Origin of the sequence: Corynebacterium sp. HMSC067D03 (assembly GCF_001811185.1) — a bacterium.
GTDB lineage: Bacteria > Actinomycetota > Actinomycetes > Mycobacteriales > Mycobacteriaceae > Corynebacterium > Corynebacterium coyleae.
Genome location: NZ_KV803844.1, coordinates 64,573 through 172,273, shown reverse-complemented (window position 1 = coordinate 172,273; position 107,701 = coordinate 64,573). Strand labels below are relative to the sequence as shown.

The 107,701-nt window shown below is 63.9% G+C and carries 95 protein-coding genes, 1 tRNA gene, 1 rRNA gene and 1 riboswitch; of the genes, 53 read left to right on the top strand and 44 right to left on the bottom strand.

Annotation, left to right across the window (positions count from 1 at the left end; genetic code table 11):
- The first annotated feature begins 90 nt into the window (after positions 1 to 90).
- Positions 91 to 208: ribosomal RNA gene (gene rrf / locus HMPREF2785_RS11370) — 5S ribosomal RNA — on the top strand.
- 623 nt (positions 209 to 831) lie between these two features.
- On the opposite strand, the gene HMPREF2785_RS11365 is transcribed toward rrf, so the two are convergent.
- Complete coding sequence (locus HMPREF2785_RS11365) at positions 832 to 1,881, bottom strand: pseudouridine synthase (RefSeq protein ID WP_141750700.1); 1,050 nt, start codon at positions 1,879 to 1,881, stop codon at positions 832 to 834.
- Between HMPREF2785_RS11365 and HMPREF2785_RS12045 the strand changes: the two genes are divergently transcribed.
- From HMPREF2785_RS12045 to HMPREF2785_RS12040, 6 genes are all read left to right on the top strand, one after another.
- Positions 1,817 to 1,963, top strand: a complete 147-nt coding sequence (locus HMPREF2785_RS12045) for a hypothetical protein (protein WP_167594476.1) — start codon at positions 1,817 to 1,819, stop codon at positions 1,961 to 1,963. The genes HMPREF2785_RS11365 and HMPREF2785_RS12045 overlap by 65 nt on opposite strands.
- A 62-nt stretch (positions 1,964 to 2,025) precedes the next feature.
- The gene (locus HMPREF2785_RS11360) at positions 2,026 to 2,931 is read left to right on the top strand and encodes a universal stress protein (RefSeq protein WP_070422661.1); all 906 of its coding nucleotides are present in this window, start codon (positions 2,026 to 2,028) and stop codon (positions 2,929 to 2,931) included.
- 84 nt (positions 2,932 to 3,015) lie between these two features.
- Positions 3,016 to 3,285 carry a GlsB/YeaQ/YmgE family stress response membrane protein gene (locus HMPREF2785_RS11355; RefSeq protein WP_070422660.1) on the top strand — a complete coding sequence of 90 codons (270 nt, stop codon included), beginning with the start codon at positions 3,016 to 3,018 and terminating at the stop codon, positions 3,283 to 3,285.
- 115 nt (positions 3,286 to 3,400) lie between these two features.
- On the top strand, positions 3,401 to 4,030 hold the full coding sequence (locus tag HMPREF2785_RS11350) for a TetR/AcrR family transcriptional regulator (protein WP_070615663.1): 630 nt from the start codon (positions 3,401 to 3,403) through the stop codon (positions 4,028 to 4,030).
- 8 nt (positions 4,031 to 4,038) lie between these two features.
- Positions 4,039 to 4,812: a class E sortase gene (locus HMPREF2785_RS11345; RefSeq protein WP_070615662.1), complete on the top strand. Its 774-nt coding sequence runs from the start codon at positions 4,039 to 4,041 to the stop codon at positions 4,810 to 4,812.
- Positions 4,813 to 4,815: 3 nt separating this feature from the next.
- A complete protein-coding gene (locus tag HMPREF2785_RS12040) occupies positions 4,816 to 4,968 on the top strand; it encodes a hypothetical protein (RefSeq protein ID WP_167617510.1) in 153 nt (50 codons plus the stop codon).
- 3 nt (positions 4,969 to 4,971) lie between these two features.
- Here HMPREF2785_RS12040 and HMPREF2785_RS12245 read toward each other — a convergent pair whose 3' ends face one another.
- A complete protein-coding gene (locus HMPREF2785_RS12245; RefSeq protein ID WP_083308987.1) occupies positions 4,972 to 5,919 on the bottom strand; it encodes a TIGR00730 family Rossman fold protein in 948 nt (315 codons plus the stop codon).
- Positions 5,919 to 6,470: a DUF2020 domain-containing protein gene (locus tag HMPREF2785_RS11335; RefSeq protein ID WP_070615661.1), complete on the bottom strand. Its 552-nt coding sequence runs from the start codon at positions 6,468 to 6,470 to the stop codon at positions 5,919 to 5,921. Before HMPREF2785_RS11335 ends, HMPREF2785_RS12245 begins: the two co-directional genes overlap by 1 nt.
- On the opposite strand from HMPREF2785_RS11335, the gene HMPREF2785_RS11330 reads away from it, so the two are divergent.
- Complete coding sequence (locus HMPREF2785_RS11330) at positions 6,469 to 7,689, top strand: sensor histidine kinase (RefSeq protein ID WP_070615658.1); 1,221 nt, start codon at positions 6,469 to 6,471, stop codon at positions 7,687 to 7,689. The two genes, HMPREF2785_RS11335 and HMPREF2785_RS11330, sit on opposite strands and share 2 nt — an antisense overlap.
- Before the next feature lie 15 nt (positions 7,690 to 7,704).
- Positions 7,705 to 8,343, top strand: a complete 639-nt coding sequence (locus HMPREF2785_RS11325; RefSeq protein ID WP_070422656.1) for a LuxR C-terminal-related transcriptional regulator — start codon at positions 7,705 to 7,707, stop codon at positions 8,341 to 8,343.
- Here the strand turns inward: HMPREF2785_RS11325 and HMPREF2785_RS11320 are convergent, their stop codons facing one another.
- Positions 8,344 to 8,979 carry a DUF6474 family protein gene (locus HMPREF2785_RS11320; protein WP_070615655.1) on the bottom strand — a complete coding sequence of 212 codons (636 nt, stop codon included), beginning with the start codon at positions 8,977 to 8,979 and terminating at the stop codon, positions 8,344 to 8,346. It abuts the gene before it with no gap.
- A 91-nt stretch (positions 8,980 to 9,070) separates the two neighbouring features.
- On the opposite strand from HMPREF2785_RS11320, the gene HMPREF2785_RS11315 reads away from it, so the two are divergent.
- Positions 9,071 to 10,585: a TM0106 family RecB-like putative nuclease gene (locus HMPREF2785_RS11315; protein WP_246821261.1), complete on the top strand. Its 1,515-nt coding sequence runs from the start codon at positions 9,071 to 9,073 to the stop codon at positions 10,583 to 10,585.
- Between the two features lie 6 nt (positions 10,586 to 10,591).
- On the opposite strand, the gene HMPREF2785_RS11310 is transcribed toward HMPREF2785_RS11315, so the two are convergent.
- Both HMPREF2785_RS11310 and HMPREF2785_RS11305 read right to left on the bottom strand, forming a co-directional pair.
- On the bottom strand, positions 10,592 to 11,725 hold the full coding sequence (locus tag HMPREF2785_RS11310) for an MFS transporter (protein ID WP_083308985.1): 1,134 nt from the start codon (positions 11,723 to 11,725) through the stop codon (positions 10,592 to 10,594).
- Positions 11,726 to 11,963: 238 nt separating this feature from the next.
- Positions 11,964 to 12,566 (bottom strand): superoxide dismutase, encoded by a 603-nt coding sequence (locus HMPREF2785_RS11305; RefSeq protein ID WP_070422653.1) that lies wholly within the window; start codon positions 12,564 to 12,566, stop codon positions 11,964 to 11,966.
- Positions 12,567 to 12,655: 89 nt separating this feature from the next.
- On the opposite strand from HMPREF2785_RS11305, the gene msrA reads away from it, so the two are divergent.
- Entirely contained in the window at positions 12,656 to 13,297 is a 642-nt protein-coding gene (gene msrA / locus HMPREF2785_RS11300; RefSeq protein ID WP_070615649.1) for a peptide-methionine (S)-S-oxide reductase MsrA, read from the top strand.
- On the opposite strand, the gene HMPREF2785_RS11295 is transcribed toward msrA, so the two are convergent.
- Positions 13,294 to 15,207: an alpha/beta-hydrolase family protein gene (locus HMPREF2785_RS11295; RefSeq protein ID WP_246821258.1), complete on the bottom strand. Its 1,914-nt coding sequence runs from the start codon at positions 15,205 to 15,207 to the stop codon at positions 13,294 to 13,296. The genes msrA and HMPREF2785_RS11295 overlap by 4 nt on opposite strands.
- Before the next feature lie 64 nt (positions 15,208 to 15,271).
- On the opposite strand from HMPREF2785_RS11295, the gene HMPREF2785_RS11290 reads away from it, so the two are divergent.
- Both HMPREF2785_RS11290 and HMPREF2785_RS11285 read left to right on the top strand, forming a co-directional pair.
- A complete protein-coding gene (locus tag HMPREF2785_RS11290; protein ID WP_070615647.1) occupies positions 15,272 to 16,027 on the top strand; it encodes a glycerophosphodiester phosphodiesterase family protein in 756 nt (251 codons plus the stop codon).
- A 43-nt stretch (positions 16,028 to 16,070) separates the two neighbouring features.
- Positions 16,071 to 16,994 carry a DUF5926 family protein gene (locus HMPREF2785_RS11285; RefSeq protein WP_070615644.1) on the top strand — a complete coding sequence of 308 codons (924 nt, stop codon included), beginning with the start codon at positions 16,071 to 16,073 and terminating at the stop codon, positions 16,992 to 16,994.
- Here the strand turns inward: HMPREF2785_RS11285 and hutI are convergent, their stop codons facing one another.
- The 7 genes from hutI to HMPREF2785_RS11250 all read right to left on the bottom strand — a co-directional run bounded on the left by hutI (position 16,995) and on the right by HMPREF2785_RS11250 (position 26,364).
- Complete coding sequence (gene hutI, locus HMPREF2785_RS11280; RefSeq protein WP_070615641.1) at positions 16,995 to 18,188, bottom strand: imidazolonepropionase; 1,194 nt, start codon at positions 18,186 to 18,188, stop codon at positions 16,995 to 16,997.
- 92 nt (positions 18,189 to 18,280) lie between these two features.
- Positions 18,281 to 19,972 (bottom strand): urocanate hydratase, encoded by a 1,692-nt coding sequence (gene hutU / locus HMPREF2785_RS11275; RefSeq protein WP_083308984.1) that lies wholly within the window; start codon positions 19,970 to 19,972, stop codon positions 18,281 to 18,283.
- 158 nt (positions 19,973 to 20,130) lie between these two features.
- Positions 20,131 to 21,528: a YjiH family protein gene (locus HMPREF2785_RS11270; RefSeq protein WP_141750699.1), complete on the bottom strand. Its 1,398-nt coding sequence runs from the start codon at positions 21,526 to 21,528 to the stop codon at positions 20,131 to 20,133.
- Positions 21,529 to 21,549: 21 nt separating this feature from the next.
- On the bottom strand, positions 21,550 to 22,686 hold the full coding sequence (locus HMPREF2785_RS11265; protein ID WP_070615637.1) for a CaiB/BaiF CoA transferase family protein: 1,137 nt from the start codon (positions 22,684 to 22,686) through the stop codon (positions 21,550 to 21,552).
- A 20-nt stretch (positions 22,687 to 22,706) separates the two neighbouring features.
- Positions 22,707 to 23,873: an acyl-CoA dehydrogenase family protein gene (locus HMPREF2785_RS11260; RefSeq protein ID WP_070422648.1), complete on the bottom strand. Its 1,167-nt coding sequence runs from the start codon at positions 23,871 to 23,873 to the stop codon at positions 22,707 to 22,709.
- Positions 23,874 to 24,049: 176 nt separating this feature from the next.
- Complete coding sequence (gene hutH / locus HMPREF2785_RS11255; protein WP_070615634.1) at positions 24,050 to 25,597, bottom strand: histidine ammonia-lyase; 1,548 nt, start codon at positions 25,595 to 25,597, stop codon at positions 24,050 to 24,052.
- A 32-nt stretch (positions 25,598 to 25,629) separates the two neighbouring features.
- Positions 25,630 to 26,364 carry an IclR family transcriptional regulator gene (locus tag HMPREF2785_RS11250; RefSeq protein ID WP_070615631.1) on the bottom strand — a complete coding sequence of 245 codons (735 nt, stop codon included), beginning with the start codon at positions 26,362 to 26,364 and terminating at the stop codon, positions 25,630 to 25,632.
- A 37-nt stretch (positions 26,365 to 26,401) separates the two neighbouring features.
- On the opposite strand from HMPREF2785_RS11250, the gene hutG reads away from it, so the two are divergent.
- The gene (gene hutG, locus HMPREF2785_RS11245; RefSeq protein ID WP_070615629.1) at positions 26,402 to 27,355 is read left to right on the top strand and encodes a formimidoylglutamase; all 954 of its coding nucleotides are present in this window, start codon (positions 26,402 to 26,404) and stop codon (positions 27,353 to 27,355) included.
- An 11-nt stretch (positions 27,356 to 27,366) separates the two neighbouring features.
- Here the strand turns inward: hutG and HMPREF2785_RS11240 are convergent, their stop codons facing one another.
- Positions 27,367 to 28,809, bottom strand: coding sequence for a YjiH family protein (locus HMPREF2785_RS11240; RefSeq protein WP_083308983.1), 1,443 nt, complete (start codon positions 28,807 to 28,809; stop codon positions 27,367 to 27,369).
- Positions 28,810 to 28,996: 187 nt separating this feature from the next.
- On the opposite strand from HMPREF2785_RS11240, the gene HMPREF2785_RS11235 reads away from it, so the two are divergent.
- Positions 28,997 to 30,580: an alanine/glycine:cation symporter family protein gene (locus HMPREF2785_RS11235; RefSeq protein ID WP_083308982.1), complete on the top strand. Its 1,584-nt coding sequence runs from the start codon at positions 28,997 to 28,999 to the stop codon at positions 30,578 to 30,580.
- Positions 30,581 to 30,913: 333 nt separating this feature from the next.
- Here the strand turns inward: HMPREF2785_RS11235 and HMPREF2785_RS11230 are convergent, their stop codons facing one another.
- Together HMPREF2785_RS11230 and HMPREF2785_RS11225 are read right to left on the bottom strand one after the other, a co-directional pair.
- Entirely contained in the window at positions 30,914 to 32,242 is a 1,329-nt protein-coding gene (locus HMPREF2785_RS11230; protein WP_083308981.1) for an LCP family protein, read from the bottom strand.
- Between the two features lie 31 nt (positions 32,243 to 32,273).
- Complete coding sequence (locus HMPREF2785_RS11225; protein ID WP_070615626.1) at positions 32,274 to 32,981, bottom strand: CPBP family intramembrane glutamic endopeptidase; 708 nt, start codon at positions 32,979 to 32,981, stop codon at positions 32,274 to 32,276.
- 17 nt (positions 32,982 to 32,998) lie between these two features.
- On the opposite strand from HMPREF2785_RS11225, the gene HMPREF2785_RS11220 reads away from it, so the two are divergent.
- Complete coding sequence (locus HMPREF2785_RS11220; RefSeq protein ID WP_070615624.1) at positions 32,999 to 33,922, top strand: DUF2891 family protein; 924 nt, start codon at positions 32,999 to 33,001, stop codon at positions 33,920 to 33,922.
- On the top strand, positions 33,923 to 34,747 hold the full coding sequence (pheA, locus tag HMPREF2785_RS11215) for a prephenate dehydratase (protein ID WP_070615621.1): 825 nt from the start codon (positions 33,923 to 33,925) through the stop codon (positions 34,745 to 34,747).
- On the opposite strand, the gene HMPREF2785_RS11210 is transcribed toward pheA, so the two are convergent.
- Genes HMPREF2785_RS11210 through HMPREF2785_RS11200 form a run of 3 tightly spaced genes read right to left on the bottom strand, consistent with a single transcriptional unit; the run spans position 34,744 to position 36,959 of the window.
- A complete protein-coding gene (locus tag HMPREF2785_RS11210) occupies positions 34,744 to 35,091 on the bottom strand; it encodes a metallopeptidase family protein (RefSeq protein WP_070422663.1) in 348 nt (115 codons plus the stop codon). The two genes, pheA and HMPREF2785_RS11210, sit on opposite strands and share 4 nt — an antisense overlap.
- Before the next feature lie 2 nt (positions 35,092 to 35,093).
- The gene (locus HMPREF2785_RS11205; RefSeq protein WP_070615618.1) at positions 35,094 to 36,221 is read right to left on the bottom strand and encodes a septum formation family protein; all 1,128 of its coding nucleotides are present in this window, start codon (positions 36,219 to 36,221) and stop codon (positions 35,094 to 35,096) included.
- A 9-nt stretch (positions 36,222 to 36,230) separates the two neighbouring features.
- Complete coding sequence (locus HMPREF2785_RS11200; RefSeq protein WP_070483168.1) at positions 36,231 to 36,959, bottom strand: GntR family transcriptional regulator; 729 nt, start codon at positions 36,957 to 36,959, stop codon at positions 36,231 to 36,233.
- An 80-nt stretch (positions 36,960 to 37,039) separates the two neighbouring features.
- Here HMPREF2785_RS11200 and serS point away from each other — a divergent pair, with 80 nt between their 5' ends.
- The 3 genes from serS to HMPREF2785_RS11185 are packed head-to-tail and all read left to right on the top strand — an operon-like array spanning position 37,040 to position 39,959.
- On the top strand, positions 37,040 to 38,293 hold the full coding sequence (gene serS / locus HMPREF2785_RS11195) for a serine--tRNA ligase (protein WP_070615615.1): 1,254 nt from the start codon (positions 37,040 to 37,042) through the stop codon (positions 38,291 to 38,293).
- Positions 38,293 to 39,123 carry a lysophospholipid acyltransferase family protein gene (locus HMPREF2785_RS11190; RefSeq protein ID WP_070615612.1) on the top strand — a complete coding sequence of 277 codons (831 nt, stop codon included), beginning with the start codon at positions 38,293 to 38,295 and terminating at the stop codon, positions 39,121 to 39,123. Before serS ends, HMPREF2785_RS11190 begins: the two co-directional genes overlap by 1 nt.
- Complete coding sequence (locus tag HMPREF2785_RS11185) at positions 39,120 to 39,959, top strand: Cof-type HAD-IIB family hydrolase (protein WP_070615609.1); 840 nt, start codon at positions 39,120 to 39,122, stop codon at positions 39,957 to 39,959. Before HMPREF2785_RS11190 ends, HMPREF2785_RS11185 begins: the two co-directional genes overlap by 4 nt.
- Here the strand turns inward: HMPREF2785_RS11185 and HMPREF2785_RS11180 are convergent.
- Together HMPREF2785_RS11180 and HMPREF2785_RS11175 are read right to left on the bottom strand one after the other, a co-directional pair.
- A complete protein-coding gene (locus HMPREF2785_RS11180; protein WP_070615607.1) occupies positions 39,956 to 40,417 on the bottom strand; it encodes a hypothetical protein in 462 nt (153 codons plus the stop codon). The two genes, HMPREF2785_RS11185 and HMPREF2785_RS11180, sit on opposite strands and share 4 nt — an antisense overlap.
- Positions 40,418 to 40,491: 74 nt before the next feature.
- Positions 40,492 to 41,373 (bottom strand): hypothetical protein, encoded by an 882-nt coding sequence (locus HMPREF2785_RS11175; protein WP_141750698.1) that lies wholly within the window; start codon positions 41,371 to 41,373, stop codon positions 40,492 to 40,494.
- A 354-nt stretch (positions 41,374 to 41,727) separates the two neighbouring features.
- On the opposite strand from HMPREF2785_RS11175, the gene glpK reads away from it, so the two are divergent.
- Positions 41,728 to 43,188: a glycerol kinase GlpK gene (gene glpK, locus HMPREF2785_RS11170; RefSeq protein ID WP_070453315.1), complete on the top strand. Its 1,461-nt coding sequence runs from the start codon at positions 41,728 to 41,730 to the stop codon at positions 43,186 to 43,188.
- Between the two features lie 18 nt (positions 43,189 to 43,206).
- Here glpK and HMPREF2785_RS11165 read toward each other — a convergent pair whose 3' ends face one another.
- Positions 43,207 to 45,120 carry an N-acetylmuramoyl-L-alanine amidase gene (locus HMPREF2785_RS11165; protein ID WP_246821257.1) on the bottom strand — a complete coding sequence of 638 codons (1,914 nt, stop codon included), beginning with the start codon at positions 45,118 to 45,120 and terminating at the stop codon, positions 43,207 to 43,209.
- Between the two features lie 150 nt (positions 45,121 to 45,270).
- Between HMPREF2785_RS11165 and glf the strand changes: the two genes are divergently transcribed.
- The 7 genes from glf (at position 45,271) to HMPREF2785_RS11130 (ending at position 52,551) form a co-directional block, all read left to right on the top strand.
- Positions 45,271 to 46,461, top strand: a complete 1,191-nt coding sequence (glf, locus tag HMPREF2785_RS11160) for a UDP-galactopyranose mutase (protein ID WP_070615601.1) — start codon at positions 45,271 to 45,273, stop codon at positions 46,459 to 46,461.
- Between the two features lie 9 nt (positions 46,462 to 46,470).
- Entirely contained in the window at positions 46,471 to 46,707 is a 237-nt protein-coding gene (locus tag HMPREF2785_RS11155) for a hypothetical protein (protein ID WP_070423337.1), read from the top strand.
- A 128-nt stretch (positions 46,708 to 46,835) separates the two neighbouring features.
- Positions 46,836 to 48,548 carry an RNA-binding domain-containing protein gene (locus tag HMPREF2785_RS11150; protein ID WP_070453310.1) on the top strand — a complete coding sequence of 571 codons (1,713 nt, stop codon included), beginning with the start codon at positions 46,836 to 46,838 and terminating at the stop codon, positions 48,546 to 48,548.
- Positions 48,549 to 48,851: 303 nt separating this feature from the next.
- Positions 48,852 to 49,754, top strand: coding sequence for a siderophore-interacting protein (locus tag HMPREF2785_RS11145; RefSeq protein WP_070615598.1), 903 nt, complete (start codon positions 48,852 to 48,854; stop codon positions 49,752 to 49,754).
- A 12-nt stretch (positions 49,755 to 49,766) separates the two neighbouring features.
- The gene (locus tag HMPREF2785_RS11140) at positions 49,767 to 50,789 is read left to right on the top strand and encodes a FecCD family ABC transporter permease (RefSeq protein WP_070615595.1); all 1,023 of its coding nucleotides are present in this window, start codon (positions 49,767 to 49,769) and stop codon (positions 50,787 to 50,789) included.
- Complete coding sequence (locus tag HMPREF2785_RS11135) at positions 50,789 to 51,784, top strand: FecCD family ABC transporter permease (RefSeq protein ID WP_083279546.1); 996 nt, start codon at positions 50,789 to 50,791, stop codon at positions 51,782 to 51,784. The genes HMPREF2785_RS11140 and HMPREF2785_RS11135 overlap by 1 nt, the downstream gene beginning before the upstream one ends.
- Positions 51,781 to 52,551 carry an ABC transporter ATP-binding protein gene (locus HMPREF2785_RS11130; RefSeq protein WP_070423332.1) on the top strand — a complete coding sequence of 257 codons (771 nt, stop codon included), beginning with the start codon at positions 51,781 to 51,783 and terminating at the stop codon, positions 52,549 to 52,551. Before HMPREF2785_RS11135 ends, HMPREF2785_RS11130 begins: the two co-directional genes overlap by 4 nt.
- Before the next feature lie 21 nt (positions 52,552 to 52,572).
- On the opposite strand, the gene HMPREF2785_RS11125 is transcribed toward HMPREF2785_RS11130, so the two are convergent.
- Together HMPREF2785_RS11125 and HMPREF2785_RS11120 are read right to left on the bottom strand one after the other, a co-directional pair.
- The gene (locus tag HMPREF2785_RS11125; RefSeq protein ID WP_245167960.1) at positions 52,573 to 53,526 is read right to left on the bottom strand and encodes an iron-siderophore ABC transporter substrate-binding protein; all 954 of its coding nucleotides are present in this window, start codon (positions 53,524 to 53,526) and stop codon (positions 52,573 to 52,575) included.
- 81 nt (positions 53,527 to 53,607) lie between these two features.
- Positions 53,608 to 53,802, bottom strand: coding sequence for a hypothetical protein (locus tag HMPREF2785_RS11120; protein WP_070453297.1), 195 nt, complete (start codon positions 53,800 to 53,802; stop codon positions 53,608 to 53,610).
- 84 nt (positions 53,803 to 53,886) lie between these two features.
- On the opposite strand from HMPREF2785_RS11120, the gene HMPREF2785_RS11115 reads away from it, so the two are divergent.
- The gene (locus HMPREF2785_RS11115; RefSeq protein WP_070453294.1) at positions 53,887 to 55,479 is read left to right on the top strand and encodes a cation:proton antiporter; all 1,593 of its coding nucleotides are present in this window, start codon (positions 53,887 to 53,889) and stop codon (positions 55,477 to 55,479) included.
- Between the two features lie 3 nt (positions 55,480 to 55,482).
- Here the strand turns inward: HMPREF2785_RS11115 and HMPREF2785_RS11110 are convergent, their stop codons facing one another.
- On the bottom strand, positions 55,483 to 56,046 hold the full coding sequence (locus HMPREF2785_RS11110; protein WP_070568856.1) for a TetR/AcrR family transcriptional regulator: 564 nt from the start codon (positions 56,044 to 56,046) through the stop codon (positions 55,483 to 55,485).
- Between the two features lie 155 nt (positions 56,047 to 56,201).
- Between HMPREF2785_RS11110 and HMPREF2785_RS11105 the strand changes: the two genes are divergently transcribed.
- Positions 56,202 to 57,422 carry an ATP-binding protein gene (locus tag HMPREF2785_RS11105; RefSeq protein ID WP_070615592.1) on the top strand — a complete coding sequence of 407 codons (1,221 nt, stop codon included), beginning with the start codon at positions 56,202 to 56,204 and terminating at the stop codon, positions 57,420 to 57,422.
- 9 nt (positions 57,423 to 57,431) lie between these two features.
- Here the strand turns inward: HMPREF2785_RS11105 and HMPREF2785_RS11100 are convergent, their stop codons facing one another.
- The gene (locus HMPREF2785_RS11100) at positions 57,432 to 57,842 is read right to left on the bottom strand and encodes a hypothetical protein (RefSeq protein ID WP_070615589.1); all 411 of its coding nucleotides are present in this window, start codon (positions 57,840 to 57,842) and stop codon (positions 57,432 to 57,434) included.
- A 10-nt stretch (positions 57,843 to 57,852) separates the two neighbouring features.
- On the bottom strand, positions 57,853 to 59,367 hold the full coding sequence (locus tag HMPREF2785_RS11095) for a SulP family inorganic anion transporter (protein WP_070615586.1): 1,515 nt from the start codon (positions 59,365 to 59,367) through the stop codon (positions 57,853 to 57,855).
- A gap of 162 nt (positions 59,368 to 59,529) precedes the next feature.
- Here HMPREF2785_RS11095 and HMPREF2785_RS11090 point away from each other — a divergent pair, with 162 nt between their 5' ends.
- The 11 genes from HMPREF2785_RS11090 (at position 59,530) to HMPREF2785_RS11040 (ending at position 77,564) form a co-directional block, all read left to right on the top strand.
- Positions 59,530 to 61,479 carry a glycosyltransferase gene (locus HMPREF2785_RS11090; protein ID WP_141739435.1) on the top strand — a complete coding sequence of 650 codons (1,950 nt, stop codon included), beginning with the start codon at positions 59,530 to 59,532 and terminating at the stop codon, positions 61,477 to 61,479.
- Positions 61,469 to 61,969 (top strand): phosphatase PAP2 family protein, encoded by a 501-nt coding sequence (locus tag HMPREF2785_RS11085; protein ID WP_070615582.1) that lies wholly within the window; start codon positions 61,469 to 61,471, stop codon positions 61,967 to 61,969. Before HMPREF2785_RS11090 ends, HMPREF2785_RS11085 begins: the two co-directional genes overlap by 11 nt.
- Positions 61,970 to 62,965 carry a decaprenyl-phosphate phosphoribosyltransferase gene (locus HMPREF2785_RS11080; protein WP_070423325.1) on the top strand — a complete coding sequence of 332 codons (996 nt, stop codon included), beginning with the start codon at positions 61,970 to 61,972 and terminating at the stop codon, positions 62,963 to 62,965. It abuts the gene before it with no gap.
- 25 nt (positions 62,966 to 62,990) lie between these two features.
- On the top strand, positions 62,991 to 64,754 hold the full coding sequence (locus HMPREF2785_RS11075) for an arabinofuranosyltransferase AftB family protein (protein ID WP_070615579.1): 1,764 nt from the start codon (positions 62,991 to 62,993) through the stop codon (positions 64,752 to 64,754).
- Between the two features lie 71 nt (positions 64,755 to 64,825).
- Complete coding sequence (locus HMPREF2785_RS11070; protein ID WP_070453278.1) at positions 64,826 to 65,824, top strand: alpha/beta hydrolase; 999 nt, start codon at positions 64,826 to 64,828, stop codon at positions 65,822 to 65,824.
- A 191-nt stretch (positions 65,825 to 66,015) separates the two neighbouring features.
- Positions 66,016 to 67,959 carry an alpha/beta hydrolase-fold protein gene (locus tag HMPREF2785_RS11065; RefSeq protein WP_070453275.1) on the top strand — a complete coding sequence of 648 codons (1,944 nt, stop codon included), beginning with the start codon at positions 66,016 to 66,018 and terminating at the stop codon, positions 67,957 to 67,959.
- Positions 67,959 to 68,456, top strand: a complete 498-nt coding sequence (locus tag HMPREF2785_RS11060) for a hypothetical protein (RefSeq protein ID WP_070453272.1) — start codon at positions 67,959 to 67,961, stop codon at positions 68,454 to 68,456. Before HMPREF2785_RS11065 ends, HMPREF2785_RS11060 begins: the two co-directional genes overlap by 1 nt.
- 23 nt (positions 68,457 to 68,479) lie before the next feature.
- Positions 68,480 to 69,421, top strand: a complete 942-nt coding sequence (locus HMPREF2785_RS11055; protein ID WP_070423320.1) for a cutinase family protein — start codon at positions 68,480 to 68,482, stop codon at positions 69,419 to 69,421.
- Between the two features lie 33 nt (positions 69,422 to 69,454).
- Positions 69,455 to 71,272, top strand: a complete 1,818-nt coding sequence (locus HMPREF2785_RS11050) for a FadD32-like long-chain-fatty-acid--AMP ligase (RefSeq protein WP_070615576.1) — start codon at positions 69,455 to 69,457, stop codon at positions 71,270 to 71,272.
- A gap of 35 nt (positions 71,273 to 71,307) precedes the next feature.
- Positions 71,308 to 76,026 (top strand): polyketide synthase Pks13, encoded by a 4,719-nt coding sequence (pks13, locus tag HMPREF2785_RS11045; protein WP_070615575.1) that lies wholly within the window; start codon positions 71,308 to 71,310, stop codon positions 76,024 to 76,026.
- Positions 76,023 to 77,564 carry an acyl-CoA carboxylase subunit beta gene (locus tag HMPREF2785_RS11040; protein ID WP_070615572.1) on the top strand — a complete coding sequence of 514 codons (1,542 nt, stop codon included), beginning with the start codon at positions 76,023 to 76,025 and terminating at the stop codon, positions 77,562 to 77,564. The genes pks13 and HMPREF2785_RS11040 overlap by 4 nt, the downstream gene beginning before the upstream one ends.
- A 173-nt stretch (positions 77,565 to 77,737) precedes the next feature.
- Here the strand turns inward: HMPREF2785_RS11040 and HMPREF2785_RS11035 are convergent, their stop codons facing one another.
- From HMPREF2785_RS11035 to trmB, 6 genes are read right to left on the bottom strand one after another with little or no spacing between them, the layout of a single operon-like run.
- Entirely contained in the window at positions 77,738 to 78,085 is a 348-nt protein-coding gene (locus HMPREF2785_RS11035) for a DUF3054 domain-containing protein (RefSeq protein ID WP_246821255.1), read from the bottom strand.
- A complete protein-coding gene (locus tag HMPREF2785_RS11030) occupies positions 78,082 to 79,155 on the bottom strand; it encodes an HNH endonuclease signature motif containing protein (protein ID WP_070615569.1) in 1,074 nt (357 codons plus the stop codon). The genes HMPREF2785_RS11035 and HMPREF2785_RS11030 overlap by 4 nt, the downstream gene beginning before the upstream one ends.
- A 58-nt stretch (positions 79,156 to 79,213) precedes the next feature.
- On the bottom strand, positions 79,214 to 80,179 hold the full coding sequence (locus HMPREF2785_RS11025) for a lysylphosphatidylglycerol synthase transmembrane domain-containing protein (protein WP_070615566.1): 966 nt from the start codon (positions 80,177 to 80,179) through the stop codon (positions 79,214 to 79,216).
- Positions 80,169 to 82,460: an MMPL family transporter gene (locus tag HMPREF2785_RS11020; RefSeq protein ID WP_070615563.1), complete on the bottom strand. Its 2,292-nt coding sequence runs from the start codon at positions 82,458 to 82,460 to the stop codon at positions 80,169 to 80,171. Before HMPREF2785_RS11020 ends, HMPREF2785_RS11025 begins: the two co-directional genes overlap by 11 nt.
- A 9-nt stretch (positions 82,461 to 82,469) precedes the next feature.
- Positions 82,470 to 83,144 carry an NYN domain-containing protein gene (locus HMPREF2785_RS11015; RefSeq protein ID WP_070615560.1) on the bottom strand — a complete coding sequence of 225 codons (675 nt, stop codon included), beginning with the start codon at positions 83,142 to 83,144 and terminating at the stop codon, positions 82,470 to 82,472.
- Positions 83,144 to 83,914, bottom strand: coding sequence for a tRNA (guanosine(46)-N7)-methyltransferase TrmB (gene trmB / locus HMPREF2785_RS11010; protein ID WP_070615558.1), 771 nt, complete (start codon positions 83,912 to 83,914; stop codon positions 83,144 to 83,146). The genes HMPREF2785_RS11015 and trmB overlap by 1 nt, the downstream gene beginning before the upstream one ends.
- A gap of 294 nt (positions 83,915 to 84,208) precedes the next feature.
- On the opposite strand from trmB, the gene HMPREF2785_RS11005 reads away from it, so the two are divergent.
- Together HMPREF2785_RS11005 and HMPREF2785_RS11885 are read left to right on the top strand one after the other, a co-directional pair.
- Positions 84,209 to 86,032 carry a phosphoenolpyruvate carboxykinase (GTP) gene (locus HMPREF2785_RS11005; protein ID WP_070615554.1) on the top strand — a complete coding sequence of 608 codons (1,824 nt, stop codon included), beginning with the start codon at positions 84,209 to 84,211 and terminating at the stop codon, positions 86,030 to 86,032.
- A 117-nt stretch (positions 86,033 to 86,149) separates the two neighbouring features.
- On the top strand, positions 86,150 to 86,944 hold the full coding sequence (locus HMPREF2785_RS11885; RefSeq protein ID WP_167594473.1) for an Abi family protein: 795 nt from the start codon (positions 86,150 to 86,152) through the stop codon (positions 86,942 to 86,944).
- On the opposite strand, the gene HMPREF2785_RS10995 is transcribed toward HMPREF2785_RS11885, so the two are convergent.
- The gene (locus HMPREF2785_RS10995) at positions 86,941 to 87,681 is read right to left on the bottom strand and encodes a class I SAM-dependent methyltransferase (protein WP_070615552.1); all 741 of its coding nucleotides are present in this window, start codon (positions 87,679 to 87,681) and stop codon (positions 86,941 to 86,943) included. The two genes, HMPREF2785_RS11885 and HMPREF2785_RS10995, sit on opposite strands and share 4 nt — an antisense overlap.
- A gap of 44 nt (positions 87,682 to 87,725) precedes the next feature.
- Here HMPREF2785_RS10995 and HMPREF2785_RS10990 point away from each other — a divergent pair, with 44 nt between their 5' ends.
- The 3 genes from HMPREF2785_RS10990 to HMPREF2785_RS10980 are packed head-to-tail and all read left to right on the top strand — an operon-like array spanning position 87,726 to position 89,462.
- Positions 87,726 to 88,016 (top strand): type II toxin-antitoxin system Phd/YefM family antitoxin, encoded by a 291-nt coding sequence (locus HMPREF2785_RS10990; RefSeq protein WP_070453229.1) that lies wholly within the window; start codon positions 87,726 to 87,728, stop codon positions 88,014 to 88,016.
- A gap of 1 nt (position 88,017) precedes the next feature.
- A complete protein-coding gene (locus HMPREF2785_RS10985) occupies positions 88,018 to 88,401 on the top strand; it encodes a type II toxin-antitoxin system VapC family toxin (RefSeq protein WP_070423308.1) in 384 nt (127 codons plus the stop codon).
- The gene (locus HMPREF2785_RS10980) at positions 88,398 to 89,462 is read left to right on the top strand and encodes a glycosyltransferase family 4 protein (protein ID WP_070615549.1); all 1,065 of its coding nucleotides are present in this window, start codon (positions 88,398 to 88,400) and stop codon (positions 89,460 to 89,462) included. Before HMPREF2785_RS10985 ends, HMPREF2785_RS10980 begins: the two co-directional genes overlap by 4 nt.
- Here HMPREF2785_RS10980 and HMPREF2785_RS10975 read toward each other — a convergent pair.
- The 4 genes from HMPREF2785_RS10975 to HMPREF2785_RS10960 all read right to left on the bottom strand — a co-directional run bounded on the left by HMPREF2785_RS10975 (position 89,449) and on the right by HMPREF2785_RS10960 (position 92,597).
- Positions 89,449 to 89,907, bottom strand: a complete 459-nt coding sequence (locus HMPREF2785_RS10975) for a DIP1984 family protein (RefSeq protein WP_070615544.1) — start codon at positions 89,905 to 89,907, stop codon at positions 89,449 to 89,451. The genes HMPREF2785_RS10980 and HMPREF2785_RS10975 overlap by 14 nt on opposite strands.
- A 340-nt stretch (positions 89,908 to 90,247) precedes the next feature.
- On the bottom strand, positions 90,248 to 90,490 hold the full coding sequence (locus HMPREF2785_RS10970) for a three-helix bundle dimerization domain-containing protein (protein ID WP_246821253.1): 243 nt from the start codon (positions 90,488 to 90,490) through the stop codon (positions 90,248 to 90,250).
- Between the two features lie 105 nt (positions 90,491 to 90,595).
- Positions 90,596 to 91,858, bottom strand: coding sequence for an MmpA family trehalose lipid delivery protein (locus HMPREF2785_RS10965; protein WP_246821251.1), 1,263 nt, complete (start codon positions 91,856 to 91,858; stop codon positions 90,596 to 90,598).
- 91 nt (positions 91,859 to 91,949) lie between these two features.
- Complete coding sequence (locus tag HMPREF2785_RS10960) at positions 91,950 to 92,597, bottom strand: porin PorA family protein (protein WP_070615541.1); 648 nt, start codon at positions 92,595 to 92,597, stop codon at positions 91,950 to 91,952.
- Positions 92,598 to 92,635: 38 nt separating this feature from the next.
- Here HMPREF2785_RS10960 and HMPREF2785_RS11680 point away from each other — a divergent pair, with 38 nt between their 5' ends.
- The gene (locus tag HMPREF2785_RS11680; protein ID WP_246821249.1) at positions 92,636 to 93,691 is read left to right on the top strand and encodes an acyltransferase family protein; all 1,056 of its coding nucleotides are present in this window, start codon (positions 92,636 to 92,638) and stop codon (positions 93,689 to 93,691) included.
- Here the strand turns inward: HMPREF2785_RS11680 and HMPREF2785_RS10950 are convergent.
- On the bottom strand, positions 93,598 to 96,522 hold the full coding sequence (locus tag HMPREF2785_RS10950) for an alpha-(1->3)-arabinofuranosyltransferase domain-containing protein (RefSeq protein ID WP_070615538.1): 2,925 nt from the start codon (positions 96,520 to 96,522) through the stop codon (positions 93,598 to 93,600). The two genes, HMPREF2785_RS11680 and HMPREF2785_RS10950, sit on opposite strands and share 94 nt — an antisense overlap.
- A gap of 6 nt (positions 96,523 to 96,528) precedes the next feature.
- On the bottom strand, positions 96,529 to 96,735 hold the full coding sequence (locus HMPREF2785_RS10945; protein ID WP_070423351.1) for a DUF2613 domain-containing protein: 207 nt from the start codon (positions 96,733 to 96,735) through the stop codon (positions 96,529 to 96,531).
- A gap of 78 nt (positions 96,736 to 96,813) precedes the next feature.
- On the opposite strand from HMPREF2785_RS10945, the gene HMPREF2785_RS10940 reads away from it, so the two are divergent.
- The 3 genes from HMPREF2785_RS10940 (at position 96,814) to HMPREF2785_RS10930 (ending at position 100,501) form a co-directional block, all read left to right on the top strand.
- Positions 96,814 to 98,016, top strand: a complete 1,203-nt coding sequence (locus HMPREF2785_RS10940; protein ID WP_070615536.1) for a glycoside hydrolase family 3 N-terminal domain-containing protein — start codon at positions 96,814 to 96,816, stop codon at positions 98,014 to 98,016.
- 159 nt (positions 98,017 to 98,175) lie between these two features.
- Positions 98,176 to 99,747, top strand: a complete 1,572-nt coding sequence (locus HMPREF2785_RS10935) for a VanW family protein (protein ID WP_083308988.1) — start codon at positions 98,176 to 98,178, stop codon at positions 99,745 to 99,747.
- Positions 99,748 to 99,805: 58 nt separating this feature from the next.
- A riboswitch (SAM riboswitch) is annotated at positions 99,806 to 99,927 on the top strand.
- 13 nt (positions 99,928 to 99,940) lie between these two features.
- Positions 99,941 to 100,501, top strand: coding sequence for a hypothetical protein (locus HMPREF2785_RS10930; RefSeq protein WP_070615533.1), 561 nt, complete (start codon positions 99,941 to 99,943; stop codon positions 100,499 to 100,501).
- Between the two features lie 5 nt (positions 100,502 to 100,506).
- Here HMPREF2785_RS10930 and rhuM read toward each other — a convergent pair whose 3' ends face one another.
- Positions 100,507 to 101,589, bottom strand: a complete 1,083-nt coding sequence (gene rhuM, locus HMPREF2785_RS10925) for a RhuM family protein (RefSeq protein WP_070615530.1) — start codon at positions 101,587 to 101,589, stop codon at positions 100,507 to 100,509.
- Positions 101,590 to 101,615: 26 nt separating this feature from the next.
- Positions 101,616 to 101,689: transfer RNA gene (locus HMPREF2785_RS10920), tRNA-Gly, on the bottom strand.
- A gap of 74 nt (positions 101,690 to 101,763) precedes the next feature.
- Here HMPREF2785_RS10920 and dcd point away from each other — a divergent pair.
- From dcd to HMPREF2785_RS10905, 3 genes are all read left to right on the top strand, one after another.
- Entirely contained in the window at positions 101,764 to 102,327 is a 564-nt protein-coding gene (dcd, locus tag HMPREF2785_RS10915; protein WP_070423298.1) for a dCTP deaminase, read from the top strand.
- Positions 102,328 to 102,525: 198 nt separating this feature from the next.
- Complete coding sequence (locus HMPREF2785_RS10910) at positions 102,526 to 103,854, top strand: UDP-glucose dehydrogenase family protein (protein WP_070615674.1); 1,329 nt, start codon at positions 102,526 to 102,528, stop codon at positions 103,852 to 103,854.
- Between the two features lie 56 nt (positions 103,855 to 103,910).
- On the top strand, positions 103,911 to 105,446 hold the full coding sequence (locus HMPREF2785_RS10905) for an FMN-binding glutamate synthase family protein (RefSeq protein ID WP_246821247.1): 1,536 nt from the start codon (positions 103,911 to 103,913) through the stop codon (positions 105,444 to 105,446).
- Positions 105,447 to 105,745: 299 nt separating this feature from the next.
- On the opposite strand, the gene HMPREF2785_RS10900 is transcribed toward HMPREF2785_RS10905, so the two are convergent.
- Complete coding sequence (locus HMPREF2785_RS10900) at positions 105,746 to 107,269, bottom strand: ABC-F family ATP-binding cassette domain-containing protein (protein ID WP_070615669.1); 1,524 nt, start codon at positions 107,267 to 107,269, stop codon at positions 105,746 to 105,748.
- Between the last annotated feature and the right edge of the window lie 432 nt (positions 107,270 to 107,701).

Genomic DNA, 107,701 nt, shown 5'->3' with positions numbered 1-107,701 from the left:
TCCACTATGCAGTCACTGACACAACACACCCACATTGTCACAATGACATCTCAATACTGATCATCACGATCACATCAACCCCCAAGATGTGTCGGTGGTTGATAGCGGCGGGGAAACGCCCGGTCCCATTCCGAACCCGGAAGCTAAGCCCGCCCGCGCCGATGGTACTGCTCCCGGGAGGGAGTGGGAGAGTAGGTTACCGCCGACCCAACAACTTCACACACAAACACCCGTAGACGAAACCACCCAGTTTCATCTACGGGTGTTTTTTCACATTCCCATCCCTCTACATTTCGTTGGTGACCACCAACTTGTCCGCAATGCGGAGTCGGAATGTCTGCAATGCGGAATCAACGACAAAACCGGCGTCACTATCCCACTGCATAGTCAACGGCTGGGTTCCCAACCGCCCGTGACCTGGCTGAGGCAACAGAATCGTTGGTGTCCACCAGGTTGTCCGCAACGCGAAGTGAGAATCGGAATGAGGCTCACTATGCCACTGCATAGTTGGTGTCCACCCACTTGTCCGCAATGCAGAGTAAGGAGGGGATCGGGCATGACTATGCCGCTGCATAGTTAATGGGTACACCCCCACTAGTCCGCAATGCGGAGCCAAGCGGTTTCCACCCGCCCGTACATACTTCATGTCTGGCGCGAACAGCTATCGATGCAAAATGATGCCTCATCGGCTGCAGGGTTTTACACTCCGCCCAGGTTGGCGAAAGGTGTGATGTGCAGTTTTGCATTCGGGGTTCCGGTAAGTCAGAAATGGTCCCGACAGATTGTGACAGCCGGACTGCCCAACGAAGGAGCTGTCAGGCCTTCCCGCCTCTAATTCAGTGCGAAGGAGCGATCTTCGCCGGTTAATGGATCCACAAACCCTAAACCGATGCAACGTAACCGCATGGGGCGGGAGAAGTCCTCGGCGTCGGCGGGGAGCAATGTGGGGTAGATGGTGTCGCCAAGGATGGGGGCGGCTTCGGTCATCATCTGGAGGCGCAGTTGGTGGGTGCGGCCGGTCGTTGGGTGGAGGACGTAGCGTGCCAGAGGAACGGTGACGCCATAGAGTGACTGCAACCCCTGCTCCTGCTCGGCAGGCAGCCGAGTAACGGAAGCTACCTCGGTGTGGGAGTTCGGCTCCTCACCCACGAGTACAGAACCGGCGGCTTCGCCAGCAACCTTGACCAGGTGGTGGGACCAGTCTGCAGGTACGGACAGTGCAACATACGGTGCGATCGCCTCGTACATCTTGTCCACCTCCCGGCGGGCAAAAAGTTCCTGGTAGGCGCCACGGACTTCGCGGCGTTTGGTCAACAGCAACAAACCAGAGGTGCCGCGGTCCAATCTGTGAGCGGGGGTGAGTTCTTCGTTCCCGGTGGCGCGACGGAGACGCACGGTGGCGGTTTCGGTGATGTGGGAGGCACGCGGCATCGTCGCCAGGAATGGTGGCTTGTCCACGACGAGGATGTTGTCGTCTTCGAAGACTGGAACGATGTCGTAGGGGACGGGTCTTTCGGGGGCGGGACGTCGGTAGAAGAAGACGTCGGTGCCGGGTTCGAGCCAGTCCTCGGGAGTGATTGGGGTGGTGTCGCGGTGAACGACGAGGGAGTCGTCGAAACGCTGTTGTACTGCGGAAAAGTTGTCTTCGGGGTGGCGGTGGCGCTGAGTGGAGACGAGGTGCCAGATGAAGTCGATGGCGCGGATGCCGTCGCCTTCGGGGACGCGGGCGCGGGATGCGCCGAGGCCGCCGCGGGGTGGCAGCGGCATTGCTGGTGGACCCTTCTTTCTCGCCATAGTGTGTAGTAGATTAGCCCGCATGGATTTAGGAGCATTGGTTGAGCCGTTGATGGGCTTCTTTTCGCAGGGCATTGGTAAGGCGATCGCGGACGCGTTGACCCTGATTTACAACTTGCTGTATCCGGCGAATGCGCCGGCAGCAACCCCGGTGGAGATTCCCCGCTAACTTGCGCTTGCGCGACTAGAATGTGGGTATAACCACCTGTCTACCTCAGAAAGGCTGAGATAATGACCCAGGAAGAGACCCGCGAAGACATCGTCGTTGTTGCTGTCGATGGCAGCCCCGCTTCAGATAATGCGGTGCGTTGGGCGGCGAATACGGCGATGAAGCGTGGTATTCCGCTGCGTTTGGCTGCGAGCTACACCATGCCGCAGTTCCTGTACGCGGAGGGCATGGTTCCGCCGGCGGAGATTTTCGACGAACTCCAGCGCGAGACGATGCAGTCCGTGGATCGTGCCCGCGATATCGCACTTGAAGTGGCGCCGGACCTGCACATTGGCCACGCGGTGGCTGAGGGTTCTCCGATTGACATGCTGCTGCGTATGTCGAATGAGTCCACGATGATCGTGATGGGCTCCCGTGGTCTGGGCGGCCTGTCTGGCATGGTGCTGGGCTCCGTTTCTGGTGCTGTGGTGTCGCACGCGAACTGCCCGGTTGTGGTGGTGCGCGAGGATAGCGCGGTGACCGAGGAGAACAAGTACGGTCCGGTTGTGGTCGGTGTGGATGGCTCTGAGGTTTCGCAGCGCGCAACAGAAGTTGCCTTCGAGGAGGCGGCGGCGCGTGGTGCGGAGCTGGTTGCGGTGCACACTTGGGTGGATACGCACATCCAGGGCCCTGGTGCGGGATACGCGGTGGCTGAGGATCACTGGGAAGCTGTGAAGCAGGATAAGCAGCAGCTTCTCGACGAGTTGTTGGCCGAACTGATCGAGAAGTACCCGGATGTCCAGGTGAAGAAGGTTATTGCACGTGACCGTCCGGTGCGTGCACTGACCAACGCGGCAGAGAACGCCCAGTTGCTGGTGACCGGTTCGCACGGCCGTGGCGGCTTCAAGGGCATGCTGCTTGGCTCCACTTCGCGTGCGCTGCTGCAGTCGGCGCCGTGCCCGATGATGGTGGTCCGTCCGGAGGAGTAATAGATTCGTTACCCAAAAGTCCGAAAAACGAGGGACAATGGTAGGGGTAACTGACATAATCTATTTATAAGGACGGATTTCAACATGACTCCAACACTTGGTTTTATCGGCTGGATTATTATCGGCGGCCTTGCTGGCTGGATCGCATCCAAGATGCAGAACCGTGACGCACAGATGGGCATCGGCCTGAACATTCTGGTCGGTGTTATCGGTGGTTTCATCGGTGGCTGGCTGCTTGGCCTGCTCGGCTTTGATGTGGAAGGCGGTGGACGCTTCTTTAGTTTCCTGACCTGCCTGATCGGTGCGGTGATTCTGCTGTGGATTGTGAATAAGGTGACAGGTAGTCGTCGATAAGCAATCTGCTTTGAGCCCCCGGAGTGAGCTGCTCCGGGGGCTTTTCGCTGGAATAGACGAACCGTTTTGTCTATATTGAGATGGTCCTGTTTTAGGCGCGCGAAAGGAGTTCCTATTGGCCGCCGCCACGAGTAAGAAGAAGGCGCCTGCGCGCCGCCGCGATCGTCCGAGTCCTCGGCAGCGTCTGCTGGATGCCGCGACGAAGCTGTTTACAGAAGAAGGCATCCGCGTCATCGGCATTGACCGCATTTTGCGTGAGGCGGATGTGGCGAAGGCGTCGTTGTACTCGCTGCTGGGGTCGAAGGACAACTTGGTTGTTGCGTACCTGGAGGAGCTCGACGAGCAGTACCGTTCACGTTGGGGTGAGCGTGCGGCGAAGGCGCCGGATGCGGATTCGAAGATCCTCGCCTTGTTCGATATGGCGATCGAGGAGGAGCCCCAGAAGGAGTTCCGTGGCTCGCCGTTCCTCAACGCTGCGGCCGAGTACCCGCGCCCGGAGACGGAATCCGAGGAGCGGATTGTGGAGACCTGCAGGAATCACCGCCTGTGGATGCATTCCACGATCACGGAGTTGCTCAATGAGAAGAATGGCTACGATTCGTCCTCGTTGACGGATGAGCTGCTGATCTTTTTGGAGGGTGGGCTTGCTGGTGCGCGCATTTTGCGTGACAGTGCCCCCTTGCACACTGCGAAGACCTTGGCTAAGTCGAAGCTGGGTGCGCCGCCGCCGGATTACTCCATTTAGGTAGGGCTGTGAAGAATCGGATTAGTTTCTCGCAGGTGATTGGCGAGGTCCTGCTGACGGTTGGCGTGCTGCTTTTGCTGTTCGCGTTTTATGAGTCCTATTGGACGAACTTGGCGTCGGCGAAGATGCAGGACGAGGTGCAGTCGAAGCTTGAGGAGCAGTGGGTGAACCCTCGTCAGGCGAAGCACGCCGAGTTGGGGGACGCGCTTGCGAAGATGTATATCCCGGCGTTTGGGCAGGACTACCAGTTCGCCATCGTCGAGGGCGTGCAGGAGGCGCAGTTGCTCACGGGTCCGGGCCACTACCCGGATACGCAGTTCCCGGGCCAAGATGGCAACTTCGCGGTTGCCGGCCACCGTGTGGGCAAGGGTGCGCCGTTTAACGACCTTGGCGCGCTGAAGGCCTGTGACGCGATCGTTGTGGAGACGCAGAAGGAGTGGGTGACGTATCGGGTGATGCCGTTGTCGCCGGATCCGGCGGCTCGTCACGCGGAGGGCGCCGGATGCCTACCGGAGCAGATGAATGAGCGGATCGCGTCGGGGGATTATCAGCACGTGCTTGGCCGGGAGATCACGCTGCCGGGCAACATTGAGGTGGTCAACCCGATGCCTGGGTCGAAGTCCACGAAGGTGGAGCCCGGCATGGAGGGGCTGATTACGTTGACCACGTGCCACCCGCAGTTTTCTAATGCGGAGCGCATGATCATTCACGCGGTGCGCACGGAAGTGATGCCGAAGGACCAGGCGGGCGCGCTCCCGCCGGCGATGGCGGAGGTGGATTAGCCCATGTATGCAGCGTTGTGGCGTAAACTGCCCGGCCCGCCGGTGGTGAAGTGGCTGCTCACCGCCGTCATTTTGGTGTTGCTGTTCCTCCTGCTCATGGAGGTTATTTACCCATGGGTGTCGGCGCAGATGCCGTATAACGACGTCGCGGTGTAGCCCTTAGAGCCAGCGCGGTACCGGTGGGTGCCAGGCGCGCAGTGCTGCGATGAGTTCGTCGGGGTCGTCGGCGACGATGAGGTGTGCCCGGTCGGTGGCGCGCACAAAGCCGTGGGCGACCATGTGGTCCACCATGGCGATGAAGGGGGCCCAGAAGTCGCGGCCGAGCAGCCCGATGGGTTTGCGGTGGAGGCCGAGTTGTTGGTTGGTCCATTCGTCGAAAAGTTCGTCGAGGGTGCCGGCGCCGCCGGGCAGGGCCACGATGGCGTCGGAAAGTTCGCTCATGCGTGCTTTGCGCTCGGCGAGGGTATCCACCATTTCGAGGCGCTCGAGCCCGTCGTACTGGATCTCGTATTGCGCCAGGTGGTGTGTGAGGACGCCAATGCTTTTCGACGACCCCCTCGCCACCTCACCCATCAACCCGAGCCTGGATCCGCCGTAGACCAGAGTGGTGTCGTGGCGGGCCAGTGCCTCGCCGAAACTGCGGGCGAGCGTGGCGTTGTTCGGGTCGGTGCCCTCGCGGGCGCCGGCGAACACGGCGATGGCGTTGATGTTCGCGGGGTGAAGCGCGGGAAAGATTTGGGTGCGCAGCAGGGGCGCGATTTCAAAGTCGGCGTGGTTCGTGGGGTCGATCCAGGTGGCTTCGGCGATCTCGGCGGCGGGGGCCGGGTCGGCGGGCAGGCCGGGGTGGAGGAACACAGTGGAGGTCACGCTGTGGCCGGGCTCGTTGGAGGCCTCGGCGGTAAACGTGCCCAGGTAGCTCAAGTGTTCGGGGTCGACGTCGATGCCGACTTCTTCGCGGGTTTCGCGCATGGCGGTTTGCAGGCGGGTCTCGCCGCCTTCCGGCTTGCCCCCGGGGAGTTGGTAGCGCGGGCTGGAGTGTTTGCGTACGCACAGGACGCGCCCGGCGTTGTCGGTGAATACGATGGCGGCGACGTTGATGGTGTTCATTACAGCCCTAGGTTAGTGATCGCCTCGACGGCGACTGCTTCGGCTTTGACGGACTCGTCCTGGTTAGTAAACACCGTCACGGCCACGTTGTCTTTGGCCACCGAGTACGCGGCGCCGATGCGGTTGGGTACGTCCCCGCCGCCGTGGCGGCCGCCGTCCCAGCCTGCGGGGTGGTCGGCGGGTTGGGTGAGGTCCACTGGGGTGGCCCAGTCCACCACCGCCATGGCCTGTTCGGGGGAGTCCATGTGGCGCACGATCACGGTCAGTTGGGGTTCTTCCGGGTAGGACCAGAACTGGCAGGCTGGGGTGTCGAAGCGGGTGTCGGTGCCCACCCCGGTGACGCGTTGGCCGTTGGTGCGCGCCACCCACTCGGTGTCCAGGTAGGGGCATTCCTGCCACCCGTCGCGCGAGGTGTCCGGCAGCGCTTCGACCGGCAGGCCGGAATCGGGGGCGGGTGCGGGTTCGGGGGTGGGGGTGTCGTCGTTAAGCGATTGCTCCCCGCAACCGGCGAGGGCGAGCACGAGCAGCACGATGGGTAATCTCGAACGCATGAGCTCCAGATTAGTGCTGCTGGAGCAGCACCCCGGAAAACGTACCGAAAACAGCGCGCTTGATTCCGGCATCACCATTTTGGCCGTGTGCCTGATGGTGGTGTCGCTGGGCGCGCTGGCGCGGATGCCGCTGAACGAGGCGCTGCTGCACATTCTGCTGACTGCCGGGTTCGCGTTTCTGCTGTTCTACGGCATGGTGGAGATGTACCGATGGGGCAAATGGGGTCGCATCGTGTGGGCGTTTAGCGCGACTGCGCTGTGGGTGGCGGATACGACGGTGTCGCCGGTGGCGGTGTACTGGGTGTTCGTGCTGTTCTTCGTCTATCTGCGGGCGATGCGCGGCTGGCTCGGCTACGTCTGGGTGGCGGTGGGGCTGGCGATTAGCATCGCGGTGCAGATCCCGGCGGGGCTCACGCTCGGCGGGGTGATGGGGCCGGCGCTGTCGGCGGTGGTGGTGATGGCGATTGATTGGGCGTTTTTCACCATCAATAAGGTCAGCCAAGAACGCCAGCAACTTATCGACGAACTCCTGACCACCCGCGACCTTCTCGCCGAAACTGAGCGCGCCGCCGGTGTAGCGCAGGAACGCGAACGATTGGCTCACGAGATTCACGACACGGTGGCGCAGAACCTGTCCTCCATTCAGATGCTGCTGCACTCCGCCGAGCGCGACATCCAAGCGTTGGGTGTGGACGCGACGCAGCCGTTGCGCAAGATGGAAACTGCGCGGCGGGCGGCGTCGAACAACCTGGCAGAAACGCGGGCGATGATTGCGGCGTTGGCGCCGGCGCCGTTGACGGAGTCGTCGTTACGTGAAGCGCTCGAGCGGGTCGCGGGTGACTTTGCCGCGGCAGGCGAGTTGGACATTGAGGTGGAGACAGACGGCGAGGCTATCCAGCTGCCCATGCGCGTGGAGGCCGGCCTGCTGCGTATCGCGCAGGGGGCGGTGTCCAACGTGGTCAACCATGCCGAGGCCACCCGTACCCGCATCACGCTGACCTACGCGCCGGACGAGGTGCGCCTGGACGTGGTGGACAACGGACGCGGCTTCGACGTGGACGGTCAGGAACTCAAACCCAGTGGGTTGGGGCATTTGGGGCTGGACGCGATGCGTTCGCGTGCGGCAGAACTGGGTGGGAAGTTGGACATTGAGTCCGCGCCGGGCGGGCCTACGGCCCTTTCTGTCGCCGTGCCGGTTAATATCAACCAAAAGACGTAAACGAGGAGGTCCCCGGTGATTAGAGTCCTGCTGGCAGACGACCACGAGATCGTTCGCCTCGGCCTGCGTGCCGTGCTCGAAGAAGCGGACGACATCGAGGTCGTGGCAGAAGTTGCCACCGCGGAAGGCGCGATCGCCGCAGCGCAAGCCGGCGGCATTGACGTGGTGTTGATGGACCTGCGCTTCGGCGCCGGCGCGGAAGGCCAGCGTGTGACCACGGGTGCGCAGGCGACGGCGGAGATCCGTTCCCGGATGTCCAACCCGCCGAAGGTGCTGGTGGTGACCAACTACGACACGGATGCGGACATCCTCGGTGCGATTGAGGCCGGTGCGGTGGGCTACCTGCTGAAGGACGCCCCGCCAGAAGAGCTGGTCGCGGCGGTGCGCTCGACTGCCCGCGGTGATGCCACGATGTCGCCGGTGGTGCGCGACCGTTTGGAAACGCGCGAGCGTACGCCACGTTCGTCGCTGACGCCGCGCGAGCTGGAGGTGCTGCAACTAGTGGCTGCTGGCTCGTCGAACCGCGAGATCGGCCACGAACTCATGCTGTCTGAGGCCACCGTGAAGTCCCACCTTGTCCACATTTACGACAAGTTGGGTGTGCGCTCGCGCACCTCGGCCGTGGCGTCGGCGCGCGAGCAGGGAGTGCTCTAACTAGCGGGAGAGGCGCTCCTGGACATCGCCGGCGAGGACGTTGAGGTCCTCGTCGATGGAGTTGTGAGCCAGACGGCGCTGCTCCGGGTTGGCGTGTTCGGCGTTGCGGACGGCCTGCTCGAGTTCGTCGAGGCGCACGCTCGCGTCACGCTTGAAGCTGTCGCTGAGGTCGCTGGAGCCGGCAACGCTTGCGCGGACTGCCTCGACACGAGCCTTCAGTTCAGCGCCGCGGCCGGAGTGGCGAGCCAGATCACCAGCGGACAGGCCGAGGCCTGCTGCGTTGGCGTTCACCTGGTTCTGCTGCAGGGAGGTCAGCGCCTTGTAGATCAGCGGCAGCGCGACGGGGACAATGACGCGGGCGGCGCCGGTCCACTGCTTGGCCTTCTTCTTGGTAATGCCGGCTTCTTCGATGCGCTTCAGGTGCGCCTTGGCCAGGTCCTTTTCGTGCTTACGCTTGCGCTTGAGGCCCTTCTTCTCTTCCTTCAGCAGACGCTTTTCTGCCTTGTCCAGCAGTTCGGCGGTGCGCTTGTCGGCCTTCGCCTGATCCTTGGCCAGTTGGCGTGCGTGCACCTCAGCGGCCTTAATTTCGGCCTTGACGTTGCGGCGTGCTTTGCGGATGATGCCCAGGACACCCATGGTCGGTACTCCTTGCGTTTTCGTTTGCGTTAACTCCAAACAACTGTACCTGTCGGTCCGGCAACGCTGCCCGGGTATCGTGGCAGGCATTGTGAAACCTCCCACCGTGGGCGGGACTGCCCAACCAGCGCAGCCGGTGCGGGCATCCGATCTTGTCGGGTGCCGCTACCGGCTGCGTCAGCGACGCGCGCACCCGGATACGCCTGAGCTGCCGGATGCGCTGCTGCGCCAACCGCAGATTGATGCGGGGCGTGCAGCGGTGTTCGATGCGTTGCCGGTGAAGCGGGCGGTTGGGGATGGCCGCGGAAAGGCCTTTACGCGTATTGATATCGATCCGGGTGCGGGGGTGGATGCGCGGATCGTCGAGACGCGAATGGCGCTGAAGCGGCGCGCACACCTGATCACTAACGCGGCGCTCGAAGGCGAGATCGATGGGGCGCCTGCACTCGCGGAGGTTGACATCCTCGTGCGCACCGACCGCGGGTACGCGCCGGTGATCATCTCGAACCACCGGGTAGCGCGGGAGCATCCGACGAACGAGATGTTGATGGTGCCCACCGCCAGGCTCGGGTTGGGGCGCGCGATGACGGTGAAGGCGAAGGGCCGCCACCACACGGTGGACGGGTACCGCCTGGCCATGGCGCATGTCCTGCTGGGCACGCTTGCGGATGGTCGCGGCGGAGCGGTTGGGCAGGATCGGGCGCGCGTGTACGTTGTCGACCCCGCCCGCTACGTCCCGCAGTTGCGTGAGGCGCTCGCGGTGGAGATCCCGGACGAGCCGAAACGGATGAAACAGTGCGCATCCTGCCGGTTTTGGCCACTGTGCAAGCCGCGCCTGGAGGAACTTGACGACATCTCGCTGCTGCTTCCGGGCGGCCGCGGGGACGTGTGGCGCGAGGAGGGGATCACCACGGTGCAGTCGCTTATCGACGACGGCCCCGCCGAACCCGCAGCCATCGCCCGCGCCTGGCGCGCCGGCATCCCGGTGTTGCGGCGCGAGAAGTTAGCGCCGGTGCCGCGCGCCGACGTGGAGATCGACATCGACATGGAGGCCTACCTCGACCAGGGCGCCTACCTGTGGGGCGCGTACGACGGTGAGCAATACCGCGCGTTTGTCACCTGGGAAGACGTTGGTGGTGCGGCCGAGGAGGCGAACTTCAACGCGTTCTGGTCGTGGCTGATGCAGCGGCGCCGCGACGCGCGCGAAGCCGGCCAGACCTTCCGCGCTTACTGTTATGCGGCGGGTGGGGAGAACCATTGGCTGCGGTCGTCGGCACGCAGGTTTGCCTCGGTGGACGAGGCGGAGGTAGCCGAGTTCATTGCGTCTGAGGATTGGGTCGACGTGTTCGCCCTGGTGCGGCGTTCGCTCGTCGGTACGGATGGGCTCGGCCTGAAAGTACTCGGGCCTGTGGTCGGCTTCGCGTGGGAGGACGACGACGTGGATGGGGAACGCTCCGTGGCACTGCGCCGCGCGGGCAGGCTTGGCGATATCGAAGCGCGCGACATGCTCATCCGCTACAACGAAGACGACTGCCTGGCCACCCGTGCCGTGCGCGACTTCCTCGACGCCGGCGCGCCGGGCGTGCCACGTTTGGGCGAGGTTTAGCGGGGTTTAGCGGGGCTCCGCCTTCCACAGCGCCGCACCCGTGGCCACGAGGGCAGCAAGTAGTCCGGCGAGCACACCGACGAAACCTGCCCACGGCAACGCCTCGTACGCACGCCCGGTGGCCGCGCCCAGGATCGACGAGCCCATGTAGTAGCAGAACACGTACATGCTGGAGGCCTCCGCACGGTCGCGCTCGGCGATGAGCCCGACCCAACCGGATGCCGTGGAGTGCAGCGCGAAGAAGCTGGCGGTGAACACCAACAGGCCAAGGAGTGTGACCCAGAGTGATCCGCTGGCTGCGGCGAGCGCGCCGAGGAGCATGAGTATCGACGATGCCAGCACCACCACCCCGTGCCCGTGGCGCTTCAGCAGCACACCGGCACGTGCGCTCGACCAGGTGCCGGAGAGGTACACCACGTACACCAGGCCGGACAGTGCGGCGGGTAGGCCGAAGTCGAGCACCGCGCGGAAGCCGAAGAAGTTGTACATGGACACGAACACGCCCATGGCCACGAACGCGGTGGCGTAGAGCACCAGCAGCCGGGGGTTGCGCAGGTGGCGGGCCATCGCGCGAATTTCCGCGCTCGGCCGGATGGAGAGTTTTGGTACGAAATTGCGCTGCTCCGGAAGCAGCCACACGGCAATCACTGCCAGCAGGAAGGCAACGAGGCCGCTGCCTAACAGCGCCCACCGCCAGGAGGTGACCTCCAAAAGCCCTGCCGGGATGAGGCGACCGGTGAGCCCACCGATGCTGTTGCCGGCGATGTAGAGCCCCATCGCGCCGGGTAAGTCCCGGTGGTCGAGTTCTTCGGACAACCACGCCATGGCCACCGCCGGGGTGCCGGCGATCATCGCGCCCTGGAGGGCGCGCATGGCGATGAGTTGCTCGGCGTTTTGGGCGATGGGCAGGAGCAATCCGATGCCGGTGGCGGCCAGTGCGGAGATGACCAGGACGCGTCCGCGCCCGTACTTTTCCGACAGGATCGACGCTGGCACTACGCACAGCGCAAGGGCGCCGGTGGCGGCGGAGACCGTCAGTGCGGCGGTGGAGGGGGTGATGTCCAACTCGGTGGTGAGCGTGGGCAGTAGGGCCTGGGTTGCGTAGAGGGTGTTGAAGATGGCGAGGCCGAACGCCAGCATCGCTAGCGTTGCTTTGCGGTATTCAGGACTGCCTTTTCTCACCCTGCCTATGTTACGAAACTTCTCGCGGGGGAATTACGCAACAAAAACTTTGCGAAAATACTTGCAGTTAAGGCGACCCTAACTTAGACTGCTTCTTGAGTTCATGCGGACTCGACGTATCACAGGGAAAACAACAAGCGCCCGCCACCTCCGAAAGGAGGTGGCGGGCGCTTGTATTAGCTAGGTCGCTGCAGGTTTATGCAGAAGCCTTTGCGTAGCGCTCGTTGACGTCGTCCCAGTTGACAACGTTCCACCAAGCCTCGACGTAGTCAGCCTTGACGTTCTTGTACTGCAGGTAGAAAGCGTGCTCCCACATGTCGAGCATCAGGACCGGGGTGAAGTCCACGGAGATGTTGCCCTGCTGGTCGGTCATCTGCTGGATGATCAGGCGGCCAGCGATGTGGTCGTAACCAAGCACTGCCCAGCCGGAGCCCTGCAGGCCGTTAGCCACGGCAGCGAACTGCTTCTTAAAGCCCTCGAAGGAGCCGAAGTCGCGGTCGATAGCCTCGGCGATTGCGCCGGTCGGGTTGCCACCAGCGTTCGGTGCCATGTTCTTCCAGAAGATGGAGTGGTTCGTGTGGCCACCGAGGTTGAACGCAAGGTTCTTGGTCAGTGCGCGAATCTTATCGGCGTTTGCGTCGCCGTTGCGCTCTGCCTCAAGAGCCTCGAGTGCAGTGTTTGCGCCGTTGACGTAGTTAGCGTGGTGCTTGTCGTGGTGCAGCTGCATAATCTCTGCGGAGATGTGCGGCTCAAGTGCGTCGTATGCGTACGGGAGATCAGGAAGCACGTAAACAGCCATGATGGTTTCCTTTCGTTTGATTTCGTGTACGGCAACCATCGTAGAGAAAATTTGGGAACAGTGTTGTGCCCAAACTCGTTACAGCAAATATGGGATTTCTTTTCGCACCTGAGCCAAAGCTTGTCGACGACACCACGGCCCTCCCCGGCCGCCCCGAACCCGTCCTTGCCAACCCCCGCCCGCACGCCGTGCTGACCACCCCGATTACCGGCCCGTGGCGTGAGGGGCAGAAGCGCATCCTCATCGGGATTGGCTGCTTCTGGGGTGCGGAGAAGATGTTCTGGCAGCTCGACGGTGTTGAATCGACCTCGGTCGGCTACGGCGGCGGCATTACCCCGAACCCCACCTACCGCGAAGTCTGCTCCGGCCAGACCAACCACGTGGAGTTGGTGGAGGTGGTCTACGACCCGGAGGTGATCTCGCTGAAGGAGATCGTCAAGATTGCGCTCGAGGCGCACGACCCCACCCAGGGTTACCGTCAGGGCAACGACGTGGGCACCCAGTACCGCTCCGCCTTCTACACCGACACCGAGGAAGAGGCCGAGCAGATCCGCGAGTGGATCCGCCAGTACGAGGCAGACCTGAACAGCGCTGGCTACGGCGACATCACCACCGAAGTACGCGCCGGCGCGCCGTACTACCTCGCCGAGGAGGAGCACCAGCAGTACCTGCACAAGGTGCCCAACGGCTACTGCCCGCACCACTCCACCGGCGTGGCCTGCGGCATTTAGTAGCCGTGCTTGGAGGGGAACCCTCCGACGGGGCGGCGCAGTTTGGTGGCGTCGTTGTGGATCCAGGCGGCCACGCGCTCGATCTCGTCCTTGGAAAGCGCCACCCCTGAGTCTTCGCCGTGGATGACGCCGTTCCAATACGCCACGGTTTCCTCGTGGTAGTTGTGCCCGTGGGGCGACGGGTAGTCCTTGGAGGACAACTGGTCGATGGCGACCTGCCAGTAGGTCACCAGCGGCATCCACCGCATGGTGTGCAGCGCGTCCAAGTGCTGTTTTTTCGGTGCCGGAACCCCGCGCGAGCCCGGCTCCTTGAGCCAATCCGGCCGGCGCCACGCCAGGCTGTGGTCCCACCACACCACCGGGTCAGAGGCGTGCTGGGCGAACACGACGCGCGGGGCCTCCCACTTCTGCGCGTAGGCGTCGCCTTGGAAGTCGTGGTTGAGGTGGTCGGGGTGGGCGGTGAAGCGGACGTGGAGGCCGTCGTCGATAAGCGGAAGGCGCTCCGGAGAACCTTTTTGGCGCTGCTTAGTTAGCTCGCTGTGGTTGCGGGCGAAGCCGGGCGTGCCGGTGAACACGGCGCCGGAGGTGAGCTCGAAGAGTTCGTCGATGGACTCGAACGCGTCGGACACCCCGTAGGCGCCGAGCGATTCGCCGCCGACGAAGAGTTTCGGGCGGGAGGATTCTGGGATGTTTTCCAGTTCGCGCAGGATGTACTCGATCAACATGCGCGAGGAGCGCACCGGGTTCGTGCGGTCCGCAAGGTACGAATACGCCGAGGGCAGATACGAGTACTGCATAGCGACGATCGCACTATCGCCGCCGGTGACAAACTCGAACCCTGACGTGTGGAAGTCGTTGATCCAACCCGTGCCGGCCGCCGACATCACCGCAATGTGGGAGCGCTCAAACGCGCCGGTGCGATGCATCTCCTTAATAGCCAGGCGTGCCATCTGCTCAAAGTCCGGCTCGTCCTGCTCACGCTCCAGATCCAGGCCGACGAAGATCCGGATCGGCTCGTGCGCCTCCCGGCCGAGGACACGTTCAATGTCCTCCTTTCGCGGGCCGCCGGAGACCACCGCGCGACCCTGGCGGCCCATGAGGTTCCAATCCACCGAAGACTCCGGCGAACCCGAACGCTGCGGACGATGCGGCTGCACCGCGCCACGCATGTACTCACGGTCCAACTCGAAGGCGCGCCGGCTCGCATTGGAGAGGAACTGGCGCAGCACCACCCGGTCGCTTACCAACACCAGCAGCACACCACCGCCCACGATGGCGATTGGCCACGACGCCACCGGCGGCAACTTCTTGCCCAGCAGCTCGTTGAGCGCGTCGATGAAGGACTGGATCGCATCGCCGACCAGCAGCACCGTGCCGTAGCCGAGCGTGCCCAGCATCACGCCGCCCGCGAGGTCAGAAGCCCGGAACGTGTCGTCGCTTTGCACCAGGCGCTTCAGCCGTATGCGCCGACGGATCGAGGTGGCGAACACCGCAACCGTGGTCGCAGTCATCGCAACACGCGCCGGGCGGGGCAAACGGCCGGTCCCGGTTGGTGGGGTCGTCGGCCCGAACGCGCGCGCAAGGCCCGTCGCAACCCCGTGGCCGATGCCCTGGAGTACCGCCACGTTCGCCGCCGTTGCCCACCAGTTGTGCGGCAGCAACGACGGAGACACCGCACCCCACGTGGCAACCTCCGCGCCGACCAAACCAGAGCGAAACGCGGGCGGCAGGCGGTGCGGGCCAAGCAGGCGGATCGCGGGGGAGAGGTCCCCCAACACCTGCACCGCGCCGATCGGTACCGCCAGCCAGCCGTCGCGGCTAAACGAGAACCGTTGGCGCGCACGCCATACCGCGTTGGGCAGTTTTGCGGTGATGTTGCGGATGGCGTTGCGGGTGTCGTCGATAAGCACGCTCGCTATTGTCCCAAACTTCTTACACTCGCGGGCGGGCGCAAGGGCGAGTAGCCTGTGGGCCGTGAGCCACAACACCGCACCAAAAATCGTCGCCCACCGGGGATTTTCCGGATCCTACCCAGAACTCACACAACGCGCGTTTGAAAAGGCGCTCGAACTTCCCATCCACGGCATCGAATGCGATGTACGGCTCACCCGTGACGGGCGAGTTGTCGTCTTCCACGACCCCACGCTGATCCGCACCGCGGGCGTGCGGGGGCGCATCGACTTCAACGACTACAACGACCTGCGTGAACTGAACGTGGGCACCAAAGAAGACCCGCAGCGCATCATGCTGTTGGAAGAACTGCTCGAACTCATGCAGGACTACCCCGACAAACACATCTACATAGAGACCAAACACCCCACCCCGCACGGGCCTGAGGTGGACGAACAGACCTTCCGCATGCTCAGGTACGCGCGTCTCGACGACTCGCCGAACATCCACCTCGCATCCTTCTCCCACCGCGCGGTGCGCTACTTCACCGACATGGCGCCCGAACTGGAAACCTTCTACCTGTTCCGCCTGCGCGAGATGAAGTGGAACAAAAAGAACCGCATGTTCTCCCGCCCCTACGGTGTGGGCCCTGCGCTGCAGCACCTGCAACTGCGCACTGAGCTGCTGGGATACCGCGGTTTGAAGACGTACACCTGGACCGTAAACACACCACGTGGCATGCAATGGTGCGCCGACAAAGGCGTGGATGTGATGGCAACAGACCTGCCCGATCTCGCCCTGGAAATCTTTGGCAACCACACCGCTGTTGCGACTGACTAACTCGTTGCCCGCCAGTGTCGTGCACGCCGGTACGATTGCGCCCATGGTGCAACGCAAACCGAAGAAAAAGAAGAACCGCGCAGACCTGCCTGAGGGTATGTCGCGCCGCGAGGCAAAACTCGCAGCCCGCGCCGCTGAGCGCGAGAAGTTCCAAAAAGATCCCCGCCCGTTCGGCGGCCTGGCAGCAGAAGCCGACCTGGTTGCGCTGCAGGAGTTCGTCCCCTCTGCCGTGACCACGGTTGATGTGAAGGGCACCCCGGTCAACATTGTGACCGTCTTGCCGGGCGCGGGAGCTGCGCTCGTGCGCGAGGAGGACCAGGGCGGCGAGCGTTTCGTCGCGCTTCAGGTCACCTCCCACTCCCAGAACCCGGGCCGCGACCTCGCGTACGCCCTGAACTGGGTTGTGAATGCGAAGCCGGGCGAGACGCTGCAGTCCACCGTCGCCGACGGTTCGCAGCCGGAGCTGTCGGAGCTTCTTAGCGACGACGCCACCCTGGACATCACCACCTACCAGGACTTCTCCTGGTGGTTCCCGGAGGGGGCTTCGGTCCCGCCGCAGATCCAGCAGGCGCTGCGCCAGGCCAACGACGCCGTCCTGCCGTCTGAGAAGATCGGCGAGAACCTGCCGGGCGCAATCTGGTGGGTTAACCCGGGCGGCGGCAAGGCACACATCCGCTGGGTGCGCACCGAAGATAACGAGGCGCAGATGCTGTCCGCACTGGCACGCATCGCGGCACGTGGCGAGCTGAACCTGGGCGAGGACACCAAGTTCGCCGGCGCATTCCGCACCCACGGCCTGGTTGTTCCGGTGTTCGACCTCGACCCGTCCGTGGCGGCCGACTCCTACGAGGCAGCGCTGGCAGATCTGGACAAGAAGATCACCGCCGAGTACGCCAACGACGCTGCATTATCTGCAGACGAGCGCAAACAACTGGACAACATTAAGTCCCGTCAGGTGACTATCTAGCTAGCCGTAGACCTTCTTGCCTGCCACCCAGGTCTGCCACGTCATCGGCATACCTGGGCGGTAGGCCAGGTTGATGGCGTTTTGCGCATCCAGGATGTGCAGGTCAGCTGCCGCGCCGGGCACCAGCGTGCCCTTGGCCGGGCGGCCCTGCGGGTCCTTGCCGTCGCCGACGTTGTGACGGCGCAGCGCCTTCGCACCGCCGGTGGTGGCAGCCTCGATCGCCTCGTCGAGCGTGAGGTACTGCTGCAGCACCGCGGTGGTCACGCAGAAGTTCATCGAGGACGTAAACGACGTACCGGGGTTGAGGTTGGATGCGATGGCGACGGTGGCGCCGGCGTCGATAAGTTTGCGCCCCGGTGCAAGATCCTCGCGGGTGGACAGATCGCAGGCAGGCAGCAGCGTGGCTACGGTGTCCGAACCGGCCAGCAGCTCGAAGTCCTCATCAGAGAGGTAGTTGACGTGGTCCACGCTGGCCGCGCCCATCTCCACCGCAAGCTTCACGCCCGGGCCCTGCCCAAGCTGGTTGCCGTGCACGCGCACACCCAGGCCAACCTTTTTGCCGGCCTCGAGGACGCGGCGGGACTGCTCCTCGTTAAACGCTCCGCGCTCGCAGAACACGTCGATCCACTGCACGTGGTCCTTCACCGCATCCAGCATCGGGCCGACGACCTCGTCGATGTATTCGTCAGCGTCCGCCCCGGGCGGGACCAGGTGGGCGCCGAGGAACGTCACCTCGTCCACGTGGCGGGCGGCCACACGAGCAGCCTCTGCCTCGGACTCGACGTTCAGACCGTAGCCGGTCTTGGTTTCAAACGTGGTGGTGCCGCCCGCATGGCCTGCGGCGACGCGCTCCGCCACCAACTTATCCAGGCGCTCCTCACCTGCGGAGCGGGTGGCTTCCATGGTCACGGCGATGCCGCCGGCGGCGTAGGACTCGCCGGCCATGCGGGCCTCGAACTCTTCGGCGCGGTTGCCGTCGAAAACCATGTGGGAGTGGGAATCTACCCAGCCGGGCAGGACTGCGCGCCCGCCAACATCGACGGTTTCGGCGGCGTTTGCTGCTTCCGCGGGGGCTTCGTCGGCGGGGCCGACCCAGGCGATCACGCCGTCGTCGATAAGCAATGCTGCGTTCTTAATGGTGCCCAGCTCGGAGACCGTGCGCAGCTCGGAAATGCCAGTAATAAAGGTGCTCATGGGTGCCTTTCTTCGGAGGGCTCGTGGGGCCCAGGGTAACGAAAAGCGCTGACGCGCCCGTGAGGGAAACGTCAGCGCTCGCCGGCGCGGGATTAGTCGCGTGCCTGGAACTTCATCGGGATGCGCACGCCGCGCTCCTGCGCGACCTCGTTGGCGCGGGAGTAACCGGCATCCACGTGGCGGATGACGCCCATACCCGGATCGTTGGTGAGCACAGCCTTGAGCTTCGCCTCGGCGAGCTCGGTGCCGTCAGCCACCGTGACCTGGCCGGTGTGGATAGAACGACCCATGCCCACGCCACCACCGTGGTGGATGGATACCCAGGTCGCGCCGCCGGACACAGCGGTCATGGCGTTGAGCAGCGGCCAGTCAGCCACAGCGTCGGTGCCGTCGAGCATGGACTCGGTCTCGCGGTACGGAGACGCCACGGAGCCGGAGTCCAGGTGGTCACGGCCGATGACGATCGGTGCCTTGACCTTGCCTTCCTTGACCAGGTTGTTGAAGATCACGCCGGCCTTGGCACGCTCGCCGTAGCCCAGCCAGCAAATACGTGCCGGCAGGCCCTCGAACTCCACGTACTCCTCGGCCGCATCGAGCCAGCGGTGCAGGTGCTCGTTGTCCGGGAAAGCCTCCTTGATGGCCTGGTCGGTGACCTTGATGTCCTCCGGGTCGCCGGAAAGTGCAACCCAGCGGAACGGGCCAAGGCCCTCGCAGAACAGCGGGCGGATGTAGGCCGGGACGAAGCCCGGGAACTCAAATGCGCGGGAGTAGCCGGCCTTGCGGGCTTCGTCGCGGATGGAGTTGCCGTAGTCGAACACCTCGGCGCCCTCGTCCTGGAACTCGACCATTGCCTGGACCTGTGCGGCCATGGCTTCGCGGGCCTTCTTGGTAAAGGTGGTCGGGTCGGCGTCTGCCTCGGTGTGCCAGTCGGCGAACGGGATCTCGCTTGGCAGGTAGGACAGCGGGTCGTGCGCAGAGGTCTGGTCGGTGACGATGTCCACGGTGAACTCGCCAGCGCGGTGGCGGCGCAGCATCTCCGGGAAGACCTCGGACGCGTTGCCGACGAGGCCAACGGACAGGGCGCGCTTCTCGTTCTTCGCGTCGGTGACCAGCTTGATTGCTTCCTCGAGGTCGGTGGTGACCTCGTCGAGGTAGCGCTTGCCCTGGCGACGCTTCAGGCGGCCCTCGTCAACATCGACGATGAGGCAGGCACCACCGTTGAGGGTGACGGACAGCGGCTGTGCGCCACCCATGCCGCCGCAGCCGCCGGTCAGGGTCAGGGTGCCGGCGAGCGTGCCGTTGAAACGCTTCTTCGCCACAGCCGCGAAGGTTTCGTAGGTGCCCTGCAGGATGCCCTGGGTTGCGATGTAGATCCAGGAACCGGCCGTCATCTGGCCGTACATCATCAGGCCCTCGTCCTCGAGCTCGCGGAAATGCTCCCAGTCCGCCCAGTCGCCCACCAGGTTGGAGTTGGCGATAAGCACACGCGGCGCCCACTCGTTGGTCTTCCACACGCCGACCGGCTTGCCGGACTGGACCAGCAGCGTTTCGTCGGACTCGAGGTCCTTCAGCGTATCGACGATCGCGTCAAAGGCCTCCCAGCTTCGGGCCGCACGACCGGTGCCGCCGTAGACGACGAGATCATCGGGGCGCTCCGCAACCTCCGGATCAAGGTTGTTCTGCAGCATGCGCAGCGGGGCCTCGGTCTGCCAGGACTTTGCAGTGATCTCAGTGCCTCGCGGGGAGCGGACCTCGCGTGCACCTTCGGACCAGTTCTTCGCCATGGGAATCCTTTCTACGGCTCATTGAGTTTCGTGATGCAGGAGCACAATCCGACAGGAATGTAACCTGCGTTACATTGAGGATAAGGGAGCAATGTGGTTGCTGGAATACAGTTTTTGCCCGGTTTGTCTCGGATCCGAGACAGACCGGGCAGTGGGGGTTAGAAGATCAGGTACGCAATCGGCACCGTCAGGATGATGGACAGCACCACGCGCTGGAACCAGATGATCACCATGTGGCTGATCTTCAACGGGATGTCCGTGGCCAGCACCGCCGGGATCATCGAGGAGAAGAAGAACACCTGGCTGATGGAGACCACACCAACGGTGAAGCGCAGTACGTCAGACTCGTTGCCAGCCGCCAGCGTTGCCGGCAGGAACAGCTCAGAGAGGCCGATGGCAAACGCCTCGGACGCGAGCCACGGATCCGGCAACTGGAACACCCACGCGAGCGGATAGAACAGCGCGCCCAGAATCTTGAACGCCGGGGTGTAGAACGCCAGCGCCAAGCCGATGATGCCAACAGCCATGATGCCCGGGATGACCTGGATGGTCATGATCACGCCGTCTTTGAAGTTGCGCCAAATGGTCTTCGGCAGCGACTCCGCCTGCGCCAGGAACGCCTTCGCTTCCTTCCAAGCGGCGGCAAACAGGTTGCCCTCCACGCGCTCTTCCGGCTGCGGGGTGGCACCGGGGTAGTAGTCGTCCGGGATCGTGCTCAGCGGAGGGATGCGGACAATAACCACGGTGACCAGGAAACACACGATGAGGGTGACCGCGAAGTACACGCCCCAGATCTCCATCAGGTCCAGCGTTCGCGCCACAACCACCATGAACGTTGCGGACGCGGTGGAGAACCCAGCCGCGATGATCGACGCTTCGCGCGCCGTATAGCCGCCGGTGCGGTAGACGCGGTTGGTGATCAACAAGCCCAGCGAATACGAGCCCAGGAAGGACGCCACCGCGTCAACGGCAGACTTGCCCGGCGTGCGATACACCGGCCGCATGAACCGCTGCACCATCACACCGATGAATTCCATTAGGCCGAATCCAACCAACAAACCCAAAAACACCGCGCCGACTGGGATAAGCAGGCCGACGGGGATGACGAGTTTGTTCAGGATGAAGGGGCCGAGGCGTTCGTCGAAAAGAAATGCGGGGCCGAAGTTGAACACGAGCATCGCGCACAACACCACCGCCAGCGCGGACAGGAACGCGAACACGGCACGCGCTTTATCCTCGCGCCACTTGCCGGTGGCGAATTGGTAGACGGCGCCGGCGGTGATCATCACCAAGGTGATGTACGGCAACGCCGGACCAAGCGCCGCTTGCAGCCAGCTCACAATGTGATCCAGCAGAATCGTGTTCTTCTCTCCGACAGTAAACGGGACGAAGAACGCAAAGGAACCGATCGCGCTGTAGAGGAAAAACCTCCACTTGTTCTTCGGCTCCAGGCTGTCCACCTCGTGCTCGGGTGGAAGGGACGGGACGGCGGCAATATTGTCGCCCGGAATCCAACGGGTGCTGCCACCACGACGTGGGGTCTGCGTTTTATCCATGGTGCTGCTCCTTTACGGAACTCAGGTGGTGCGCGGATCTTCGCTCAACCAGGACTGGATACGTTCGTTGTCTTGCCCCAACTCCGGCGCCGGCGTCGGCTTTTCCATGCCGGCGAGTTTGAGTGGGGAGGCGAGGGTGCGGAACCCATCCGTTTCTTCAACCACCACGCCACGCTCCTGGGCGAACGGGCTACGCAGCGCCTCGTCCAGGTCGTACACGCGGGCGGTGGGCACGCCATGTTCTTCAAACAGGGCGATGGTCTCCGAGCGTGTCTTCGTGCTCAGCGCTTCTTCGATCAGTTCGCGCAGCGCAACCCGGTTGTCGGAGCGGGCCACCGGCTCTGCAAAGCGATGGTCGGTGGCCATCTCCGGGATGCCCAGCGCGTTGGCCAGGCGCTTGAACAGCCGGTTCGTGGTGATCGCGATGACTACGTCGCCGTCCTTGGTCGCATACGTGGAAAACGGCGCTGACAGGCCGTGGTCGTTGCCGATGCGGGTGGGCGGGGTGTCGTCGTAAAGCGCACGCATGCCTACGGACTCCATGACGGAGATGAGCGAGTCGTACATAGCAAGGTCCAAATGCTGGCCGGTGCCGGTGGATTCACGCTGGTAGAGCGCCGAAACCGTGCCGATTGCGGCGTAGAGGCCCGGGATGAGATCACCCAGCGAGATGCCCACGCGCGTCGGCTTGCTGTTCGGCCAACCCGTAATCGACATCAGGCCACTCATCGCCTGCGCAACCAGGTCGTACGCCGGTTCCTTGGCAAGCGAGCCCGTCTGGCCGAAGCCGGAGATACTCGTGACCACGAGGCGCGGGTTGATCTCCAGCAAATCCTTCGGCGCAAGGCCGAGCTTCTCAAGCACACCAGGGCGGAAATTTTCGACGACCACATCAGCGCGGCGGACCAGATCACGCAACACTTCCTTGTCGTCGTCGTTCTTGAAGTCCAGCGTGATGCCCATCTTCGAGCGGTTGAACAGGCGGTAGTAGGCGGACGTGCCGTCGACGAACGGGCCGAACTGGCGCGAATCGTCGCCCCACGGCGACTCCACCTTGATCACCTCGGCGCCCAGATCCGCCAGGATCATGGAGCAGAACGGTCCCGCGAGCACGCGGGAAAGGTCAAGGACACGGATTCCGGAAAGCGGTGCATTCATAGTGTTTCCTCCTGCGTGGACTAGACGAAGGCCGATTCGCCCGTGATGGAACGACCGACGATGAGCTGGTTGATGTCGTAGGTGCCCTCGTAGGAGTAGATCGCCTCGGCATCGTTGAAGATCTTCGCCATGCGGTAATCCGAGATCAGGCCGTTGCCGCCGAGGATCTCGCGGCCGAGCGCGACCGTCTCACGCATGAGCTTCGAGGTGAACGCCTTGGCCAGCGCGGACTGCTCGTTGTTCGCGGAACCGCGATCCTCCATGCGGGCCAACTGGGCCATCATCGACTCGGAGGCAACGAGGTTGCCCTGCATGGTGGCCAGCTTGTTCTGGTTGAGCTGGAACGAGGAGATCTTCTTGCCAAACTGGATGCGCTCATCCGCGTAGCCGAGTGCCACGTCGAGCGCGCCCATCTGCGTACCGACGGCCTGCCAACCCACCGTGGAACGTGCACTCTTGAACACCTTGTTGATGTCCTTGAACGAGTTCGCCCCCTCGAGCTTGTCGCTGTCCGGAACAAACACGTTGTCCAGGGTGATGTCGGCGTTTTGCACCGCGCGGATGGCAATGCGGTTTTCCATCAGCGTGGCCGTGTAGCCCTCGGAGGTGGTGTCCACGATGAAGCCCTTGACCTGCTCATCCTCCGGGTCGCGGGCGTAGACGGCGACGTAGTCGGAGAAGGTGGCGTTGCCGATCCAACGCTTCGCGCCGTTGAGGATCCAGCCGCCATCCACCTTAGTGGCGGTGGTGCGCATGCCCTGGGCGACGTCGGAGCCGGCCTCCGGCTCCGTGATCGCAAGCACGCCTGTCTTGCGCACGGCGTAGAGGTCCGGCAGCCAGCGCTCCTTCTGCTCCTCCGAGCCGAGCAGCTCGATGCTGCCGGTGAACAGGCCGTCCTGGCCGGAGAAAAACGTGCCTACGGAACCGTCGGCGCGGTGAATCTCCGCCGCGACGAGGCCGGCCAGCAGGCGGGAGCGACCCTGGCCGCGCACGAGGCTGATGATGTTGAGCTCGCCAATCGACGGCAGCAGCTCGTGCGGGAACTCCGAACGGTTCCAATAGTCCACCGCGATCGGAAGCACCTTCTCCTTTGCCCAATCGCGGACGTTGTAGAGGATGTCCTTTTCCTCCGTGGACAGTTCGCTTTCAAAGTCGTAGAAATCGCCATTCGGGTACCGGCCAGCCATGGTGAGACTCCAATCACAATCTGCGGGGGTTAATGATGTAGGCGACAGTGTATGAAGTTTCCCGTGGTAAGAAAGGGGGCAGTGTCGCCAGTTGTCTGGGTTCCCAGACTATTGGTGATGCGTAATAGAAAACGGGCGGCGCCGATGCTGCGGCGCCGCCCGTTGAGTAGTGCGGTTTAGCGAAGTGTGCCCACAACCGCCTCAACGGCCGTGACGTAATCGCCGCCCTTGACCAAATGCACGGAATGCTCAATCTCCGGGGCCAGGAAACGATCGGTGCCCGGGCCCTCCACATGCTTACGCAGCGTGGCCAGAGCTGCACCGGTGCCGACGGACGGCTCACCCTCGCGCATGTCCAGCGCACGCGCGGCGGTGAGGATCTCCACTGCGAGCACGCGCTGCAGGCCATCGATGCTGCGGCGCAGCTTGCGGCCCGCCGACCAGCCCATGGAAACGTGGTCCTCCTGCATCGCGGACGACGGGATCGAATCCGCAGACGCCGGCACCGCGTTGCGCTTGAGCTCGCCGACAATGCCTGCCTGCGTGTACTGGGCGATCATGTGGCCGGAATCCACGCCCGGGTCGCCCGCGAGGAATGCGTTGAGGCCGCGGTTGCGCGCCGGGTCGAGGAAGCGGTCCGTGCGGCGCTCGCTAATCGACGCCAAATCTGCCACCACAATCGCCAAAAAGTCCAACACGTACGCAACTGGTGCGCCATGGAAGTTGCCGTTCGAGGCGACACGGCCGTCCTTGGCCACCACCGGGTTGTCGTTCGCGGCGGCGAGCTCGCGGTCCGCCACCGTGGTCACGTACGTCAGTGTGTCGCGGAAACCGCCGGCGACCTGCGGGGTGCAACGGATCGAGTACGCATCCTGCACGTCGTTAGCCTTGAAGCCCTCGAGCGCAGCTGTCAGAATCGGCGAATCTGCCGCAATGGTGCGGATGTTGTACGCGGCATCCGCCTGGCCCGGGTGTGGGCGCAGCTGCTGCAGGTCGTCGTCGAAAACAGACAGCGTGCCGTTGAGACCCTCCACGCTCATCGCGGTTGCGATGTCCGAAACCTTGGCCGCCTCGCGCAGGTCCGCGATGGCCAGGCACAGCATGCCGAGCATGCCATCGGTGCCGTTGATCAGCGCCAAGCCTTCCTTTTCGCGCAGAACCAACGGCTCGATGCCGGCCTGGGCAAGGGCGTCAGCGGCCGGAACGATTTCGCCACCCTTGACGCGGACCTCGCCCTCGCCCAGCAGGGCCAGGGCGCAGTGGGCCAGCGGCGCCAGGTCGCCGGAGCAGCCCAGCGAACCGAACTCGCGCACCACCGGCGTGATCCCAGCGTTCAGCGCGGCGGCGTAGGTCTCCGCCACCACCGGGCGCACACCCGTGCGGCCCGTGCACAGCGTGGACAGGCGCAGCAGCATCAGCGCGCGAATGACTTCTTTTTCCACCTCCGGGCCGGAGCCCGCGGCGTGGGAGCGCACCAGCGATACCTGCAGCTGCGCGCGCATATCTTCCGGGATGTGCTTCGTGGCCAGGGCGCCAAAGCCAGTGGAGACGCCGTAGACCGGGGTCGGGTCCGCAGCGAGCTCCTCGATGCGCTCACGGGTAGCGGCGATTTCCTCGAGCGCCGCCGGATCGATCTCAACGTTTGCGCCGTAGCGCGCGACGGCGACGACGTCCTCAACGGACAGCGCGCCGATGCCTACTGTGACGGGGGTAATAGTTGTCATGCGTGCGATGCTAGATCACACCGGTGTAGTGCTCAACGATTACCAAAAAACTGCGTACGCAAGCGGGCCGAAGCATCCGTCAGCGCTCCGAGAAGCTCCTGCTTGTCGGCACTTCCCACCGGGAACGTCGCCGCAAGCGCCGCCGCCGGTCGCTCCAGATGGTCCAGCACCGCAACCGCCACGGACTCCTGCCCGCGCGAGACTTCCTCGCATTCGCTTTCCCAGCCGTGCTCGCGGACGTCGATAAGCTGCGCTTTGACCTCGCTGTACCGACGACGCTCGCCGGACGACGTGAACACCGCGCGCAACTCCGCGTCCGGCAAATACGCGAGCATGATGCGACCCGACGCCGTAGCCAACGCCGGCAAACGCACACCAACCTCCGTCACCAACGACACCGCCCCCGGAGCACGCACCTCGTGCAGGTACACAATCTCCGACCCGGCCAGGCGCGTCAGGTGAGCCGAACCCCCAGCAAACGCAGCAATACGGGCGAGAGGCTTCGTCGCGAGCCGCACCAGCGGCTGCTGCGTGGTGTACGCCTGCGACATCCGGTACGCCGCCAACCCCAACCCGTACGTGCCCGGGTTTTTCAAGTGCACCACAAAGCCGGAATCCTCCAACTCGCGCAGCAAGTGGTACGTCGTCGAACGGGGCAGCTCCAACTCGCGTTGAATACGGGTCGCAGAAATCGGCGCATCTGTAGTGGACAGCAGCGACAGGATGCGCAGCACATTGTGCGCAGCGGGAACCTGGGGCTTATTCATCGCCTCTCAGTATGCCCCGACGCTAGGCTCGTGTGGCATGAATACAGTCACAGCACCACTTTTCGCACCCGCACCCGACTGGACCGGCCGCGACGACGGCCCCGGCGCCGAGCACGCCCGCTGGCACAGCGAGGTCTCCACCAACGCCGAACCGCACGAAGGAGCCGTGCACCTCATCGGCTTTGCCTCCGACGAAGGCGTTGAGCGCAACGGCGGCCGCCAAGGCGCCGCCCAGGGCCCCGACGCGTTGCGCGCCGCACTCGGCTCCCTCGCTATTCACGACGAGCGCACGCTTATCGACGCCGGCACCGTCACCACCCAAAACGACGACCTCGAAACCGCGCAACGGACCCTTTCCGACAAGGTGTATGACCTCGTCACCGCGCAAGGCGCAGACGGCATGACCGTCGTGCTTGGCGGCGGACACGAAACCTCCTTTGCCACCCACCGCGGCGCCTACGAGGCCATCGGCCCGATGCACATCATCAACTTCGACGCCCACTTCGACCTGCGCACCGCCAGCCGACCCACCTCCGGCACACCCTTCCGCCAGATCGCCGACCTAGCGGGCAGCGACTTCGACTACTCCGTCTTCGGCATCTCCCAGCCCAACAACACCAAGGTGCTCTTCGACACCGCCGACGACCTCGGTGTGACCACCGTGCTGGACACCGAACTTGCTGAAATGTCGATGCGCGAAGCCGTCTACCGCGCCCTCGCCTCCGTCGACGGTGATCTGCCGATCCACCTCTCCATCGACCTCGACGTACTGCCCGCCGCCGTCGCGCCGGGCGTGTCCGCCCCCGCGGGCTTCGGCGTGGACTACGCGAAATTGCGCGCCATGGTCGCCGCCGTCGCCGCCACCGGCCGGGTCGCACTGCTCGACGTTGTGGAACTCAACCCCGACTACGACGTAGATAACCGCACCGCCAAAGCCGCGGCGCGGCTTATCGACGATGCGGTAACGGCGGCGGCAGGGCGTCGTCGCTAAGCAAAAGCCCCTTAGAACAGCAGGTGGGCGACGGGCACCGTAATGATCACGGTGAGCACCACGCGGATGAACCAAATGATGACCATCTTCACGATGTTCAGCGGAATGTCCGTCGCCAACACCGCCGGCACCATCGCCGAGAAGAAGAAAATCTGGCTCACGCACACCACAGCAATGGTGAACTTCAACACCATGTCATCCGAACCCGCCGTCAGCGTGGCCGGCAGGAACATCTCCGCCAAGCCGGTCGCCAGCGCACCCGACGTTGCCCACGGATCCGGCAGACGCAGCAACCACACCACCGGATAGAACACCACGCCAACGGCCTTGAACACCGGGGTGTACGTCGCCAGCACCAGGCCAATCACGCCAACCGACATGATGCCCGGCGTGACCTGCACCGCCATGACCAAACCGTCGCGGAAATTCGACCACAACACCTTGCCCAACGAATCCGCACGGTTGAGCTCAACCTTCGCCTCACGCCACGCCGCCTTGAAACGGTTACCGGTGATCTCCTTCTCCGGATGCGGCGTCGCCCCCGGGTAATAATCCTCCGGAATGCGCGAAATCGGAGGGATGCGCACCGTAATCGCCGTCACGATAAACGTGATGATGAAGGCGATGAAGAAGTACGCGATCCAGTGCTCCATGATGTCGAGCGTCTTAGCGACGATCACCATAAACGTGGCCGACACCGTAGAAAAACCTGCAGCAACAATCGACGCCTCACGCCCGTTATAGCTGCCGTTCTTATACATACGATCCGTGATCAACAGGCCCAGCGAGTAGGAACCAAGGAATGACGCCACCGCATCCACCGCAGACTTGCCCGGAGTGCGGAACACCGGGCGCATGATCGGCTGCACCATCACGCCAATGAACTCCATCAGGCCAAAGCCCACCAGCAAACCCAAGAAGATCGCGCCGACCGGAATCAGCAGGCCGACCGAGATCACCAACTTATCCAAGATGAACGGGCCAATATCCGGATTGAACAACCACTCCGGGCCGAACCCAAACGTCAGCATCGCGCACAGCACAATCGCCAGCACAGACAGTGCCGCAAACGCCATGCGCGCGTAGTCCTCTTTCCAGCGACCGGAGACGAACTGGTAGATCGTGCCAGCGATGATCGCCGCCAGCGCCAGGAAACGGGTGCCCTCGCCGAGGGTCGTCGTGATCCACGTGACGATGTGATCCAGCAGGATCGTCGACTTCGAACCATTTACCGAAAACGGCACGAAGAACGCAAAAATGCCGATGGCGCTGTACACAAAGAAACGCCACACCGCCTTCGCTTTCACATCCGCATCGGGGGTGGCGTCGGGATTGGTATCAGCCGGGGACGTGGAGTCGTCGTCAAGCACATGCGAACTTGCGGGCAAATCCTTGACCGGCCAAGCAGGCGAGTACTTACGCAAGCGATTCGTGCGCTTACCAGCGGGTTCCATAAACATCCTTTCAGTACTGCAGCGGCGTCCGCAACGTCTGCCCAACAATTGGGGCCGAATATTTTTGGTGCTGAAGAATAATTTTTACACAAAAAGTGACACACGGCACAAAGTAATGGTCTAGATTCTCTAGTTACTTGAAGCGACGTTCAAGAAAACCCCAGCACACAAACAAAAGGAGGGCGCCATGGAAGGGTTCATCGCCACCCTCAATGGCCTCATTTGGTCCAACTGGTTGGTATTCCTGTGCCTCGGCGCAGGCGCATACTTCACACTCGTCACCCTGTTCCTGCAGATCCGTTGCCTGCCGGACATGATCCGCCAACTCAAATCCGGCGAAAAGTCCGAGGAAGGCATCTCCTCGTTCCAATCCCTGATGATCTCCCTGGCCGGCCGTGTCGGCGTCGGCAACATCGCCGGCGTCGCCACCGCCATCGCCTTCGGTGGCCCCGGCGCAGTCTTCTGGATGTGGCTCGTCGCCCTACTCGGCTCCGCAACCTCGTTCATCGAGTGCTGCCTCGCCCAGATCTACAAGGAAACCGACCGCGACACCGGCGAATACCGTGGTGGCCCGGCCTACTACATCGAAAAGGCCTACAAGCACACCACCGCCGCACCATTCATGCTGGTCTACGCCATCATCTTCGCAATCTGCATGCTGCTGGCAACCTCCTACTTCCTCCCCGGCATCCAGGCCAACGGCGTAGCCGCAGCCGTGGACAACGCATGGGGCATCGACGTCAAGATCTCCGCAGCCGTCATGGCGATCCTCCTCGCCTTCATCATCATCGGCGGCGTGAAGCGCATCGCGAACTTCGCATCCATGGTCGTCCCGTTCATGGCCGCCATCTACATCATCATCGCCATCGTCGTCCTCTTCGCCAACGCCTCCGACATCCCCGAAGTCTTCGGCATCATCTTCCGCTCCGCCTTTGACAAGGAAGCAGCATTCTCCGGCATGCTCGGCGCAGCCATCATGTGGGGCGTCAAACGCGGCATCTACTCCAACGAAGCAGGCCAAGGCACCGGCCCGCAGTCCGCAGCCGCCGCCGAAGTCTCCCACCCCGCCAAGCAGGGCTTCGTCCAGTCCTTCGCCGTCTACATCGACACCCTCTTCGTCTGCTCCGCAACCGCCTTCATCATCATCTCCACCGACATGTACAAGGTGTTCGAAGGCCAGTCCGAAGACGGCGCCGTAGTCTACGACGGCTCGCTTCCCGACGGCGTGCCCGTCGGCCCCGGCTTCGTCCAAGAAGGCCTGAACTCCTTCTCCGCCGGCCTCGGCCCATCCTTCATCGCGCTGGCCATCATGTTCTTCGCCTTCACCACCGTGCTGGCGTACTACTACATGGCAGAAACCAACTCCGTCTACCTCAACCGCTGGGTAAAGAACGAAGGCGCCCGCAAGGCCATCATCTGGGCTCTGCGCGTCCTGATCATCGCTGCCGTGTTCATCGGCGCAACCACTACCCCGGGCAACGCGTGGGCACTCGGCGACATCGGCGTGGGCGCAACCGCATGGCTCAACATCGTCGCCATCCTCTTCCTGCAGGTCCCGGCCCTCAAGTGTCTGTGGGACTACCGCCGCCAGAAGAAGGCCGGTATCGATCCGCACTTCGACCCCGAGGCCCTCGGCATCAAGAACGCCGACTTCTGGGTTGAGCGCAAGAACGAGCTCATCGCCGCTGGCAAGTGGCCCGGCGTTGAGGGCACCGCAGGTGCTGCTGGTGCTGGCTCTGGCTCGACGGTCGTGCGACCAGACGAGCAGTAAGCGCTTACTGCTCTAAGCCGGTCTCCGGGTTTGCGCCCGGCGGCCGGCTTTTTCGTGCGTGGCGGGGTGGTTCGGTTGGGTGCCGGTCCCAAACGGTACATCCAACACAGCTCATTTCGCTGATTTTCGACGAAATGCACCGTGTAGGAGGCGCCGTTTAGCTTTGCGACGCCGCCCCACCGACCCCACCGCCACAGATGGTGAGAACGCAATGGAGAGCTTGCGAGTTTTTACGCGTCTTCACCGTTGTGTTCTCACCATGTGTGGGAGGGGAAGGTCGGTGAAGGCACCAACCAGCCCACCGGCGCAACCAGCCAGCCTGCCAACCAGCCGCTACCGCAGCCGGGCGAACAGGGCTTCGGCTGCCTCGTCGTCCCAGAGCACCACGTTGCCCACTTCGGTGTCGTCGAAGCCGCCGATGGGCACGGTCTCGGTGTCAAGGCCGCCGCGCATAGCGAAGGCGATGCGGGCGAGGTTCCAAACGTGGTCGCCGGAACCGACGGTGAGCAGGGTTGGCGCGACCCATAGCAGGCGTCCAACACGGAACGGGTTGAGGAACACCGCAGGTGAGAACACTCGTGAGGTCAATGCGCTGAGGAATTCGCGTTGGCGGACGACGCGGTCGAGGTCGCCTTGGGCGGTAGCGCGGGTGCGTACGTAGCCGAGTGCGGTGGGGCCGTCCATCTTTTGGCAGCCGGGCTCGACGAACAGGTTGGCGAGGGGGTCGTCGATAGGTTCGGCAACGCAGATTTCCACGCCTCCGACGGCGTCGACAACGCCGGCGATGCCGCCCATGCCGATTTCGGCGTAGCGGTCGATGTGTAGCCCAGTGTTTTGCTCCACGGTCTGCACTAAGAGTTCGGGCCCGCCGAGTGCGAACGCGGCGTTGATCTTGTCGTAGCCGTATCCGGGAACTGGCAGGTAGGAGTCGCGCGGGATAGACATCAGGGTTGCTTTGCCGCGCAGCGGCAGGTGGAGCAGCATGATGGTGTCGGTGCGTGTGGAGCCGATGTCGCCTCCGGTGCCGAGCCGTTCGACGTCGCGTTCGCTCAGGCCCGTGCGTGAGTCGGAGCCGACGAGGAGCCAGTTGGTGCCGGCTGTATTGCCGATTTGTTCGTCGGGGAGTGCGGCGACGCGGTTGAGGCGGGCGTCGGTAAGGAGGACGGACGCGAGCGCGATCACGATGATGAGGGCGATGATGCTGCCGCATCCAGGGCGTTTTGCTTGACGACGACGCCCCGCCGACCTTTCCCTCCTCTTGGACACCTGCAGCGGCATCGGCCGTTCATCACGGGGTGCCTGACGCTGCGCGGGCCTGTACTGGCCCTGCGCTGGGCGCTGTCCGGGCCGGTACTGCGCCGGACGGGCAGGCTCGCGCGGAGGGTACTGGGGCGCGCGGCGTGGCTCGTAGGCGGGGCGTGGCTCGAACACGGTGTGGCCGGGTTCGACGCGGCGTTCTTCCCGGCGCCACTCGTCGCGGCGCGGGGGTCGCTCGGCGGGCCGTGCGGGCCGCTCAGCACGGGAATCCGCAGGCCGCGCAGACTGCGAGGGCCGGCGGCGGACGGGCCGGCCGTAGCGGTCGACGATGGGTTTTCCGTCTTTGCCCAGGACGAACTCGCCCGCGTTGTCGCGGGGGTCGTTGGAGTGGGGCGTCGTTGACATAAAAACAGTGTAACCAGTGTGACGCGTGTGGTTAGATTCCGAGCCACGACAGGTCGAGGAGCGGGTAGGCGATAAACGCCACGGCGTCGATGAGGAAGTGGGCGATGATCAGCGGCCAGATGCGCCCGGTTTTGTGGAAGTACCAGGCGAACACCACGCCCATGACGATGTTGCCCAGGCCTGCCGAGATGCCCTGATACAGGTGGTAGGACCCGCGCAGCACGGCGGAGGCGGCGATGAACTGCCAGGGCTTCCAGCCGAGTTGGCGCAGGCGGGTGACCAGGTACATCACCACGACGACCTCTTCGCCGAAGCCGTTGGCCAACGACCACAGCAGGGAGGTCGGGATCTGCACGGCCTCGGTGGTCGGTACGACAACTTTGGACAGGCCGAGGTGCACGGCGGTGACGTAGAACGCGAGCCCGGGCAGGCCGATCAGGGCGGCGAATCCGACACCGCGGGCGAGGTCGGGGAGGTGGGGTAGGCGGGGTGGTTGCGCTCGGTCGTCGAGAAGAAACCATGCGAGTCCACCCCACGCGAACAGGGTCAGCGCCGAGCATGCCTGGAGGGCGAGGTCGAGCCACGGGATGGTGGAGGTGGCGTCGTAAATTGTGGTGGTTTGTTGGTTGAGCGGGGCTTTGAGCAGCGAGTCGATCAGGCGCAGGGCTGCGCGCAGGCCCGCGGTGCCGAATGTGACGGCGAGGACCAGCAGGATCTCTATCTTCAGACGCCGTTGCATGCGGTAACTTTAGCGCCATGCACGAAATGTGGGCGCGCACCGTCGTCGAGGTCGTCGGCCGGGAGTATCCGGCGGCGATGCACCACGCGAGCCTCGGGCCGGCCGACACGGATGTCACCCCGCGCCGCCTGCACCCGGCGTTTTGGGGGTCTTTCGACTGGCATTCGTGCGTGCACATGCTGGCCAGCGGGGTGAAGTTGCACAAGCTAGTCGACGACCCCTCGCTCACCGACCTGCTCAACCAGCGCCTGACCGCCGACAACATCGCCGCCGAGGCTGCCTACCTGCGCGAGCACCCGCTGTACGAGCGGCCGTATGGCTGGGCGTGGGCGCTGCAGTTGTGCAAGGTCACGCGTGGCACCCCGTGGGAGGCCGCGATGGCGCCGCTGGCCCGCCAACTGGAGGAGAACATCACCGCCTGGCTTGGCACTCAGCAGTTGCCGGTGCGCCACGGCGTGCATAGCAACTCGGCGCTCGCTTTGCTGCTGATCATCGACGCCGCCGACGCACTCGGCCTCCACAAGCTCCGCTTGCTTTGCGACGACACCGCCCGCGCCTGGTTCCACAACGACCACGCCTACCCGCACACCTGGGAACTGTCCGGCCACGACTTCGTCCCCAACGGGCTGGCGCAGGCAGCCCTGATGCAGCGCGTACTCGGCGAGGATTTCCCCGCCTGGCTAGACTGCTTCTTCACTCCGGGTGCGCTGGAGTTCTACGCCACCCCGCTCCAGGTCAACGACCCCGAGGACGGCCAGCAGGCCCATCTGCTCGGGTTGATGTTGATGCGGGCGTGGTTGCTGCGGGTCATCGGTAGGCCAGAGGGCACGCAAATGCTTATCGACGCCACCGTGCCCCACCTCACCGGCACCAACTTCATGGCCACACACTGGCTGATCACCTACGCGCTACTCGCTGAAGAAACAGCACAGGAGAAGTAAATGACACGAATTGCGTATCTCGGGCCCGAGGGCACCTTCACCGAGGAGGCGGCGCGCCGCTTCGACTCCACAGGCCAAGCCGAGTTCGTCCCGGTTGACTCGCCTGCGGCGGCGCTCAAAGCGGTCGCGGAAGGCAAGACCGATTGGGCGGTGTGCGCGATTGAGAACTCGGTCGACGGCGCGGTGACCACCACCGCGGACGCGCTCGTCGACACCCCCGGCGTGCAGATCTACGCCGAGACGGAACTGTCCATCGCGTTCGCCATCATGACACGCGCGGGCGAAACACTGGGCAGCGCCCGCCGCTTGGCCACCCATCCGGTGGCGTACAGCCAGGTCAAACGCTGGGTTGGTGAGCACGCGCCGGGCGTGGAGTTCGTCCCGGCGTCCTCGAACGCGGCCGCGGCGAAGATGGTCGCGGACGGCGAGGCGGACGTGGCGGCCGCGCCCGAGCGCGCCGCGGACCTGTTGGGCCTGGACGTCCACGCCCGTGGGGTGGCGGATATGGAGACGGCGCGGACTCGGTTTGTGCTCGTCGGTAAGCAAGGCAAGGTACCTGCCGCAACAGGCAACGACCGCACCGCCATCGTCTTCCGCACCCCCAACAAACCAGGCACCCTGGTCGGCGCGCTGCAGGAATTCGCGGTGCGCGGGGTGGACATGTCGCGCATCGAGTCACGCCCGACCCGCAAAGAGCCCAACACGTACAACTTCTTCGTCGATCTGGTGGGCCATATTGACGACGAGCCCATCGCCCAGGCGATTGCCGCCGTGGGGGAGCAGGCGACGCAGATACGCATGCTCGGTAGCTGGCCGAAGGCCTAGCCCCAGCCGAGCGCGTGCAGCTCGTGCTCCTCTAACCCGAAGTAGTGGCCGACCTCGTGCAGGACGGTCACCTTCACCTCGTGGCGCAACTGCTCCTCGTCAGTGCAGATGGCTTCGAGTGCGTTTTTGTAGATGAACACCGCATCGGGAAGGAACCCGGAGTGGTTGGAGTGCTGCTCGGTCAGCGGCACGCCCTCGAAAAGCCCGAGCAGTGTTGGGTCGTCGGGGTTGAAGTCGCGGGCCAAAATCACCATGTTCTGCATGTGTTCGGCGAAGCGGTCCGGGATGGTGTCCAACGCGTCGTTGATCATCTCCTCGAACAGTTCGTCGCTGACCGGGGCCATCATCAGAACTGCACCGGAGCCTCAGGTGCAGGCGCAGGCGCTTCGGGCGCAGGCGCTTCGGGGGCAGGCGCTTCCGGCGCAGGCGCCTCGGCACCCGGAGCCGGGGCTGGAGCCTCAGGGGCTGGAGCCTGCGACTGGTTCGCCTGCTGCTCAGAGCGTAACGGGCGGCGTTCGGGGCGTGCGGGTGGCGGGGCGTCGTCGATAAGCAAATGCTCGCGGCCCTGCGTTGCAGAGCCGGTGAGGTTGGCAAACTGGCCCTCCGGGCGCGAGAACATCAACGCACAATTGGCGCTGCGGGAACCGCCCTCCCAGGCGGCCGGGGTTTGCGAGGTCCAGAACGGGCGCAGCGCAATCTGGTAGAGCGCCTCCTCGCTGCCCAGGTAATCCTGCGCGGCCTGGGTGCACACGTCGCCGAGGTACTTGTCCTGCTCCTCGACGGAGGGGGTGTGGTCCGCGAAGTGCTTCGCCAGGTTGACGCGGCTGGTGATCTCCAGCTGGTGCGGCTTGTCGCACGGCACCACGGACAGGGAGTTGGCGGCATCGATGGCCACGCACTCGCCGGCGTCGAACACGCGGGCCTGGTCCGCATCCGCAACCTTGCCGGAGGTGAGCACCGGCTCGCCGTTGCTGTCGGTTTCTTGCAGGCCGCACAGCATGGTGCGGTCCCCGTTTTGCCACGCGTCGGCTGGCGGCAGGATCGGGGCGATGGAGAAACGTCCGTTCGGGTCGTACTTACCGTCCAGGTAGCGCAGGGTCGCCGCGCCGCAGAGCTCCTCGCGCAGTTGGGCCTGGCGGGTCTGGTTCGGCAGCGGCGCCTCGGGCCCGAACTCAGAGGTGGGGTAGGTGGCCAGGTCCTCGCGCGCGGCAACCTCGAAGCGGTGCTCGCCGGCGCAATCCGCCTGCTCAAAGTTGGTATGGGTGCCATCTTCGGCAACCTGCCACGTCAAACACGAGCCGGCGTCGGCGGTGGTGAACGACGCCGCCTCCGCAACAGAACTCGAGGTAGACGAGCCGTCCGCCGGGTTCGCGGAGCCGGAACTATCGGCGGTCAGTCCGTAGGTGCCGGCGCCCACCGTGCCCGCCAGGGTGGCGATGAGGAAGGCGCGCAGCGCGGTCTGTTTCGAAGCCATGGCGCACCATTATTCCACTTCGCGGGCGACCCGTGTAGTCAGCCGGTAGCGGTCCGTGCGGTACACCGAGGAGCAGTACTCCACGTTGCTGCCGCCACTGCGGGCGTAGCGCAGGATGTGGAGCAGGGCGGTGTCCGGGGTGACGTCGAGAAGCGGTGCGTTGTCGGGGCCGGCCGTGACGGCGGTGACGGTCTGCTCCGCTTCTGTGATGCCCAGCCCGTATTCGTTTTCCAGCAGGGTGTACACGGAGTGGTAGACGTCGTTTTCCAGCAGGTCAGGCACGAGGATGGAGTTGTACCAGGCGTCGTCGACGGCGTACGGTTCGCCGTCGCCAAGCCTTAAGCGCCGCAGGCGGATGTGCTCAGTGGTCGGCGGGGTGCCAAAGAATGTGGCCACTGCATCCGGCGGGGTGGTGCGCTCAGAGAGCAAGATTCTCGACGACGCCTCCACCCGCTGCGCCCGCATCTCGTCCGAAAAACTCGCCAGGTGCAGACGGCTCACCAGCGGGGCAGGCGCCACAAACGTGCCTTTGCCCCGCACCCTGCGCAAACGGCCCGCGGACACAAGATCTCCGATCGCGCGGCGCACCGTGATGCGGGACACGCCGTAGGCCTCTTCTAATGCCCGCTCGCCAGGCAGGGGGTCGCCGGGGGAGAGCTCGGTGGAGATCAGCTCGTCGATAATCGCGCGCAGCTGCTCATGCTTGGGCACGGGGCCGTCAGTGATGCGGGTGGGCATAAGGCCACCATAGCGCACTGGTTATGACCGGATAGCGGATCGGCGTACGCGCGTCGGGGAACAAGGTAAGGTATGCAACTGTGATTGATCTGAAGCGTGTGCGCGAAAACCCCGAAGCAGTCCGCGAGTCCCAGCGAGCTCGCGGAGAGGACCCAGCGCTTGTCGACGAGCTATTGGCCGCCGACGAAGCCCGACGCTCTGCGATCCAAGCAGCAGATGAGCTGCGCGCCGAGCAGAAAGCGTTCGGTAAAAAGATTGGCCAGGCAGCCCCGGAGGACCGCCCAGCGCTGCTGGAGGGCTCTAACGAGCTCAAGGCCCGCGTGAAGGAAGCTGAGGCTGCGGAGGCTGAGGCGCAGGAGAAGCTGGAGAAGCTGCAGTACTCCATCGCCAACGTCATCGAGGGCGCCCCGGCTGGCGGCGAAGAGGATTTCGTGGTCCTCGAGCACGTCGGCGAGGTCCCCGAGTTCGACTTTGAGGTCAAGGACCACCTGGACCTCGCCGAGCCGCTCGGCCTGATCGACATGAAGCGCGGCACCAAGGTCGGCGGCGCGCGCTTCTACTACCTCACCGGCGACGGCGCCTGGATGCAGCTGGGCATGCTCATGCTCGCAGCTCAGAAGGCCCGCGAGGCTGGCTTCAAGCTCATGATCCCGCCGGTGCTGGTACGCCCGGACATCATGCAGGGCACGGGCTTCCTCGACGCGCACGACGAGGAGATTTACTACCTGGAGCGCGACGATATGTACCTCGTCGGCACCTCCGAGGTCGCACTCGCCGGCCTGCACCAGGACGAGATCATCGACCTGTCCGATGGCCCGCTGCTCTACGCCGGCTGGTCCTCCTGCTTCCGCCGCGAGGCCGGCTCCTACGGCAAGGACACCAAGGGCATTCTGCGCGTCCACCAGTTCGACAAACTCGAAATGTTTGCTTACTGCAAGCCGGAAGACGCAGAGGAGATGCACCAGAAGCTTCTCGGCCTGGAGCGCGACATGCTCGCCGCAGTTGAGGTGCCGTACCGCATCATCGACGTCGCCGCCGGCGACCTGGGCTCCTCTGCTGCCCGCAAGTTTGATACGGAGGCGTGGGTGCCGTCGCAAAACACCTACCGCGAACTGACGTCTACCTCGAACTGCACCACCTTCCAGGCCCGTCGCCTGCAGACGCGTTACCGCGACGCCGACGGCAAGACCCAGACCGCCGCAACCCTCAACGGCACCCTGGCCACCACCCGCTGGCTCGTCGCCATCCTGGAGAACAACCAGCAGGCCGACGGATCCGTGCGCGTGCCTGAGGCACTGCGTCCGTGGGTTGGCAAGGAAGTGCTCACGCCCTAATGAAACTGCGCGCCTACCGCGGATTCAACGTCCCGCAACGCTTTACTGGAAGCCCTGCCCACCGTACGGAGGCGGTGGAGCGGTTCTACCAGGGCCTCGTGGGTACGCTGCGGCGCGCGATGCGGGCGTTGAACATCGACGTGACCGTCATCGGCGCCGAACACGTCCCCACCGAGGGCGGCGCGCTTATCGCCGGTAACCACACCGGTTACGCCGACTTCATCCTCATGGGCACCGGCCCCTACCTGCGCGGCGAGCGCCTCGTGCGCTTCATGGCCAAACAGGAAGTCTTCGACGTACCCGTCCTCGGGCGTCTGCTGCGCAAGATGCATCACGTGCCGGTCAACCGCGCCCACGGCAGCACCGCCATCGCGCCCGCCGTGGAGCGACTTCGCAGCGGCAACCTGGTGGGCATCTTCCCGGAAGCGACCATCTCCCGCTCGTTCGAACTTGCCAGTTTCAAAACCGGCGCCGCACGCATCGCCCATCAGGCCGGTGTGCCGCTCATCCCGTGCGTGATCTGGGGATCGCAACGTATTTGGACCAAGGACCTGCCGAAACACTTCCGCAATGTGCCGGTCATCGTCCGCTACGGCGCACCCGTCGAACTCACCGGTGACGCCGAGGCCGACACCGCGGAACTCAAACGCCAGATGCAATTGCTTCTCGACGAATCCCGCACCGAATACACCGCACTCGCCGGCCCCGGCACAGGTGAGCCCTGGATGCCCGCCTCCCTCGGCGGCACCGCACCCACCATTGAGGAGGCCGACCGGATCCACGCCGAAGAACGCGCCGCGAAAGCCGCGAAGAAGGGGCGGAAACCATGACCACCTCGCTGCCGGAAACCGCACCCCGCCTGATCATCTCTGACATCGACGGCACCTTCATCACCTCCGCCGGCCGCGTCACCCCGCGCCTGCGCAACGTGGTGTCCCGTGCGATTTCCAGCGGCGCTCACTTCGGCCTGGCCACCGGCCGTCCCCACCGCTGGCTCATCCCGGTGCTCGAGCAGCTCCCGGTCGCACCCGTGTGCGTGTGCGCCAACGGCGCAGTGGTCTACGACCCCACCGAGGACCGCGTCCTCCATGCCCATGAACTTACCCCCGACACCATGGGCGAAATCCTCCACGACGTCGAACGGGCGCTTGCCGACGTTTACCACGGCTACGGCGTCGAACGCGTCGGCTCCTCCGCCCTCGACCCGGAGGACGAATGCTTCCTGATCACGCCGGAGTACAACCCGGATGCGTGGGATAGTCGGTTTGGTGTCGTCGATAAGCAAACGCTCATCGAGGTGCCCGCCGCGAAACTGCTGGTCCGCTGCCCCGACATGACCTCCGCCGAGATGTACGACATCATCGCACCGCTTATCGACGACACCACCGCCCACGTCACCTACTCCATGGACGAAGGCCTCATCGAAATCTCCCGACCCGGCGCCAACAAAGCCACCGGCGCCCAATTCCTCGCCGACCGCTACGGCCTCACCGCCGCCGAGACAATCGCGTTCGGCGACATGCCCAACGACCTGGAGATGCTCCAGTGGGCGGGCACCGGCGTGGCCATGGCTAACGCCAAACCCGAACTCAAAGACGCCGCCGACCACGTCACCGCCACCAACGACGAACACGGCGTGGCCGCCGTCCTCGAGCGCTGGTACTAGGTCTCTTCGAGGATTTCCTGCATTCTCTGGCGGAAATAGTCGCGATCGTCCTCTTGCATGCGAGCAAATTCCATGAGTACGCCCGGCCAGGTGGGAAATGTATCGACAAGGTTCTCCGAGATACCTAACAACGGTGAAAATGCGAGCTCGCCCCACCTAACACCTACACCTACTCGCTCAGAGTAAGCAGTGCTGCTGAAAGGACCAACAGTCCACTGGCTCCCTGATGCGGCATTCATCCATGTTCCGGTTATGGCCAGGATGCGGGAGACGGTGTCTTCATGGCTGTGTTTAGCGTTGAGAATTTCGAGCACGATTTCAAAGGGAAACTCGTCTACGCCATTGGTAACTTGCTCCCGTTGGGAAGGCGTCAATTCTGCGAGCGCTTCGGGGACTGCTACTGAAAGGAAGTCCTCCAGCCGGTTTCCGAATTGCCGTAGATATCCGTCAAACCACATAGTGTCCTCCTAGGTTATGAGTGTGACGTAGAGCATACATAGGCGGTGGCGTGCGCGGTTTGAGCACGAGCAGATTATGCCGCGCGTTGTTCTAACTCCTCCAACCAGTCGCGATAGTTCACGTCCACCCGATTCGGCAACTCCCTCACGCCGGGGCTGCTGTCGATCACAGTCTGCAGCGACGCGATGAACTCGGTGGACGTTGCACGGTCCCACCTCACCCGCCTGACAACTGCGCCCTGGTTTTGAAGCTGGGTTTCGCGCTCGCGTTCGTCGCGAAGCATGCTCGCTGCATCTCCCATCACCCCGCTCGTCTTCTCGAGACCGTCTGCCTCCACAACGAGAAACCCGTTGATCAGTATGTCCGCCCAGGCCATCATCGGGCGGCCGTCACGTTCCCGAATACGCAGGCCAACCTGGAACTCGAGCGTGACCACCCCGGTAAGCGTTCCGTCTGCGATCGCACGCAGGATTGCGTCGCGCACAATCGTCTCCAACACACTCGCTGACGTATCCGTCGCGTGTTCGATGAGTTTTCGGAACCCCGCGATTCCGCGTGCTTTCGGCAGCGTTTCCGTTTTATCCAGCAGGTATTCCGTGGTCAGGTGGCGGTGCTTCCACCTCGCCGACTCGATCTGCACCAGCGCTTCAGTGCGCCCGTGGTACCTGAACGAGTCGAACATCGCCCTGATCGCCGTCGCCGTGCGAACCCCCTTGTGTACGAGGTACTCCTGGTCGGTGAGGATTCCACTTCTGTAGATGCGATGGGCATCGCCGCGCTTCCACGGCCTCGTTTCTCCTGGTAGTGCGAGGTCGACTGTGGTGACCCAGTTGTATGTCGAGAGTCCTAGCCACCTGGCCGCAGCTGGACCTGTGATTACTGCAGATCTGGACTTTGCTGCGACGTCTTGAATGAGTTCGAGTTCTGCTTCGCGTTTCTTCTGTAAATCCCCCATGTAGGCAATATTGCACCCGACTGCTGCGCTGTAAAGGGGGTCTTTGCGCAATATATTGTGCATTTTGAGGGAACCGGGGTGCGCTGATCGTCTAGTTCGGCTCATCGTCTAGCTCCGCATCGAATCCAGCTAGACGGCCTCGGGGAGGACCCGGTATTTCCCCAGGTGATGATGAACACGGTTTTCAGTAATTAGCTGATCGTCTGGTTCGACAAAAATGCAGCTAGACGATCAGCGGAAGCTAGACGATAAGCAGTGGAAACGAGCCAGAAAGCGCCAGGAAAGCACCGGAAACGAGCCAGAAAGCGCCACAACAACCCAACCGGCACCACCGCCCACCGTAGAATCACGCGCATGGCTTTGATTGCGGCGATTGACCAGGGTACGACGTCGACACGTGTGTGCATCACGCGCACGGACGGGAAGGTCATCACCCAGGCGCAGTTTGAGCACGAGCAGATCATGCCGCGCAAGGGGTGGGTGGAGCACGACCCGATGGAGATCTGGCGTAACACACGCCGGGCGCTCAGCGAAGCACTTGCTGACAAGGACATCGCTGAGCAGGACATTTACGCTCTCGGGCTGACCAACCAGCGCGAGACTGCCGTGATTTGGGACAAAGCAACCGGCAAGCCGATCTACAACGCGATCGTGTGGCAGGACACCCGCACGAACCACAACGGGGACGCCACGAAGTACCTGAGTAAGACCGGGCTTTTGCACAATTCGTATCCTGCGGCGCCGAAGTGGGCGTGGATTCTGGACAATGTCGAAGGCGCTCGCGAGCGCGCCGAAAAGGGCGAACTCCTGGCGGGCACGATGGATACGTGGCTGATCTGGAACCTCACGGGCGGGGCGAAGGACAAGGACAAGGCGTTGCATCTGACGGATGTGACCAACGCGTCGCGCACGCTGCTCATGGATTTGGAGACCCTCGACTGGGACAAGCAACTTTGCGACGACCTCCGCATCCCACCCCGAATCCTTCCCGAGATCCGGCCGTCCGTCGGAAACTTTGGCAAGATCCGTCCGCGGGGTCCGCTGGCGGGTGTGCCGATCACGGGCGTGCTCGGCGACCAGCAGGCCGCGCTGTTCGGCCAAGGCGGCCTGCATGAGAACGACGCGAAGATGACGTACGGCACCGGCCTGTTCATGCTGCTCAACACGGGTGCCGAGCCGAAGTTCAGCGACCGTGGCCTGCTGACCACCGTCGCCTACCAGGTGCAGGGCCAGCCGCCGGTGTACGCGCAGGAGGGCTCGGTGGCCGTGGGCGGGTCGTTGATTCAGTGGCTGCGCGACCAGCTCGGCATCCTGAGCACCGCCGCAGAATCGGAAACCCTCGCGGAGCAGGTCGAAGACAGTGGGGGAGTGGTGATCGTGCCCGCGTTCTCCGGTCTGTTCGCACCCCGGTGGCGTCCGGATGCGCGGGGTGTGATTGTGGGGTTGACGCGGTTCGTCGATAAGCGGCACATTGCTCGGGCTGCGCTGGAGGCGACGTGCCTGCAGGCGCGCGAGGTGGTGTGTGCGATGGGCGGCGACCCGACGACGCTGAAGGTCGATGGCGGCATGACGGAGAACAACCTGTTGATGCAGATGCAGGCCGACATCCTGGGCGTGACGGTGGAGCGACCCGCGAATACGGAGACGACGGTGATGGGGGCGGCGTCGGCGGCGGCGATGGGCATTTCGCTTATCGACGAACCCTTATCCCTCGGCACCTCCACCACCTGGGAAAGCGAAATGGCCGGCCCCGAACGGGACCGGCTGGTTACCGCGTGGGAAGACGCGGTGGAGCGCAGTTTGGATCTTGTCTAGGCCTGAGCCTGCGAGGGCCTAGCGGGTGGAGATGTCCACCGCGTTGGTGACCGGGTTGTAGGTGATGGAGCCGCCTTCGAAGTCGACGCGGACGACGTCGCTGGTCGGGTAGTACTCGCGGGTGATCGGCATGCCGAGTGGGCCTGCGTCGAGGCCTTGCTGCAGCCAGGCCTCCGCAATCTTGCCGACGAGCGCGATGATCTCGCCCTGGTCATTACGCGCGGCGATGCCGTTGGAGTAGAAGGTGATCGCCGGGCCGGTCGGTCCGCCAACGCCTGCGATGAGTTTGCCCAGGGTGGGCTCGAGCGCGGTCCAGACGGCGGCGGCCTCGGTGGCACCGAAGGCGTTGAGCGCTGGGCCGACGGCCGGGCCAATCTTTTGGGCCAACTCCGAGACCTGTGCGAGGTTGAGGCCCTGGAAGACCTCCACCCCCTGGCGTTCGCTGACGCCGGGGAGCATGTCGCGTGCAGCCAGGAACAGCAGGATTGCGCCGATGACGGTGCCGGCCGCGGTGGCGATGGCGATCGGGTCGCCGGAGGTCAGGCCGGTGAGAACGCCTGTGGCGTTGTTGCCGGTGCTGCCCTGATTGCCGGTGTTGCCGGTCGGATCCGTGGGGTTCACCGTGTCGCCTGGCAATGCCGGGGACTGCGCCGTGGTGGTGACAGCGGTCGACTCGGTGCCGCGGTTGCCCAGGCCTGCGCGGTTGCCGGCCTTGAGCGTGCGGTACTTCGCTGCGGCGGTGGCGCGGATCATGGGCAGTTTGGAGTACAGGTTGTCGCCTGGGCAGGTGCTGTAGTGGAAGTCACGGTGAGCGTTGATGTTGCTAAACGATGCACCCTGGCCAGCCGAGTACTTGGAGCCCTTGAAGCTGAATTCTGCCTGGTGGTAGCTGTAGCCCATTGGGTTGAAGTCGGCGACGGCTGCCTTCCAGCCGATGATTTCGCCCATGGCGCGCAGTGCTGCGGTGGTGGGCTGGGCGCTTTGGTAATCGCCAAGCATGGAGACGCCCCAGGTGTTTTGGTTGAATCCGCCGACGTGTGCGCCTTGCGGTCCGCGGTCCATGCCGCCTGCGCGGCCTTCGTAGATGTTGCCGTACTTATCCACGAGCGCGTGGTAGCCAATGTCACCCCAGCCCAGGTTGCGGGCGTGGTAGGTCCAGATACCGCGGACGATGCCCGGTGCCTGGGCCTCGGTGTAGTTGTTGGAGCCTGCGGTGTGGTGCACGGTCGCTGCGGTGGTTGGTTCGGAGTAGTACGGGGCCTGGCTGGAGCCTGCACCCCACTGTGCGCGGGTGATCACCTTGGGCATGCCCCAGGTGTAGGAGTCCGCGACCGGGTTGATGCCGCCTTGGGTTTGGCCTTCGCCGCCGTCGAGGAAGACAGCGTTGAGGTCCTTGGCGGTGGTGGGTGCGCCGGAGTCGGTGCGGCCGCCGTCGAGAAGGTCAACGCCGCCGGTGGAGACCTGGACGCGCTTGGTTTTGCCCACGAAGATCGGTTCGGTACCGAACTTGTCGCTGCCCTTCGGCGGGTCGATTGGGTCCATTTCGAACCATTCGGACCAGGTGCCGTCGGCCTGCTGGGAGCGGACGAAGGCGGCGATGTCGCGGTCGCCGGTCCAGGTCAGGCCGACGAGAGAGAACTCGCGGTCGTTGGTGAACTCCTTGACCACGCGGCGTACTTCGCCTTCTTCGCCGCCTTGGGTGCGGATGGCGGCGTCGTCGACAGTGATGTTCGCGCCGGACGCGAAGGACTCGGACGCGGTGTACACCTCGGGTGCGCCGGCGCCGAGGGATTGGACGTGGAGGATGCGGTTGCCGCTGAACACTTGCGTAGCGACGAGAGCCACCACGAGGAGAACGGACACCACGGCAGGCAGGACTACGGCCCGGCGTGGTCGGACCGCACCGCCCTGAAGACTACGGCGTTGTTGCACGGTAAAACTCCTGACACTTCTTGTGAAAATAGTGGCAATTGTGACTGGAACGCAGTGTAGTGCAATTTAAAGTCTCAAGAAAGACTTGAGGCTTTTGTGGCGTGTCGCGGCGTGGTGTCGTCGATAAGCAACTGTGCGAAAATAGACCGCATGGCATACGACCTCATTGTTGTTGGATCAGGGTTCTTCGGTCTTACGGTGGCCGAGCAAGCGGCGAGCGAGCTGGGCAAACGCGTGCTGGTGGTGGAAAAGCGCAACCACATCGGCGGCAACGCCTACTCGGAGCAAGAGCCGGAAACCGGCATCGAGGTGCACAAATACGGCGCGCACCTCTTCCATACGTCGAACGAGCGCGTGTGGGAATACGTCAACCGCTTCACCTCGTTCACCGACTACCAGCACCGCGTGTTTGCGATGCACGACGGCACCGCCTACCAATTCCCCATGGGGCTCGGCCTGATCAACCAGTTCTTCGGCCGCTACTACTCGCCGGACGAAGCGAAGAAGCTCATCGAACAGCAGCGTGAAGGCCTCGACCCAGCCGCCGCGACCAACCTGGAAGAGCGCGGCATCGCCCTGATCGGCAAGCCGCTCTACGAGGCGTTTGTGAAGCACTACACCGCCAAGCAGTGGCAGACCGACCCGACTGACCTGCCGCCGGAGATCATCTCCCGCTTGCCAGTGCGCTACACCTTTAACAACCGTTACTTCAACGACAAGTACGAAGGCCTCCCCGTCGACGGATACGCCGCCTGGCTGGAGAAGATGGCGGAGCATGAGCTTATCGACGTCCGCACCGACACCGACTGGTTCACCGTCCGCGACGACATCCGCGCCGAAAACCCCGACGCACCAGTGGTCTACACCGGCCCGCTCGACCAGTACTTCGATTACGCCGAAGGCCACCTCGGCTGGCGCACCCTCGACTTTGAGCAGGAAGTGCTGAACACCGGCGACTTCCAGGGCACCTCGGTGATGAACTACAACGACGCCGACGTCCCCTACACCCGCATCCACGAGTTCCGCCACTTCCACCCGGAGCGCACCGAGTACCCCACCGACAAGACCGTCATTGTCAAGGAATACTCCCGCTTCGCCGAGGGCGACGACGAGGTGTACTACCCGATCAACACCCCCGAGGACCGCGCAAAGCTCGAAGCTTATCGACGACTCGCCGCCACCGAATCCGAACAACACAACGTCCTCTTCGGCGGCCGCCTGGGCACCTACCAGTACCTGGACATGCACATGGCCATCGCGTCTGCGCTGACCCTGTTCGACAACCAGCTCCGTCCGTTCTTCGAGTCCGGCGAGCCACTGTCCCAGCCGCGCGGCCACTAGGAGGTACTTGTGAGCGCTGAGATTTTCGTTCACCCCGACTGCCCCGACTGCACGGACGTGATCGCGCAGTTTAAGGCAGACCCGCAGGCCTTCGGCGACGCCGAACTTCTCGACGTCACCAACCTGCGCAACCTCAAACGCTTCCTCACCCTGCGCGACTCGCTTGACGGGTTCGCTGACGTGCGCGCCGCCGGCAAGATCGGTGTGCCGTCCAAGGTGATCGACGGCACGACGGTCGAGTTATAAACAACTCAAAACAACTCCAAACAACTATTCTGGCCTGCGTCGATGGTCTAATTTTGGGCGAGTTTTGCGGTAAGTTGTTTCGGAGTTGTTTGAAACAACTTTGAAACAACTTTTGTTATTCTGAGCCCATGCTCGATTCGGGTTTTGAGGGTGTGGAGGAAGCGCTGTCGGCAATTGAGGCCGGAGATAGCGCTGGGAGCTGGGAATCCCAGGTACTGGATTTCAAGGAAGATCCTGCTGTCCACCCGATGAACAAGAACCCCGATGCGGGGCTTGTGGAGTTTCTTGTCGACGAGGTCATTTGTTTCTCCAACGCCGACGGCGGTGTCGCCTACATCGTCCTTGGCGTCAATGACAAGAAGGCAGGCCCTGCTGCGTTCACTGGCACCGATCGCTCATGCGACTGGTTGGTGGAAAAGATTTACAGCAAGACGCAGCCTCATATTCAGGTCGAAGCTTCTGAAATCGAGCGCTGCGGCAAGCGTTTGATTGCATTGCGCATCCCACGGGGGATGGCGCTGTATCAGCGTTCCAAAGGCCAAGCCAGTAAACGTGTCGGGAAAAACTGCGTCCCTCTGGGCGAGGATGAGCGTCGCAGTATTCACCTGTCCCGTTCGAACCCTGACCTGAGCGCTACTGCGTCTCGACGAAGCCCTGAAGATCTCGATCCTAAGGCAATCGAGCAGGCTAAAGCACTCCTTGCCAACCGGAAGCATGCCTTGGGTGATGACTCTCCTGTACCCCAGACGAGTCTTGAACTCTGCAGTGAGTTGGGATTGTTTACGCCCGATGGCGCGCTGACCTTTGCGGCAGAAATTCTCTTCATGCAGCCGCTGCGCAACCGGACGGTCGTGCGACACTTGCTTCGCGACGTGCCCAGTGGCGATCCGAAAGTCACCGAGATCTCCGCACCGTTGATTACTGCATCAGAACAGCTTCGTGCGTTGATTAAGGCTCACACGTCGCAGGAAATTGCGCGAGTGCAACTCCCGAACGGGCAAGAGTTTCCCATTCCGGCGTTTCCTGCGGCTGCTGTAGACGAAATTGTTTCCAACGCATTCGCGCACCGCGACTGGGGAGCGACCACTGCAATCGTTGTTGATCAGTCTCCGACCAGTCTGACCGTTTGGTCTCCTGGTGGTCTCCCTGTCGGCGTGCCTGAGGAAAGGATTCTGACCACCCAATCGATCCCGCGTAACCCGATTCTGATGGGTGCATTGCGACGGTTGGGCCTCGCTGAAGAGTCTTCGCGAGGCTTCGATCGCATGTGGGTCTCCATGCTCGCCAGTGGTAGACAAGCGCCTAGTCTGAATGCCGATGGACCGTTTGTGGAGGTCACGTTGCCCGCCGGAAACGTCGATTCGGCTTTTATTAAGTCGCTGTACCTGCTGCGTGCTGAGTTCGGAGAGGCGATATTCAATAGCGTAAATGGGCTCTTAGTGGCGCGTCATCTGGCGAACAACCAGATTTTGATGACGTCCACGGCGGCCCGACTCATGCAAGTCCCGGAAGCGCAGGCCCAAGAATACTTGGGGTGGTATGCAAGTCAGGGCTTCCTAGAACCTTTGCGGGATGCCCCCGAGTGGATATTGTCTGCTCGAGCACGGACGGCGTTTGAGGAAAACGGTTCCACTGTGATTGCATCCGTGACTACCGAGGACTGGATCGTTGCTCAGTTGCGCGAGGGGAAGTCCCTGAACGCTCGTGAGGTTGCGAATGAACTCGGCGTCGAGCGTGAATCAGTGAGCCGAATCCTTCGCCACCTTCGGGACCTAGGGAAAGCGAAAATCGCCGACGGGAGCCCAACGCGAGGCCCGAGTGTCCGTTGGGTTTCGGTATAAACAACTCAAAACAACTCGAAACAACTATTGTGACCTGCGTCGATGGTTTAATTTCGGGTGAGTTTTGCGAAGAGTTGTTTCGGAGTTGTTTCAAACAACTCCGCAACCGGGTGGCTAGGCGCTCGGGACCGGGGCGACGAAGGCGGACACGAGGTACCGGTTGATGTCAGGGCGGTTGATGATGCCCGCGCCCGTGCCGTCACCGGTCTTAAAGGCGACTAGCCGTTTGGCCGGCTACACGGGCGCCGGGACTGCTCACCTCAATGCTTTCCTTAGGATAGGCAAGCCTATATAGTTTGCGGGGTGAGTTTTAGACCTTTCCTTGCAACCGTCGTCCGCAGTGAACGCATTGCGCCGAGTTTCCAGCGGGTGACGTTCACCGGGGTCGACGACATGGGACCCGCCGTTCCTATCAGGGATTTGCGTATCAAGCTGCTGATCCCGCCTGCCAGCGGTCTGTTCGAGCTTCCCGAAGAGGGGTGGTGGGACACATGGCGTGCGATGCCGGAGCACATGCGCGGACACCTGCGTACCTATTCCATTCGGGAGTTCCGGCGAAGTGCTGACAGCCCTGACGAAGTGGATGTGGATTTTGTTCTGCACAGCGATAGTCCCGGTCCCGCCTCGGCGTGGGCGCAGGACGCACACCCTGGGCAGCAGCTGCTGATTATTGGACCAACCCGCGACGATGATTCCGGTGTTGGTATTGAGTTTGACCCCGGATCTGCTGCGATTGTGCGTCTTTACGGCGATGAAACCGCGTTGCCTGCAATGGCTCGTATCTTGGGGGATTGGCCCGAGGGGCTCGCCGGTTCGGTTGATATCGAGGTGCCCGCCGGCAATCACCTGCCCATCGACTACCCTTCACAGGTTGATATCCGTTGGCACTTTCGTGAAGAGGGTGACTTCGACTACGGAGGCTTGCTTCTTGCGCAGCTGAAACAGGAAGTTGGATCCCGTTGTGCCTCCGCTTCGTTGGAAACTGGAAAAACTGGCCTTGTGGATGAAGCCCAGCTCGATGAAGTCTGGGAGACACCCACGTATTCCAGCAGTGGAGAATTGATAGGTCCCACGTCGGGTACTGCAGGGCACACCTACTACTGGATCGCTGGGAAGAATACGGCTGTGACGGCGATGCGGCGGCTTCTGGTGGGTGAGGCGGGAGTGCCTCGTCACCACGTGTCGTTCATGGGATACTGGCGGTAACGGAGTTACAGCGTGACTAAACGTGTTGGGCTTGTCGCCTTCCTTGTGGTTTCCACTGTGTGTGCAGCGCTGGTGTCGCTGTTGATCGGGGCGCGCGAAATGGGTTTCGAGGCAACGGTGAGCGCGGTTCGTAATGGACTCATGCTGGCGTTCTCGGGCGCAGACGAACAGCCTGAGGCGTCCAGCGATGAGGCGAAGATCATCGCGCAGCTCCGTGTTCCGCGCACTCTGCTTGGTCTGTTGGTGGGGGCAGCGCTGGGCACTGCGGGCGCACTGCTGCAGGGACACACTCGAAACCCGTTAGCAGACACAAACCTGCTGGGCGTCGGGCCTGGCGCGGCGCTTGCTGTGGCAGCAGCCATTTCCTTTCATGGGTCAATGACGGTATTGGGCACTGTCGGGGTGGGATTTCTCGGGGCGATACTTGCGGTAGCGCTTGTGTTCGTGCTCAGTATGAGAAGCCTGGGATCTACGCCGATCACGGTGGTGCTTGGTGGTTCCGCGTTGGGTGCGGTTTGTTCTGCGCTGACGAGCGGCATCGTACTGACGCATACGCGAAGCCTTAATGAGATGCGGTTTTGGACAGCGGGTGCTATCGCCGGACGCGATATGCAGGTGGTCACGGTCCTTGCTCCCGTGATTGTTCTTGGGCTCGTGGGCGCCTTTGCTTCAGCGAATCAGCTAAACCTCCTGAACTTGGGGGATGACGTTGCAAATGCACTTGGCGTCCGAGTTTCTATCGCGCGGACCTTGGGTATCGTCCTGGTTGCATTGCTTACTGGCGCAGCGGTGGCTGGAGCCGGACCGATCGGGTTCGTTGGCCTGGTTGTTCCGCACCTCGTGCGTAGCCTCACCGGCCCGGACTACCGCTGGGTGCTGCCGTGTTCCGCGCTGGCTGGGGCGACGTTGCTCTTGCTTGCTGACGTTATTGGTCGCGTCATCGCGCGCCCTGGAGAATTACAGGTGGGCATCACACTCGCCTTCGTTGGGGCCCCATTTGCACTGCATATCTTGCGGAAGGGGACGAAACTCTGATGCGGGTTTTCGCGATAAACACTGCTCTTGCGGTGCTGGCCCTAGCCGCTGCCCTCGGGGGCGTGATGGTTGGAGATTTCGAGCTATCGGTTCGAGACGTAGTTTCCGCTCTCATGGGCCAAACGGCAGAGCTGACCCGGACTGTAGTTCTCGAGTGGCGCCTGCCACGAGTGGTCACGGCGCTGGGGGTAGGTGCTGCGCTGGGCTTTGCCGGGGCAATTTTCCAGACCATTACAAGGAACCCACTGGCGAGTCCGGACATCTTGGGGGTCACCTCGGGTGCCTCCGCTTTCGCGTTGACCGCGCTACTCGCTGGTGGAAGTGCCGGGATGATGCTGCGTGTATTGGGCGTGCCGCTCAGTGCATTCCTCGGGGGACTGACCGTATCTGCGGCAATCTGGTGGCTGAGTCGTGGTGCTGGACTAGGGTCTTTCCAGCTTGTCTTCGCCGGCATCATCATCAATGCGCTGGCGATGGCCTACAACTCGTTCCTGCTTGTTCGTGCTGACTATCGAGATGTAGGCAAGGCGCAGGCGTGGGTGACCGGTTCGGTGGGTTCTTCTAGTTGGCACGACGCCATCGCGGTACTCATTGCACTGGCGGTCGTCATTCCACTATTGCGGTGGGTAGCCTTCAAGCTTGAGGCACTCTCTTTGGGGGAGGACACTGCTGCTGGTCTCGGGGTAGAGCCCCGGCGTACCCAGCTGACCCTCATGCTAATGGCTGTAATACTGGCATCGATGGGCGTTGCGGCATCTGGGCCGATAGCCTTCGTGGCGTTTGTCGCACCACAGATCGGACGCAAGATCACACATGCAGCAACGCCGCCATTAGGAACCGCGATGCTTACTGGCGCGGCGATCGTATCCGTCGCTGACTTGGCGGTGCGAACCCTGGTGCCGGGGAATCTGCCGGTGGGGATAGCCACAACTGCAATTGGTGGCGCAGTGCTGCTTTACACGCTGTTGCGTGCAACACGAAAGGTGTCCATATGATGCTTCAGGTCCGAAATCTTAAGGTAAGTTATGGCGCTTCCGTCATCCTTAAGGGCATTGATTTCGACGTGTCCAAAGGCGGAATCACCACAATCATCGGCCCAAACGGTTGTGGCAAGTCAACGCTGTTGCGTGCTGTGGCAGGGCTTCTTACGCGTGACTGCGGCACGGTAACGCTGAACGGCGTGGACATGGCGAATCTGAAGCGCCGCGAGATTGCGCGTCAGCTTGCAGTGTTGCCACAGACTCCGGTGGCTCCCGAGGGGCTGACAGTGCATGATTTGGTTGGCCGTGGACGCCACCCACATCGATCTTGGTTGCGACAGAGCTCGGCTGAGGATTCACGTGTGGTCGATGAGGTGATGGAACTGACCAATATCACGGAGTTTGCAAACCGTCCGCTCGAGCGACTTTCTGGTGGTCAGCGTCAGCGCGCTTGGATTGCGATGGTCTTAGCTCAGGAGACTCCGCTCGTGTTGTTGGACGAGCCTACGACCTATCTCGACTTGTCTCACTCTGTCGAGGTCTTGTCACTCGTACGTCGTCTCGCTGATCAGGAGGGGAGAACCGTGCTTATGGTGCTGCATGACTTGAACCTCGCTGCACGCTACTCAGATCAACTCATCGTGATGCAGCGTGGCGAGGTGGAAGCGGTCGGTGCGCCCGCCGAGGTGCTCACCGAGTCCTTACTGGACCGTGTTTTTCATCTGCCTGCTGTCGTGGCAACAGACCCGGTAAACGGGGGGCCACTGGTTGTACCCCGGTAAGCACCACTTCTGCCTGGTGTTCTAGAGCTGCTTTTTGAATTGATCGATTGCGTACGGGATCGTGAGGGGGTTCGGCATGCTCATTGCGTTGGCGGTATCTGTGTCTAACCAGTAGACCCCGCCACGCTTATTCACATCGAGGTCCATGAAGGTGGCGTCGTTCTTCAGAGCATCGATTGCGCCGTAGTAGTCCAGCACGAAGAGGTAATCCACGTCGTTGAAGTCGGCGTAGTTCTCGGGGGACCAGTCAAGGAAGAAGCTGGAGCCATCGCCGTTGAACTTCTCCGGGATCTTGAACCCTAGTTTTTCGATGAAGGAGCCGCGGCCGTCGCCCGAGGTGTAGACGCCAAACTTTCCGTCGTAAGGCATGCCGATTACCGCTGTTTTGCCTTGCAACTCGGGGTGCGCTTCACGGAAATCCTGGAAGGCCTTCTCGGAGTCGGCGATGAGCTTTTCGCCTTCGGCCTCCTTATTCAACGCCTTGGAGATTTCCTTAATCTGTTCGTCCCATGGCACCTGCCAATCTTGGTACTCATCCGAGTGGAAGGTGGTTGGTGCAATCTGCTCGAGTAATGCCCTCTTATCGGCTTCGAGGCCGCTATTCACTGCAATGATCTTTGTCGGGTTGAGCGAGGCAACTTGTTCGGCAGTGTCAGTACTGAACTCGGTGGTCGTGTCCCGGAGCGGGTTTGGTTCGACTGTGAGCTTGTCCTTGGCCCACGGTCCAAGTCCGGAAGGGTCCCCCGTACCTTCCTGTTGCCAGGTGGCGTAACCAACCGGTTGTTCGCCCAGGGCAAGGACCGTATCGACGTCGCCGAGGCCCATTGTCACAATGCGCTCCTCTGACCCGTTGGCATCGGAAGTTTCGGGAGCGGTTGTTGAATCGCTTGATCCGCTGGAGCAGCTGGCAAGCATGAGCGCCGCAGTGAACGTGGCTGCGATCCCCTTCAGGGCGCGAGAGGTAAAGAGTGCCAAGGTTGCACCTTTCGTAGGTGGTCAAAAAGTTTCACGTTAGGTCTCCCTGACCTAACGTGATTACTCTAAGGCATGCCTTGCCTAAGTGACAATCCTTGTCTGGGCGCTCGGGACCGGGGCGACGAACGTCGAGACGAGGTACCGGTTGATGTCGGAGCGGTTGATGATGCCAACCACCGTGTCGTCATCGGTGCCGAACTCGGCCGAGTCGTTGTGGGCAAGCAGTGCATATGGGGTGGTGAAGGCCGGGACGGAGTCGCCGATGACGTCCAACACGTCGCCGGCGGAAGCCGATATCGGATTTCTGTGAATTCAGCAGATGGGCGAGGAACCAGCGTCAGCGTCGTAAGCTGAGCCAGCGTGGGAACGTTTATTGCGCTAATCGGATTGTTGCTGGCCACCGTCATTGTCGCTGCGGTTGGTGAGCGCACGGGCATTCCGTGGCCGGCGCTGCTGACCATCGTGGTGGCGCCGGTGATTTTCATTCCAGGCATTGACACGGTGTCCATTGACACACACCTGATCTTGCCGATCTTCCTGCCGCCACTGCTGTGGTCGCTGGCCAGGCGCACGAGTTGGGGTCAGATCGGCTCGCAGCTCAACGTGGTGCTGACCATGTCGGTCATCCTGGTGTTCCTTACTATCGCGGCGCTGACGGCGACGGCGATGTGGATCCTGCCGGGTGTGAGTCTGGCTACCGCGATGGTGTTGGCGGCGGCGATCGCCCCGCCGGACCCAGTCGCGGTCGACGCGGTGGCGGGACCGGCTGGCATTCCGAAGCGCATCACCGGAACGTTGCAGACGGAGGGGCTGTTTAACGACGCCGCCTCGATTGTCACCTTCAACATCGCCATGGCTGCGGTGATTGCAGAGGGTGAAGTGGACTTCACCAAGGGATTCGTTGAGTTCCTTTATGCCGCGGCGGTTGCTGTGGTGGTGGGGTTGATCGTCGGCAGGCTAGCTGCGCTGTTTGCAAACTCGGTGCCAGATTCCGTGATCCGTACCGCGTTTACGTGGGTGCTGCCGTTCGCCATCTATGCAGGTTGTGAGGCGATCCACGCTTCGGGCGTGATCGCGATCGTGATCGCCGCGGTGGAGTTGTCGTCGCGCTCCACGATGACAGCGGAGGACCGCCTGACCGGTCACTCGTTCTGGGAAACAGTGGAGCTGCTGTTCACGGGCGTGGCGTTCGGGTTGATCGGCATGAGCGTGCGTGATGCTATCGACACCGCCGGCACCTACATTTGGCCCGCCGTACAAGTCGGCGTGGTGCTCTCCGTCGTCGCATTTGTGGTGCGTCTGGCCTGGATGTGGGTGCTGTACAAGTTGAACGTGCGCAAGGGTCGCACGCACGTGTCGCCACTGCGCCTGCAGGAGGTGCTCCTGATGGCGTGGTCTGGCATGCGCGGTTTGGTCACGTTGGCGCTGGTGTTGGCTATCCCGCCGTCGGCAACCGAGTACCACCACGAACTGTCCGTCATTGCGTTGACGGTGCTGACCTGCACGATGGTGATCCCCGGCCTCATGCTGCCATGGCTGGTGCGGAAGATGGACCTGCAAAAAGGCCCAGAAGCAGACCGGGCAATTGAAGAATTGAACCAGCGGGCGTACGCGGCGGCGCACAAGGCGGTGCGCGAACACGGCGAGGAGCATGCGCCGGAGGCGTACACGATGGTGCAGGAGTGGTTGAACTCGATTACGGAGCAGCGCCTGCAGGATCCGGAAAGCACTGACGAGCGCATGGCAGCTTTCGAGCGCGCTCGCGAAAGCGCGATTGAAATGCAGAAGGTTGCGCTTAAGGCGGCGAGCTCCGAGTTGCACCGGGCGCGCAGGGAGCGCCAGTACAACCCGGCGGATGTGGACGCGGTGCAGGCTGACCTGGACCGTCTTATCGTGGCCAGCAAGCGCAACGTGCTCGCACGCCCAAGCCAGATGGTGAAGTGGGAGTCCTAGTTGCTAATCGACGACCACATCCGCCATCGCATATAACGTCTCCCGCGCCGCCTTGAACGCCTCCGGTGTGGCGGCGAACTCGGCTGCACGCGCAATGGCGGAGTTGAGCAGCGCGATATCCACGGCTGATACGCCAGGGCAAAAGTCCGCCACGATGGTGCGGAATCCGGCGTGGGAGCGTTGCACGTTGTCGTCGGCAAACGCCTCCGGGAAGTTCTTCGCCGCCGCCATGAGTGGGCCGTGGCCACCATGCGCGAAGAGGTCCAGGGTGGCGTCCACGTAGGCGCGGATGCGCTGATGAGGCTCCGGCGGCGCGTTTTTAATCTTGGCCTCGAGTTCGGCGTTCCACTCGTCGGTGGCCGCGATGAGGAGCTGGACCAGCAGGTCGTGTTGGGATTTTGCATACCGGTACACGCTGGGTCGCGCGAGACCGACCGCGGCAGCCACTTCCGCCAGGGTGGGAACCTTGCCGTGGTTTTCGACGATGAGGCGCTCGGCGGCGTCAAGCACCGCGCGGTGTTGCACGGCGCGGTGCTCGGCGACGGTGTCCTCAGTAATCTTCGGCATGCCCCTGAGTCTACGGAGTGGTTATTTCGTTTCGGTGAGACATGTTTCCGCCGACTATCTCGCAGAATTTCAAAGTGCAAAGTGAAACCGTTTCAAAATGTCGAACAAAACCGTTTCAAAGTGTCGAATGTGCTGGTGGGAGGTATAGTTTTGGCATGTCAAACTCATACATTCCAAGGCTTGCGGATGGCCAACTCGAAAGCGCTCTTCGCCGCCAAGGTGGAGTGCTCATTCAAGGGCCGAAGGGCTGCGGGAAAACGGAAACCGCGAGCCGGCAGGCCGGGAGTGTCTTGAATGTTGAAACTGATCCGAGCGTCCCGCTGGCGATGGCGACCGATCCACGTGTACTGCTCGAAGGTGGCACCCCTCGCCTCGTCGACGAGTGGCAATTGCAACCGCGTCTTTGGGATTTTGCGCGGCACGAGATTGATTCTCGTAAGGCGAAGGGACAGTTCATCTTCACGGGTTCCACCGCTCCGGGAGTGGACGCAACCCGCCACTCTGGTGCTGGAAGATTTGCGCGCCTAACGATGTCGACGATGACCCTGTTCGAGTCGGGAGAGTCAGAAGGTTCTGCATCCCTCAGCAAGATTGCTGCGGGCAATGCGCCTCAGTTTGCAACTCCTGCCTTGACGCTGACTGAGCTTGCTGAGCGAATGTGTCGCGGAGGCCTTCCTTACAACGCGGACCTTTCCTTGGATGACGCGATAGAGAACGTCCGTGATTACGTGCAGACGGTCGCCGATGTGGATATCCACACTGTGGGTGAAGTCTCGCGAGACTCGGAGCGTGTGCGCAGGATAATGCAGTCCATCTCTCGCGCGGTTGCTACAGAGGTTGATCTGCAAACAATTGCGACTGATATCGACATGCATCGTGAAACCGCACGTGATTATCTCGACGCGTTATCGCGGATCTTTATTTCGGTGGATCAGCCAGCGTGGTCTACGCACCTGCGGTCGAAAGCAACCTTGCGCAAGTCACCCAAGCGTCACCTCGCGGACCCGTCCTTTGCGATGGCTGCACTTGAGCGCGGTCCTCAGCAACTGTTGCAGGATCCGCGCTACTTTGGGCAGCTTTTCGAGTCGCTCGTTTTCCACGAGCTTCGCGCACTGACTGGCAAGACGGTGTACCACGCTCGGCTAAACACGAAGCTTGAGGTTGATGCGGTGGTGAACTACGAAGGCGTCGACATCCTGGTTGAGGTCAAACTTGGGTACACGCCGGAAATTCTCGATCACGCGGCAGACACCCTTAAGAGGTTTGACGAACAGCTTGAACAGGACACCGTGTTGCTCGTTGTCACCTCTGGTGGGCCTGCACACCGTCGAGCGGACGGTGTGGTGGTTGTGCCGATCGGGGCGCTAGGCCCGTAGCCGAACCACTTACCGCCCGTCGCCGAACTCGCGCTTGAAGTTGTCGTCCCAGTCCACCTCGGGTTGGGAGTCGAAGTAGTGCTGCTCCAGGTTGGGTGCGTCGTTGCTGCCTTGAACACCCATGATGAGGAAGACGGCACCGGCGATGGCGCCGAAGATGCCGACGAACACGGCGGTTGCGCCGGAAAGGAACGAAAAGGACAGCACGCAGATGGCGATGAGGATTGCGCCGATGGTGTAGTTGCGGGCGGGTGTGCCGGGCGTGCGGTGTTCATTGGGGGCGCCGAGTGGCGTGCGTTCAACCGAGCTTCCCCCGAGAAATCCGCCACCCTGTCCGCCGCCAGTTCCACTCCGGTCTCCAGATCCCCCGATGGGGAGGCCGTCGGCGTCGTAATCGCCGTTGTAGTTGTAAGGCTTCATGGCGAAGAGCCTACGGGAGTTGGCCGGTGAGGCGGTCGAGTCGGGCTTTGCTGGGGCCATCGAGGCCAGTGATGGTGACGGTTTTGCCGCGGTTGTGGAACTTCTGGGTGATGGAGTCGAGGGTGGCCACGGTGGAGGCGTCCCAGATTTCGGCGTGGCTGAGATCGATGATGATGTGGTCGGCGTCGTCGGCGTAGTCGAAGGCGTAGACCAGGTCGTTGCTGGATGCCCAGAAGAGTTGGCCGTGGATGCGGTAGGTACGGGTGTCGATGCGGCCGTCGCCATCAGTGTCGAGCTCCGTCACCTTCTCTACCGACGCGAGGTGGGCGACGCGGCGGGCAAACATGATCATGGCGGTGACCACGCCGAGCACCACGCCGACGGCGAGGTTGCTGGTGATCAAGGTGGCGGCAACGGTGACCACCATGACGATGGTTTCGGACACCGGCATGAGTTTGAGGGTGCGCGGGTGGATGGAGTGCCAGTCGATCGTGCCAAGGGAGACGACGATCATGATGGCGACGAGCGCGGCCATCGGGATGATGCCCACAACATCGCCGAACGCCAGCAGGAGAACCAACAGGAACACGCCGGCCAGCAGGGTGGACAGGCGGGTGCGGGCGCCGGCTTCGCGAGAGTTGATCAGGGTTTGGCCGATCATGGCGCAGCCACCCATGCCGCCGAAGAGGCCGGTGACGATGTTGGCCACGCCCTGGCCCCAGGATTCGCGGGTTTTGTCGGAGTGGGTGTCGGTGATGTCGTCGACAAGTTTTGCGGTCATGAGCGATTCCAACAGGCCCACGATTGCCATGGCCAGCGCGTACGGCGCGATGATCTGGAACGTCTCCCACGTCAGCGGCACGTGCGGGATCATCATGGCGGGGAAGGAGCGGGGTAGTTCGCCCATGTCGGAGACGGTGGGCACGGTGATGCCGGCAAGCACAACCACGACGGTCAGCACCGCGATGGTAACCAGCGGGGCGGGGACCGCGTTGGTGATTTTCGGCCAGAACACCATGATGAGCAGGCCGGCGGCGGTGAGCGCGTAGACGGGCCAGGCGACGTCGATAAGGTGCTGCATCTGCGCAGCGAAGATGAGGATGCCGAGGGCGTTGACAAAACCAACCATGACTGAGCGCGGGATGAAGCGCTGCAGTTTCGCCACGCCGAGTGCCGCCAGGATGATTTGGAACACGCCGGCGAGCAGCACGGTGGCGATGAAGTAGTCCATGCCGTACTCGCGCGAGACGGGTGCGATGACGAGGGCGACTGCGCCGGTTGCGGCGGAGATCATCGCCGGCCGCCCGCCGGTAAACGCGATGGTCACAGCCATGGTGGCGGAGGCGAACAGGCCGACGGCGGGGTCGACGCCGGCGAGGATGGAAAAGGCGATGGCCTCGGGGATGAGCGCTAAGGCGACGGTGAGCCCGGCGAGTACTTCACGACGAAGCCGCGTCCCCGAAGAAAACGCATAACGAAACGACGCAACCACCCCGGTCGGGGCGTGCTCGAGAGATACAGACATGCCTGTGCTTTCCGTTCGCTTTCCGTTCAAAAACGTTGTGACAACCGTGGCAACCGTAGCCCACGGCGCCGACATCGGCCGACACCCCGCGAGCCACAGCGGGAGATTCGGCGCCCAGCGATTACGCTTAACTCCGACTGCCCACAATAGAAAGTGAGAGCTGTGGAAACGAGCAACAACCTCGCGGTAGACACGCTTGCGCGTGTGCTGATGCCGAAGAAGGGCGAGCCGCACGACGTGCGCATGCTGTACCTGATCGAGCAGGAGCAGAACAAGCAGCGCCTGCGCTGGTCGGACCGGACGAGTTTTGAGGTTCCTGCGGGCAACGAGGTTTCCTTCGAGACCTACTTCAATGCGTTCCCGGCGAGCTATTGGCGCCGCTGGTCGCAGCTGGACACCGTCGTCCTGGCGATGACGGTTCAGGGCCGCGCGACGATTTCGGTGTACCGCTCGAAGTACGACGGCACCCGCATCAGCGTGACCAACGTGGACGCGACCGGCTACACGGAGATCCCGTTGAAGCTGGGCAATTTCGAGGACGGCGGCTGGCTGTGGTTCGACATCACCGCCGAGGAGGACACGCGCATCAGCGATGCGGCGTGGTGCTCCCCGCAGGAGCCGCAAGAGCAAGTGCTTGACGACGGCACCGTGGTCCCACCCCAACCCAAACAAGTCGCCGTTGGCATCCCCACGTTTAACCGTCCCCGGGATGCGGTCAACGCGTTGCATGCGTTGGCTGAGGACCCGTACGTGGAGGCGTCGATTAGCAATGTGCTCATGCCCGACCAGGGCAACCAGCATCCGGCGGACGAGCCGGACTTCGCCGAAGCGGAGAAGAATCTCGGTGGCAAACTGCAAATTTTCCACCAGGGCAACCTGGGCGGCTCCGGCGGCTACTCGCGCATCATGTACGAAGCGCTCAACAGCACCGACGCGCCGTTCATCCTGTACATGGACGACGACATTGCCATCGAGCCGGACTCCATCGTGCGCTCCGTGCAGGCCGCACGCTACGCCAAGCAACCGATCCTGGTCGGCGGCCAGATGCTCAACCTGCAGGACCGGAGCCAGCTGCGCACCACCGGCGAGACCGTCGACCCGAACATCTTCATGTTCTCCGCCGCCAAGCACGCCGTGTACGACCACGACTTTGCCAAGTACCCACTCGGCTACGTGGGCACCGAGGAAGAGGATCTGGATCCGCGCAAGACCACCTCGCGTCCGCTGCACCGCCGCATCGACGTGGACTACAACGGCTGGTGGATGAACCTCTTCCCGCGCGTCGTCGCAGAGAAGATGGGCCTGCCGCTGCCCCTGTTTATTAAGTGGGACGACAACGAGTACGCCCTGCGCGCCAAGGAAGCGGGCTTCCCAACCGTCACCTGGCCGGGCGTTGCCATCTGGCACATGGCCTGGGCCGACAAGGACGACGCCATCGACTGGCAGGCCTACTTCCACATGCGCAACCGCCTCATCGTCGCCTCCATCTACGGACCGGACAACCCCGAGGCGATGCTGAAGAACATGCAGAAGTCCACGGCGAAGCACTACTTCTGCATGGAGTACTCCACCATCGCCATCCAGAACGAAGCAATGCGTGACTTCCTGAAGGGCCCGGACCAACTCTTCGACATCCTCGAATCCTCGTTGCCGCGCATCCAGAAGATCCGCAGCGAGTACTCCGACGCGCAGGTCCTGCCGTCCGCGACCGAACTGCCCGCACCCACCGGCGCGCCGGGTGTGCCGACCAACAAAATGGGCGGCCGCCTGGCCAAAGTGAAGAAGATCCCGTGGGCCGTCAAGGCGCTGCTGCACCTGCGTAAGGACGAAGACCGCGCCCACTGGGATGCCCCGCAGCTGAACCTCACCGCGGAGGAAGCCCGCTGGTACACCCTGGCACGCGTGGACTCGGCAACCGTGTCTACCGCCGGCGGCACCGGCGTGGCCTTCCGCAAGCGCGACAAGGCCCTCGCCGACAAACTCGTCGAGGAACAAAAGCAGCTGCGCGCCGACATCAAGCAGCGCTGGCCGGAACTCAAGCGCATCTACCGCGACGCGCGCGAAGACCTGACCAGCCACGACAACTGGGGGAAGGTGTTCGATGCCCAGTAAGGAAACAGACCTGCTCGTCGCCATCCAGGACGCGCTGTATTCTCCCGCCACCGCCAAAGGCGCCCGTGTGCTCTCATACTTCGGTGAGCACGACCTCGGATGGATGGGTGTTGCAACGGCGGGGGCGGTCGTCGATAAGCAACGGCGCTCCAAGTGGCTCGCACTCGGCGTTGGCACCTTCGCCGCGCACGCCGCAACCGTGGTGCTCAAACGCATCGTGCGACGCCCACGCCCGAACGACCCGCGGGTGAAGATCGGGGTGGGAACGCCCTCGCAACTGTCGTTCCCGTCCTCGCACGCCGCGAACACGGGTGCCGCCGCCATGCACCTGGCCAACATCACCGGAAAGAAGTGGCCGTGGCTGCTGGTGCCCGTAATGATGCTGTCGCGTAACGTGCTCGGCGTCCATTACCCGACCGACACCCTCGCCGGCGCACTGCTCGGCGCGGGGACGGCGAAGGCCGTGATTGAAGCGGAGAAGAGGATTTAAGTGGCACACACGCAAGAACCTATCGACGAGCCGCTGCTGAAGTCTGAACCCCACACCTCAGGTGTGGACCAGGTGATGAAGAAAACCCCACCGAAGAACCTCGTCGACGCGATGATCAAGGGGCTGCGCCCCAAGCAGTGGGTGAAAAACGTCCTCGTGCTGGCGGCACCGTTGGCTGCCGGCGCGGAAGCGTTCACCCGCCACACCGTGGTGGACATCCTGCTGGCGTTCATCGTGTTCTGCTTCGGTGCGTCCTCGATCTACCTGATCAACGACGCCCGCGACGTCGAGTCGGACCGACGCCACCCGACGAAGCGTTTCCGCCCGATCGCCTCCGGCATGCTGCCGATCAACCTGGCATACATCATGGCGGCGGTGCTCATCGCCGCAGCGCTTGGCCTGTCGCTGCTGGCCACCGACGGCGCTGCACTGGCCTGGGTCATCGGTATTTATATTGCGCTGCAGCTGGGCTACTGCTTCGGCTGGAAGCACATCCCGGTGATTGACATCGCCCTGGTGTCCTCCGGCTTCATGCTGCGCACCATGGCCGGCGGTGTCGCTGCCGACATCGAGCTGTCGCAGTGGTTCCTGCTGGTCGCCGCGTTCGGTTCCTTGTTCATGGCTTCCGGCAAGCGCTATGCAGAACTGCTGCTGGTCAAGGAAACCGGCGCGGAGATCCGCCGCTCGCTGCAGGGCTACACCGAAACCTACCTGCGCTTCGTCTGGACCCTGTCCGCCACCGCCGTGGTCATGTCCTACGCACTGTGGGGCTTCCAGCTTTCCAACTCCGTCGAGGGCACCGCCGCCATCTGGTACCAGGTGTCCATGGTGCCGTTCGTGATCGCGATCCTGCGCTACGCCTCCGTCGTCGACGGTGGTCAGGGTGGTGCACCCGACGAGATCGCCCTCGAGGACCGAGTGCTGCAGCTTCTCGCCGCAGCTTGGATCTTCTGCATCGTCATGGCGGTCTACGTTGTGCCGAACTTAGGTTGGTAGGACAAAACGCAGTAACATCTGCGCAATGACTAAAAACGCCCGCATCTCCGCGCTCGCCGCAGCCGTGGTGGCGGGCGTTGCCGCATTCTGGGGCGGTTGGACCCGCCGCTGGATGTCCGACGACGGCCTGATCGTCCTGCGCACCGTGCGCAACCTGTTGGCCGGCAACGGTCCCGTGTTCAACGCCGGCGAGCGCGTGGAGGCCAACACCTCCACCCTGTGGCAGTACCTGATCACGCTGTTCGGGTGGCTCACGGATGCCCGTCTGGAAAGCATCGCCATGTGGCTGGCGTTGCTGTGCACCGCCGCAGCAGCCGCCACCGCCGCGTACGCCTCCGGCAAGTTCTGGGGCAGGGTCGGCCCCGTCATCCCGTTCGGCATCATCATCTATATTGCGCTGCCGCCCGCGCGCGACTTTGCCACCTCCGGGCTCGAGTGGGGCATGTCGCTGCTGTGGATCGCCATCTGGTGGGCGGCACTCGTCGCCTGGGCCGAGGACCCGGTCAAGCGCCGCGCGCCCTACGCCGGCTACTTCCTTGCGTTCTGGTCCGGCCTGTCCTGGCTGGTCCGCCCCGAACTCGCGCTCTACGGCGGGGTGGCGGGCATCATGCTCATCGCGTTTAGCCCCCGCAAAACGCTGGGCATTCTCGCGGTGGCGCTGCCGGTGCCGGCCGGTTACCAACTGTTCCGCATGGGCTACTACGGCCTGATCACCCCGCACACCGCGGTGGCCAAGTCCGCCAGCGGCTCCGAATGGGCCCGCGGCTGGGAGTACTTCGCAGACTTCTTCGGCTACTACTGGCTGGCCATGCCCATCGTCGGCGCTGCCGCGGTGGGGGTGTGGTTGTTGTGGGGTGCGAGGGGGCGTCGATTAGCAATTGTGTGTTTGACCACCGGCGTTGCACTCGCGCACATGCTGTACGTGCTGCGCGTCGGCGGCGACTTCATGCACGGCCGCATGTGGCTGCTGCCCCTGTTCGCGCTGCTGCTGCCAGTGATGGCGGTGCCGTACACCAAGGTGACCGCATCAGTGGGCACCGCGCTTGTCGTGTGGGCCAGCGTGATCGTCCTGCGCGCGCATCCCATCGACTGGGAGCCGTACAACAACGGCGAAAAGGAACTCGGCATTGTCGACGAGCGCGACTTCTGGACCATGGCCGTCGGCCGCGACGCCGGCGACCCACCCCTGTACGCCGAAGACTTCCTCGGCTCGAAACTCATGGGGGACTGGAACGAGGCCATCGAGCAAGGCCTCGACGAGGACGCCGCCCAGATCAGCCTCGCTATCGTCACCGCCGAGCCGGAGCGCTACAAGTGGTTCGTGCGCGAGCGCCAGCCCGACGCAACCGACCAGCGCGATCTGGAACTGACCGCCTACATGGTCAACCTTGGCATGACCAGCATGAACTCGCCGCTGAACACGCGCATCCTGGACACGGTCGGCCTGGCCACCCCGATTGCCGCGCGCATGCCGCGGGTGCCGGACGGGCGCATCGGCCACGACAAGGAACTGGGCCTGGAGTGGCAGGTGGCGGACACGGATGCGGATCTGGACAAGTTGCCGCAGTTCGTCGATAAGCAAAAAGCGCAGGACGCGCGCGAAGCATTGCGTAGCGACGACATCGCCGACCTGCTGGCCACCTCCCGCGAACCCATGAGCTGGGACCGCTTCTGGGCCAACGTCCGCTACTCGTTGGGCCCGGGCCGCACGCTCACGCTTGACGACGACCCCACGCACTACCTCAGTCACACCAGCCCCACCCGGCAAATCGCCTGGCCGACCGAGTGAATAGCGGACTATGTTTCGGGTTGGTAACGTGAACGTGTCTTTTGCCTGAAAACACGTCTCGAGGGGAATGCATGAACACTCGAACCTCCGTGCGCCGCAAACTCACCGCGGTGCTGGTCGCGATCCTCAGCGCGATCTCCATCGTGAGCGCGCCACAGGCCGCCGCCGCCAACCGCGACTGGCTGCGCCCCGGCTGCACCTGGGACCGGGTCGGCTACTGGGTCCAGCGCTGCAACGTGTGGTCGGCCGCAATGAACCGCCACATCCCGGTACAGATCCAGCCCGCACAGCGCGGCGGCAACGCGGGCCTCTACATGCTCGACGGCCTGCGTGCGACGGAGCGCACCAACGCGTGGCTCAACGACGTCAACGCGGCACGCACCTTTGTTAACCACAACATCACCCTCGTGCTGCCAGTGGGTGGACAGTCGTCGTTCTACACCGACTGGAACGCCCCGGCGACCTACGACTTCAACAACCCGGTGACCTACAAGTGGGACACGTTCCTGACCAAGGAGCTGCCGCCGTACCTGCAGCAGCACTTCGGTGTGTCGCCGACGAACAACTCCATCCTCGGCCTGTCCATGGGTGGCACCGCCGCGGTCAACCTGGCTGCGCTGCACCCGAACCAGTTCCGTCAGGTGCTGTCCTACTCGGGCTACCTGGCCACCACCATCCCGGGTGGTCAGACCGCGCTGCGCGCCGCGCTTCTCGACGGCGGCATGTACAACGTCAACGCCATGTGGGGCTCCTCGCTGAACCCGCGCCGCTTTGAAAACGACCCGTTCCTGAACATGGGCAACCTGCGCGGCAAGGACGTGTACGTCTCCGCAGGCTCCGCCGTGCCGGGCCCGGCCGACGAGAAGTACCTGCCGCAGCACCGCGCCTCCGGCATCGCGCTCGAGGGCGTTGCCAACGCGACGACGCGCGCCTGGTCCGCCAAGGCCACCGTGACCGGCGTGAAGCACACTGCCGTGTTCACCCCGACCGGCCTGCACAACTGGGATCAGTTTGGCAGCCAGCTCGAGGCCACCAAGCCGCGCATCCTGAATGTGATGAACGCCTGGTAGTTCCCGGATTTCCAGCCAGGTGAGGGCGCGTGCGGATGTGATCCGCACGCGCCTTTTGTTGTTTATGGAAGTGTTTGCGGAAGTGTTTGCAGTAACGCCCCGCGTGTCGCGCTCGATTAAACCCTCAAGTGAAACTTAAGATTTAGGGCGATACTCTTGTGACACAAGTAGCCCGACGAGGTAGGAGACTCATGCGAGACAACCGGATCACCCCCACCAGGCTCACCGCAGCCCTGCTGCCTGCCGCGCTGGCTCTCACGCTGGCGCCGTCGGCCGCAGTCACCGCCCAAGCACAGTCCTCGGACCTTTCGTCGCTGTCGTCGAACCGCGGCATCTCCGACGGTCTGCGCCCGTCCGACCCGCCAAAGCGCACTCCGATCGAGGTGGAGAAGAACCCCGAGATCCCCGGCCTGCCGGAGGGCGTGAAGGTGGACCGCATCGAGTGGATCACCAGCCGTCGCGTAGCCGTATTCATCAAGTCCGCGGCCATGCCGAAGGAACTCATCCAGGTGCAGATCCTGCTGGCACGTGACTGGCACTCCAACCCGACCACGAAGTTCCCGGAAGTGTGGGCGCTCGACGGCCTGCGCGCGCGTGACGACGAAAACGGCTGGACCATCGAAACCAACATCGAGCAGTTCTACGCCGACAAGAACGTCAACGTCATCCTCCCGGTCGGCGGCGAGTCCTCCTTCTACTCCGACTGGCAGCGGGAGAACAACGGCAAGCACTACAAGTGGGAGACGTTCCTGACCAAGGAGCTCGTCCCGGTGCTGAACAACGAGTTCCGCTCCAACGGCAAGCGCGCCGTTGTCGGCCTGTCCATGGGTGGTACCGCCGCAGTCAACCTGGCTGAGCGCAACCCGCACCTGTTTAACTTTGTCGGCTCGTTCTCCGGCTACCTGGACACCACGACCACCGGCATGCCGTCCGCGATCAAGGCCGCGCAGCTGGATGCCGGCGGCTACAGCGCCGAGGCCATGTGGGGCCCGCTGGGCTCTCAGGACTGGATCGACCACGACCCGAAGCTGGGCATTGAGAACCTGAAGGACATGACGGTCTACGTCTCCTCCGGTTCGGGCCGCGACGACTACGGCAACGCTGAATCCGTGGCCAAGGGTCGCGCGAACGCCGCCGGCATGGGCCTGGAGGTCATCTCCCGCCTGTCCACCCAGACGTTCGTGGACTACGCCTCGCGTACCTCCGTCAAGCCGATCGTGCGCTTCCGCCCCTCCGGCGTGCACTCGTGGGAGTACTGGCAGTTCGAGATGGCACAGGCATGGCCGTACATCGCCAACGCCCTCGACGTGCCGGAGGCTGACCGTGGCTCCAAGTGCAACCCGATCGGTGCGATCGCAGAAGAGACCAAGTCCGGCGTCATCGGCACCTGTGTCAACGACGAGTACAACGCGGGCAAGGACGGCAAGGGTAAGGCCCAGGACTTCCGCGGCGGTACCGCCTTCTGGTCCCCGAACACCGGCGCGCACGCCCTGTATGGCGCGATCCTGGCGAAGTACAACGCGCTCGGCGGCGCTGCTGGCTGGCTCGGCTTCCCCACCACCGGCGAGCTCCAGGCACCGGATGGGCAGGGCCGCTTCGTCCACTTCGAAAACGGCTCCGTCTACTGGACCGCGAACACCGGCGCCTACGCCATCCCGGGCGACATGTTCAAGGCATGGGGCGCCAACGGCTACGAGACCGGCGACCTGAAGTACCCGGTCGCCGAGGCCAACAAGGTCGGCGACGGCTACGTGCAGAAGTTCCAGGGCGGCTACCTCACCCGCAACCCGGACGGCAAGCACTACATCGTCCACGGTGCGATCGGCGAGAAGTACGGCGAGATCGGCACCGCCACCTCCGAGCTCGGCTACCCGAAGTCCAACGAGATCGCAATCAAGGGCGGCTTCTTCCAGGAGTTTGAGCACGGCAACATCTACTGGTCCGCTGCCACCGGCGCCCACACGATTCTCAAGGGCGACATCTTCAACGAGTGGGGCAAGCGTGGCTACGAGCAGGGCGAACTCGGCTGGCCGGTGAAGGACATGGCGAAGATTCCGGCTGGCGGTCTGACCATCGACTTCCAGCACGGCACGGTTGAGCAGGTCAACGGTGTGGTCAACGTAAGGAAGAAGTAATGCGCAAATTCGCCCTTTGCTTGACGACGATCACCTGCACCGCCGCCTTAACCGCCTGCGGTGGAGCCACCGTGGACTCCGAGGACGTCACCGAAACTGCGGCCACCTCAGCCACGGAAACGGCCACCTCGGCCACTGAGTCGGGTACCGCGTCCGCGACGGAATCCGCGACGGCGTCGTCGGCTGCGGCGCCGGGGTCGTCGTCACGCAATGGCGCCGGCGACCAACCCGCACGGGAAGTGGAAACCGTGCCCACCCAGGTGCCTTCATACGCGCCGGAGGAGCAGGCGTTTCTGGATCACCTCAGGCAAAACGGGGTGAACGTCGACGGTCTTGAAGACCAACTCACAGCAACCGGGTTTACCGTGTGCGACGACGATACGATCACCCGCGACGCCGTCGCCGGGCAACTGGTCGAACAACGCCGCACCGACATGGACGCAGGCACCGTAGCGACCCTGCTCAGCGACACCGCTCGCGCCAACCTGTGCGGCTAACCCCGCACGTGTAAGGAGTTTTCATGCGCCGATCGCGCAACGTTGTCGTCGTCGCTGCCGTGATTGTGGTGCTTGCGCTTATTGGCCTAGGTATCTACCAGTGGCGCACCACCACCGACAGCGACCTGCCGTCGGCGAGCAAGCCGCCAGAGTCGAGCGCGCCCGAGCGTGTCGACGAGCCCGACTGGTGCCCCGCCGTCGAAGTCATCTCCGTACCGGGCACCTGGGAATCCGCGGCAGACGACGACCCGTTCAACCCCCAGGCCAACCCGGCCAGCTTCATGCTGTCCATCACCCGCCCGCTGCAGGAGATGTACGACATCAACCACGTGCGCGTGTTTACCGTCCCGTACACCGCGCAGTTCCGCAACATCCAAACCGCGCACGGCCGCGCCGAGATGACCTACGACGACTCCCGCGCCGAGGGCACCGCGAAACTGCGAGGCGAACTGGACTTCGTGGCGCGCACCTGCTCGTCGACAAAGTTCATCATTGCGGGCTTTTCGCAGGGTGCGGTGATTGTGGGGGACGTGGCGTCGTCGATAGGCAATAGCGAGGGTCCGATCAACCCGGACCGTCTGCTCGGCGCGATGATGATCGCCGACGGACGCCGAGAAAACGGCGTGGGCATCAACCCCGGCGCCGAAGTGCACGGCACCGGCGCGGAGATCGTCCTGCAGCCGCTGCAGCGCGTCGCCGACGCCGTCACCCCCGGCGCCACCATGACCGGACCACGCCCCGGCGGCTTCGGTCTCGTGGAGGACCGTGCCTACGAAATCTGCGCGCCGAACGACACCGTTTGCGACGCCCCACTGGGTGTAGGCAACGCGATCGAACGCGCAAACGCACTCATTTCGGCAAACGGCAATCATGCACTATATGCCACAAATCCGGACGTGATTCCGGGCTCGACAGTGCCCGAGTGGGCTGTCAATTGGGTCCGTGACGTGGTAGAGAGTTTGTAACTCGAATACAGGTGTAAAACAAGGAGTTTTTCGATGGATCTTCAGCAACTGACCGCCCAATTCATCGGCCCCGACGGCGACATCGCCCTGCCAGAACACTTCACCCTGCCCCGACTCGCCGAAATGATCCACCAGGCCCAACTGCAGGCCGGCGGCGGCGACGCGATCAACGTCCGCGCGTGGGACTTTTCCACCGACCCAGCTGGTGTGGAAACAACGTTCACCCGCTCCGAGGTCAACACCCGCATCAAGGCCGTCGCAGCACGCCTCGCCCAGGTCGGCGAGCCGGGCGCACGCGTCGCGCTGATGGCGCCGAACTCCGCCGAGTACGTCTTCGGCTTCATGGGCGCGCTCTACGCCGGCCAGGTGCCGGTGCCGCTGTACGACCCGACCGAGCCGGGCCACGAGGGCCACCTGCGCGCAGTGCTTGGCGACGCCGGCGTCCAGATCGTGCTCACCAACTCCGCCGCCGCCCCCGCTGTGCGCCGCTACTTCGCCGACCTGCCCGGCACCGAGCGTCCCCGCGTCATCGCCGTGGACTCCCTGCCGGACACGCTCGCCGAGTCCTACCAGCCAATCCCGCCGGTGCCGGGCGAGGACACTGCGAACCAGATCTGCTTCCTGCAGTACACCTCCGGCTCCACCCGCAACCCGGCAGGCGTGATGATCACCAACGAGGCGCTGGTCACCGACGTTCTGCAGATCAACGACGCGGTGAAGTTCGAAACACCGATGCGCATCCCGACCTGGCTGCCGCTGCACCACGACATGGGCATGATCGTGGCCATGATCGGCGTCGTGCTGGGCCAGGAGATTGAGATCTTCGCCCCGCGCGACTTCATCCAGCAGCCGAAGCGTTGGGTGGAGCGCCTGTCGCGTCGCGACGACGACCTCGCCGACATCCACGTCTACACCGTGATCCCCAACTTCGCCCTGGACCTCGCCGCCCGCTACGCCGCGCCGGAATCTGCGGACCAGTACGACTTCTCCGCCGTGGAGTGCATCATCATTGGCTCCGAGCCGGTTACCCGCGCGGGCGTGACCGCGTTTATCGACGCGTTCAGCGCCTCCGGGCTCGACCGCTCCGTGCTGCGCCCGTCCTACGGCCTGGCCGAGACCACCCTGCTGGTGTCCACCGACCGCACCGATGAGCGCCCGAAGTTCATCGAGTTCGACCGCGACGCACTCGCAGAGGGCAAGGCCGTCCCGGCGGAAGGCGGCGTGGCTACCGCGTCGAACGGCCAGCCGGTGAACTGGATGCACTTCGCCATCGTCGACCCGGAGACCCGTAACGAGGTCGAAGACGGCACCATCGGCGAAATCTGGGTCCACGGCAAAAACGTCGCCGCCGGCTACCTCGACCGCCCGGAAGAGACCGCCGCGACGTTCCACAACACCATCGGCGAAACCATCCAGGACGGCATGCCGAAGGACAACTGGTGCGCCACCGGCGACCTGGGCACCATGCTCGACGGCCACCTGTACATCACCGGCCGCGTCAAGGACCTCGTGGTCGTGGCGGGACGCAACCACTACCCGCAGGACATCGAAGCCACCGTCATGGAGTCCACCGACCACGTGCGCAAGGACTCCGTCGCCGCATTCGCAGTGCCTGGCGACGACGTCGAGCGCCTCATCATCATGGTCGAACGCGCCGACAACGCCTCCGCCGACGGCGACGCAGCCGCCATCGACGCCATCCGCTCCGCCGTCACCGCCAAGCACGGCATCGCCCCGGAGGTCGTCGAGTTCTACGGTCCGGGCGAGATCGCACGCTCCTCGGCAGGCAAGATCGCCCGCCGCGTCAACGCGAAGCGATTCACCGATCGCGAACACGCTGCAACGCAGTAACAAAACCCCGCCGGTGGGCGATAGTCTGAGCTGTTATGAACGAGCATGATCTGATTCAGTGGCTCACCAGCTGGGTTGAGCGCGCCACCGGCGTAGATAACGTCGACCCGACCACGCCGCTGGAGACCTACGGCCTCGCATCCCGCGACGCCGTGATCCTCTCCGGCGAACTGGAAACGCTCCTCGGCCGCCGCGTAGACCCGACCATCGCCTACCAGTACCCGACCGTCGCCGCGATCGCCGCGGCGCTGACGGCGGTGAAGGCGGAGGGGCCGGTAAGGCGTCGTCGTCAAGCAACTGCGACCCCTGGCACCCACGACATTGCCATCATCGGCTCCGCCGGCCGCTTCCCAGGCGCCAAAAACAACGCCGAATTCTGGCAAATGCTCATCGAAGGCCGCTCCGCCACCGGCCCACTTCCCGCACCACGCTGGAATGAATACCTCGGCGACCCCGTCGTCCGCACTAAAATGTCGGAAGAAAACACCGACGGCGGCTACATGGACGGCATCGCCTCCTTCGACCACGAATTCTTCGGCGTCTCCCCACTCGAGGCCCAAAACATGGACCCGCAGCAACGCATCATGCTCGAAGTTGCGTGGGAAGCCCTCGAAGACGCAGGCCTCGCACCCAGCAAGCTGCGCGGCGAACCCGTCGGCGTGTTCGTTGGCTCGTCCAACAACGACTACGGCATGCTCATCGTCGCCGACCCAGCCGAGGCGCACCCGTACGCGCTGACCGGCGCATCCTCCGCGGTCATCCCGAACCGCATCTCTTATGCCTACGACTTCCGCGGCCCGTCCATGAACGTGGACACCGCCTGCTCCTCGTCGCTGGTGTCGGTGCACCACGCGGTGCGCGCGCTTCGCGACGGAGAAGCCGACGTCGCCCTAGCCGGCGGCGTGAACATCCTGGCCAACCCGTTTGCCTCGCTTGCGTTTTCGGAGTTGGGCGTGATCTCGCCGACCGGGCGCATCCACGCGTTTTCCGACGACGCCGACGGCATCGTCCGCGCCGACGCCGCAGGCTTCATCGTGCTCAAGCGTGTCGACGACGCCATCGCCGACGGCGACAACATCCTCGGCGTAATCAAAGGCTCGGCCACCAACTCCGACGGCCACTCCAACGGCCTGACCGCCCCCAACCCGGACGCCCAGGTAGACGTGCTGCGCCGCGCCTACGACGACGCCGGCGTGGATCCGCTGCAGGTCGACGTGGTCGAAGCCCACGGCACCGGCACCATCCTCGGCGACCCGATCGAGGCCACCGCACTCGGCGAAGTCCTCGGCCGCGGACGCGACGCTGGCTCGCCGCTGCTGCTGGGGTCGGCGAAGTCCAACATCGGCCACTCCGAATCCGCCGCCGGCGTCGTCGCGCTGATCAAGGTGATCGAGGCGCTCAAGCACGACACGATTCCGGAGTCCATTAACTTCACCGCCCCAAACCGCTACGTCGACTTCGACACCGAGCGCATCGAGGTCGTCCAGGACCCGCGCGAGTGGCCGCGCTACTCCGGCCGCCGCATCGCCGGCGTGTCCGGCTTCGGCTTCGGCGGCACGAACGCGCACGTGGTCGTCGCCGACTTCGACCCGGCCGACTACGACACCCAGACACCCGAAACCGAGCCGTCCTTCGAGGGCGTGTCTGCGGCGGCGTTGCCGGTGTCGGGCCTGTTGCCCTCTCGTCGCAAGGAAGCAGCAGGCGCACTCGCTGACTTCCTCGAAGGCCGCCCCGACACCGACCTCATCCCGGTGGCGCGCTCCCTGGCCAAGCGCAACCACGGCCGCTCCGCCGCCGTCGTCCAGGCCACCACCACCGAAGACGCCGTCAAGCGCCTGCGCCAGGTCGCTGCCGGCAAGATCGGCCCCGGCATCGCATCCGCCGACGCACCGACCCCCATGGGCCCCGTCTTCGTCTACTCCGGCTTCGGCTCCCAGCACCGCAAGATGGCCAAGGAACTCATCAACCGCTCGCCGCTGTTCGCCCGCCGCATGCGCGAACTCGACGAGATGGTCAAGTTCCAGGCCGGCTGGTCCATGCTCGAGATCATTGAAAACGACGAGCTGACCTACGACACCGAAACCGGCCAGGTCACCATCACCGCCATCCAGATCGCGCAGACCGACCTGCTGGCCTCCGTCGGCATCACCCCAGCCGCCACCATGGGCATGTCCATGGGTGAGATTGCCGCAGCCTACGGTGCCGGCGGGCTGAGCGACGAGGACTGCATCCTCATCGCCACCGCCCGTGCCCGCCTCATGGGTGAAGGTGAAGAAATGATTGCCGGCACCGACCAAGAAGGTGCGATGGCGGTTGTGGAGTTGTCGCGCGAGGCGTTGGCGGAGTTCGTCGATAAGCATGAGCAGGCTGCAGGCGTTGAGCCAGCCGTCTACGCGGGCCCCGGCATGACCACCGTCGGCGGGCCGTCGAAGGCCGTCGACTACATCGTCGAGGCACTCACCGCTGAGGAGAAGTTCGCCCGCAAACTCAACGTGCGCGGCGCCGGCCACACCAGCGCGCTCGACCCGATCATGGGCGAGCTCGCCGGCGAAATCGCAGGCATCACCCCGCGCCCGCTCACGGTGCCACTGTTTACCTCCGTCGACCGCGGCGAGGTCTACCAGCCCGGCCAGACCATCCACGACGACGCCTACTTCCTGCGCATGACCCGCCAGCCGGTCTACTTCCAGGACGCCACCGAAGCCGCGTTTGCCGCCGGCCACACCACGCTTGTGGAGATCACCCCGAACCCGGTTGCACTGATGGGCATGATGAACACCGCGTTCGCCGCCGGCCAGCCGGATGCGCAGCTGCTGTTCACCACCAAGCGCAAGGTCGACGAGCTCGAGTCGCTTTTGGACCTCGCCGCGAAGCTCTACGCCGGCGGCGTGCCGGTGGACTTCGGCGCCTTCTACGGCGCAGGCAAGGTCATCGACGCGCCGAAGATGGCGTTTAAGCAGGTGGATCACTGGACGCCGGCGAGGCCGTCGTCGGCAAGCACGTCGCTTTTGGGCTCCCGTGTGACGCTGCCGAGCGGCGAGGTTGCGTTCGCGACCGCCGCCGACCAGGTCTTCAGCCCGCACCAGCTCATCGAGGCCGCCGCGGCTGAGGTAGCCGAGGGTGCGCGTGTCGTCGCTACGGAAGAGCACGGCTACCTGCCCGCCGACGGCGAGGTGACCACTGTGGTGGCGTCCTCGCTCGGCGGCGTGTCCGTCAAGGTGTACGACGGTTCCGCGCTGGTTGCGGAGGGTTTCGCCTCCACCATCGACCGCGCCCCGGTTCAGGGCGTCATGGAGCCCACGCGTATCGACGACACCCCGGCCGCCACCTCCGACGAGGACCAGGACGACATCGACGCCGTGCGCTGGGACCCGACCTCCGGCGAGACCGTTGCCGAGCGCCTGCGCGGCATCGTTTCCGAATCCATGGGCTACGACCCCGAGGACCTGCCCGACGAACTGCCGCTCATCGACTTGGGCCTTGACTCCCTGATGGGCATGCGCATCAAGAACCGGGTGGAAAACGATTTCCAGATCCCGCCGCTGCAGGTGCAAACGCTTCGCGACGCCTCCGTCGCCGATGTCATCCGCATCGTCGAAGACGCCGTCGCCGGCCGCACCGGCGCCCCGCAGCCGATGGCCGTGAACGACGAGGCGCGCGACCCGGCCGCCGCCACCGAAAAGACCCAGGGTGTCGGCGTTGCCCCGCGCGACGCGTCCGAACGCATGGTGTTTGGCGCCTGGGCGAAGTACGCCGGTGCGGCGGCTGCTGGTGTGACGTCGGAGTTGCCGCAGATTAGCAACGAGCAGGCGGGAGAGATCGCCGCGCACCTGACCGAGCGCTCCGGCATCGAGGTCACCGCCGAGGATGTGCTGGGCGCCGAGACGCTCGAACCGCTTGCGAACAAGGTCCGCGAGGGTCTGGAGACCCCGGTCGACGGCAACATCCGCGTCTTCCGAGATGGCGACGCCGCCAAGAACCCTGTCTTTATTTTCCACCCGGCGGGCGGGTCGTCGTCGGTGTACGCGCCGCTGGCCCGCCGCCTGAATAAGGACGTCCCGGTCTACGGCGTCGAGCGCCTGGAGGGCTCCCTCCAGGAGCGTGCTGCCGAGTACGTCAAGGACATCGAGCGCATCGCAGGCGAGCGCAAGGTCATCCTCGCCGGCTGGTCCTTCGGCGGCGCCCTGGCCTACGAGGTCGCATCCCAGTTGGGCAACGACAAAATCGACTACATCGCACTGCTGGACACCACCCAGCCGTCCGAGCCGATCCCCGACACGCTCGAGGAAACCAAGGCGCGTTGGGGCCGCTACGCCGCCTTTGCCAAGGAAACCTACGGCCTGGACTTCGAGGTGCCTTACGAGCTGCTCGAAACCGCCGGCGAAGAAGCGCTGCTGACCATGCTCACCGAGTTCCTGGCCAGCACCGACGCCTCCGAACACGGCCTGGCCGCCGGTGTCCTGGAGCACCAGCGGGCATCGTTCGTGGACAACCAGATCCTCAACCACCTCGACTTCACCCGCTGGGCCGACGTCGACGTGCCGGTGCTGCTGTTCCGCGCCGAGCGCATGCACGACGGCGCCATCCAGCTCGAGCCGAACTACGCCCACATTGACGAGGACGGCGGCTGGGGCGCTATCGTGAGCGACTTGACCATCGTCCACCTGCCCGGTGACCACTTGGCGGTTGTGGACGAGCCGGCGGTGGGCATCGTCGGTAAGCACATGAACGCATGGATCGAAGGGAAGCGATGAGTACCGCCGACAAACTCGCCGACCTGCGCGAACGGCTAGACAAAGCGCAGGACCCGGGCTCGGAACGCTCGCGCAAGCGTCGCGACGACGCCGGCCGCACCACCCCGCGCCAACGCATCGACGCCCTGCTCGACGAGGGATCCTTCGTCGAAATCGGCGCGCTCGCCCGCACCCCCGGCGACCCGGACGCCGTCTACTCCGACGGTGTGGTCACCGGCTACGGGCGCATCGACGGCCGCCCCGTCGCCGTGTACGCCCACGACAAAACCGTCTACGGCGGCTCCGTCGGCGTGACGTTCGGCCGCAAGGTCACCGAGGTCATGGAGTTCGCCATCAAGATCTCGTGTCCCGTGATCGGCATCCAGGACTCCGGCGGCGCCCGCATCCAGGACGCGGTGACGTCGCTGGCCATGTACTCCGAGATTGCCAAGCGCCAGCTGCCGCTGTCGGGCCGCGTCCCGCAGATCTCGATCATGCTGGGCAAGTCCGCCGGCGGCGCCGTCTACGCCCCGGTGACCACGGACTTTGTCATCGCCGTTGACGGCGAGTCCGAGATGTACGTCACCGGCCCGAACGTGATCCGCGAGGTCACCGGCGAAGACATCACCTCTGCCGAACTCGGCGGTGCGCGCGTACAGGAGCAGGCCGGCAACATCCAGGCCGTGGTGGCTACGGAGGAGGACGCCTTCGACTACGTCAAGGACCTGCTGGCCCACCTGCCCACCTCCACCTTCGACGCGGCCCCCGTGGTCGCGGCCCCCGCGGACGAGGAGTTGGACGACTCCGCACTCGATTCCTTCATGCCCGACGACACCAACGCCGGCTACGACATGATGGATCTGCTCGTGCAACTTGGCGACGACGAAGACCTCGTCGAAATCCAAGCCGGCTACGCCGAAAACCTCATCTGTGCCTTCGGCCGCATCGACGGCAAGGCAGTCGGCTTCGTCGCCAATAACCCGATGTACGCCGCTGGCTGCATCGACGCGGACGCCGCCGACAAGGGCGCGCGTTTCATCCGCACCTGCGACGCCTACAACATTCCGATCGTCTACGTCGTGGACACCCCCGGCTACCTGCCCGGCGTGGAGCAGGAGCGCGAAGGCCTGATCCACCGTGGCGCGAAGTTCGCCTTCGCCGGCGTGGAGGCCACCGTGCCTAAGGTGACGCTGGTCGTGCGCAAAGCCTACGGCGGCGCGTATGCGGTGATGGGGTCGAAGAACCTCAACGGCGACATCAACCTCGCCTGGCCCACCGCCCAGATCGCCGTGATGGGTTCGGCGGCGGCGGTGGTAATGCTGCAGGGCAAGCAGCTCGCCGCCATCGAGGACCCTGATCAGCGCGAGGCCATGAAGAAGATGTTCATGGACTTCTATGACCAGGAGATGACTTCCCCGTACGTGGCTGCTGAGCGGGGTTACATCGACCAGATGATCGAGCCCAATCAAACACGCATTGCTTTACGACGAGCCCTTCGCCAACTGGCCACCAAACAAGAATTCGACCTTCCTAAGAAGCACACCATCAGCCCCCTGTAAGAAAGGCCCTTCTTCTATGCTTTCCTCCACCCTCGACCTGTTCGGCGACCTTGTCAGCATGATCATCTGGTTCATCAACGGCATCCAGACGGGTGATCCGCTCTGGAACTTCGGTTCGAGCTTCTAGGCCTGGACGCCGAAAACGCACCCGTTTGGTTGGCGGGTGCGTTTTGTTATTTGCGCACGAGTTTTGCGATTCCGCGCCAGCCGAGCATGAGCAGCGCGGACATGGTCGTCGCCACGATGATGAACGACCAGTGGGGGATCGAACCGTTGCGGATGCCCCAGATCACCAGGCCGGTGATCACGGTGACCGGCCAAATGATGCCGCCCTTGTTGTCGCGGGAGATCAGCCACCCCAGCGTTACACCGAGGGCGAACGGCCACAGGGTGGACAGCCAGCCGGTGAAGTTGAACGGCATGTCGTCGGACTGGTGGGCAGCGCGCGCGAGCAGCGCGAATACCGCGATGGCGACGTAGTCGGCCGCGATCGCGGTGGGGCGTGTGATTCGTTTCGTCATACTCGCAGATGGTAGCGCCCGAACAGCGCGTCCATGATTCCGCCGGGCCTGTACACCGGGTACCCGCGCGGTGAAACCCACACCGGCCGGCCCCGGATCCGTTCGATCCTTCCGCGCCGGTTGGTGTGGCGGGGGTCGTCGTGGTTGACCCGGTTGTGGTACCTGCACAGCGGCACCAGGTTGGCCAGGTTGGTCTGCCCGCCTTGCGACCACGCCGTGATGTGGTGGAACTCGCACATATCCGCCGCCACCCGACATCCGGGTACGGGGCACATCGGGGTGGCCATGCGGGCTAAGTCGCGTTGCTTCGCGTTGGCCACGCGCTGGGTCCGGTACAGGTTCACCGGCCCGGCCTCGGGGTGCACGAGCGCGACCTCGGTCGGGAACATCTCGCCCAACAACGCCGCGACGTATTCGGCGCCGGTGATGGTGGTGCCGTCGGAAAGTGCGAGCAGGACGTCGTCGCCGTGGTCGGCGAGGATTGTCACGTGCTGGTCCGCCGGCACCGCCACGATCGGGCGCGGCGCCTGCACCTGCACCCCGCCACCCCCGGCGAGCATGTCGGCGAACCGGGCGAACATCTGCGGGCCCGCAGGTTTCGACGCGTCCAGCCCGGAGCGCAACTGCTTTTCCAGTGCTGCCAGCACGTGTTCGTCGCCGCAGCCGGAGAACTTCCGCTTCCCGCCGCGTGAGGCAGAGAAGCGGAAGGCGTCTTCGGGGGTGCGGTCGTCGTCGGGAAGCAGTTCGCGCGCGGCCTTCTGTACCGCCCGGTAGTCGCCGCGCACCTCCAGCAGCGCAAGCCGCGGCGCCCAACGCTCGTTGACTGGCAGGCGCTTCAGGCGGCGCTCGATGGCCACCAACTGGTGCAGCGAGAACCCCCGCGCCCGCTCCAGCGCCACGGCCTGCTTGCGGGTGTAGGCGGTGCGGCCGAAGTACACCTCGCGCAGCCCCGCCCACGCGGACACCTGCGCCGGGTCGAGGCCTGCCTGGAGGGCGTACTGCTCGTCGAAACCGGCGAGCGCATCAACGGCGCTGGCTAGCGTGTCCACGAGAGCAGTAAATGAGGTCATGCATTTCAACCTAAAGCGCCGGCCAAACTTGCGCAACGGCCCTGTGGATAACTCGCGATTATGCCGTTGGTTTATCCACACGTCCCAGGTAGACGGCGGAATAGACGATCCAGCCGATGGCGGTCACGAGCGCAAACGAGATGGCGCGGTAGATGACGGTGGCGGCGGTGGCGTCGGCAAGCGAGAGGCCTCCGGCGACGAGCATGCCCACCGCCACCGGCTCCACGGTCCCCAGGCCGCCGGGCGTGACTTGGGCGGATCCCGCGAGTTTGGTCATGATGAACGCCAAGCAAATCCCCGACAGCGAAATGCTTGACGACGACACCGCCCACACCGAACACACCATCGTCGCAAGGTCCAGCAGCCGGTTACACAGCGACAACCCGGCCGCACCCGCGAAGGCGGGGGCGGAGATACGGATGGCGGCAACCTGGTCGATCACGGACACAGCGCGCTCGTGCACGCGCGAGGGCAGGAAGCGCACCCAGCGTTTGAGCACCGCAGGGTTGAGCGTCGCCCAGAACACTGCGGCGATGGTCAGCGCGGCCGCCACCAGCGATAGCACGAGCGACGTCACCGACAGGTCGGCACCCAGCAGCACCACGGCGACGATGCCGATGAGCACCAGCCACACCGTGGACAGCGCACCGGAGACGACGAAGAACCACCCACACAGCCCCGTCGACGCCCCCCACGAGCGGTGCACCCGGTACGTCAGCCACGCCGATAGTGCCGGTCCGCCCGGCACGGTGGTGGACCACGCGTTGGAGGCGAACACGATCGCGTTCGTGCGCGCCACCCCCGTGATGCGCCCTTCGACGTTGAGCAGGATCTGCATCACCCCGGCCATCGCCACCAGCGCCAGCAAGGCTGTGACCACCGTGCCCAACAGCGGCAGCGGCGAAGCAGACCGGACGGCGCGCCAGGCGTCGCCGAAGAACGGCATCTGGTCGCGAAGCACTACCAGCACCACCACGGCCAGGACGACCGGGGCGAGCCAGCGCAGCCAGGTCCTAGCGTTCAAGTTCTTTCTTCTTCAGCTGCTCGAGGGCGCGGCGCTGCTCGATATCACGCATGAGTTCGCTAAACGGCACCAGCGTCGCGTCCTCTTCGACGGAGACGCCGGCGCGGCCGGGCAGGGTGTCAACGACCATGTGCTCGATGGGGGTTTCGGTGGGTGGTGTCGTCGATACGCCAGAGCCCTCGCCGAGTGCACCCGCGGCACGTTTGACCCAGCGTGGCGCCCACCAGTTGTCCTCGCGCAGCAGGTGCATCACGCCAGGAACGAGCAGCAGGCGGATGATTGTCGCGTCGAGGGCGAGCGAGAAGATCATGCCGTAGGCGATGTACTTCATCATCACGATGTCCGACAGGGCGAACGCGGCGGCGACCACGATCATGATGGCGGCCGCGGCGGTGATAATCCCACCGGTATGGGCGGTGCCGTCCTTGATGGCGTCGTCGGTACGTGCACCGTCCTGGCGGGCCTCCACCATGCGGGAGACCAGGAACACCTCGTAGTCGGTGGACAGGCCGTAAAGGATGGCGACGATGAGCACCAGGATCGGGCTCATCAGCGGACCCGGCGTGAAGTTGAGCACCCCTGCGCCGAGCCCGTCGACGAACACGGCGGTGAGGAAGCCGAGGGTGGCGCCGATGCCGAGGATGTTCATGATCACGGCCTTCGCCGGCAGGATCAGCGACCCGAACACGAGCGCCATGAGCAGGAACGTCGCGAGCACCATGTAAACGCCCATCCACGGCAGGCGCTCCAGCAGCGCTTCGATGGATTCGACTTCCATGGCGGGGGTGCCGCCGACGTAGGTGGTTACGCCCTCCGGCACGTCAATCTGACGCAATTGCTTGACGACGTCCGCCCCACCGTCCCTGTTCTCCAACGGCGCCGACAGCACCGTGATGTCGCCTTCGGTGGGGTAGTCGGGCTTGAGCGGGCGGGTGAAGCCGTCGATGGCGCGGGTCTGCATGACGATCTGGCCGAGCTGCGCGTTGTCGGCACCCTGGACCACGAGTTTCACCGGGTCGGTGCGGAAGGCGGGGAACTCTTCGTTGAACTCGTCCTGCGCTTGGCGGGTGACCTGGTTGGGCGGCAGGTAGGTTTCGTTGATGCCGCCGAACGCGATGCCGACAATCGGCACGGTTAGGGCGATGAGTAGCGCCGCCACCCCGACGACAACGGGGCGGGCGTGGCGCATCGCCCAGGCGGGGATCTTGTACCAGACCGTATCTTCCATGCTGCGCTCTTTGCGACGACGCACGGACAACAGGTCGATCTTGGGGCCCAGCATGCCGAACAGTGCCGGCAGCACCGCCACCGAAATCACCGCGGCGAGCACGACCGCGCTGATCGCGCCGTAGGCCACCGACTTGAGGAACGCCTGCGGGAACATGAGCAGGCCCGACAGTGCGACGCCGACCATGAGGGCGGAGAAGAACACCGTCTTGCCCGCCGTGTTGGTGGTCACGGCGACGGCCTCTTCGGTGTCCAGGCCGCGGTCGAGTTCCTCGCGGAAGCGCGACACCATGAACAGCCCGTAGTCGATGGCCAGGCCCAGGCCGAGCAGCGTAATGATCGACTGGGAGAAAATATTGACCTGCTGGAACTGCGCCAGCACCGCCAGCAGCGACAGTGAGCCGATGATGGACAGGATGCCCACGATCAACGGCATCGCAGCGGCCACCACGCCGCCGAACACAAACAGCAGGATGATGGCAACGAACACCAGGCCGATCTTTTCGGCGCGCGCGATGTCGTCGGCCATGCCGGTGTCCAGCGCGTCGGCCACGGCGGTCGCGCCGGCGATCTGGGCGGTGCCGCCAGGGACCTCCAGCGCCTCGAGCGCGGGTTGGATGGTGCGGAAGTCCTTCAGCGTCTGCTCGCCGTCGCCCTTCAGCCCGATCGCGGCGAACGCCTTGGTGTGATCGGCGTTGACCAGTTGCGGGTTGGGACGCTCGAAGTAACTGGTGATGTGCGCGATCTGGTTAGGGTGCTGCGCCTTGAGCTCCCCCAACTGTGCATTCACCTTATCGACGACCTCCGGCCTGTCCACCCCATCCGGCGCCGTCACCAGCAGGATCACATCGCCGGAGTTGTCGCGGCCGAACGTGTCGTATTCGATCTGCGCCGCCGTCGTCGAATCCGCGCCCGGGTCTTCCCAGCCTTCCTGGGAGAGGCGGTCGGCGAGTTTGGATCCGAACAGCACTTGCATCAGCAGGATCAGCGCGATGACGATGACCGGGATGATGCGGCGGTGGCGGTAGGCGAAGTGGCCCCACTTGTAAAACACGGCGGGCTCCTAGTCTTTCGGGTTGTGCAGAAGCGCCTTGAGCGGGCGGAACGGTTGCAGCCAGGCGCCCTCGTCGGGCAGTTTGTCCAGGTGGACGCGCGGCAGCGGGTTTTGGAACACGCCCGGGATGTCTTCGAGGTCCACGAAGGTGACGTCGGGGGAGTTCACGGCCCAGGAGGCGTGTTCGTGGAAGCCTAAGACGGTGACGGGGATGTTGTCGTCGATAAGTTCTTGCAGGAGCTCTTGGAAGTTCTGCCCGTCTGCGGATGCGACGACAACGCCTTGGAGCACGCCTTCTTTACGACGACGCTCTATGTGGTCGATCATGTCACCGTCCACATCCGAGTCTTCTTCGCTCTTCGGCTTAGCAAAGACGGCGAAACCGACGTTGCGCAGCGCCTCCACCCACGGGCGGATCGAGTCTGCGCCGGCGGGGGAGACGTTGGTGAACACGGTGGCTTCCGGCTCGACCTCGTAGCCGAGTTCGTCGGAGCGGTCGGCGGCGAGGTCGATGAGCCAGCGGCCGATGGCGTCGAAACGCGGACGGTGCGCCGCAGTCGGGCGACCACCCAGGATCGCGCCGAGGCCCATGTCCAGGTTCGGGGCGTCCCACACCAGCAGGTAGCTCTCCGGACCGGCCGGCGCGCCCGGGGTGTAGGGGTGGGTCATTGCCTGCAGGTCCATTACTTCTTCTCCCACAGGTACTCGCGGATCACGTGATCCTTGTCCAGACCCTTGCCTTCGAACTTGGTGATCACCTGGCGGTCCGTCAGCATCGGCGCCGCGTCCCACGGCCAGCCCTTGTACTCCAGCATCGGCTCCACATTGACCAGTTCGTCGATCCACTCGGCGTAGTCGGCGTGGTCGGTGGCCACGTGCAGCACGCCGCCCGGCTTCAGGCGCGTAGCGATGAGGTTGAGGGTGCCGGACTGGATGATGCGGCGCTTGTGGTGGCGCGCCTTCGGCCACGGGTCCGGGAAGAAGATGCGCACACCGTCGAGGGATTCCTCGCCGAACATGCGGGCCAGGACCTCCACGCCGTCGCCGCGCACCATGCGAATGTTGTCGATGCCGCCGCGCACCACCGCGCCCAGCAACTTCGCCAACCCCGGCTTGTACAGCTCCACGGCAACCACGTTGGTGTCCGCCTCGAGCGGGGCCATCGCCGCGGTGGAGGTGCCGGTGCCGGAGCCGATCTCCACGATGGTGGGGTGGCCGGCGCGGCCAAACCAGCCGTCGATATCAATGCGCTCGTCCGAGCCCTCCGCCAGCACCTTGCCCAGGCGGGGCCAGTGCTCGTTGAACAAGGCCTCCTGGTTGTCGGTCAGCGTGCCGCGACGAAACGTCACGGACCCCAGACGCGGGTAATCCAGGCCGGTTTCAAAATCAGTTTGCAATGGGCGGCCAGCGGGCAACTCGCCCGTGCCCGACCGCGTGTTTTCAGAATTATTCATCGTGTTTATTGTCCATATGAACAGGTCAAACGCAAGTGTCCCGGCGAGGGGTGAGGGGCCGGGTTGTCACCCCCGTGTCGTCGATACGCATGCACCCCTGTCGGGGGTAGCGCGTTACCCCCGCCCAAAGTGTTATGAGTGCTCGGGCGTACTGGTTATATCCACTATGCTGTGGAAGTGCCCAAGGTTTGGCTTGAAGAACACACATTTCGATACTCTTGGGGCAAAACGCAACGATTATTGGGGTTGCCGTGCGCCACGCACTGGCAATAACCAGTTACACAAGGAGTGCACATGACCGCCGAAGTTAAGCGCCTGGAGGGCCAAGCCCCCACCGACAACGAACAGCTCATCGACTGGATCAACGAAGCCGTCGACCTGTTCGAGCCGGAGAAGGTGGTCTTCGCAGACGGCTCTGACGAGGAATGGAACCGCCTGGCCGACGAACTCGTCGCCGCCGGCACGCTCATCAAACTCAACGAGGAAAAGCGCCCCAACTCCTACTTGGCGCGCTCCAACCCCTCCGACGTCGCACGCGTCGAGTCCCGCACCTTCATCGCCACCGAAAACGAAGAAGATGCCGGCCCGACCAACAACTGGATGAAGCCCGAAGCGCTCAAGGAAGAGATGCTCGAGCACTTCGCCGGATCCATGCGTGGCCGCACCATGTACGTTGTCCCGTTCTGCATGGGCCCGATCTCCGACCCGGACCCGAAGCTTGGCGTGCAGCTCACCGACTCCGCTTACGTGGTTATGTCCATGCGCATCATGACCCGCATGGGCACCCAGGCGCTGGACAAGATCCAGGGTGACAACTTCGTCCACTGCCTCCACTCCGTCGGCGCCCCGCTCGAGCCGGGCCAGGAAGACGTCGCGTGGCCGTGCAATGACACCAAGTACATTTCCCAGTTCCCGGAAACCAAGGAAATCTGGTCCTACGGCTCCGGCTACGGCGGCAACGCCATCCTGGCCAAGAAGTGCTACGCCCTGCGCATCGCATCTGTGATGGGGAAGGAAGAGGGCTGGATGGCTGAGCACATGCTCATCCTGAAGCTCACCAACCCGGAGGGCAAGAAGTACCACGTTGCCGCCGCATTCCCGTCCGCTTGCGGCAAGACCAACCTGGCCATGCTCACCCCGACCCTGCCGGGCTGGGAGGCCGAGGTTGTTGGCGACGACATTGCGTGGATGAAGCTGCGCGAAGACGGCCTCTACGCCGTCAACCCGGAGAACGGTTTCTTCGGCGTCGCCCCTGGCACGAACTTCGCCTCCAACCCGATCGCCATGAAGAGCATGGAGCCGGGCAATGTGCTGTTCACCAACGTCGCTCTTACCGACGACGGCGACGTCTGGTGGGAAGGCATGGACGGCGAAAAGCCGGCGCACCTGATCGACTGGCGCGGCGAAGACTGGAACCCGGACTCCACCAGCAAGGCCGCCCACCCGAACTCCCGCTACTGCGTGGCCATCGAGCAGTGCCCGACCGCAGCGCCGGAGTTCGAGGACTGGCAGGGTGTGAAGATCGATGCCATCCTCTTCGGTGGCCGCCGCCCCGACACCGTCCCGCTGGTCACCCAGGCGCACGACTGGGAGCATGGCACCATGATCGGCGCGATGCTCTCCTCCGGCCAGACCGCAGCCTCTGCCGAGGCGAACGTCGGCTCCCTGCGCCACGACCCGATGGCGATGCTGCCGTTCATGGGCTACAACGTGGGCGACTACTTCCAGCACTGGCTCGACATGGGCAAGAAGGGCGGCGACCGCATGCCGTCGATCTTCCTGGTCAACTGGTTCCGTCGCGGCGAAGACGGTCGCTTCCTGTGGCCGGGCTTTGGCGAGAACTCTCGTGTGCTCAAGTGGGTCATCGACCGTATCGAGGACAACGTCGGGGCTGAGGAGTCCGTCGTTGGCTACACCGCCCGCGCCGAGGACCTGGACCTTGATGGTCTGGACACCCCGATCGAGGACGTCCGCGAGGCGCTCACCGCGGATCCGGAACTGTGGAAGGAAGACGTCGCGGATTCCCGCCGTTACCTCGAGGGCCTCGGCTCCCGCATCCCGCAGGAGATCTTCGACCAGTTGAAGAAGCTCGACGAGCGCATCCACGCCGCGAAGTAACCCCTTGCCCGCCCACGGGTGATGCTGTAACATCGCCCGTGGAAAACTTCAGACAAGATCTGTTGTTAATTTTGCAGGATGCCCGCCGCAAGGCGGGCATTTTGTTATGCTCGCGGCATGGTGGGTGAAATGCTTGGGGGATTGAGTGACGCTCGTGTTCGGTCATACCGCATGGTTATTGTGGGAGAGACTGGGAGAAGCGCGGACAGCATCTCTGATCGCTCAGTTCAATCCTTGTATCTGTGGCAAAGTGCAATTGCTTCGGCTTGGTATGAGGCGCTTTCGGTCTTCGAGCCTGTGCTGAGAAATCGTATTGACGCATCTTTAAGGTCGTGGAACCAAGCGCAAAGCAGTACTGAAGATTGGCTTGAGAACCCGGCTCGTCCACTTAGAAAAGTAGTGGAGCGCATGGCAACGGACGCACGGAATGCAGCGGAACGTAGCGCTCGGCGCAGACCTCGGAATCATCCCCGATTTAAGGCTCCGGTGACATTGGATGACAGGGTTTCGCAGCTCTCGTTTGGGAATCTAAGTGCTCTTTTCCCGTTGCATCCACCGGCTAATCGTGCGGATTTCGCGACAGGATTTTCAGCAAAAGAGAATCTTTGGATTCATGCACTGGTGAGTGGTTTCCCAGGGTTGACATCGAAGCTTGTTGAACGGCACCGTTCGAGCATTTCACCTCCAGTTCCCGCCCAAGTTGAGGATGGGTATGCGGTGGCGGTTGCTTTAGAACAGTTGCGTCGGCTCCGGAACCGTGTAAGCCACCAGGAACAGATTCTTAACGTTGACCACCAGGAACGGTTGACGGACATGTATGCCTTGGCGCATGCAATGTCTCCCCAAACACTCGGTGTGATGAAGAAGATGGATCGAATACAGCGCACTCTGCTGTTGAGGCCCCAGTATTAGCCGCGCAGGACGAGGACGAGGTTCGACACCGCGAACTCGCGCAGCACCGGCACGCGGGTGACCCACCATGCCCACGCTGGGTGGTAGCGGGGGAAGGCGGCGGCGAGGCGTCCGGTGGCTTCGGCCCATTCGAGGCCTTCGCGTGCGGAGACGGCGAAGAGTGTTTCGCCGAAGCGGTTCTTCGGTTCGTGCCCGTGCACTTTTGCGTATCGACGACGCGCCCACCGACCTCCCACATAATGCTGCCAAAGCCCCGTTTCGTGCCCGCCGAACGGCCCGAGCCACACGGTGTAGCTCAGTACGACGAGCCCGCCGGGCTTGGCCACGCGCAGCATTTCTGCACCCATGGTTTGCCAGTTGGGGATGTGTTCGGCGACGTTGGAGGAGTACACGACGTCGAAGGTGTCGTCGGCAAATGGCAGCGCTGCGCCGTCGCCGCGTACGGAGCCGAATCCGGATAGGCCGGCGGCGGACATTTCGGAGACGCTGGGTTCGAGGCCGACGTAGAAGCAGTCGGCGAATTCTTCGGCGAAGTACCCGGGGCCCCCGCCGACGTCGAGGACGGATTGGTTGGTGATGGGAGGTAGGGAAAGGTCGTTGGCGAGGGCGTCGATAAGCATGCGCGTGTCGCGCGCCAGGGAGGAGTAGAACACGCGCGGGCGGAACTGCTCGTAGGGGAACGAGCGCAGCAGCCGCAGTGAGCGGCGGAGCGTGGCCATCCGGCGGGTGTGGTGCATTCGCGCAATGTTAGCACTGTAGCAACCGTGCTACGCTCCGGCGTATGGCACATCCGGAATGGGACGAATCGCTGGTGGAGCGCAGGATCTCCCAGCGCGAGCTGCGCAATGATTCGGCGAAGATCCTGCGTGAGGTGCGTGCAGGGCGCAGTTTCGTGGTGACGAACAACGGCGAGCCGGTCGGGCGCCTGATGCCTCTCGACGACCCGCAGCCACGCCTGGCCATTACCCGTCCGGCGACCCGGGTGGGTGGTTGGCTCGACCTTCCGGTACCGCAGGTGGAGGGCGAGTCGCTGGCGGATGCGCTCGACGATATGCGCGCGGACAGGTACTGACATGCGCAGGGTGTACGCCGACACGTCGGCGATGGGCTGTCTGCTCAAGTTGGAGCCGCACACGCACGCGATGCGGCTGTGGCTCGAGGCAGGCGAATACGAGGTGGTGTCGTCGGACTTGTTGGAGATTGAGCTGCGGCGCTTGGCGGTGCGCCTCGGCCGGCCGCAGGGGGAGGCTACGATGATCTTGCGGGGAATTTCGATCGCGGAACTTGGCCGGGGGACACTACGAGCGGCGAGTATGTTGCCGATGCCGTATTTGCGTACGTTGGATGCGATTCACTTACAGGCTGCGTTGGATGTGGAGGCGGATGCGGTGTTGACGTACGACGACAGGCTCGCCGAGGCCGCCCGTGAAGTTGGGCTCGAGGTCATTGCGCCGTGAAGGTGTTGTTGTTGTGTTGGCGCGACTCCACCCACCCGCAGGGCGGCGGTTCGGAGCGCTATCTCGAGCGTGTCGGGGAGTACTTGGCGGCCCAGGGCCACGAGGTGGTGTATCGGACGGCGAAGCATACGGATGCGCCGCGGCGGTCACGCCGAAACGGGGTGCGCTACGAGCGTGCCGGCGGGAAGTTCAGTGTGTACCTGGCGGCGCCGTTGTCTATCTGGCGCAACCGGCCGGATGTGGTGGTGGATACGCAGAACGGCATTCCGTTTTTCGCCCGCTTGTTTACGCGCAGGCCGGTGGTGTTGCTGACGCATCATTGTCATAAGGAGCAGTGGCCGGTGGCGGGTCCGGTCATTGGCCGGTTGGGGTGGTTTTTGGAGTCGAAGGTGGCGCCGCGGGTGTATCGGGGGGCGCGGTATGTGACGGTGTCGGAGGCGTCGAGAAGCGATTTGGTGGCGCTTGGCGTGCGCGAGGGTGACATCGAGATCGTGGAGAATGGCGTGGATCCGGTGCCTGCGCATGTGCCCTCGCTTTACGACGACCACCGCACCCACCTGCTCACCCTCTCTCGGCTGGTGCCGCACAAGCGGATCGAGGAAGCGATCGACGCGGCGGCGCGCATCCCGGGCGCGGTGCTGGATGTGGTTGGTTCGGGCTGGTGGGAGGACGAGCTGCGGGCCTACGCGCAGGGGCGTGGTGACGTGGTGTTCCACGGGCACGTCTCCGAGCCGTACAAGCACGCGCTGCTGGAGCGCGCCGACGTGCACCTGTTGCCGTCGCGCAAGGAAGGCTGGGGCATCGCGGTGATCGAGGCCGCGCAGCATGGGGTTCCCACGGTGGCGTACGCGTCGGCGGGTGGGGTGGCGGATTCGATCCGTGACGGCGAGACAGGCCGGCTCGTGCAGCCGGGGGAGGGCTTCGCCGAGGCAACCCGCGAAACACTTGAGCGCCGCGCCAGCATGGCCGAGAATGCCAAGCGTTGGGCGCAGCGCTTTTCGTGGGAGGAGACCGGCCGCAGGTTCGCGGCGGTGCTCGCGGAGCTCGTTACACCTCGATGAGCTGCGTGGTCCAGTTCAGCTGCTGGATCTTGGTGTCCAGTTCGCGGTAGGCCTTGGAGGCGTTGTCAGCCATCTCGCGGAGCGATTTCACGTCGATGGTGGGCACGAAGCGCACCTCGGAGCGGGAGTAGCGGGCGTTGGTCATGGTGCCGGCGTCGGCAACCGCGGCGTAGAGGCGGCGGGAGCGTAGTAGGGCGTCGCGGCGCGCGATGGCGTCGGTAAGCGTGGCGCCCTCGAAGGCGGTCTGCGCGTTGGTGTGGTTGATGCGGCGCACAAGCGTCTCAATCTCTTGGAGCAGCTCGGCGGCTTCCTTGAGCAGTTCGGCTGGGTCCTCGACGGGCGTGTCGCCTTCCTGGATCATCGCGCCCTGGACGAGGCGTTCCTGCAGTTTGTTCAGGCGGTCTTGCGCCTCGGCGCGGCGTGCGAGTGCTTCTGCGAGCAGCATGGGTGCCTCCTTGAAAGTTCTGTCCCCGTTCCCAACCCTCACGAAAGTGTCCGGGTCACCCCCAACGTCGCGGTAGTAAATCGTGCTCGGTGCAACCCTGTGGCGGGGGTTGTGCCCGTGTGCGTCGTGCAGGCCGCATGCGTTGTGCGTGTGAGCGGAATCGAACCGCTTCAGCCTTGATACGGCCACAAGGCGCCGGTGTGTGCTCCCTTTTCCCCGGGCGCGTGGGGTTGACGTTCGCTGGGTGCCGGTGTGCTTTCGCTACCGACAGTGTTAAGTGTCGAACATAGCAAAACGCCCAACCGATGCAAAGGGGTTGGGCGTTGGGTTTTGCTGTGAGTTATGCGGCGGCCTGCGGGAAGAGGTCGCCGTCGCGGAGTCGGTCGCGCATTTCTGCTTCGACGAGGACGGGGATGAAGTCTTCGACGGTTGCGGTGCGCTTGTGGTTGCGGACGACGGCGTCGAATGCGTCGGTGATTTCGAGTGCGTCGTACTGTCCGGCGAACTCGGCGAGCAGGTCCTCGCGGATGTTACGCAGGGCGCGCTCGCGGATGATGCTGAAATCGATGTTGTTGTTGGCCACGGCTATACCTCCTTGATTCTGCGGTGCGTAACCTTTTGTTCATCTGGAGTTCACTTTAACCGCACAACACAATTCATGCAAGCTTTCAATCATGGGAGGTTCCAACTATCGGTTGCGGCGCAGCGTTGCTGGCACCGCGAGCCACAGCGCGAACAACGCGATTCCCGCAGGTGGCAGCGGATTCGGAGCCGCTTGCGTATCGACGACCCGCCCATCCGAACGCACCACCACCCCGATACCCATCTCGCGCAGCGCATCGGTGTCGTCGATGGCCGCTTGGGCGGCGACCCAGCGTGGTGATGGAGCGTCCACAACGACACCGTCGACGGTCAGCGCGCCGGATTCGACCACGTTCATGGCTTTGGGGGCGGGGTCGACGGTGGGGTGGTCGTCGATAAGCGTGAGCGTCGGGCGGGATTCAAAGAGGACGTCGCGGCCGTGGTGGTTGATGGCGGGGATCTCGACGGTGGTGGGGGTGAGTGCGGCGACGGCGACGGGCGCGTCGGGGACCTGCAGGAGCGCGAAGGTGGCGGCGGCGAGCGCGCGGCGGGCACTCAACGCGCCGGCGGCGGTGACCAGGGCGGGGATGGTGAGGATGAGCCACTTTTGGCTGTCGCGAAGCAGGCCGGCCCCGGGGACGTGCGCGACCACCGGGCCCAGCAGCCCCGCCCAGGACGCGAGCGCGATGCAGAATCCGACCCCGGCGAGCACGAGTAAGCGGCGGGGCACCTCGCGCCACGCCAGCGCAAGCAGCACGAACAGCGCGATGCCGAACAGGGCGAAGCCGGCCTCGCGGGAGGCGGGCACGGCATGGGCGTTCCAGATCCCACCAAGGCCTACGAGCGCGCCGAGGGTGCCGGTGAGCCCTTCGGCGCGCGGGGCGAACACCTCGGCGGACACGGCCGATGAGGTGCCGCCCGCCCCGGCGAAGATGCCTGCGACGACCCACGGCGCGCAGGTCAGCGCGGTGGTCAGAGGGCTGCGGGCCACGCACGCGGCGGCGATCGCACCGGTGGGTGTCAGTGACGCCAGCCAGTGCGCAAGCCCCGACAGCGGGTGCACGCCCAACGCCACCAGGGGCAGCAGCCAGGCCGCGGCGGCAAGCGACCACTGTCCCTGCAGCAGCCGTTCTACGACGAACGGGTTCCATACCGCCACCGTCATCGCCGCCGCCTGGCCCAGCGGGGTGCGGCCGAGTTTCCACCCCGCCCACGCGGCGGCCGCGGCGGCGGACACCATGAACACACGCAGGAACAACACCGGATACGGCAGGACGCCAAGCAGGGCGTCTTGGGGGACGTTGCGGGCGGGCAGGTCACCCCACCCCAACGAGGCGCGGGTGAGTTCCATCGCGTCGAAGACCAGCATGTCCCGCAGCGCGAACGCTTCACCGGGGACAAGAAACGGCCAGGTCAGCGCCAGAACCAGCAGGGCGCCATAGACCGGCGCCCACCACTGTCTAGCGGCGGCGCGCATAGGCCACCAGGCCAGCAATGAACGCCGCGGCCGCGATGAAGCGGGTGAGCACCGCCATGACTTGCAGGCCACGCAGCCAGGCCACGTCGCGGCGCGCGGCGTCGACAGCTGCGGCCTTGGTCTCCTCCGCAAGCGTCCACTGCTCGGGCGGGCAGTCCCAGACTTCGTCGAGGATGCGGCCGGTGCGGCGTTCCGCGTCGACGGTGCGCACACACCCGTCAGAAAGTGTCGCGGCGTACTTATAGGTCTGCATGCCACGCACGTTGCCGGGGCCGACATAATCCATCGGCACGTCTTGGCCGGAGGTGGTGTCGAACAGTGGGTAGGTGCGCCGTTCCGGCTGGTAGGGCAGCAGCGGGCCGAGCCCGGCGCGGCCTTTGGCGGGGAAGGCCGTGGAGGGGTCGATGAGAAAACTGTCCACGATCTCGCCGTCGATGGTTACCTCGGCCAGCATGGATTTGGGCTGTTTGGTCAGGGTGACGGTGCGGGAGTGGGCGTCGTCGAAAAGCATGGTGTACTCGCCGGGCTGCAGGGTGCGCTGCTTTGCAATCACGATGGGGGAGGCGATGTTGAGCGCGGCGCAGACGACAATGATGCCCAGGCAGGTGGCTAATCGACGACGCAGGTTCACCCGCCTAACCCTACCGGGCGACTAGACTTTGCCCCATCGTGAATCCAAGACCCGCTGTGTTGCCCGAGCTCGACGGCCTGCGCGCCGTGGCCGCGTACGGCATTGTGGCCACGCACGTCGCGTTTCAGACGGGGACCGGCTCGGCGGTGTTGGAGCGCTTTGACTACTTCGTGGCGGTGTTTTTCGCCCTCTCGGCGTTTTTGCTGGCGCGTGGCGGGATGCGGCCGGGCTACTACTCGCGGCGTGTTGCTCGCCTGGTGCCGGCGTATGTGGTGTGCGTGGCGGTGGTGCTGCTTGCGCTGCCGCCGCTCGCGGGGGTCAGCGCAACGCAGGTGGTGGCGAATGTGCTGTTGGTGCAGGTTTATGTGCCGCACGCGCTTATCGACGGCCTCACCCAAATGTGGTCGCTGTGCATCGAAGTCGCCTTCTACATCGTGCTGCCGCTGTACCTGCGGCTGGGCGCGCGGGGCCGGTACGTGGCGCTGTCGGTCGCGGTGGCACTCGGGTTCGTGTGGCCGTGGGCGGTCTCGGGCATTGCGGACCCGGCGGTGCTGAACCTGCAGATCTGGCCGCCGTCGTATGCGCTGTGGTTTGCGGTCGGGTTGGTGCTCGCCGAGGTAGAGCGCGCCGGGGTGCGCTACGCGGGACCGCGCTGGCCGTTCGTGGTGCTGGCGCTGCCGGTGGCGTGGGTGGCGGGCGTGATCGGCCCGCGCGGCTTGGAGCACCCGAGCCCGCTGGAGTTCAACGTGCGGATAGTCCTCGGCGCGGTGTTCGCCGCCCTGCTGGTCGCACCCTTTGCGCTGGGGCAGAGGTTTGAGGGGACGGTGTTGTCGTCGAAAAGCATGCGCACGCTCGGCCACTGGTCGTACTCGGTGTTTTTGTGGCACATGGCGGTGCTGTACTTCGTGTTCCCCATGCTCGGCGTGCCCATGTTCTCGGGGCACTTCGTGCTGATCTTTACGACGACCACCCTGCTGAGCACCGCCGTCGCCTACATCTCTTACGAATCGGTGGAGGTACCCGGCGCGCGGCTGGTCAGGCAGGCCACGGCGAAGCAGGCGGCGAGGATGAGGAAGGTCGACGAGCCCGCGTAGTTCGCCGCCGGCCAGGGCGCACGTGCAAGCACGAGGCCGCACACGGTCATGGTGGCGGCGGCCAGGTGCGGCATCGGGATCACGGTGAAGCGGCGCACCAGCCACGCAAGCGCCACGGCGGCCGCGCCGGGCAGGGGTGCCACGGCGATGACGGCCAGGCCCGGCAGCCAGTTCGCACCGGGTGGGGGCGTGAAGCTTTCGAAGCGTCGCCACGGCACCCACAGGCACCGGGCGGTGACCAGCAGGCTCAGCAGGGTGCCGGCGACGAGCGAGTACCGGTAGGCGCCGTCGCCGGTGAAGAACATGTCGAACTCGGCGGTGGTGGTGTCTGAGGGCACGCTGGCGGGGACGCGGAAGGCCTGGGCGCCCGCGTCGATACGCATGGGCTCGAGCGGGACGCCGCCGAGGGTGGCACGCAGCCCTTCGTTGAACGCGCGGGTGGTCAGGATCATGCGCTCGCCGGTGTGGTTGGGCAGCGGCGCGCGCGAGAGCATGACGGTTTCGGCGCGGGTGACAATCTCGTGCGTGCCGGCCTCGAGGAACACGCGGGCGGCGTGGCGCTCGCCGTCGATCGTCGCAGGTTGAGAGAGCACCCACTCGCTGTCCACTGCGGTGGTGAAGCGGCGCTGGATCACGTCAGTGGCAGGGAAGCGGCGTTGGAAGAAGTAGCGGTCGGCGGTGCCGGGAACCTCCACGATGCGGCTGATACCGACGTCGAGTTCGCGAATACCCACCGGCTCCGTCAGCTGCAGGATTGTGGCGCCGCCGCGCGTGATGGTGCGCGGCTGGTCCTTGACCAGGGTGACGTCGCGGCAATTGTCGTGCCCGTCGCAGAGTTGCACGGTGGTGTCCGCGGTGGCGGTGAGCGAAATCTGAGGCTGCTGAGTCTGAAACTCGATCCACGCGTTGCGGTCGCCCGGCGCGGGCCACCAGGCGGTCTCGTGCAGGCCGTCGAAGGCTGCGGTCAGCGAGTTCGCGGGCACCGGACCACCGAAAGCGCCGGCGTCCGCGCGTGAGGACGACGCCCGCACCTGCCCATCCGCCACCACCCCAACACGCGTGCCGGCGGACGGGTAGTCCTTCACGCGGTTGCGCACGGTGGTGTCCTCGGATTCGTCGGCAAGGTGGCCCGATTGCCCGTGGATGGTGCCGTAGTTGCGCACCGCCAGCGCCGGGGTATCCGTAACAATATCGGCGGGGGCGCTTGCGTCCCCGCTGGTCAGGCGCGCCGGGAAGTAGCCGAGTTCGCGCCACAGCAGCGCGAGCACCTCGCCGCCGCCGTCGACGGCAATCGGCGCACGGTCGGTGTCCATGATGTCCGCGTGTGGGTCCAGCAGGAAGATATCCACCTCCCCAAAGCTCGCGTCCGGCTCGCCCAGGTTCGGCGTGACGGGCTGGCGTTCCAGGTCGCGGCGCACCACCACCGCGCCCACGCCGATGGAGCGAAGCGCCTGCTGATCTGCGACCGCCACCTGCCCGTCCAGCCCACGAATCGCCTCCGGGTTCACCAGTGGCACCGCATCCCTAAACGCAAAGCGCGTGCTGGTCAGGGCCTGGATCGGTTCGTCGCGTGTCCACCCCCAATGCTGGCGCGCAAAGGACGATGCCGGCACCACCAACGTGCGCGTGCCCGCGGCGTGCTCCTCCAACCACTCGCCTGCCGCCACCCAGTCCTCGGAGACCTCCGACCAGGTGCCCTCCGGCAGCAGGCGCAACGACCACGCGGGCGCGAGCGCCACCGCAGCCGCCAACGCCACCCCAACCACCTGCGGGCGACGCACCTGCGAGGCCACGAATCCCACCCCGAGTACCAACGGCAGCCGGATAAGCGGGTCGAACTTGTGGAGGTTGCGCAAGGGGGCGAGGGTGTCGTCGTAAAGCGGTGCAAGCATTGGCGAGGACCCCAGCACCACAAACCCCACCACAAACACCGCAACGAGCGGCCCGCGCCACGGCATGTCGCGGCGGGCCAGGCCGGCCAGGCCGAACGCGGCGATCAGGCAGGTGGCGATGATGAACACCGGCTCCGCAACCAACAGGTGGCCGGAGGCGCGCTCCGTGTCCACGAACGGGGTCCAGCTGGTGGTGCCGCGCAGAATCTCCACCGGGTTGAGCCACGCGGTGGTCACATGCGCGGACTCGATGAAGTCTGTAAACGGCGGCGAATACATGCCCAGCACCAGAAGCGGGCCGATCCACCACGCCGACACCAACACCGCACCCAGCGTGAAGCGTGCGGCCTCGCGGAAGCGGCGCAGCGCCACCAGCAGCACAAACGCCGGCAGGCACGCCGCAATGGTCGCCGTCGCGTTGACCGCACCCATGCACGCCACCGCCACCACCGCCGGCGCCACCTGCGGGCGACGCTGCACCAGCGGCACCAACGTCCACGGCACAAGCGCCACCGGCCAGGCCTCCGAAGAAATCGCCGTCAGCGTGGTCAAAATCCTTGGGCTCAACGCGTACAGCAACGCCGCGAGCACCGGCGGCCACGTGCCCCTGATCCCGATGCGCCGCGCCAGCACTAACGTGCCCGAATACGCCACACCCAGCAACAACGCCCACCACGCGCGCTGCGTCAACCAGTCCGGCAACCACCCAAACAGCCAGAAAAACGCACCCTGCGGAAACAGGTACCCGTACGCCTGGTTCTGTACCTGCCCCAGCGGAAACTCATCCGTATACGCGTGCGTCGCCCGTGCCAAAAACCGCGCCGGGTTGGCAACGAGATCAAACTTGGTGTCGGCCGCAACCTGCCCCGGCGGCTGTGCCAGCGCAAGCAGGGTCAGAACTAGCCACCCAAGAGCATGGGCGCTTCTCGACGACCCCACCCAGCCCTACTTCCGCGAGCCGTACTCCGGCCCGCCAAGCACCGCATCATCAGCGGAAACGGCCGTATTATCCGGCACCGTCGACTGGCCCGACGCCGCCGCGATACCCAGCACACCAACCACACCGAGCACAATGCCAACGACAGCGCTCGCCACAACAGGGGACGCGGCGTGGCGCTTCAGCGGCTCGGGGAGGTCAACGGTATGGGACATGTCGGAAAAGGCTACCAGCAGCGAGTAGAGTAAGGGCGTTTTCACACGCCACAAAGGGGCCACAAAGGGGTCAATCACATGCGGAATCGAGCCTTCGGCGCACGCGCAGCGCACGCCACGCGTGCCGTTGCGCTCGCGGCGTGCGTTGCGCTTGCCGCGTGTAGCGCCCCCGAGCCCGCGGAGGAAGCCACCCCGACCCCAGAAGCGGTGACGGAGCCGTCGACGGTGCGGGAGGGTGGGGTCGTCGATAAGCAAGAAGCTCCTGCGCTGTTAAGCCCCGCGCAACAACGCGTGCCCGAGGACCTGCGGGCGCGAGTGGCGTCGCTGATGGTGGTTGGCGTGGCGAACTACGAGCAGGCGCGGGTGGCGCTCGACCAGGGTGTCGGCGGGCTGATCATTCCGAGTTGGGCGGATCCGCGGCTGCTCACCGAGTCGGGCCGCAACATCAATGCGCTGCGGGAACAGTACGACAGGCCGTTTGTCGTCGCCATCGATTTTGAGGGCGGCCGGGTGCAGCGCCACACCAACGTGCTCGGCGAGTTCATGCCGCCGCGCGCGCTGGCCGGCACCCCGCCGGAAGTCATCCGCGGCACCGGGTGGGACATCGGCCGGTCTCTGCGCGCGCACGGCATCAACGTGGACTACGCGCCGCTGCTGGACCTCGACGTGACCGACCTGGACATCGTCGGCGACCGCGCCTTCCACGGCGACCCGGCCGAAGTCGTGCGGGTGGCCACACTGTTCTCCCAGGGGCTCACCGACGCCCAGGTCACGCCCACGTTCAAACACTTCCCCGGCCACGGGCGCGCCTCCGGCGACACGCACCACCAACTCGCCGTCACCCCGCCGCTGAACCAGGTCCGCGACCTAGACATGCGCCCCTACGGCCCGCTGCTGACGCAGTTCCCGCGCTCTAGCGTCATGATGGGCCACATGATCGTGCCGGGCCTTGGCCCCGACGGCGTGCCCAGCTCCATGAACCCCGAGGCCTACCGCGTGCTGCGCGAGGGCGACTACCCCGGCGGAGTGCCCTTCAACGGGGTCGTGGTCACCGATGACCTGTCCGGCATGCGCGGCATCCTCGATTACGCGCCCACCCGCGACGCCGTCGCCCGCGCCATCGCCTCCGGCGCCGACCAGGCGCTGTGGTCCACGGGTAAGGATCTGCCCGCCATCATCGACCACGTCGTGTGGTGCGTGAACAACGGCTACATCGCCGAAGACCGCATCGATGAGGCAGCCACCCGCGTGCAGCAATTGCTTATCGACGACAACCTCTAACCCGCTTTTTCAAACATCTGCATTACCCTTGTTTGGGTGACTACGGTGAAGGCAACCTCGCACAAGGCGAGCAGCAAGGGACGCGGCGGCAAGATCGCGCTCGGTGTGCTGCTCGGCATCCTCGCCATCGCGCTTGCTGTGTACCTGGCGGATCTGGCGATGCACCGCGGCAACGTCCCGCGCGGCACCACCGTCGGCGGCGTGAACATCGGTGCGATGAAGCCGGACGAGGCTCGCGCGAAGCTCGAGGGTGAACTCGGCAGCGCTGCTGACACAACCGTCGAGGTCCGCGCCGGCGACAAGACGTCCACGTTCGTGCCCGCGAAGTCCGGCCTGGACATCGACTACCAGGCCACCGTGGACGCCGCCGGCATCGAAACCGCCAACCCGATTTCGCGCCTGCGCGGCCTGTTCACCACCCACGAGGTCGACGCGGTTCCGCTTATCGACGACACCGCCCTGAACCGCACCCTCGACCGCATCAGCGACGAACTGCACTTCGACCCCACCGACGGCACCATCCGCGTCGAAGCCGGCAAGGCCGAGACCACCAAGCCGATCAACGGCCAGAAGGTGGAGCGCGACCTGCTGCGCGAGGAGACCACCACCGGCTGGCTCAACCCGGACGGCATCGATGTGGATCCGACCTCCGTGCCGCCCGCCATCGACGACGCTGTGATGAGCGCCGCCATGGACGGCCCCGTGCGCGCCGCCTTGGACGGCCCGCTGACCGTGACCGGTCGCGATGATCACAAGGCCGCTATCCCGCAGGAGCGGCTTGGCGAGGTGGTCAGCTTCCCCAACGTCGACGGCAAGATCGCCCCGAATGTGAACGCCGAGGCAGCGCAGGCCATCCTGGCCGAGCAGCTCGCCGAGACCGAAGTGGAGATGCAAAACGCCCGCGTGCTCACCGGCGGCGGCGTCGAACCCTCCGTCGACGGCACCGCTGTGGACTGGGAGAAAACCCTCGCCGGCTTCAACGACCGCGTCCTCGGTTCCAAGGGGCGTTCCTGGGACGCCGACTACAAGCCGGTGCCCGCAGACTTCACCACCGAAGAAGCGAACAACGCCACCTTCAACGAAGTGGTTGGCTCGTTTACCACCGGCGGCTACTCGGGTGCTTCGGGCACCAACATCGCCCTGGTGGCCAACACGGTCAACGGCGCGATTGTGAACCCGGGGGAGACGTTCTCCCTCAACGGCTACACCGGCCCCCGCGGCACCGCCCAGGGCTACGTCGAATCCGGCATCATCCTCAACGGGCGTGCCGACACCGCCGTCGGCGGCGGCATCTCCCAGTTCGCCACCACCCTGTACAACGCGGCCTACTTCGCCGGCATGACCGACGTCGCCCACACCCCGCACTCCTACTACATCTCCCGCTATCCGGCCGGCCGCGAAGCCACCGTGTACGAAGGCGCCATCGACCTGCAGTTCCGCAACGACAGCCCCTACCCGGTGCGCATCGCCACCAACGTCGGCGGCGGCCAACTCACCGTCAGCCTCATGGGAGTGAATACGGTCAACGTGCAGTCCATCAACGGCGGCCGCTGGGCCCAGACCAGCCCGCAGCCGGTCAACGTGTCCGGCCCGAACTGCTCGCCGTCCGGCGGCGCACCCGGGTTCACCACCTCGGATACCCGCATTATCTACGACCTCGCCGGCAACGAACTCTCCCGTGAAACCCAGACCACCGTCTACGACCCGCAGCCCATCGTCCGCTGCGGGTAGGGGAGCGGGTGCCGCACCACTTGACACTAGACTGCTTGGTCTATATTGTGTCGTTTTGGATCAAGAAATCTGACGGATAAGGCCCCTCGGCTCGTCGATTAGCAACCGCGCTCATCGCGCACGGTGCTCCCGAGGGAAGATCCGCCGGCACGCGCAACCGCCGCGCCGGAAGAGCGATATTTCAAGGAGCACCATGTCTTTTGGCATGCCCACCGACTGGACCCCAGCCACCCTCAGCAGCATGGACGGGCTGACCTTTGCGTTTACGCTTGATGAGACGGGTGAGGTGGTCGTCGCAACGTTTGATAGCGCTGTAGAAGGCCACGAATTCGTCGCCAACACCGGCGCGACATTCGAATACTCGCCAAGCGCCGCCGCCGTACGCGTTGGCGATGACGCCGTCCCCTTCCCCAAACGCCCCGCCACCCGCCGCACCTGCACCTACCGCGAATGCGACCAACGCACCCGCGGCCACAACCAGCACTACATCCCAGTGCTGCGCGCCATGAACCAAAAATTCTGCTGGTTCCCCATCGACATCCTCGCCCACGACGGCACCACGCTCACATTCCGCGTGAGCACACCACTTGGCGACGACACCATCACCGCCCACAACCACAACCCCGAAGACCTCGCACTCGCGCAGGAATACAACCCAGACTGGAAGATCCTGCGCTACACGGTTGATGGTGGCGGCTACCGCGCCATCCTGCTGTCGGATAAGCCCGTCACGGCGTGCACGACGGAAGCGTGAGGGGTTTAAGACTCCTCGTCCGGGATGTCTGTTACGCGGGGTGTTAAACGGGCTCGGTCTGCAAGAATCCGGCGGTCAATCTGCTTCATGGTCTCGACCAGTTTTGCGTCAGCTTCGGCTAGATTGTCGGATTCCCGACCAGCATTAAATAGCTCGTAGCGTTCTTTGGCTAGTCTGTTGGCCTCTTCGCGCGAGATTCTTCCGCGATCCTTCAACGGCTCGAAGCCATTGAATTCAATAAACGAATCGGTCTTCTCCAACCAATCCTTCATGTAGATAGGGCTTCTCATACGAGTCTGGAGGTCTGCATATTCCAAATACTGGGAAACTAGCAGGTTGAGTGTGGTGAGCTCGGAATTTGTTAGATAGTTTTTTGCGGTGGTTACATCACCTTTCCGTACCACTTTCCCCTTGAAAGTGGATAACCCCAGGTTGTCGGCTCCGGGGTCGCAACGTGTCGCAATGATTTCTGAAGCAGTTTGACCGGTAACTGCGTAATGGAGTTTGTCCTGAATCCAGCTGAAAATCCCGCGTGTTTTGGGGCTATCTTTGTTGTAGTCCGTAGCAAGCGCGACAATGTCTCGTAGTCTGAGGTAGAGGCGAGCTTCGGAGGATCGAATATCCCGGATTCGCGCGAGTAGCTCGTCGAAATAATCGGTTCCGCGGGGGTCTTTGAGCTTTTCGTCGTTGAGGACGAAACCTTTTCTCAAATACTCCTGGAGTATTTCACTGGCCCAGCGTCGGAACTGATTTCCTCTTGGTCCTTTAACTCGGTAGCCGACAGCAACAATCGCATCAAGATTGTAATGTTTGAGTGTTCGCGAAACATCGCGATCTCCTTCAGATCGAACTATTTGAATTTCTTTAATAGTTCGATCCCTGCTCAGCTCGTTTTCGGCGTAGATATTCTTGAGGTGAATGCTCACGCTTGCCGGAGATATATCAAAGAGATCTGCGACTTCACTTTGAGTCATCCATACTGATTTGTCGACAACTCGCAGATGGACTTCCGTTAATCCGTCCTCGGTCTGGTAGATGACAAACTCGCCGTGATCCGTCGAGTCTAATTTGACCGTCCGCTGATCCATTTCGCCCCCAAAAATAACCAGTGCCTTGGAGCCGGCGACGGGAATCGAACCCGCACTCTCAGCTTGGGAAGCTGATGTTCTACCACTAAACTACGCCGGCAGCTTTTACGACTTTAGCACTGCAGGAACCGGCTCCAAAAACCGGGCAAGGGGTGGGGAAGTACACTCTGTGTCGTGCTGCTTTCAGATCACGACATTCGCGAATCCATTGACTCCGGCCACCTCGGCATCGACCCCTTCGATCCGTCGATGGTCCAACCGAGTTCGGTTGACGTGCGCCTGGATAAGTTCTTCCGAGTCTTTAATAACTCGAAGTACACGCACATTGATCCGAAGCAGGAGATGCCGGACCTGACAACGCTCGTCGAGGTTTCCGACGACGACGCCTTCGTCCTTCACCCCGGCGAGTTCGTCCTCGCCTCCACGCTGGAATGCTTCACGCTGCCCGCGGACCTGGCCGGTCGCCTCGAGGGCAAGTCCTCGCTGGGCCGCCTGGGTCTGCTGACCCACTCCACCGCGGGCTTCATCGACCCGGGCTTCTCCGGACACATCACGCTGGAACTGTCTAACGTGGCCAACCTGCCGATCACGCTGTGGCCTGGCATGAAGGTCGGCCAGCTCGCGCTGTTCAAGATGACCTCCCCGGCTGACACTCCGTACGGCTCGGGTGCGCTCGGCTCGAAGTACCAGGGCCAGCGCGGCCCGACACCGTCGAAGGCGTACCTGAACTTTCAGTAGGGCTGGTGGTGCATCGTCTAGCTAGACGGTCCGAACTGCTAGACGATCCGCCCGCCTTGTCTGCGTTTCCCCAGGTCATGTTGAAGATGGTTTGCAATACGGTGCGAATCGTCTAGCAGCCTGCCGAGGGAACTAGACGATCAACCCCGCCACCGCGTCACCCTGCAGCCTCCGCACCGCCACGGCATAATGGCCACCATGCGACTGACTGTGATCGGCACCGGTTATCTTGGCGCGACGCATGCGGCGTGCATGGCGGAGTTGGGCCACGAGGTACTCGGCGTCGACGTGGACGAGCACAAGATTGAGGCGCTGAAGAACTCCACGGTGCCGTTCTACGAGCCGGGCCTTCCCGAAGTGCTGGAGCGCAACATCGACGCAGGTCGCCTCAGCTTTACGACGAATTACGACGAGGCCGCCAACTTCGCCAACGTGCACTTCATCGGGGTGGGCACGCCGCAGCAGCGCGGGTCGTATGCGGCGGATACGCGCTTTGTCGAGGCGGTTATCGACGACCTCGTGCCCAAACTGCACGGCCACCACGTCATCCTGGGCAAGTCCACGGTCCCGGTCTGCACGGCCGCCGCGCTGCAGGAACGCGCCGACGATCTGACTCGTCGCGCCGGCCGAGGCGCGACCGTGGAGATCGCCTGGAACCCGGAGTTCCTGCGCGAGGGATACGCCGTCAAGGACACGATCGAGCCGGACCGGATCGTATTAGGACACCGCAGCGAGAACTCCCACGCGGAGGAAATCGCCCGCGAGGTGTACGCGACGCCGCTGGCCAACAACACCCCGTTTATCGTCACTGACCTGCAGACGGCGGAGTTGGTGAAGGTGTCGGCGAACGCGTTTTTGGCCACGAAGATCTCGTTTATCAACGCGGTGAGCGAGGTCTGCGAGATCGTCGGCGCGGACGTGACCCAACTCGCAGACGCGATTGGTTACGACGACCGCATCGGCCGCAAATTCCTCGGCGCCGGCCTCGGCTTCGGCGGGGGCTGCCTGCCGAAGGACATCCGTGCGTTCATGGCGCGCGCCGGCGAGGTCGGCGCGGACCAGGCGCTGACCTTCCTGCGCGAGGTGGATGCGATCAACATGCGACGCCGCCAGCGCGTGGTCGACATGGCACGCGAGGAACTCGGCAGCCTGATCGGGCGCAACATCACGGTGCTGGGTGCAGCGTTTAAGCCGAACTCGGACGACGTGCGCGACTCGCCAGCCCTCGCCGTGGCGGGCCAACTCTCCCTGGCCGGCGCGAACGTCACCGTCTTCGACCCGCAGGCGATGGACAACGCCCGCAAGGTCTTCCCAACCCTGGACTACGCCGACACGCTCGAAGAGGCGCTGCGCGGCGCGGAGCTGACCATCCTCGCTACCGAATGGGGGCAGTTTAGGGAGATGGATCCGGAGTGGGTTGCTGGGGTCGTCGAAAAGCAATTGCTTATCGACGCCCGAAACGTCCTGGACGTGCAACAATGGCGCAATGCCGGATGGGAAATGCGGGCGCTCGGACGCACCCTCTAGTCGACGAAACCGCGTGCCTGTCAACAACTACAGATTATTAAGGCATGATGGGGCGCATGCCTAAGGACAAGTCAGGAAACTTTGCCAAGGTCGCCCTCGGCAGCGTCGCAGCGGCGTTGGGCGGCGTGGCCATCCACGACCTCACTCAGACCAAAAACCCGGTCCTGCGCAACTACCCCGTACTCGGGCACATGCGCACCCTGCTCACCGACATCGGCCCCGAACTGCGCCAATACTTCATCGAACGCGACTGGGACGGCCGCCCCTTCAACCGCGATCAGCGCAACGCAATTTACGAACGCGCAAAGGGCATGCAAAGCGAAACGTCCTTCGGCACCGTCCAGGACGTCTACGCCACCAACCACGAACACCTCGTACATACGCTCGCGCCTGTCGACGAACCCTCCGAACCGCCCCGCACCCTCATCGGCGGCAAGGACTGCACCCAGCCGTACTCCATCTCCATGCTGAACGTGTCCTCCATGAGCTTCGGCTCCCTGTCCAAAAACGCCGTGCGCGCACTGAACAAGGGTGCGGCCATGGGCGGCTTCGCCCACAACACCGGCGAAGGCGGCGTCTCCCCTTACCACAAGGAATTCGGCGGCGACCTCGTCTGGCAGATGGGCACCGGCTACTTCGGCGCCCGCACCCACGACGGCGATTTCGACCCCGCTAAGTTCCGCGACCGCGCCGCCGACGACCAGGTCAAGATGGTCGAACTGAAAGTCAGCCAGGGCGCCAAGCCGGGCATCGGTGGCGTGCTGCCAGCCGACAAGATCACCAAGGAAGTCTCCGAAATCCGCGACGTGCCCATGGGCAAGGACTGCATCAGCCCCGCAGCCCACCGCGTGTTCAGCACCCCTGTCGAGTTGATCGAGTTCATCGCGAAGATGCGCGAACTGTCCGGCGGTAAACCGGCGGGGTTCAAGTTGTGTGTGTCGAGTCGTCGAGAAGTGCTTGCCATTTGCAAGGCCATCCGCGAGGTCGGCACCGCCCCCGACTTCATCGTCGTCGACGGATCCGAAGGCGGCACCGGTGCCGCCCCCATCGACTTCGAAGACCACATGGGCATGCCACTGACCCACGGCCTGATGACCGTGCACAACGCACTCGTCGGCACCGGCCTGCGCGACCAAATCAAACTCGGTGCGTCCGGCAAAGTCGCCGGCGGCTCCGACATCGTCATGCGCATGATCCAAGGCGCCGACTACACCAACTCCGCCCGCGCCATGATGATGGCCGTCGGCTGCATCCAGGCACAACGCTGCCACACCGGCGAATGCCCCACTGGCGTCGCCACCCAAGACCCGCGCCGCAACCGCGCCGTTGTGGTCAAGGACAAGTCCCAGGCGGTGTACAACTACCACAAGACCACCGTCAACACCGCCGTGCGCCTCATGGCCTCCATGGGAGTCACCGACCCGGCGGATCTCACCCCCGAGATGCTGCGCCGCAACATCTCCCCGACCGAGTCCCGCTCCTACGCCTCCATCTACGAATGGCTGCGGCCGGGCCAGCTGCTCGAAGACCCGCCGTCATCCTGGACCGCCGACTGGAAGGCCGCCTCGCCGGATACCTTCCGCCCGGTGTAGTTGGGTTGCTGTCTGCCGTTAACAACCCCTCGCGGCTGACAAAGTACGGCGGAATGTGTCAGTGACCAGCATCATGCCTGGTCAGAAATCGACCCTGACAGATTTTGTGGAATCTGTCAGGGACGGGGCCTCAACGCCCGTAGCAGGCGGGCGTGCAAAATAGTTCCCGGGTTCAGTGCGAAACCGGGAACTTTCTTACCCCGCCGGGATGCCGACCTGGGGAAACACCGCCGCGGTGGGGTGCAAACGCCCAAAAAGTTCCCCGGCCGGGAACTATTTTGCGGGGGCTGCAGGGGGCATCAGGTCAGATCATCGATGGAAACTTCCCTGTCAAGGTTCATACGCTCACAGAAGTCTTCGTCGTGGCTGACGAGAAGAACCGCACCTGCATAACTCTCAAGAGCGGAGACAAGCCAGTTCACGGTTGAGATATCGATGTTGTTGGTGGGCTCGTCGAGAAGCAATAGCTGCGGAGCAGGCGACGAAAGAAGAACGCGGGCAAACTCAACGCGGAAACGCTCACCACCCGAAAGCGTTCCAATAGGCGCGTGCACAGTCTCATTCTGAAACAACAGTTGCGCGAGTTGGTCCCGAATATACTGCGGGTCAGCAGACGCGTTGGCCTCCGAGACCAATTCCAAAACTGACCGGTTGGGGTCAAGAACAATGCGTTGCCGGAGGTACCCCACATTCCTAATCACATACCCCGCGCTACCGTCTGCAACAGAGTTGAGCAGGGTCGTCTTTCCGCTGCCGTTCGGCCCAGTGATCCGGACACGCTCGGGGCCCACAACAGTGAGCCCTGGGATTTCCATAACACGGGTTCCGTTCGGAAGCGCCGTACCGGGAAGCTCAATGAACACATGTTGATCGTCGCGAACCTTGTCTTGTGCGTGACGATACGCAGCGAGAGACGACTCCACAGACTCGGCATGAGCCGCACCACGCCGAGCAGCAGTCTTCTCCGACCGATCCTTGTCCAGCCCCATCGCCATGCCAGGTTTGCGTTTGTTAGCCGCGAACTTCTTTCCGCGACGAGCGTCCCGAGCAATGCGAGTTTGCATCGCCTCACGCTCCCGAACCTGCCTACTGTGAACCGCCTTCTTGTCCCGCACCTCCCGCATCGCTGCGTCCTGTTCGCTGGCCAGAGTTTCGCGGTAGGCGGAGTAGTTGCCGGGGAAAAGACGTAGCTTCCCGTCGTGAAGTTCTGCAATTTCGTCCACGGAATCCAACAAGTCGCGATCGTGGCTCACCACAATTGCAGGAACAGTGGATTTGGAAAGAGAATGGATCAGCTGGGCTTTTGCTTCCGAATCGAGGTTGTTTGTTGGCTCGTCCATCACGATGAAATCGGGGTTGTCTGCCATGAGCGCAGCTAGTGCAACACGAACAGCCTCTCCACCGGACATGGTAGACAGCGGCCTGTCCAAGTTGAGCTCGAGTCCATGAGCTGACAACACAGCCTGAGTCTCTTCAGCAGCATCCCACCGGTCACCAATGAGCTCGAACAATTCGGGATTGAACTGGCCACCTTCGACGGCGTTGATTGCCTCGATGATTTCGGTAACCCCAAAGACGTCCGAAACCGTAGTGTCCGGTTGCAGTCCAAGATCCTGAGGTAGGTAAGCGACTTTCGACGGGCGTTCGACCGAACCCGTGCTCGGCTGTAGCTCGCCGAGAATGACCCTGATCAGAGTCGTTTTTCCGGAACCGTTATCGCCGATTAAGCCGGTCAGGTGACTTGAAAATATGGCATTCAAGTCCGAGAAGCAGGAGGTTCCGTTAGGCCACTCGAGGGAGACGTTATTTAGGGAAATAGGCATGCTCATTCAACTTTCTGTTTCGTGTTAGGCGGAAACACGGAACATGAGCACGGCCTACTCCTTCCTTCGGGGACAATTCCTCGTCGATACTATGGCAGCGTCCGTTTGGGGTCAAGGGGTTTGTGCTGCTGTAAGTCGGGGTAGGTGTCGGCCACTCACAACCCCTCGCGGCTGACAGATTGCGGCGGAATCTGTCAGCGACCGGCATCGCGCCTGGTCAGAAATTGGCCCTGACAGATTTTGTGGAATGTGTCAGGGAGGAGGCCTTAACACCCGTAGCAGGCGGGCGTGCAAAATAGTTCCCGGCCTCAGCGCGAAACCGGGAACTATTTTGTCTCAACGGCGTGCCGACCTGGGGGAATGCCGGCGAGAAAGGGTCGAAGCCCCCAAATAGTTCCCCGGCCGGGAACTATTTTCGGAAAGCGGCGCCCA

Excerpts from the sequence above, each read along its gene's own strand:
- HMPREF2785_RS12045 (WP_167594476.1), top strand. The coding sequence starts at position 1,817 with ATGGATTTAGGAGCATTGGTTGAGCCGTTGATGGGCTTCTTTTCGCAG.
- HMPREF2785_RS11360 (WP_070422661.1), top strand. The coding sequence starts at position 2,026 with ATGACCCAGGAAGAGACCCGCGAAGACATCGTCGTTGTTGCTGTCGAT.
- HMPREF2785_RS11355 (WP_070422660.1), top strand. The coding sequence starts at position 3,016 with ATGACTCCAACACTTGGTTTTATCGGCTGGATTATTATCGGCGGCCTT.
- HMPREF2785_RS12040 (WP_167617510.1), top strand. The coding sequence starts at position 4,816 with ATGTATGCAGCGTTGTGGCGTAAACTGCCCGGCCCGCCGGTGGTGAAG.
- HMPREF2785_RS12245 (WP_083308987.1), bottom strand. The coding sequence starts at position 5,919 with ATGAACACCATCAACGTCGCCGCCATCGTATTCACCGACAACGCCGGG.
- HMPREF2785_RS11330 (WP_070615658.1), top strand. The coding sequence starts at position 6,469 with ATGAGCTCCAGATTAGTGCTGCTGGAGCAGCACCCCGGAAAACGTACC.
- HMPREF2785_RS11335 (WP_070615661.1), bottom strand. The coding sequence starts at position 6,470 with ATGCGTTCGAGATTACCCATCGTGCTGCTCGTGCTCGCCCTCGCCGGT.
- HMPREF2785_RS11320 (WP_070615655.1), bottom strand. The coding sequence starts at position 8,979 with ATGGGTGTCCTGGGCATCATCCGCAAAGCACGCCGCAACGTCAAGGCC.
- HMPREF2785_RS11310 (WP_083308985.1), bottom strand. The coding sequence starts at position 11,725 with ATGCTGGCGTTCGGCCTCGCCATCTTCAACACCCTCTACGCAACCCAG.
- HMPREF2785_RS11305 (WP_070422653.1), bottom strand. The coding sequence starts at position 12,566 with ATGGCTGTTTACGTGCTTCCTGATCTCCCGTACGCATACGACGCACTT.
- msrA (WP_070615649.1), top strand. The coding sequence starts at position 12,656 with ATGGGATTTCTTTTCGCACCTGAGCCAAAGCTTGTCGACGACACCACG.
- HMPREF2785_RS11285 (WP_070615644.1), top strand. The coding sequence starts at position 16,071 with ATGGTGCAACGCAAACCGAAGAAAAAGAAGAACCGCGCAGACCTGCCT.
- hutI (WP_070615641.1), bottom strand. The coding sequence starts at position 18,188 with ATGAGCACCTTTATTACTGGCATTTCCGAGCTGCGCACGGTCTCCGAG.
- hutU (WP_083308984.1), bottom strand. The coding sequence starts at position 19,972 with ATGGCGAAGAACTGGTCCGAAGGTGCACGCGAGGTCCGCTCCCCGCGA.
- HMPREF2785_RS11270 (WP_141750699.1), bottom strand. The coding sequence starts at position 21,528 with ATGGATAAAACGCAGACCCCACGTCGTGGTGGCAGCACCCGTTGGATT.
- HMPREF2785_RS11265 (WP_070615637.1), bottom strand. The coding sequence starts at position 22,686 with ATGAATGCACCGCTTTCCGGAATCCGTGTCCTTGACCTTTCCCGCGTG.
- HMPREF2785_RS11260 (WP_070422648.1), bottom strand. The coding sequence starts at position 23,873 with ATGGCTGGCCGGTACCCGAATGGCGATTTCTACGACTTTGAAAGCGAA.
- hutH (WP_070615634.1), bottom strand. The coding sequence starts at position 25,597 with ATGACAACTATTACCCCCGTCACAGTAGGCATCGGCGCGCTGTCCGTT.
- HMPREF2785_RS11250 (WP_070615631.1), bottom strand. The coding sequence starts at position 26,364 with ATGAATAAGCCCCAGGTTCCCGCTGCGCACAATGTGCTGCGCATCCTG.
- hutG (WP_070615629.1), top strand. The coding sequence starts at position 26,402 with ATGAATACAGTCACAGCACCACTTTTCGCACCCGCACCCGACTGGACC.
- HMPREF2785_RS11240 (WP_083308983.1), bottom strand. The coding sequence starts at position 28,809 with ATGGAACCCGCTGGTAAGCGCACGAATCGCTTGCGTAAGTACTCGCCT.
- HMPREF2785_RS11235 (WP_083308982.1), top strand. The coding sequence starts at position 28,997 with ATGGAAGGGTTCATCGCCACCCTCAATGGCCTCATTTGGTCCAACTGG.
- HMPREF2785_RS11230 (WP_083308981.1), bottom strand. The coding sequence starts at position 32,242 with ATGTCAACGACGCCCCACTCCAACGACCCCCGCGACAACGCGGGCGAG.
- HMPREF2785_RS11225 (WP_070615626.1), bottom strand. The coding sequence starts at position 32,981 with ATGCAACGGCGTCTGAAGATAGAGATCCTGCTGGTCCTCGCCGTCACA.
- HMPREF2785_RS11220 (WP_070615624.1), top strand. The coding sequence starts at position 32,999 with ATGCACGAAATGTGGGCGCGCACCGTCGTCGAGGTCGTCGGCCGGGAG.
- pheA (WP_070615621.1), top strand. The coding sequence starts at position 33,923 with ATGACACGAATTGCGTATCTCGGGCCCGAGGGCACCTTCACCGAGGAG.
- HMPREF2785_RS11210 (WP_070422663.1), bottom strand. The coding sequence starts at position 35,091 with ATGGCCCCGGTCAGCGACGAACTGTTCGAGGAGATGATCAACGACGCG.
- HMPREF2785_RS11205 (WP_070615618.1), bottom strand. The coding sequence starts at position 36,221 with ATGGCTTCGAAACAGACCGCGCTGCGCGCCTTCCTCATCGCCACCCTG.
- HMPREF2785_RS11200 (WP_070483168.1), bottom strand. The coding sequence starts at position 36,959 with ATGCCCACCCGCATCACTGACGGCCCCGTGCCCAAGCATGAGCAGCTG.
- HMPREF2785_RS11190 (WP_070615612.1), top strand. The coding sequence starts at position 38,293 with ATGAAACTGCGCGCCTACCGCGGATTCAACGTCCCGCAACGCTTTACT.
- HMPREF2785_RS11185 (WP_070615609.1), top strand. The coding sequence starts at position 39,120 with ATGACCACCTCGCTGCCGGAAACCGCACCCCGCCTGATCATCTCTGAC.
- HMPREF2785_RS11180 (WP_070615607.1), bottom strand. The coding sequence starts at position 40,417 with ATGTGGTTTGACGGATATCTACGGCAATTCGGAAACCGGCTGGAGGAC.
- HMPREF2785_RS11175 (WP_141750698.1), bottom strand. The coding sequence starts at position 41,373 with ATGGGGGATTTACAGAAGAAACGCGAAGCAGAACTCGAACTCATTCAA.
- glpK (WP_070453315.1), top strand. The coding sequence starts at position 41,728 with ATGGCTTTGATTGCGGCGATTGACCAGGGTACGACGTCGACACGTGTG.
- glf (WP_070615601.1), top strand. The coding sequence starts at position 45,271 with ATGGCATACGACCTCATTGTTGTTGGATCAGGGTTCTTCGGTCTTACG.
- HMPREF2785_RS11150 (WP_070453310.1), top strand. The coding sequence starts at position 46,836 with ATGCTCGATTCGGGTTTTGAGGGTGTGGAGGAAGCGCTGTCGGCAATT.
- HMPREF2785_RS11135 (WP_083279546.1), top strand. The coding sequence starts at position 50,789 with ATGCGGGTTTTCGCGATAAACACTGCTCTTGCGGTGCTGGCCCTAGCC.
- HMPREF2785_RS11130 (WP_070423332.1), top strand. The coding sequence starts at position 51,781 with ATGATGCTTCAGGTCCGAAATCTTAAGGTAAGTTATGGCGCTTCCGTC.
- HMPREF2785_RS11110 (WP_070568856.1), bottom strand. The coding sequence starts at position 56,046 with ATGCCGAAGATTACTGAGGACACCGTCGCCGAGCACCGCGCCGTGCAA.
- HMPREF2785_RS11105 (WP_070615592.1), top strand. The coding sequence starts at position 56,202 with ATGTCAAACTCATACATTCCAAGGCTTGCGGATGGCCAACTCGAAAGC.
- HMPREF2785_RS11100 (WP_070615589.1), bottom strand. The coding sequence starts at position 57,842 with ATGAAGCCTTACAACTACAACGGCGATTACGACGCCGACGGCCTCCCC.
- HMPREF2785_RS11095 (WP_070615586.1), bottom strand. The coding sequence starts at position 59,367 with ATGTCTGTATCTCTCGAGCACGCCCCGACCGGGGTGGTTGCGTCGTTT.
- HMPREF2785_RS11085 (WP_070615582.1), top strand. The coding sequence starts at position 61,469 with ATGCCCAGTAAGGAAACAGACCTGCTCGTCGCCATCCAGGACGCGCTG.
- HMPREF2785_RS11075 (WP_070615579.1), top strand. The coding sequence starts at position 62,991 with ATGACTAAAAACGCCCGCATCTCCGCGCTCGCCGCAGCCGTGGTGGCG.
- HMPREF2785_RS11070 (WP_070453278.1), top strand. The coding sequence starts at position 64,826 with ATGAACACTCGAACCTCCGTGCGCCGCAAACTCACCGCGGTGCTGGTC.
- HMPREF2785_RS11065 (WP_070453275.1), top strand. The coding sequence starts at position 66,016 with ATGCGAGACAACCGGATCACCCCCACCAGGCTCACCGCAGCCCTGCTG.
- HMPREF2785_RS11060 (WP_070453272.1), top strand. The coding sequence starts at position 67,959 with ATGCGCAAATTCGCCCTTTGCTTGACGACGATCACCTGCACCGCCGCC.
- HMPREF2785_RS11055 (WP_070423320.1), top strand. The coding sequence starts at position 68,480 with ATGCGCCGATCGCGCAACGTTGTCGTCGTCGCTGCCGTGATTGTGGTG.
- HMPREF2785_RS11050 (WP_070615576.1), top strand. The coding sequence starts at position 69,455 with ATGGATCTTCAGCAACTGACCGCCCAATTCATCGGCCCCGACGGCGAC.
- pks13 (WP_070615575.1), top strand. The coding sequence starts at position 71,308 with ATGAACGAGCATGATCTGATTCAGTGGCTCACCAGCTGGGTTGAGCGC.
- HMPREF2785_RS11040 (WP_070615572.1), top strand. The coding sequence starts at position 76,023 with ATGAGTACCGCCGACAAACTCGCCGACCTGCGCGAACGGCTAGACAAA.
- HMPREF2785_RS11035 (WP_246821255.1), bottom strand. The coding sequence starts at position 78,085 with ATGACGAAACGAATCACACGCCCCACCGCGATCGCGGCCGACTACGTC.
- HMPREF2785_RS11030 (WP_070615569.1), bottom strand. The coding sequence starts at position 79,155 with ATGACCTCATTTACTGCTCTCGTGGACACGCTAGCCAGCGCCGTTGAT.
- HMPREF2785_RS11015 (WP_070615560.1), bottom strand. The coding sequence starts at position 83,144 with ATGGACCTGCAGGCAATGACCCACCCCTACACCCCGGGCGCGCCGGCC.
- trmB (WP_070615558.1), bottom strand. The coding sequence starts at position 83,914 with ATGAATAATTCTGAAAACACGCGGTCGGGCACGGGCGAGTTGCCCGCT.
- HMPREF2785_RS11005 (WP_070615554.1), top strand. The coding sequence starts at position 84,209 with ATGACCGCCGAAGTTAAGCGCCTGGAGGGCCAAGCCCCCACCGACAAC.
- HMPREF2785_RS11885 (WP_167594473.1), top strand. The coding sequence starts at position 86,150 with ATGGTGGGTGAAATGCTTGGGGGATTGAGTGACGCTCGTGTTCGGTCA.
- HMPREF2785_RS10995 (WP_070615552.1), bottom strand. The coding sequence starts at position 87,681 with ATGCACCACACCCGCCGGATGGCCACGCTCCGCCGCTCACTGCGGCTG.
- HMPREF2785_RS10990 (WP_070453229.1), top strand. The coding sequence starts at position 87,726 with ATGGCACATCCGGAATGGGACGAATCGCTGGTGGAGCGCAGGATCTCC.
- HMPREF2785_RS10985 (WP_070423308.1), top strand. The coding sequence starts at position 88,018 with ATGCGCAGGGTGTACGCCGACACGTCGGCGATGGGCTGTCTGCTCAAG.
- HMPREF2785_RS10975 (WP_070615544.1), bottom strand. The coding sequence starts at position 89,907 with ATGCTGCTCGCAGAAGCACTCGCACGCCGCGCCGAGGCGCAAGACCGC.
- HMPREF2785_RS10965 (WP_246821251.1), bottom strand. The coding sequence starts at position 91,858 with ATGCTGGTCTTCGACGCGATGGAACTCACCCGCGCCTCGTTGGGGTGG.
- HMPREF2785_RS10945 (WP_070423351.1), bottom strand. The coding sequence starts at position 96,735 with ATGTCCCATACCGTTGACCTCCCCGAGCCGCTGAAGCGCCACGCCGCG.
- HMPREF2785_RS10940 (WP_070615536.1), top strand. The coding sequence starts at position 96,814 with ATGCGGAATCGAGCCTTCGGCGCACGCGCAGCGCACGCCACGCGTGCC.
- HMPREF2785_RS10935 (WP_083308988.1), top strand. The coding sequence starts at position 98,176 with ATGCACCGCGGCAACGTCCCGCGCGGCACCACCGTCGGCGGCGTGAAC.
- HMPREF2785_RS10930 (WP_070615533.1), top strand. The coding sequence starts at position 99,941 with ATGTCTTTTGGCATGCCCACCGACTGGACCCCAGCCACCCTCAGCAGC.
- rhuM (WP_070615530.1), bottom strand. The coding sequence starts at position 101,589 with ATGGATCAGCGGACGGTCAAATTAGACTCGACGGATCACGGCGAGTTT.
- HMPREF2785_RS10910 (WP_070615674.1), top strand. The coding sequence starts at position 102,526 with ATGCGACTGACTGTGATCGGCACCGGTTATCTTGGCGCGACGCATGCG.
- HMPREF2785_RS10905 (WP_246821247.1), top strand. The coding sequence starts at position 103,911 with ATGCCTAAGGACAAGTCAGGAAACTTTGCCAAGGTCGCCCTCGGCAGC.
- HMPREF2785_RS10900 (WP_070615669.1), bottom strand. The coding sequence starts at position 107,269 with ATGCCTATTTCCCTAAATAACGTCTCCCTCGAGTGGCCTAACGGAACC.